This window comes from Pseudoalteromonas sp. GCY (assembly GCF_016695175.1).
In the GTDB taxonomy this organism is placed as follows: domain Bacteria; phylum Pseudomonadota; class Gammaproteobacteria; order Enterobacterales; family Alteromonadaceae; genus Pseudoalteromonas.
On record NZ_CP068023.1, the window covers coordinates 2,953,947 to 3,069,289 of the forward strand.

A 115,343-nucleotide genomic window follows, 5' to 3' on the forward strand; every position below is an offset into this window, starting at 1 on the left:
TCAACCGCGATCAGCGAAGTAAGCCCAGGCCATTTTTCTCTTATCTCTTCAGGCAGATTGTCGGCCTTCAGAACATAAGTGATGCGTGTTTCCTGACGTCCATGACCATTGCTGACTTGTACATCTTCAGGCAAATTCTTTTCTTCTTCAAAGGCTGTTTCAAAACATGAAGTGACTGCTTTATAGAGTGTTTTCTGATTTGCTTTGACCTGAACCAGATAGTCAGCCCCTCTTGAAATCAATGCTGAAAGTGTCGCTTTCTGACAATGTAGTGCGTCTAGTGTGACGATAGAATCTGAAATATCGAGCACATCTAATAAGGCCCTAACTGCCGGTATCTCATTGGACTTATTTTCTACCGTTCGCTGATACAAAGTTAAACCAGACTCGCAATCAAAAGCAGACACCAAATGTAAGTTATCCTCACGCTTTTTACTGGCACCGCGCAGAGTTTTACCATCAAACGCAATGATTGGCTTACCAGACTGAGAGCGCTGTTCGTTGACCCAACTGAACAAGGCCAAAACCAGAGAGTCAGTTTCTACTGTTTTAAGAATACGTGCAATGCTATGTCGCGTTGGAATACCGTGCTTAAATGCTCTGAACTGCCTGAGCCAAGGCAGTTTACTGTGCCCGAACACCTCGATATCTTTCCAGCCTTCACAACCAGATAAAACCGCCGAGATGATAAGAAACAAAACATCAGCAAGATCATGATGTTGATTGATAGAAGAACGCTTATCTTCAACAAGTTCAAGGTGGCTAAATAACGACATAATTAACAAGTAGATAGTGATAATGTGAGCGTTATTAGATCAGAAAAGGACCGGATGTTAAAGCCTTTTTACAAAGTGTGATCCCGCCGTGACCGGTTAGTACAGAAGAAAAAGCACTATTTGACGCATTTATTAAGGCTTGGCAGCGATATGTCAATGCGACTTATCATTATGAAAACCTTATCCTAAGTGGCAACGCAAAAGAAGCAAATCGTATTATTTTGGATAGCTATCCACTGTTTGCCAACGCCATGTCTGAGCTTAGTGAACTGGAAGCACTAAATGATAGCAGTGTTGAAAATTCTGAGCGCTCGGCTATATCAGCAGTTAATAGCACCTTATTTACTTTGGCGATTTCTGGATTACTCGTTGCAGTAACCATAGTCATTATCTGTATGCTGTTGAGTAGAGCAATTAAGACGCCGCTTGCTTTATCGGTGGATCTTGCGAGTAAAATCGCCCGTGGTGAGCTAAATCACGCGATTACACTTGAAGATACAGGTAAGAACGAGCTCGGTTTATTGACCCAATCTTTAGAAAAAATGCGTTCACAGTTACACGCCTTAATCACCATGATCAATGACTCTGCCATTCAATTAACTGCAGCAGTAGAAGAAGTAAATGCTATTTCTTACCAAAATGCCCAAGGTATGAATGTACAACAAAATGAGCTGCAATCCGTCGCATCCGCGATGACACAAATGCAAGCTGCGATTAGTGAAGTAGCTAAAAGTACAGAAATGGGCGCTGAGTCAGCAAATCAGGCGAGTGAAAAAGCCAGAGAAGGCAGCGACGCACTTAAATCAAATATTAATCATATTTCAGACGTTGCACAAACAGTAACATCTGCAGGCGAGCTTGCCAATAATCTCGAGAAAAACTCACACAACATTAATGTGGTTGTTGACGTAATCAGAGAGATCGCGGAGCAAACGAATCTATTGGCATTAAATGCCGCCATTGAAGCTGCGCGTGCAGGCGCGCAAGGTCGTGGTTTTGCCGTTGTTGCGGATGAAGTTCGCTCACTGGCCCAACGCACTCAAGATTCAACCACGCAAATTGTTGAAATCGTCAACGACCTACAAACCAAGTCGAAGGAAACCGGCGTGGCAACCAAAAGCTGTGAACAAGGTATTGCACTTTGTGTTGAGCAATCAGAAGTCGCTGGCAATATGATCCATCAAATTGAATCTCAAATTGACAGCATCGCAGCGATGAGTACGCAAATCGCATCAGCTTGTCATCAGCAATCTGTGGTTTCAGAGGAGCTGAACAAAAATATCGAGACTATCAATTACTCGGCCGTTGAAATGACCGAAGGTGCCAACCAAACCGCGACGGCGTGTAATGAAATGAGTAAACTTGCCCACGACTTAAAGTCACAAGTCGACAAGTTTACGCTCTAAGATAGCTCCACTAAATTAGTTATGATAAATAGCGCTTACGCTTAGGTAACGGCTAAGCGCTATATCACGAAAGAGCTAAGTCATCAGAAAACTATGCTCGGTAACAGACATAGCAAAAGTTGATTGCTGCGCTCACTTCAAGGTTGATTCTACAAACCTCTTAGCCACCTCATGGTTACTATCTAATTGCAATAACTGTTGGTAAGTAACACGTGCATTGGTTTTATCTCCTTTACTAAGATACGCCTCGGCAAGACTGTCATAGGTATTCAAGCTTTTTGGGTGTGCCGCAACATTCAATTTGAAAAATTCAATTGCGGCGTCGTAATAACCGACTTCCAATAATTGATATCCAAAGCGATTTAGTTGGCGCTCACTCAGCCCCTTCCCTTCGCGAACCTGTTGTTGATAGTTTTTAATCGCAACTTCAACGCCGTCAGATAGACTCGTTGCAAAAAGCAGTCGATATGGACTTAACTTGGGCGCTGCTACAGCTTTACCTGCAAGTATTTCAAGTATGCCATCAACCATCTGTGTCAATGGTGCGCCGCCTGTATTATCCAGTAAAATAACAACCGTTTTGTCCTCCAATACTCTTGCAATCTTAGCCCCAAACCCTGGGATCCCACCGGCATGGTGAACCAGCGTTTTAATTTGACTGGCATCTTCTTTGTTGGTGATTTCCCAGCCAAACCCGTAATTTCTATGTTTAGAGGGGGTAAATAACAATGTCTTGGTCTCAGGCGTTAATAGTTTATCTGTGTATAATGCACGGTCCCACTTATACATATCTTGCACCGTTGAATACATTGCGCCCGCGGAAAAAGGCACTGTCATGTCAATAAAATCGGCATGTTTGAACCCCATCAACGTGGTATCGTAACCATTCGCTAGGCCTTTAATTACCTGCTTATGATCGGCAAATCCAGTTTCTTTCATATCTAGTGGTACTAATATTTGCTTTTCAAGTAGTTGCCAGTAACTTTTTCCACTCACAAGCTCAAGGATACGTCCAAGTATAGTGTAACCGGCATTGCTGTAACGAAACGCAGAGCCCGGCTCAAACAACAAGTTTCCTGAGCAGAAATGGTCGATAAGCTCATCGCGGTTATAAGGGTTGTGACTTTGCACCTGGCGAAATTCAGGGTGTTGAAACACGTCTGGTAGGCCTGATGTATGATTAAGTAACTGCCTTATGGTAATTTGGCCTCCCGTATCCTTTCGGTATGTAGGTAAATAACGGGAAATGTTGGCATCGAGCTCAATCTTTCCTGTCTCAACCAGCTGTAATACCAAAACCGCCGTAAACTGCTTAGTCACTGATGCTAGCTTAAATTTAGTGTTGGGCTGATTTTCTATTTGCCACTCTACATTCGCAAATCCATAACCCTGCTGAAGTAACACCTCAGATCCTCGAGCAACCAAAGCGGCACCATCAAACTCTTTAATTTGGTGATACTGCGCGATATAGTCATCTAGTTGTTTTTGCAGTTGAGTCGTCGCCTGAGCTGGCATAGAAAACAAGCATAAAAATAACAGTAAATGGGGTAATGCTTTCATGTAAATCCTTGTTTGTTGTTATGACGAGTCTTACTCTACGTATCTAATGTTGGCTTGCCAGTGTGCTTTGGTGACATTGCGTGACAGAACAATTAAAAGCATTTAAATCAATAAAATAAAAAATACAGGATTTATGACTTGCAGTATCAGTTGAATCAAAAATGGGACTTTGATGTATCTTCTCGCACCATTAGTCATCGCGATGTATCTCATGTACTGACACCGCTCGCGCATAGATTGTTGCTGAACCTGATTGAGCATGCACCTCACCTTGTGAGCCACCAGCAATTAGAACAACAAGTTTGGCTTGGTCGAGTCGTGACTCATGATGCGATTAAAAAACAAATAGCAAGGCTACGAAAGCTCCTTGAAGATGATGCCAATAAACCAGAATATATCGTGTCTGAACGCAGCTTCGGATACCGCTTTAGCGCAACCGTTGATAAGATAAATCATGAACCGCAAGCGCCAGCAGTAAAACGATTTACTACTCTAGCCGGCGGAAGTATTGGCCTAGCTCTGGCGTGTATAATCGGTATATATCACTCCCCTTTTACCTCACCATTTTCTTCAACAAGCTCAGACGCAACATTGAGCATCGCCCAGCAGCACTTTACCCAACAAACTTTAGAAGATAATTTACGGGCAATAGCGCTGTATCAGCAAAGCATCACAACATCACAAGATGTAGATGAGAGTTATAAGGGCTTGAGTCGAGCATTATTGAGTGACTATAGCTTATATAATCAGGTTGCAGATGCGCTGACGAGAAGCCGGATCAATACAGAAAAAGCGCTGGACTTAACACCCGATAGTCCATCGGCAAATCTGCTTTTGGCTCAAGTCCATACTCTTCAAGGGCATTACCATCAAGCACAAAAACTTCTAAATGACACCATAGCAAATACACCTAATTGGCCTTTGTTAAAGTCACATCTGGCCGAAACCTATCTCTTGCAAGGCAATACCATTGATGCATACCCACTAGCACGCCAAGCTTATGAGGCTTCTCCCAGCGAGCACAAGGTAGTTGCTAGCTACCTCCACTGCCTGCGCAAAATGCATATGGCCAACTGGTTTAACAAGGTACTTATCAACGCCAGCCCTGAAGTAAAGGGATCTCTTTGGATACAACTAGAACACGTCCAGTTTTTACAGCAACAAACGCAGCATAAAAAAGCCATCCAACACCTTAACTTATTAGCCAAAGCCGCGCCAAATGCTCAGACATTAAATTGGTTCACAGCCCTTTCTTATCTAAGTAACAATCATCATGATAAAGCGACCAATGTTTTAGCGCTGACTGTTGAAAAGCACGGTAAATATGCATTATTCAGTCAATTATACTTGTCACTCCTCACTGCTAAGCATCAATCAATAAGTAAATATACCGATGATATTGCCAACCAGATAAAGGCCGGCAACCAAGATCCTGAATTGGTCTTTAGCCTCGGTCTCATCAGCCTTTACCATCAGCAAAATGACAAGGCTCAGGACTATTTCGAACAGGCTATTCAACAGGGATTTAGTGACGCGTTTAGGTTTAAAGCATTGCCCTTCAACATCACAGCATATCAAGCTCATTTTGTAGATAGCATTGTTGAGCAGCTTACTCTGACTAACTTAAAGAAAAGAATAAAGCGCACACCAAAGTAGTCACTGTGCGCTGTATACCAATAAGTTAATTGGCAGGTCTTAGCGTTTCGATTACCTGAGCATCAACCCAAAAAATATCAGCATCTCTTGAAGGTGTGGTACGGTTAAAGAACAGATATTTGCCATCGGGTGTTACACTCGCTGACGCCTCCCGCGCACTCGTGTTTACTTTGTCTCCCAAATTAATCGCTTCGCCCCAACTACCGTCTTGCAAACGAAAGCTGATATAAAGATCTGAGTTACCAAACCCTGAATCTCGAACCCCGTCCCATATAATGTAAGAATCATCGGGCGCGATAAATGGATGTGCATTATAAAGGCCAGTGTTAATTTCAGGACCCAATTTAACCGGTCTTTGGCGTTGACCATTTTTCACCTCAGAGATCCTAATAACATCGCCACTTTTATAATCGTCAAACACATACGTACCACTCGCAGATGCACTTAACCGCATGATCCCCCAGCTTTCTTTATCAAACATAGGGCCTAGACTTTTGGCTTCAGACCACCTCCCCTCTCGACGCGTCATAACATATTTCCCCATATGCATGGTCACGCCATCTGGTGCTAGTAATGGCCTGCCAACTCTTGGACCAACAACCGTTTCATGCCACTGTTCACCTCGCTGCTCGTATGCCATTAAACTCCAACGGTTCACGTTCAGATCCTTTCGCGTAAAATAAAAGGTTTTCATGTCAGGAGAGAAAAACGCATTGTGATCTCTGTGCTCTGTTGACACCGTGCCAAGCGCAAATACTTGAGGTGTGTCCCCAGGAGGTGTTTGGCCAAGATAAGGACCGGATATAAGCTGCGCATAACTTTTAGCAGACATTGATATCATCAATAGCGCTAAACCAATGTTTATTTTCATTTTATTACTCACTTTCTTCGGTTAGAGATTATTTTTTTGAGAGTGGGTAAGGTAACAATTTCAGCAAAATTCTCTTGAATTTCTGATGATTTATTAATGACCTTTATCTGATTTCTACAGTTTCCCTTTACGTTTAAGCTCTTCTAATCGCTCCCGCTCCGCCAAAATCATCTTTAACATCTGAATGCGAAGCTCCGCTTCTTGCTGTTTAAATTCAGAGAGCTGCTCTTCAAGCACTTCCACTTCATCTACTTTTGTTTGGTCACGGTACTTTTTACTGCCTACGTGTTCGATTAAAGCTTGCTGCTCATCATTAACCGCGTCTGGGTGCTGTTCAACTTTCAAAAAGCGCTGCTCTTGGGATTGCATTAGCTTATTAATTCTTTCTTGGAGTTTACGAATTTGCGCTTGAATAAGGTCCATTGCCTTTTCTAAGTTTTCATAATCCTCTTTAAATACAGGGTTATCTTCTTTGTAACCAGCGGCTTCTTCATCAAGCTCTTTGGAGAGCATCGCGGGTACCTCTTGCTTTTCTTCCGCACCGCTTGGTGATTTCGTCTTTACCTGGTTGGAAGCAACTTGAGCCGAGCCTTGTGATTTCAATTCAGTCTGCTGCTTTAGCGGTGATAAGCCACCTTGATGTATTTGAATATCCATTTTCACTCCTTGGGATAGACACTGTTCGCTATACATATCGGAAAAACTGGATAAAACTTAATTAAATTTATGTTGTGCGTTCCTAATTTCGTTTCCGCTGTCTTCAAACTGACATCAACTCGCGACCAATTTGTCATAAATACCAGCAAAAATACTCGATAAGCTAACTCGGCTAGGAAGTATGTTGGTATAGCCTCTTTTTTTCGCGGGAGCGTTATGGAAAACAAGCAAATTGCGGTGGTAACTGGTGCCTTTGGTGGGATTGGTTCTGCTATTACGAAAACACTCATTGAAAAAGATTTTTTTGTTGTAGCGATAGCAAGCGAAAGGCGTAATGAGGCCGACTTTGATCTCTGGCTTAACACGCTACAAATAAATCCAGCGGCAGTAAAACCTTTATTTTTGGATGTGACTAATGCTGAGCAATGCCACACAGCGATGACTCAGGTCCTACAAGAATTTGGTAATATCGATCTACTCGTAAACAACGCCGGGATCACGCGCGACTCAGCGTTTAAAAAAATGACCCACGCGCAATGGAGCGAGGTGATCAACACCAATTTAAATTCCCTCTTTAATATGACCAACCCTGTCTTTGCGGCAATGTGCGCAAATAAGCAAGGTCGTATCGTTAATATCTCCAGCGTTAACGGCCTCAAAGGTCAGTTTGGGCAGGCTAATTATTCCGCCGCAAAAGCAGGCATGATTGGCTTTACCAAAGCGCTAGCCTATGAAGGTGCGAGAAGCGGTGTCACCGTCAATGCAGTAGCACCAGGCTACACAGAAACGCCTATGGTGAGCGCCATGCGTGAAGACGTATTAAATAGCATAAAAACACAAGTACCGATGCAGCGTTTAGCCACGCCTGACGAAGTTGCAGCTGCAGTTGCTTACTTAGCATCAAAAGAAGCCGGTTACATTACTGGCGAAACCCTGTCGCTCAATGGCGGCCTATATATGCAATAACCTAAATAACCTGAGCTTCGGATAATTAATGCCTTATCCAAACCTCAGGTTAAGTTCCACCGAGGGAGCGAGCTGTACCTGATGTTCGGTGGTGCTAACTGATCACTATCATCCATTGTGTTAATTTAATCGATAACAAGGAAAAGACCATGTACAGCGATTTATTCAAAACATTCAACGAACAAACTGAGCAATTCTTTGCACCAGCGGTACAGTTTAACCAAATCGTAGCAAAAAACATCGAAGCACTATCTAAAATTCAGCTGCACTCGGCTGAACAGATCACTAAAACATCCATTGAGCAGCTAAAGCAAGCGACTGAAATCAAAGATGCAAAATCTATGATGGATTTTAACGCAAGTCAGTTGAACGCGTTAAACGCACTAAGCCAACAGATGATCCAAGACGGTCAAAAGCTTTCTCAATTAGGCCAAGAATTTAAAGACAGCTTAGAATCTCTTGGTAAAGAAACGCTAAAAACAGCGAAAGCGCAATAACCTGCAATTTTGGGCGACTTAGGTCGCCTTACCCGTTCAAACAACACAAAGGATTTACCTGTATGGGCACTCAAGAAAATATTGAGCAAGGGTTAACTGCGTGGTGGCAATATAACCAAGAATTGTGGCAGCTCGCAGCGACAAATTTTAGTAAAGAGAATCCATTACAAAATGCATTAAATGAGCAAAACCAAGCCGACTTACAAAGTTGGCTCAGTGCACTCAATCAGCAACCGGAAACCTTTATTAAACAGCAAAATGCGTGGTGGCAAACTCAGTTTGCTATTTTTCAAAACAGTTTTATGCCACAAACTACAGATGAGAAAGAAGACATTATTAGCCCTGAGCGTGGAGACAAACGCTTTGTAGACCCAGATTGGCAAGAAAATCCTTGGTTTAACTACCTTAAACAAAGCTATCTTTGGTTTGGACAATCACTACAAAACACCATTGAAAATACTCCAGGTCTCGACCCAAAACTTAAAGAGCGATTAGCGTTTTTTGCAAGACAGTCCGTTAATTCAGTATCACCGAGCAACTTTGTTTCAACCAACCCAGAATTACTCAAGCTGACGCTAGAAAGTAACGGGCAAAATCTATTCGATGGACTGGCGCGCTTAAAAAAAGATTTAGCCAAAAGTACTGAAATGCTCCGAGTCAGCATGACCAATGAAAATGCGTATACACTTGGAGAAGACCTAGCTTGTACACCGGGTAGAGTGGTATTTCAAAACCACTTGTTTGAATTGATCCAATATCATCCGACTACGGAGCAAGTACACAAGACTCCCCTGCTTATCGTGCCGCCATTTGTTAATAAATACTATATTTTGGACTTGAGAGCAGATAACTCGATGGTTAAATGGGCACTTGAACAAGGTTATACCGTGTTAATGATGTCATGGAAAAACCCAGATCCAAGCATGGCAAATATTGCGTTTGACGACTATGTCGTCGACGGTGTGTTATGTGCTTTAGAGCAAACTGAAAAGCAAACAGGCGAAACGCAAATCCATACTGTGGGTTATTGTATCGGCGGTACTCTACTCACTACATGTATGGCCTATATTGCTGCTAAGCGCATCAAACAAAGAGTAAAAAGCGCAACCTTGCTGACCACGATTTTAGATTTCTCGCAGCCTGGAGAACTTGGCGCATTTATCAATGAGCCCACCATTAATGCGCTAGAACAGTATAATAATCAAAATGGCGTGATGTCAGGGCACCTGCTCGGTACTTCTTTTAGCATGCTGAGAGAAAACAGCTTGTATTGGAACTACTTCGTCAATAATTACCTCAAAGGCAAAGCGCCCGCCGACTTAGATTTACTCTACTGGAATAGTGATAGCACGAACCTAACAGCGGCCTGTCACAACTTTATTTTACGAGACTTATATCTCAATAATCTGCTTATTGAAGACAAGTCTGTCAGTATTCGTGGCACTAAAATTGACCTCAGTAAAGTAAAGCAACCTGTCTACTTTCTCTCTACCCGTGACGATCATATTGCGCTGTGGCAAGGCACTTTTGAGGGCGCCAAAAGACTCAGCAGCCCGCTCACCTTTGTGCTTGGGGAGTCAGGTCACATTGCCGGAGTAGTCAACCCGCCTAGTGCAAACAAATATGGTTATTGGTTTGATGGACAAGACCAAGACAACCCCGCCGAGTGGCTTGCCTCGGCAAAGCATGAAAGCGGGTCATGGTGGTCGCATTGGGCACAGTGGTTACATCAAATAAACCCAGATCAAGTCCCAGCCCGTGCCGCACAAAGTGATGAACAACCGGGGATTTATGATGCCCCCGGAGAATACGTCAAACAGAGTATTTAAGAAACTTACAATCAAATCAATTAGAGGCAAGCAATCTTGCTTCTAATATTTCCCGTTATTGACACATTCTATACATTCGGTCAGTCTAGGACACAAAAATATAGGGAAATAACATGATTGGATTTCTTATACTTGTTGCGGCGTTCTTAGCCTTTGTTGGCGTATTACAATATCAAAAAGTAAAAACGACGGCACGTAGACGTAGTTTTATTCAAGATTACGACCTCACACATTTAAGACCCAAACTCAGCCACCATTATCCAGAGCTTACTAATGAGCAACTGACACAAGTTGAGTTAGGTCTTAAGCAGTTTTTTCAAGCGAACTTATTGCTCGAAGATCAATCCTTAGCTATGCCCTCTCGGGTTGTCGATGCGCTGTGGCATGAATTTATTTTACACACCCAAGAGTATCACTCCTTTTGCTACGAGGCCTTTGACCGTTTCTTACATCATTGTCCATCTGAGGCAATGAAAGGGAAAAACAAAGCTCAACTCAGCCTACGTAAGACATGGCGAGCCTGCTGTAGCATCGAGCGCATATCCCCGCGAAGACCAGCTGCTTTACCTATATTATTCGCACTGGATGCCTTACTTAACATCCCAAATGGCTATTACTACTCGGCAACTGATTTTCGAGAACCCATTGCCAAAGGCGATTCCAGCACTACAACCTATGCCGGGCACATCGGGTGTACGTCAATGGACAGTGGCGACAGCAGCACCTCTTCCTCAAGCTCTTCAAACTCAAGTTGTAGTAGTGGCTCAAGTTGCGGTAGCGGCTGTAGTAGTTAAACACAAAGTATTTCTAGGATGCGGCCTTTTACATTCGTTAACGTTAAGGCCTTATATTGGCGCTAAAGATTAGCTACTATTTGTACCGGTTTAACTAGTTTTCTTTTGGTGATCCGGTGCCTATTTTCAACAAACATTACAGCCTGCTATTTTTAGCCTTACTGATGTCGGGATGCCACCAGCTGGGCGAAGGTCAATCTTTGTGGAGAATAGCCTCAGAAGGCATCATTTTTGATGGGCAGCTGCAAACGCATCTGTCAGCTCCCTCAATTCAATGTGAACAGTGTGAAGTCAAACGTCAGACCGATATGCGCCCTTCCGGTCCTGCGGATTACACATTGGTGTCAGAAAACCACAAACTCAAAGCGATTTGGGGTAAAAGTAGCAATGCCGCTTTATATATTCCAAATAACGCCGGAAGAACCTTAATAAACTTAGCACCAGATACGGAAACTGGTGTCTGGATCATGGACTTAGATAGTACACCAAAGCCACTTAAAGTCGGCAAAGTAAATTATGTGATGCTTGGCGCCGACACATATCAAGTAGTGATCAGTCCAAATTCACAGCGCACAAACTTCGAGTACGCCGTGCTTGTGAAATAGCTTTTACCGCGTTTCTAAAATAGTTACTGCATCCGGTTTGAGCCTAACTAGATTCATTCCCTCAGTGATTTTGCTTGCATCAAATATTTCACCGTTTTTGTGTGCTCTATGAGCCAAATAACGCTTCGTTTTCTCAATGTCTAACTCGAACTGCTCAAGTACTCCTGTCGCATAGGCTTGCTTTCCAATGGCGGACATAGGAAAAACCATATCGCCATCCCGTACCTTTACGTTTATTTCCTCGCCGTTATCTACTTTCAGTGTCATCCAACAGCCGCGTTTTTTACACACCTTGACCACTTCACCCGACAGCGTGATCTGACTCCCCACAAACTGCTCAGTATTTTTCAATACGTCTTTGCCCGCAACGAGCTTACTCATGTCTGCACCACCGCCAAACTGGGTATCACTTGCATAAGATAAAGTGCTAAGCAATGCCAACATCAGCAGCAACCTATTTTGTAATTTCATAAAACCTCCTTCTCAAAAATTACAGCCAGTATAAATAAAAATTCTGACTTTACGCCCAAGCCGTTCAGTTAACATGATGCTGTACTGTTAGCTAGGCTAGCTTAAGCAACTACAACTCGTAAAGCAACAAAGGAGTTGTAGTTGTTTTCTTGCATTTTTGACATGTTTTGATGTCGTCATAATAAAAAAGTGATACAGTTTTTTAATTAAAAAATACTCAATGTATATCACTCAAAACCAGCAATGTTTAACACACTTCTTATTAGCCAACAGAGGAAACATGGATAAAAGCTTTTTAAAAAAAACCCTTGCTGTAGCAATTCCCCTCTTTATTTTCTACAGTTGGTATAGCTCATACGAATCCCAATCAACAGGTGAAGCTATTTTAAAAGAAGTGTCTCAACTATCAGTTCAAGAGATTGAATCAATTTCAAAATGGGATACAAACATTGGACAGGAGAGACAGCAGTTCAATATTCCAGATAAGATACTTCAGGAGTTTTTGTATTCGCTTGACGACGCACGCTCTGCCATGTTTATTAGAAGCCCTTCTCCATATGAAAAAGTATTTATTAGAATAAGAACAAAGGCAGACACTTACGATCTCGAATTTTTAGTTCACGAGAACGAGGATAAGGCAATAAATTTTCACCTAGTGAAAAGGCGTTGGTTTGGCGCCAGTAGCTTCACTCAAGAAAATTTCGGAAGCTTTAGAAGTAAAGAGCTTAGACGCTTTCTCGCCCAAATTAAGTAACAATTGTTGTCTATTCAATGGATAAGAATTTTTCAATTCAGGATTTGCTTTTTCTGTGCCAGATAAATTGAACTCGTAGTTAGACAAGCGGTACTAATGCCATAAAACTCAGTGTTACGTTTATCTTCTCGCTTAGTCCAATTCGTCGTTTGTACTTGTCTATCAGTTGATAAATAAGTCAATCTAGTTGCAACCTACCCTCACATAACTTTCTTTCTCGCTTTGCTGCAATTGCTTATGAATAAAACCTATCTTGTCGTAAAGCGTTTGAGGGGAAGTATCTAAATGTATTATGATCCTCCTCAGCTATGTGTGCATCAATATCAGATCGAACAACCTAATATTGCTCTCAGGTCTCTTTTGCTTTCGGGACTGCTTACCAACCGTTAAAGTTTTTCGACAATGATTGCACTCATACCTAGATATTCCAGCACCTTTATACCCACGCTTTTTAACACTAGGCTTGAATTAGCTCTCCATTGGCTATTCGGTCCTTACAAGCCATGCATAAAAAGCGCTGGTGCATTGCCATTAAAGTTTTCGTCAGATAAAGCTCGATGTGTAGCATTCTCAGGGGGTGCATTTAGTAAACTTACAACTCTTTACTTGCAATCATTTATACGGTTTTGGGAAGGAGAGCCACCCCTTCTGGCTAGATTTCTTTCTCACAAAAAAAAAGCACCATAACTAAGTTAACTAACTCAGTTATAGTGCATCTTTATTAAATATTAAGCCGATAGCACCACATTAGCTGAACGGCTTGTTTTACGTCGACATTTTTAACATCATTTGATTTTTGCTCGTTATAGTTTTTTCAGCTTCATATCAGTGCCAAATACAAGGCCATGATCCGCAACATCCATACTAAACTCAAACACCATATTTTGCTGTAAAAGCGCATCAATACTATCAGGCATTGGTTGACCAGTCGCTTTTGCCGCTTCTAACATTGGTGCTAAAAATGCTTGCATATCCATGCTGAAATGCGTCATGCCATTAGTTTCTAACGCTTGGCCTGCCATTTTCTCAGCAATAACTGTCGCCTTTTCACCCGTAAACAACACCAAGTGATCGCCTTTAACTGCCAGTTTGATATCCACATCTAAAGGCTGTGGAGATGGAATGTACTGGTTAATTGAAACAGGTGTGCCATCTTCTGGGATTTGAATTTGACCCAGCATAGGTGCAAGCCCTTTCACCGTATTAACAAGTACTAAAGGATCTTCGGCAGACAATGTGACTAGAGCATCAAACGTTTTAGGTTCCGGCATGCCTTGGTCGTTTGGCTCCATAACAAGATCAAAAACGGATGCACTCACGCCTTTAACCGAGTTCGCCATGCCTGTCATCATCGCAATAGCCATTGGACTGTTTTGTTTCGCTTGCTGCTGTAGTGCAACGAGTTCAGAACACTTGAATTCAGCTTTGGTAAAGCGGCCCCAAAGGGTGTTTACAAGCGGCGCAACTTTTGCAACATCAACACCATAGCCAAACCCTAGTACTTTCTCTTCGCCGTTGGTGACGTGCGCAGGAATAAAGCCACGGATCGACCCAAGCGCTTTCATCAGTTCAGCATCTTTACCCACCACCACAGTATCAACTTCAAAGTCGATTGCGGAATTAGTAAATTGGATATTCTTGGTACCCAACACCGTTGCAGGCCACAGATTTGCGATTTCACTGTAGTCCGCCTGACATTCAGGAGCACGTACCGCTGCTAATTTCTCAGTATCACCGCCCAGCTGCAAGATGTTGTCTAACATACGAGTCAAATCAGACTGCTTATTTGCAGTAATACCATCGACGATAGCCACATGGTTCAAAAATGCAATTGACGAACCATCAAAACCAAACTGCGTGTTGTATTGCTCAAGTTTGCCAGATTGCGCCAGTGACTGGGCTGGTTTGGCAATACCCAAAGCGACTTTTAAATCCGCTTCGGTGTTAATTGGCGTGTTAAATGTCGTCGTTACCCATTGACCCTGCACGGATGTGATAAGCTCAACCTTAGCTTCTGGCGCGAACTCAAGCTGATAACGCGTTAATGCAACGCCATCAAGCGTATCTTCTTGGTATGTGATTTCGGCATCTTTTGCAGCCATTTTTATTGTGCGCTGAAAAGCTTCAGGATCTGCAAGCTCATAACGCAGTGTCGGTAACAAACCAACGGTGTAGAATACACTTCTAACTGTCTCACCCATACCTAAGATAGCTTTCATTTGCTCAGGGGATGTCATCGCTAGATTGTACTGCTCTAATAGCGTTGCCAGAAAATTAAGATGTTTGTCATTTTCTTTTCTAAGCAGCCCAGTTACTTCTTCAAGATCTTGTACTTTTCTAAGCGCTTCAGGCATAAAAGATAAATATTTTTGCTGCTCAAAAGGCGTTAATTGCCCCCAAAATACAGCGGTATCAGCCGGAACATATTCCAGTTGTTCCATCGCAATGCTTGAAGAAGATGATTGAGTGGTTACATAAGCACCAACGGCAATAGCCACAGCACCTAAGCCAACGAGAAGTTTTGTATTCATAATTGATTCCTTGTTATCACCACGGTACATAGCCAAACACGTGGTAAATTTATTCTTCCCTACGAACCGCAACGATTGCGCGCGTCAGAGGTCGTTGCATAAAGACAGTTGCATGTCCAAAAATGCAGCGGTATTGTACCTCGATTATTGTCTCAATTCCATTAATTGTGAATAGTCAAGCTATTCTCAATATTCGGTCAGTTTTAAAATGAGCTTGATCGTTACATCAATAACCACCAAGCTCTCATTTACAGGGTTATTGACTTACTGCTTGTAGAGTCAATCCTGAAAAAGCAGCGTAACCATAGAGTCCAATATGCCAAGTTCCCGCATTTGGATTGGTGATTGTGCACGTTTCATTATTGCCATTTTCATAAGGCCGACACTCGTAGGTATTACTATTTGGTTGTTGACCAAAACGCAGATATAAATCAGCATCTCCAGTACCACCCGATCCCTTTACTTGCAGGCTCTGTGTTCCCTGTGCCACGTCAAAAGTATAATACTGCCACTGACCTTTACTGGCGGATTGATCCAACCATTGCTGGCTATTACCTTGATCTGGAGGAGTGTCAGTATAAACCGTAGCCGTTAGCGCAACGCCTGAATAACTCTCATAGCCATCAAGCATGACATAGTAACGACCTGTTTGTACTGGAGTAATCGTACAGACTTCATTATTACCTGATTTATAGGGTCGACAATCGTAGTTTTGTGTCGTTGGCTCCGCATTAAAGCGCACATACATATCTACATCACCACTGCCGCCCGCCGTTTCAACTTTTAGCTGCGTTGCTCCTGTTGGCACATCAATGTAATAAAGTGCCTGAGAAGACTTAGCACCAGTGACATTCGCTTGTGTTTGACCACTGATAAGTTCAATTGCAGCTGGCGGCTCAACAATGGGAGTTTCTATCACAGATAGATTATTGCTTGCTTTGATCAGATTCAGTTCATCACCAATTTCAGCGGCGTACCACCATGTCATATTCATAGGTAACGCGAGCGGATCGGCATCTCGCTGCGCTTTAGATAACGCGGTTGCATTACTTGAAAACTCAGCAGTTCGAACAGTAAGCTTATCATTTGTCACACTCAACACTTTAAACTGTTGAATACTCGCAAGGTCGATAGTCCAGCTTTTTGGATCATTGGCGCTTCTCGCCGGTGCACCCCAGCTTCCCTCACCCACATAAACGGTGCCGCCTTGGGTCGTTGCAGTAAAGCCATTGCTGGTAGGCGTTAGTGCGTAAGTCAGTTTATTGATATGAGTATCGGACTCTACCACTAAGTTCATCGCATTATTATAGAAGTCTTGTGCCCACCAAGTGTGTAATATGGTGTTGTCTGACTTACCTGAATAGTGAGGATACATAGGCTTATGATACTGAGCGATACGCCACGTTGCGCTGTTGCCCTGAGACTGTAAGTCGCTTTTCAGCCAATTGTTCATCGCTGTGGCATAGCTCGACCAGCCACTATTTTTAAATTGGCTATTTAAGGTATAAACCCTTAACAGCCCCGCCACGTTAAAAGCACCATAGGTATCTTTTGCTGTACACGCACCATCTTGGTCATAATCTACGCCAAATACTTCGCATAGCGTTTTGTAGTTATCGTCTTCGTGATTGCCATGTGTTGCTACGAATGGATAAATTCGTTTGTATGCAAGGCCATCAATCAAATCATCCGAAAAGGTTACTTGCCAATCTTTTAAGTATTCACGCATTTCAGAAACGGAGTTTGCATTGGTGTAGTCGCCACCATGCATAATAAATAGCGGTCGAATTTTAGCGATCAACTCATTACCTTTACGGCGCGTTGTCCAACCTGTGCGCGTATCACCACCAGCTACAGCAGTGATCCCTGATGCCGTTTGCGGCGCAGTTCTGAACCACAAACGCTGACCGCAACCTTGTGAATCACAAACACGATAATACACCGCACTATCTGGGGTTAAACCGGTTAATTTCACAAATGAACTTGAGAGGCCACCGTCAAAGGTATGCGTTGCGCTGACTGCTGCGCTTTGCCAACTCTGCTCATCCGTTGTGCTGCCATATTTAACAATATGGTTAGTGCCTGATGTGGGTGTAAACCCTATTGTTGCTGAAGTACTTGGACTGGTGTCCCACACAAGACGATGGTAGTCACTCGCAGCAAAACTGCTACAAGATAGACCAGCTGCAACCACAAAAGTTGCCATTTGAGTATATTTCATTTCCTTGGTTCCTAGTTTAGAGTAACAGGCTCAGCACGACTTTGAGCCAATGAGAATGGTGTTGACGGCGTAGCCACCAACATGACAAATGCGGCATTTGCATAAGGGAGCGAAAGCGTCTCTGCAGATTGAAAATTCACGGCCGTTGCCCCTAACTTTTCACGCTTAAAAGACTTGGGTAACGGGACGCCAGCCTCACTACTCCAATAGTCACCATTTTTAATGTGTGGGAAAAAATCACTTGCGATATGGGGTTGTCCGGGACTATTTGGCGTTTGAATTAAAGAGTGCAGCTCATCAGGTGTAGGTAAACGCCACTCGGCACTACCACATAATGAAGCTTGATTGGTTTTACGGATCAGGTCTTGGCTATCGCAGTGGGATGCTTCGAAATAACAATCACCTTGATCAGCATGACCAAATTGACCGTCATACCAAGAGTAGCTCCAATAGCCATCGTGAATAGACTCATCATCTCGTTTTACTTCCCAAAGCAGATTAAGCTTTTTGTCATAGACACAATGCCAAGGGCCCTGCCATATAGACAAAAACTGCATGTCATTAGTGACTTTAATAAAGCGTGCATGAGTTGGAATTTCTCGCTCAGGGGCGCTGAATAACAAGTAGCTAATCGCCACAGCGGCAATCGCTAAACTAAGTACTAAACGTGAGGCAACGGTCATAGCATATACCTCAATTGAATCGCTCTGTGGTGACGAGTATGCGCGATTTGTGCGTGATCGAATGCGGAGACCCACATGCAAACACCAGAGCGCAGTTCAACATCAAGGGTAGAATGCGTTTGGTGTTTACGTACCAGCTCTAGCGTCCAATAACCATCGTGCCACTCTCCCCTAGCCCTAACATCGGCTCTATCTCCCTCAAAACGATTTGAACGGTACAACACGGACGGTAGCTGTTCGCCAATTTTCGCCATGTCTCGTTGTGGGTTGTAGGTTTCGCTGGCAAACCAATCAAGGACTTTGCGCTCAGTGATATCCGGCGATGGGATTGGCATTCGCTTTGGCGTAACCTCAGTTGGTGAGTACCAGCGCCAGTTCATCACATAAGCACCGCTTTCTTTGCCATCAGGTTGATACCCTGCGGTGTAGCGCCTTTGCCCAAGTGCAACGCTTTGGGGTGGCCCAAAAAAATTATCATCGGCCAAGTACATGTCATTGGTTCTCAGCGCTTTCCAGTGCCATAAATCTCGCGTGCGGCCGTCCGTACTTGCGTGATAGCCCTTGCCATGCCAGTTACGGGGTTTGCCTGCAAGCGGCGCATCGCCGTATTGAACGGTGCCATCGCCTCCTAGCTCACAGGTAGTCGATAGCATGATGGCAAACTTATCTTCGTAATAAGTCCGCTCGTCAAAGCGATAAAAGCCATTTTCTTGTACTTGCCAACCGTCCGATGTTTTTTCGAGCGGCAGATGCTCTAGACTTTCGGTCGGATCTTGCCAGCGGATCAGAAAGAAGGTTTCATCATGGTTGCTCAACGCTTTTATTTCGACCTCACTACTCCCATCCAAGAAGTTTGCACCACCAAATGTAGTTAACTGAATAGGCTTAGCACGCAACCATTGTGGCTCGTCTCCTTTACCATCTATTTCGAGGTGGCTTTGCCTTGATAGCGGCGCAACTTCTAACCGTAAATGCTGCTCTGCAACAATAAGCTGTATGCCAAGGCCGCAAAAATACACCAGAGCAATACTGCAACTGAGTAAAATAAGCGCATTTCTGGGCACTAATACGCTCAGTACTTGCTTGCCCTTAAACACGGTGTGCTTTATGCCATGCAACACCAAATACAAAAAAATGGCTGTCGCTGATAACCCATGAATGACTAGACTTAGACTCTCAGGATTGAGCCAAAGTAACCAACCTGTGGCTATACTCAACACGATAACAAGATACCCAAAGTAGTTAACGGCTTTATCAAACTTGCTTGGTGCGCCGTGAAACGGCGCGCGAATGGTTGCCACAGTAAAAACAATCGCAATCAAGGTGAGTAAGCAACCAAATAACACATGCACTGACAGCAACGCGCCTTGTGGAAGCAAAGGCGAAAGAAACGCCAGAAAATCATGGTTAATAATGCCCAAGCGAGGGCCTGTCAGTAACCCAACCAAGATAACTATTACCGCCATAACATGGAAAATGGCAAAACTACTTCGACGCACAACTGCTCCCAAACAAATAAAGTAAATTTAGTGTAAACAAATAAATTTACATAAATATTTCATATTTGGAAAGATGAGACTTTCTCATCTTGTGAATGAGAGGCACGTGTAATGTCGTGTAACTTGATTGTTAATGAGTTTGTACTAAGGTAGTTGATACTTCCACCGTCACGGACAGTTCAACATGAACAATAGACTAGTAATAAAATATGTAAGTGCGGCAGTGGCTTGCACACTGTTTCTCGCAAGTTGTAGCTCACCAAGTAAAAAACCTTCAGTGCCCAAAGAAACGCTCGACCCGGTTGCAGAATCTGGTCAAGTGCCTGAGCGAGTTTGGCTCAATCAAGGATGGTCAGATAAACTTCGGCAAGACTTTTGGTTCACAGGGCAAGGGTCACAAATCATTCCCTATACTTGGTTTACTTGGTTAGAGCAGCCCAACAGTAAAAAACTCTTTCGCGATAGCGAACATATGGAAATGCTGCGCTACCTGCCCAGTAAAACCGCCGCCAATAACCCTTCAGGTTTGCCCATCGGCTTTGCTGTGCATAACAATCAAACCACGGGACAAGCTTGGGTCGGGATGACCTGTGCCGCATGTCACACTAACCAAATTAACTATAATGGCACAAAAATCTTGGTAGAAGGTGCGCCCACCCTCGCCAACTTTGTACTCTTCTTTAGCCGCCTAAATGCCGCGTTAGAAGCGACCCTTAACGATAATCAAAAGTTTAGCCGTTTCGCGATGCGCGTATTAAAAGAGGGGGCATCGCAAGAATTGATTGATGATTTACGGGACGATCTCAAGCATGTGGCACTCGCAACCGCCGAGCGACAAACCGTTAATGACTTGCCCGAAGACTATCCAGACGATTTTACCAGCTATGCTCGACTTGACGCGTTTGGCAATATTCAAAACGCCGGTACGGCATTTGCGCTTGACGACCTTAACAATAAAAATGCGCCCACCGCCCCCGTCTCCTATCCATTTTTATGGGGGACACACCAGTCAAATGTTGTGCAGTGGAATGCTTCCGCGCCCAATATTCCTGTGGTCGGCCCATTAGTACGCAACATTGGTGAAGTTGTGGGTGTGTTTGGTTCGTTATCCATTGAAGAGGCACCGGTTTGGCAGCGCGTTTGGGGGAAACATGCTCGATATAGCTCAACGGTAGACATGCATGCGTTAGGGCAACTAGAAGCGTGGGTAAAAACACTTCTGCCACCAGCTTGGCCTGAGCAATACCTTCCAGGGATTGACACCAATAAGGCGGCACAAGGAAAAATGTTATTCCAAGCAAATTGCGCCAACTGCCACCAACTCATTGATAGCAAAAACCTACTCAAGGATTACGAAGCGGTAAAAGTACCGGTAAAAGAGATAGGCACCGACCCGACTATGTCTAATAACGCAAGCTGCCACATGGCAAAAACATTGTTCTTGGAAGGCACAAAAACCGACATTATCGCGGGAGACAAATTCCAAGCGGTGGATAGCGCTATCGATATCCCAGTAAACGGCGTGGTGGGTCTAGTGCTAAAAGATCCCATCAAAGCAATCGAAGCGGGCTTAATAGCGGAACGCACCGGGCCAGATGGTAAGAAAACCACCGTGAAAAAATCCATTGAAGAGCGCCTCAAAGTCTATTTGGCAAATAGACAACAGTTAACGCCCAATACTAACGAAGATTGTGTGGATGGTTTTTACGATGCGGGCGTCTACAAAGCAAGGCCGTTAAATGGAATTTGGGCAACCGCGCCTTATTTACATAATGGTTCTGTGCCAAACCTATGGTCACTACTACAATCACCAGAGTCGCGCCCAGATACCTTCTGGGTTGGCAGTCGCGAATTCGATCCTATCAACGTTGGCTATATTACTCATCAAGGCATGAACGAGTTCAAAGTGAACAAAGCCAGTGGTGAGGTTATGCCGGGCAATGATAACAGCGGTCACGTTTACGGCACTACCTTGAGTGACAATGAAAAGTGGCAAATCGTTGAGTTTTTGAAAACGCTATAAACGCCATGTAGCGCTATTTAACACCAAAAACGAAGGGCCAAATAAAGGCCCTTTGACTTATAACAGAGAACGTTATTTAAAATGACTCGTGTAACACCACCAGCGCACTTAACTTGCTTGCGCCAAACGTCATCATTTTTTCAAAATCCGACCTTGCGATGGGTACTTGCTGGCAGTCGATAGGGTTTTGGTCGTCCTCGACATCAGGGTCATTAAGATATAAACACAACTCATCCAACCCCGTAATAAGCACCCAATGCGGCGCTTTTTTACCGTTTAGTCTATAAGTGCTGATCAGTGCCAGTACCGCACTGCCCTGCAATAGCCATTGCTCAACCTGTTCAAGCTTTACATCGGCCTGATGAATAGCAATATCACGATATTCACACTCTTGACGGAATTGCTCATGAACTAAGGTCATCACCTGTTTTTTCTGCGCGCTTCTAACGCCATCTAAAAATAGCGGGCCCGCCGTATTCACCATCACCTCAGCCGCAAAACCACGGCGCTCCGCAGCCAATGCCAAACCAAATGGGTGGCAGCCGCCGTGACCTGCGGTCATAAAGATGGTGGTCGCTTCACGCCATATCTCAAGCTCTAAGGCCTGATCGCCCATACAGCCTGGGTCTATACTTGCCATTGCCATCATCAGTGACGCCGGTCCGCAAGTGAAGTCTGTCGTTTGCTGATACCAAGGTGCCTGATGCAACACCGCCTTTTGTGACAGCTTACGCACGCATTTTTGCATTCTTAGCGCGTCATCATGATCCGCGTAATAGTTTTGATACTCGCCAAATACCCGATAACCCATGCGTTTATATAAGCCGATGGCCGCGTCGTTACGTTTAGCCACCTCTAAACGCATATATAACCAGCCCATTTCACCTGCTCTGACTTCAAGCTCTGACATCAGTTGGCGTGCGATCCCTTTCCCTTGATGATGAGGTGATACCGCCAATGAGTAAAGCCTTGCCAGCCGCGTTCCTTGGTGCAACCAAAGCAAACCATAGCCCACTAATTCCCCTGCTAACTTTGCAGTGAGCAGCAGGCTATGTTCAAAACTGATGTAATGCTTGAGTTGGCGACGACTCAGTCTATCTGCACTAAAGCAGCTTTGCTCCAGCGCATTCAGTGAGTTCAAATCTTGCAGTGTCGCCTTTTCAAGCACCAACGCGGCTTGTAACATTACTTTTTACCTCTCGCTTCAAGACGTCTTGAAAATTCAGACATCACTTGCATGTACAGCTCGTCACCGAGATATTTGTCTTCAACCCCTTGGTCAATATTCGGGTTGTCGTTTACTTCAAGCACGTAGGCTTTGCCGTTGTGCTCTTTAATATCAATACCATACAAACCATTCCCCACAACTGCCGCCGCTTTTAACGCTGCACGTAACACCGCCTTTGGCACTTCAAACGTTGGTAGCGTGTCAAACCCACCCGAGAAATTACGTTTTGATTCATGGTTATAGATTTGCCAATGGTTACGTGCCATATGGTAACGGCATGCGTAAATTGCACGGCCATTTAATACCCCAATACGCCAGTCGTAGTCTGTGTATAAGTAAGCTTGCGCCAACACAATCGCAGAGACGCTCATCAGCTCTTGTAAACGCTCGCCAAGTTCTTCTTTAGTTTTTACTTTAAATACGCCTTTTGAGAACGAACTCTCAGGCATTTTAAGCACCATAGGTAGCGATAACTCAGCAATGAGTTTATCGATTACTTGTTCATTACACTGACTCACAAATCGCGTTTCTAAACTTGGCACCTTCTTGTAATTAAAGGCATCATGCAAAAACACCTTATTACAACAGCGTAGAATCGAGCTTGGGTCATCAATTACGACTAAATCTTTTTGCTCTGCTTCTTGCGCAAGGCGATAAGTATGGTGATCAATCGCTGTGGTTTCACGAATAAATAGCCCATCGTATTGGCCTAAGTTGTATAACTCAGCCGCTTCTAATGGATGTACTTTAATGCCAAGCTTTTCACCCGCTTTAACAAAGCGGCTGATCGCTCCTTTATTACTTGGCGGCAACTTTTCATCATGATCCACCAGCATCGCGATATCCCAGCGATACTTTTTGTGACTCTTACGTTTGTTCCACTGAGTGGCATGCACATGACCTAATACTTGAGTACAAAACTCAAGCTGCGCCAACTGTAGTGTCGAAAAGTCGCGACGCTGCACCTGCACACGCACGCCTTTGTCTTGCTGCTGTAATGTCACTTTTAGTAAAGGCGCAGGAAATTGCTGAAATAAATACGCCGCCAACTTACTAAACTCAGGCTGTTGGGTTTCGCCCATACAAATGATCAGCTCAGCGTCATCGGTAATCGCGATCCCACGCTTATCAAACCAAGCTTGCGATAAAAACAACGCATTATCGCCATCACGTAAACCGTTAATGATCTTGAGACTCGGAAGCACTTGGTGATTGCGCGCTTCAGCAAGTAAAGAGCAGTAATAACCTTGGCTTAAATAACGGTCACAGTCACATAAATTAATCACTCGAAGTTTTGATTCACCGAGCTTTGGGTACTCTTGCAAATATGTTTCAAACGTCACTACGTTATTTGCCAAAGGCAGTACATCTGCATTTTGATCAACAACGAATAGAGTAGATAGCATCTAAATAATCCTTAGGTGGCGATGCGTTGGCACATCATTACATGATGGTTTAGGCACCCCACGATTTAACATAGGGTTAGTGGGAAAATTCAAGGGCCCACATTAAAGTGGAGTAGTTGTAATCTTAAATATAGCACTTAGCAATTGAGTAATTTTGATTCTCAAGATAAATCTTTCTTGCTGTCGACAATTTAAATAAAACACTTAAATTTCAAACAGTTAAAAACCATAAAAGCACGTACAATCAGATTCGATTGAAACGATTAAGATTTCTCGTGTTTACAAACAGATATCAAGGGTGAAATAGCAAGCGGTAGGCATGCTTAGGAACACCACGAGCAGTGAGTGCTCTGGTTGAGGTGGGTGTCAGCGATTTAGTGATTTATTAAGCCCCACTAATTTGGTGAACTTAATACCGTTGTGAGCGGACCATGCAATACTATGATTAGGATGTCAAAATCACCATGCCACTGCAGTTTTTTTGTAAGGTGAACACGATTTGGGCGCACCTGACAATTAATCGCATAAATATCACTTAAAAAACCTAAGTGTTTTATTTAGTTGGTGTGATATTTGCTTTACCTTTCATAGAGTTTACTAATAGCAAGGAGCCTACGCTATGCAACTACCACGTAATATGATGGATATGTATTTTGGTTACAACTTCCGGGTTGGTGATGTAAAAGGGACCAAGGAAAGTATTGTTGAGTTTGAGCAAATTGCCCAAAACGCTTCTTCCGCCGAAGAGAAAGAGCGTTATGCTCAGGCGGCAAAACAGCTAAAAACAGAAGTTTTGCCTCAGATGGAAAAAGAGATGGAGCAGCTGGGCAAGCAGCTTGGACTCAAAGCTGGTCAAATAGGCACCGAAGTAGAACTAAATGGTGACTCCCTATCAAATTTAGCTATCAAAAAGGACCGATATGGGGTACTATCTGCTGTAACTCCCTATGAAACTGGGAGTTTTTATCATAATAAAATATAAAGGATTAATTTATGTTTAAAAAAGGTTTGCTGGTTTCAGCACTGGTCTTAAGTAGCTCAGCGATGGCAAACATCAGTGTCATTGTCGAAAATGATGCGAGCGGCTACGACGTTAAACTGACTAGCAAAGATGCTGAGTCTTCTCGATACATTCCTGCGCCACTAACAACACTTGCTGGCAAATCTCGAGATCGTTTCGATGTTCTGAGCAACTATCCAAGTGTTGTTCGCATTGTTGATCTTGAGTATCAGTTTGCCGATAGCAGCATTGCGCCTCGTTGTCATTTCAGGTTGGTGGTCATGAAGGATTACCGTAGTGGCAAAATGGTGCCGCAAAAAGTGATTGCTGAAAATGAGGGTGGATCATACCGTGATCGTGCTATCTGCTCAGGAAAGCTCAACTCTTTTGATCTGAATAATGGTGATGCGGCGGTTACTTTCTCTATCAATCGTAGAAAGTACTAACTGCAAGGGGGTTGCCAGCTAGCAGCCCCACTTTAGAATTTCACAGTCATTATATTGTAAGCCAAAACCAAATTGTATTGGCTTGATTAACGCTCTTCAAAAAGGAATCAATGACACCTATCACTACGTTTCAGTATTAAAACTTAAGTGATATTTTTAGAACACACCAATTTGAGGCGGGTGTCAGCGATTTATACTACTCGGCGCTCCCAATTTCCACTTCTCTCACTTATAAAACGCTCAAATTCGATTAAATCTGATTAGCTGAACCTAACAAACCAAAACTTACCCAACTTTAGCTCTTCACTTTAGCTTTGACGGTGACTTCCCGTACCATTTTATACAAACCTTATTCAGCGCACTTTGCTCTGTAAAACCGAGTGCGTCTACAATATCGAGCAACCTTGTGTTGCCGATGAGTTGTTCAAATCTATGCTTTCGCTCTTGGTCGAGTAAGGTTCTAAAGCTGGTGTGTTGTGTTTTTAGCTTACGCTGCATCGAACGCACACTCATGTTTAATGCCTTAGCAATACTTGCTTGGTTGACTCCGGCCAGTGAATGCTTTGCCGCAAGTAAATTGACAACACGCGTTTTTAAATCATGATTATCACAGAGCGCTGATACGCTTTTAGCAACCGCTTGCTCAATATGTTCGTGCATTAGGCTGTCAACGGTGGCGACTGGCATAGTAAGAAAATCTAACGGAAACGACAGTGCATTTTCAGGGCAGTTTTGTGATACGGGGCAGCCAAACCAAGTTTGCAAACGCTGTAATTCTGGGTCACACACGCTAAAGCTAAGCTGGAGTTGGTTAGGCGATAAAGTTGATCGCAAAAGCTGCCGTGCAGCGCTCACCCAAGCGGTCATATTACGCAAAATGGCTTGCTTACCCAGCGGGGTTTTTGGTTGCCAAGTTAACTTAGCATTGTCGCTATCACTTGTGAATACGGCGAGGCCAATATCGGCGACAATGGCGTCGTAATGCAATAATGAGGTTATAGCCTGCTGCAAGTCTTTACTGGTTTCGACCAAATAGCCAAGCGCCCCATAATCATGCAGCTGAATCGCTTTACCCAGCTCAAAGCCAATTAGGGGATCGCCGCTTAACTCCCGCCCTACCTCAAGCAACCGCTCATACTCAACGAGTGTTACACGTTCAGGCCGTGACGTTACCAGCTCAACAAACTCGCCTTGCAGTCTCTTGTCATCGATAAAATGGTCATGGAGATATGCCCACGCACTATAAAAGTATACAAACGAAGTGGAGTGCATTGCGGTTCCTTTTGTCGTATTTGGACAAATTGTTGGCGCAGTTTGGCAGGATTGTCAATGGCTAACCCGCTACGCTTGTGGATATAAAGTACCAAAGCTTTGGCTAAAGAAGGAGCTGTATATTATTGATGTATCGTTAATTTTACTGGCACTCAGTCCCGTCTTTTTACTTTGTGTTGCCTGGGAATATATTAAGCATCGCGAATACTATGATTGGCGAGACTCAATACTCAATGCCCTACTCGCCTTGCTCCACCAAGGCAGCGACGCGCTGGCTTTGCTTGTGCTGATGCCGCTCTTTTACTGGCTACATCAATTTGCCTTATTCACAATTGAATTAAATCTCTTCACTTTGTTTTTTGGGTTTATTTTGCAAGATTTTTTGTATTACTGGTTTCACCGGGCATCACATTGTATTCACTGGCTTTGGAGTGCACACGTAGTGCATCACAGTTCGAACAGCATGAATTTTACCACCGCCTTTCGACAAAGTTTGCTTTACCCAATTGTCGGTATGTGGCTGTTCTGGCTGCCTATGATACTTCTTGGATTTACCCCAACCTTGGTATTTGCCATCGTCGCAATCAACTTAGCTTTTCAATTTTTTGTCCATACACAAACGGTTAATCGGTTAGGAGTGGTAGAGCGGATCTTTAATACACCTTCCCACCACAGAGTCCATCACGCCAGTAATCCTGACTATATAGATAAAAACTTTGCTGGGGTGCTCATCATTTGGGATAAGCTTTTTGGCACTTTTGTTGAAGAGCGTGAAGACATAACAATTTGCTATGGAATAAGAGGTGCGGCGCCAAAGCAGACCCCTTTAGACGTTAACTTTGCTCAGTGGCGTCATATGTTCCACCGCTTTTCACAAGCAAACACCTTAAAGGGCAAATGGTTGGCGTTATTTGGTTATCCAACCCACTTACCCGACAAGCCTAAGAATACAGCTTCGGTCAAGCCCTAGTGAGCTATTTATACCGCTCGGCCTTTTCTACAAGCGCTTGGCAGTACACTCTTAGTTTATCGCGCAGCACTCTCACGCTTGGGTTGATCATTTGCTTTGACGGGCAGATCAACCACAGCGGCTTACATTCAACGCGATAGTCATTTAATATACTTTGCACCACACCTTGTTCTAGTTGGTCTGCTACGTCTATCGCGGAGCGCAATGAAATACCCGCTCCTTGCGCACACCAGCGCTTTACCACATCCGCATCATTACTGGTTCTACGCCCTTTAAGCACCACTTTGTAAGTTTGTTCATTTTTCGTCAGTTTCCACGTATCAAACTTACTGCCTCTGATCAAAAAGAATAGCCCTTGGTGCTCGCTTAATTCCTCATGATCCTTTGGTGTACCCTGCTTTTCTAAGTATTCCGTAGAGGCACAAAGCAGCAATGGCACATCACAAATTTTAAAGCCGTAGAAGCTACTGTCTTCAGGCGCACCATAGCGCAGCGCGATATCAACACCGTCACGATAAAAGTCGAGATTGTGATCATTAAGAATAAGCTTCAGGGCAAGTTTAGGGTATTCATCCAGTAATTCGTCTAGCCAAGGAAGGAGGATATTACGGCCAAAATCTGACGGTGCGGTTAACCTTAGCTCACCATCAATTTCGTTGTCGTTGTCGAGCACCTGCTTTTTGCCATCAGCCAAAAGCGCAAGTGCCTGCTCGCAAATTGGCAAATAAGTTTCACCTTGCTTGGATAGCCTTAAGCTACGCGTAGAACGCACAAAAAGTTGAAAGCCAAGGTGCTTTTCCACTCGCTTTATCGCGGCGCTCGCTGTGGCAACCTGCATATCTAACTGCGCAGCCGCCGCGCTAATATTGCCAAGTTTAGCCGTTTTCATCACGACGATTAAATCTTGTGTATTCATTTTCAAAAAATTTTTGAAACTATTTAACTCATTATCATCTTTTTATTGATTATGTAAATCCATATTATGTCTTTAAAGCAATTAGGAGTTTGATATGTACACGTTACGCGATGCAATCCACAATCGTTATTCTACAAAAGCCTTTGATCCTAATAAAAAAATTAGTGATTCAGATATTGACCTACTCAAGCAGGCGCTAAGACTAAGCCCCTCTAGTACCAACGTTCAGCCATGGCATTTTGTCATCGCAAGTACTGAGGCTGGCAAAACTCAAGTGGCTAAAAGCACACAAGAGAATTACAAATTTAATGAAGCAAAAGTACTAAATGCATCGCATGTTGTTGTATTTGCTGCAAAACAAAATATAAATGATGCACATTTAGATAAAGTGCTTGCCAAAGAAAGTGCCGATGGCCGATTTGAAAAAGGCTCTGAGGTAGAAGCACAAATGAATAATGGCCGTCGCTATTTTGTCGGCTTAAATCAAACCAGCGATGAAGCAATCAAAGCATGGACTGGCAAACAAGTTTACTTAAATCTTGGGCAATTTTTGCTAAGCACAGCACTACTCGGTATAGACTCTGTGCCCATTGAGGGCTTTGACGCTGAAATTCTCAGCAATGAGCTTGGGTTAACTGAGCAGGGCTTTGATGCCCTTGCTATTGTCGCATTGGGCTATCGAGACGAAGGTGATTTTAATGCTAAATTACCTAAATCTCGCCTTGCTATCGACGATATCATTACCGAAATCTAATACCCAGTTTGGCACTGATAATGGCTAGCTAGATAACATCAGTGCCATTCCAACTTCGGTTGGAATACCATTTCAAACACTACAATGTAAACCAATGTGAATGAAACAATAAATTCACAACTATCCTCACCCCTGTTTTGTATTAAATTTATCCATACTTTTCAATAACATTACAGTTATTTGAAATTATTGGTAATTTTTTAATGTGAATTTTTTAGCTCTGTTGTAAAAATTCTGCTTGAAACATTGAATATATTATTGTTAATTAAAAGTGAAGAGTGAATTCACCTTTAAAAATAACGAAATGACAACAAGTAAACTCAGTCCTCACCACTGGTTTTGTACCTGCCAGCCGAGAGACTGTAGCAACCTCAACAGGAAGAAATAATGAAGCTACTATCACGCACACTATCTACAGGGTTACTCGCCGCAGCCGTAACCGCATCACTGAATGCTCAAGCAATGAATAAAGACCTAGCGGTAAGTGTTGATGTCGACACAAAAAGCAATGGCGATGTTATTGCGACGCTAAACATCACCAATCAGGGTAAAGGCAATCAGAAAATCTTAAGCTGGTATACAGACCTTGAAGAAGAGCATATTTTCAAAATTACGCGTGATGGTAAAGAAGTTAATTTCTTTGGTCCTCACTACAAACGCCCAGCTCCCACTGAAGCTGACTTTATCAAGTTAAAGTCTGGCGAAACGCTCACTAAATCATTTGAGCTTTCAGGCCTTTATGATCTTAGCCAGCCAGGTAACTACGAAATTAGTTATGATGTTGAATCATTTGATCTTTTCGGTAAAAAAGAAATCCCAAGCATGACTACAAGAACGATGGGTCAGCAATCGATGATGCGTGCCAATGTAGCAGAACTCAGCTCAAATTCGGTAAATCTGTGGCTTGAAGGCGTTGCGATGACGAAGGGCAATGTTCAAGTCAATGCAAAACCAACCGCAGGCGCGGCTGACTGTACTGATGGCACTTGTTTTACAGGTCGTTGTAGTAACAGTGAAAAAACGAGTATTTTGTCAGCACTAAATGCTGCAGACCAGATCACTAATGACTCCGTGGCTTACCTAAATAGCCACTCAGCAAGCAACCCATCTACGCGTTATCAAACTTGGTTCGGCGCAGCGACAAGCAGCCGTTATGCAACCGTGAAATCTAACTTCAATGCAATCAATGACGCAATCGACAACCAAGATCTCACTTTTGACTGTAGTTGTAACAAATCATACTTTGCTTATGTATACCCAAATCAACCATACAAAGTATATCTATGTCGCGCATTTTGGAGCGCAAATGAGCTAGGTACAGATTCACGTGCAGGCACGATTGTTCATGAGCTAAGTCACTTTAATGCCGTTGCGGGTACAGATGACATAGTTTACGGTCAATCTGGTGCGAAAAGCTTAGCAATTTCAAACCCAAGTCAAGCAATTCAAAATGCTGACAGCCATGAATACTTTGCGGAAAACACCCCGTATCAAAACTAATCTCGACTAATTGGTATAAATATCCCTGACGAGTATCGGGTTTAGGCAACCGTCTAGACCCGATGCTATTCACAGCGATTTCAGCTAACATGAAATATACTTCTTAAATTCATCTATTTGCTGAGGAATTTCATGACTTGGGTTATCGTCGCGCTGTGTGGTTTTATCCTACTTGCTACGTTATTGCCACTTGCTAAGCATCCGCACTGGAGTGTTAGAGCAATGGAATTCCCGCGGCTTCAGCTCACTGTTATTACTGCATTTACGCTACTGCTGTCCATTTTTTATCTTAATCTTCAAAGCGTAGCCGCGCTTGCTATCATTGCTCTAGTAGGCTGTTTATGTTTTCAACTGTGGTGGATTTTACCCTACACCCCACTTTGGTCGGTCGAGGTAAAAAAAGCGACAACCGATACTCACACAATCAGTTTGATCACCGCCAATGTCCTGCAAACCAATCAACAGTTTAATCTGCTATTGGAGCAAGTCCGGACAAATCAACCTGATGTTTTAGTCACGTTAGAAAGTGATGAGATATGGGAGCAACAATTAGACTCGTTGTTAGATATACTGCCCTACAGCGTTAAATGTCCACAATCCAATTTATACGGCATGCACGTTTATTCTCGCTACCCGCTAGACGAGGCAAAATGTGAGTATATCGTTGAAGAAGGCGTGCCTTCGATACATGCAAAACTCAAGATCGCTCCCCATATCATGATCCAGACCCATTTTTTGCACCCGGCACCGCCGAGCCCCACCGAGAACGAAACGGCCATTGAGCGAGATGCAGAATTGGTGGTTGTCGCCAAACGCGTCATAAATGAGCCTTTGCCCACCATAGTCACTGGCGATCTCAATGATGTTGCTTGGTCACCAACCACGAGATTATTTAGGAAAATAAGTGGGCTTCTTGATCCGCGAGTTGGCCGAGGCATGTTTAACACTTTTCATGCACAGTACCCGTTTGCACGATGGCCGCTAGATCATTTGTTTGCGAGTCACCATTTCACAGTGATCGATATTAAAAGGCTCAACAACATAGGGTCAGATCACTTTGCGCTTTATGCAAAACTCGCTTATCAACCCATCAAAAATGAAGATGAAGCAGGACTTGAGCTGAGAAAGAAAGATATACATCGCAGCAAAGAAATTATTGAAAATGCCGTGGCAAAGCCGAATTGCAAATTATGATAGTGAATTTAAGTACGGTAAGTATGAACGAGTGCTATAAATAGAGGTTTTTAAATAATGTCAGCTTGAAGCCAGCGTCTTTCACTGACTTCAAGCCGAAAAATGTATTTACGACTGCAGAGAATTAATCCAAGTCTTGATATCTTCTTCAACAAGCGCCATTGGCCTTGCGCCTTTTAGCAACACCACGTCGTGGAATGCTTTAATATCAAACTTATCACCTAGCTGTTGCTTAGCGTGCTCTCTGAGCTCAACCAACTTAAGCATACCTAACTTATAACCAAGCGCTTGTCCTGGCCAAGCGATATAACGGTCGATAGCCGATACTACATCACTCATCGCCGTACCTGTTGCATCAGCAAAATACGTGATCGCTTGATCGCGTGTCCACTTTTTATAATGTAGGCCCGTATCAACCACCAGTCGAGCAGCACGATATGCCTCAGCTTGCAGACGACCTAAGTCTCCAAATGGGTCGTCTTTATACATCCCCATTTCGTAAGCCAATAGCTCTGAATACAGCGCCCAGCCCTCAACATAGCCATTAAATGAGGCATTTTGACGCATCAAACCGATTTCTGTTTGCAGCATATTAAGCGCAATTTGGAAGTGGTGACCAGGAACCGCCTCGTGATACGTTAAGGTTTTCATGCCAAAACTTGGTACTGCTTTCATGTCTTTTAGGTTGATTGAAAATACCCCAGGGCGACTTCCATCAAGTGATGGACCGTTGTAGTAACCACCCGGCGCGCCTGCTTCCACGGCTTTTGGTATACGTTTAACTTCAACAGGTTGCGGTGGAATAGTAGAAAAATAATCTGGCGCTTTTTGTAAAATTGTCCCTATTTCACCACGCAAGAACGATAATAACGCTTCACGACCTTCGTCAGAATCCGCATATAAAAATCTCGACTCTTCATTGAGCTGCTTCATCCGGTCGCCAACGGTGCCTTGTGAATAGCCATTTTGCTTGAGGATTTCGTCCATACGCTTTGAAATACGCTCCACCTCAGCAAGGCCAATTTGGTGGATCTCTTCCGCGCTCATATCAGAATCCGCCAAATAGGTGATTTCATGCTGGTAGAAAGCTTCGCCATTTGGTTGGGCCCAAATACCAACATTTTCAGGCGCTTTGCTCTCTAGAGCGTGCATAATCGCAGACACATTTTTAAATTCAGGATAAAGCTTTTGCTCAACTATTTGTGTTGCCTGTGCAACATAATCAGCGGCGGCTTTATCCGTAATACCATCAAGATCCGTAAGTTTATCTTTAAACGACGCAACCAAAGGATGTTCTGCACTACTTGGCGCCGTGAAGTTATCTAAATAACCTAACGTGTTTGGAAATAATACTTTTGGTAAAATTACGCCTTTATTGGCATCCGCTTTTACCTTACTTGCAACTTGCTTCGTGACTTCAACAAAGGCATTTAGGCGCGCAACATAGTCTTTTGCATCTTGCTCGCTCTCTATTCCATGCTGGTCTTTAAGCACATTCGGAATATCCAGCAATGGGCCGGACAATTGATTGACAATATATGGCAAGTGTCCGCCCCAAGTATCAATATAACCTGCTGAGAAGCCTTTATCGCCAGCATAATAACGTGCAATAACTTCATTTACTTTAAGGTGCAACAAGTCATCAGAGTTGGCCACGCCCGATTGTAATTGTTTTAATTTATCTGCGGCTGCGTTCATATCCACCTGGAGCGCCTGCATACCAACAACCGAGTAATCCGGCAGTCTATTGGCATAGTGACCATATTCACTGCTTGATAATTTGAGCGAAGTAGCAAGCGCGGGTTCGTGGTTAATAAACTGCTTGGTGTACTGTTCTACGACTTTGTCGATTTCTGCACGAGAGAGAGTTGATTCTGTGATTTTAGCAACAGATGTAGTTTCTGTTGTTGGCTTGTCTTGAGCGCATCCGCTCAAACCTAGCACGACAGAGAGTGCTACCAAGCTTATTTTATTCATTATTACGCCGCTCCATTAGGGTTGTTGTCAAAGCTAAAAATGCCAGTGCAGATCTGGCTGCTGATGGAATAGTCATACCAATTTGACTGAACACTAGTTCAATTTGGTATAAGCACTTCATTCATTGAGAAATCCGAATGCAATAAAGTGCTCACGCTATTCTCATAGATGCAACTACAAGTAACATATTTGCGTTTTTGTTACAGCTATAAAAGATAAAATCCTACAAAATAAGTTACTTTCTTTACACCTTAACTCAAGCAAATAGCTTTCGCTCGAGTGCTTAGTCTTCAAGCAACAGAGGTTCAGGTATTTCGTTGTGGCCAAATGCAGAGTCAGCAATAATCTGCTGCACGCGACCAGATGACTTGTCAAACACAAAGCAAGCATGTGCCCTTTGTTCCAACTGTAAGCTGATTGTGATACTCAAACTTTTAGGTAAAGCCTGCGCTATCACATCTCTCGACGCTTCTGTAAAGAGTACAGATTCAGGGGTAAATTGATAAAACTGCCCAAACTGTAAATCACAATGCTCGCCTTGCTGTAAGTCCTTCCTATATTCATATTGGTAGAGCTTGCTGCCACAACCGGGGCCAAAATAATTGGTTGTCAATGCCGTAAAATTGTAGTCCCGCACTTGCGGAATAAAACAGCGCTGAGTCCCCCGCTTTGGCATTGGATGCCAAATTTGTGCACATACTTTAAAAAATGGTCGTTTATTTTCATAAAGTACATATAGATCATCATTGTCCAACATCCCTCGGGCATGATGTTGGTAATTACTGCTGCCCGCAACTTGAGCCGCGAGAAATTGCTTGTTTTGCGAAAGCCGATACAACATCTCAGCAAGCAGTCTTAATGTACTATCATCCAAGCAGTCTGGACCAGTATATAAGCTAGAAACACAATTAATAAAATCACTAAAGTTAATTGCCCCATGACTATAAAAGTTATCGAATTGGCGTGCCATATTTCTTCCTTGTGTGTGAGCGTTTTAGTCAGACGAATAAAGAGTACGTCAGCTAAAATTCGTATTTTTAAAACAGAAACTTGCAAATATCCGATTGCAAACAGCGCTGTTTTCTTAGTCCTTAATTAAAGCTAATGCAGACTGAGGAGAACGCAACAAATTAATTACAATTTTGGTGGCAGCCTAGTTAAGACTATTAATGAGATGAGTCAGAGATGGTAGTTTAGAGTTTATACGCTATACAGAGCGTAAGTGAAGCATGAGTATATGTCATAAAAACTTCATGCAAATTTATGCACTTAACACCACGCGCGACAGAGACTGAACCGAGCGCAATATTTATATTGTATTTTCATCGTTTCGAATGACACTAATCAGCAAAACAAGATAAATCACAGTCCAAACTTACTTAGATTTGGACTCGGTAATCACCTCGTCTTGGCTAAACATCTCAGCCTGAGTTGCTTGAGATGAGATGCTATGAGCATCAGTTGTTAACGTTAAAATAACAAATAATACAGTCATCACTGCAAATGCAATATTGACCGTTTTCCCTAAGAAGCGCGTTTTTAACATCACGATTTCTCCTAAACTTATCACTATTAAGCTTAGTCGAAATCGTGAGCAAAAAAGGTTTAATTCAAACAAAAAATAATTTACTAAATGCAATTATCGAAGCGTGTGGGGTTATGCGCAAACCAACGTTCGAGTTAATTGGTTTTAACATCTTGATAAGCCTGAGTTCCCCATAATGGCACGGTTGACAAGCTATGCTTAAAGCTACCAGAGGTTTCCTTAGTGGTATAGGCTAAGTACATCAAGGTTTGGTTTTTTGCATCAAAGATCCTTCTCACCTTCATTGATTTAAAAAACACACTTTTTGATTTTTTAAATACCACTTCGCCAGAATCACTTTTATCTATATTCGCTAGCATCGCAGGTGTTATTTCACTCGTTTGACGGCAAGAAATAGAGCTATCGCTTGGGTCCGAAAAACTCAAGTCGTCTTCAACACTCGCCACATGACAGGTCACACCCGTTACAACGGGGTCAACCATAGAGTCTAATTTTATATCTTTGAGCGTAAATAGACCAAGTGACACATCACCAACCTCACTGTCAGAGCAACCTAGTAACGTACAAGATGCCAACAATGCAAACATCAGCTTTTTCATTGTTTTTCCTTAAGATAATCGACGTACAAAAGAAACATACGGAGTTAATACTCTAAGCTATTTGAAAATTTTCGCAAATCACCTTATTTAAAAAAGAGATAACCATTCAAAAAATCAAAATAATTATTCACAAAATACGAATAAGCATGTTAGCATGCGCCGCAGTTTCAGGGTGGCTAAATTTACCTAAACCATGAACAAAACATGGCTAGTTAATTCACCACCGGTTGTATGAAATTCTCTCTAAACTCGGGACAGAAATGCACCACCTGCATAGTTACCCACTTATAAAGATTGAAATTTCGTCACGTTTAATTCTTAATTTGAGGTTCCACCATCCATGAGTAAGCTCCATCCAAGCTTAGTCGCACTAGCTGTTAGTTCGAGTTTTTTTGTTGTTAATCAATCACAAGCTGAAGAAAGCAAGATTCAAGAAAAATCAATTGAACGAATTCAAGTAACAGCCACTCGACGCGCAGGTACAGTTCAAGAAGCGCCATTAAACATTACCGCCGTCGACAGCGATGTCATGAGCGACCAAAATATTGGCGACCTTGAAGATGTAGCAAGATGGGTTCCTGGTTTGACAATCACAGAACAAGGTGGCCGTGAGGGTTCACCTATTATTGTTCGTGGCTTGAATACTAATTCGTCGGAACGTGCCTCTGACTCAGGAACAGTGGCAACTTACCTCGGCGAAATCCCAATCAATGTGGATTTGCGACTAACCGATATCGAACGTGTTGAAGTCTTGATTGGCCCGCAAGGTACGCTTTACGGCGCAGGCACGCTAGGTGGTGCGATTAGAACCATGCTTAAAGCGCCAGTGCTTGACGTTATTGAGGGTAAACTAAGTGGTGACTTATTCAGTATCAATGAAAGTGACAGTAACGGTCATGAGGTTGGCGCTGTATTCAATATGCCTTTAGTGATGGATGAATTAGCCGTTCGCGCGAGCATCAACCGCTATCACAACCCCGGCTTTATGGATTACAGTTATGTGGTTAAGCAACCTGGCGTTTCAAATCCGGATCCCGATTGGTCCAATGCTGAGGATGTAAAAGCGAATATCAACGCAGTCGCGGATGCAAATGATGAGACCATTACGACCACACGGGTTTCTCTACGTTGGTTGGTGAGCGAGAATATCGATACGACACTGAACTATTTTCATCAGAAGCAAGAAAATGGCGCTAACTCAATTTCACAGTATCAAAGCCTTGCAGCACAGCACCCGCTTGCCGATACGATCAAACCATACGAGTCAGCCTACCGCGTGCTTGAACCTAACGAACAAGAAGACGACCTGCTTAGCCTTGAAATCAACGCCGATTTAGAGTTTGCCGATTTAGTTTCGGCATCCGGTTGGTCAAGCAAAGAACAACAAGGCCAACGAGATCAAACCGATCTACTTTATGATATTTGGCCAGGTTATGCGGATTTTCCTAGTTTCACCGCTTTGACCAAAGATACCACAGATCAAGACACTTTTACCCAAGAGATCCGTTTAGTCTCTAAAGGGGATGACGCGCTAAATTGGATTGCAGGGGTATATTACAGCAAACAGGAAATTAGCTCGGACGATAGAGAGTACACGCCAGGACTCACGGAGTTTTGGGGCGATGAAATCGACAATATTGAGCAAGACCTTGAGTATATCGCACTGACCAATGCCACCAGCAAAGAGTCAGCATTGTTTGGCGAAGTTGGCTATGCATTTTCAGACGATTTTAATATCACAGTGGGCGCTCGTTTCTATCGCTATGATGTTAAAACTGAGTCAGCGGCTGAAACCCCGCTCTATTCTGGTGGCCTGCCAAGCCTTGAGCAAATTTCATTTGAACAAGTCAGTGCCAAAGATAATGGTAGTTTGTTTAAGTTTAATGCCAATTACACTTGGCAAGATGGACTGCTGACGTACTTCACTGTCAGTGAAGGGTTTAGGTTAGGCGGTGGTAACGGTTTGGAGTCGTGCCCAGAAACACTACCAGAGCAACAGATCATCTGTGCACTGCCGCATGAGCTTAGCTATAAACCAGATACCACCACTAACTATGAGCTGGGATTAAAGTCTACATGGCTGAATAACAAGCTGCATTTTAATGCCGCTTTATTCAGTGTTGATTGGGAAGATGCGCAGATCTCATCCGTGACGGTAAACGGCCAAGAGATCATTACCTCCAATGCTGGATCTGCGAACTCTAGTGGGATTGAGTTGTCAACCCGGGCTATGTTGAACGACCAGTGGACGGTGTATGCAACCTATTCTTATGCAAAAGCACAGTTAACTGATGATGCACCAGCCCTGTTTGCGGTATTCAAAGAAGGTGACTATAGCGCTGAAGAAATCGCGCTTTACCAGCCGTACTATGACGGTACAGATGGCGACCGCTTACCTGGCGCCCCAAAACAGCAGTTCTCATTCGGCTTAAGCTACGAACAGGAAGTGTTCGACGACAAAATGCTTAACGTGAATTATGGGGTAACCGCGCAGAGTGACGTATACACAAAAGTCGGACTCAAAGCTGACGGAGAGGTATTACCAGGATTTGCCTTGTCTAACCTCAGTGCTAAGCTTTCAAGCGAGCAATGGGCCGTCACTTTTTATGTCGACAACCTGTTTGACAAATTTGCTTTCACCTCGGTAAGACGCGACAAATCTTGGGCTGGTGAAGCTAAATTTGCGGCGTTAAACAAAGCCTTGCCAGAGCAGCAGCGTGTGTACGGACACTATGTCACAACACCTCGTACCGTTGGCGTCAAGCTAAACTACCAGTTTGAGTTATAATCAGCAAAAAACTAAAATAGAGAGTGAAGTTACTTTCACTCTCTTTACGTTGCGATGACATCATACAATCAGATCCAAATCTATATTCAACAGCGTCAATTTCAAGCGGCGCATCACGCATTAGTCGCTCGCATCAATACCAATGCCAACGATCACCACGCGTACGCCTTATTGGCCGAATTGAATATCGCACTCGGTAACCTCAGTAAAGCGCTAAAAATTTACGACAAGTGCCTAAGTTTATTTCCCTGCGCACTTTACTCCCTAAGTGCTGCCAAACTTGCGCTTTTTACCCAAGCACCATTAGTGGCAAAGCGCTATATTCTGCATTTGCTAGGCAACACACAGTTGTCGGGGTCAGAGCACGATACCCTCGCAAATATCTTACTGAGATTAAACCAATATACTGACGCTGGTTGGCATTTTAACCATGCCTATACACGCTCACCGCACTGTCCTGAAATCGCGCTCAATTATGCAATGCATTTAAAGATGTCTGGTGAATTAGCACAAGCACGGACGCTGCTTGCCTCTTTAGTGCAAGCAAACCCAAGTAATGCAAAGTGCCAGTTAGCATACTCAGAGCTTGCTCCTGTAGAATTAGCATCGACTCGCATCACTCAGTTAGCAACTGAGATAACAACGCGAACTGCTCCACTTACATTACAACGGCTTCACCATGCACTGGCACTCGAATACGAAAAGCAGGAAAATTATCCCAAGGCCTGGCAAAGCTTTATTGCCAGTAAACAAGCGATAAGTACCGAGATTTCCTATTCATCTAAACAAATGACTGAATACTTTCAAGCACTTGGCAAACTTCTAGACAAGCCTATTGATTTTGCTCCAGAGCAAACGCTTGCACCAGTATTTGTCATTGGGCTGCCACGTTCAGGCACTAGCCTAATGGAGCAGATCTTAGCGCAATTGTCGCTACAGCCGCTGGGAGAGACCAGTATATTACCTCAAGCACTTTGGTTTTCTCGTGAATACGACGGCAATATTCAACATATCAGCCACGCCTATGAAGAGGCTAACGCCATTGAGCAATATCGTCGCTTTACCGCGCAATCCGTTGCTGGTGACCAACGTTTTATAGACAAACAACCATTTCATTTTTTCTTTATCGATTTGCTTGCGAAGGCGTTTCCACGCGCGAAATTTGTCGTGATGAAACGAGACAGAACAGATACTTGTATCGCAAACTTCCGTCAACTATATCAAACGAATAGCCCCTTTCATGGCTACTCATACCGGATGCAAGACATTCAAGCTATGTATGATGATACTTATGCGTTTTTGCAAGATGCCGCACAAAAACATCCGACTCAAATTAAATTTGTGAATTATGAATCGCTGGTAGAAATACCTCAGGCTGTGATGAAGGAAGTCTGTCAATTTCTCGAATTGGATTGGCAAGACAATGCACTTCACTTTTATAAGCAAGGTTATTACTCAGCGACAGCTAGCAAAATGCAGATCAGACAGCCATTGAATAACTCAAGTGTGGGCAAATATCGAAATTTATACCCAATATAGGAATATTGCTCCATTGCAGTGATGATGCTAACGTTAGGCAAAAGGAATACAAAACAATAACGATATGAAGCAACTACTCCCTATTATATTTCTAACTGCGTTAGCGGCCTGTACGCCATCAGAAATTACCAAAATAGAGCAAGAATTAACCCTTGCTCAACAGCAACGAAATTTAGATGCCCAACTTAACGCGCTCAAGTCGCTCAATGAATATGATAATAATAAGTGGCAAGCGTTATACCTAGAAACATTGAATGCCTCCACTTTGCTATCCGAAGCACAACTCGCCTATGACAACGGTAACATTGTTACAGCCCAAATAGGAGCTGGACAATCCAAAGATATTAATAACTCATTGCAAGCAGATACATTGCTGCGTGCGTTATCAATCGATTATCCACTCACTGAATTGATTGATGAATTAGTCCAATTGCAAACGACAACAAGTAAAAATGAAATATCGTTCACCCCTTTTTTTAACCACCCTCCTAGCAAGTGGAATACTATCGAGATCAATCAAAAGCTGCTTGCCATAAATACTAAGATAAAAACAATTACTGAGCAGATTGAAACACTGCAAAATATTCAAAGACAATCTCAGAGTTACCAAGCGGTATTAGTAGAAGCAAAACGGCAACGAGGTTTACTTGCGGAACAGGAAGCTATTTTTTTACGCCACTTGCAACAACAGTTCAGTGTTTTACATCAAGCGCAATTTGCAAAGATATATCAAACAGTGGCCGAACAACTTAATAACTTTGACGAACGAGTAGTAGCCTCAATGATCCGCCAAGATCAAAATAAGTTAATTGAGGAGATGCAGCACCAAAGCGAGCTGCTGTACAACATTGACCTCATGCTAAAGCAGGCAGGTTCTGAAAGACATGCTGAATTTGAACCTTTTTATCTTGCCTATATTCAACTACTGAATAAACCCAAAGATTACAGAGAGTATGTACGCAAGGGAGAAGCAGCGCTCACTTTATTTGAGCACGCCGGAGCCTCTAATAATTTTTATCAACAGTATCAAATACTAGTGTCAGAGCCACTAACACTGAGCGATGATTTACTCGCTTTTGCACGCTCACAAAATGAATCAAAGTTTTTGTATAGAAAATACTAGCGACTAGCTATCCACCATGCGAGCAGCACAATGGCCGTTGTGAGAATAACGGCTTTTATTTTATGTTTTTTAATTAGCTTTTCGGCCTGATCACCAGCAAAGTAAACGACCGCCGCCAAGCCAAAATAACGTAGTGAACGGGCAATACAGGTTGCAATTAGAAATTGTAATAGTGAAAATTTTGTGGCGCCTGCTGCTAACATGGCAATCTGAAAAGGTACTGGCGCAATACCTAAGGTCAACACAAACCAAAATCCCTGACTTTGCATCTGCGCTTTCACTTGCTCAAACTGAGACTGGCTCGACAGCAGCTCAATAACGGACCCCCCCACTGCATCAAATAAATAATAACCCAACGCATAACCAAATAAAGCACCAATCACACATCCAACCGTCGCCATTAGCGCAATTAGCCATAGCTTTTCTCGCCTTGCTTGCATAAGCGGCACCATCACAGCTTCAAGCGGAATAGGCACGATGGTTGACTCTAAAAAAGAGGCAACCGTGATCCCTTTGAGCATATTTTTTGATTCTACTAATCGCTTGGTCTTATGCTTCAATTCGGCCGTTAACGCCATCACACTTCCCCTATTTTTCAGTAATAAAAACAGCATAGCCTAAGCTAAGTTTCTCTTTCCTGAATTAAGCTGTTCTTTATATGCTGGTATTTGTATGTGCAGACAAATGCGGTACTCTGTTTTAGGGTGAATTATTGGGGGATATTTCTGTGAATTATTTGGCGCATTTGTACTTTGCTAAACCGACCGCTGCATCACACTTTGGCAACTTACTCGGCGACTTTCAAAAAGGTGTGGATATACAAGCACTGCCTAAACCCGTGCGACTTGGCCTACAAACACATAGGCAAGTCGATAAATTTACCGATAGTCACTCGATTACAAAATCTGCTAAACAACTTTTTTCGCCCGCGCGTCGCCGTTTTGCAGGCATTGCACTGGATGTGTTATATGACCACTTTTTGATTAAACACTGGCAGCAATATCACAGCACCTCGCTTGACGACTTTAAACGTCAGAGCTTTTCCTTGCTTCACGATAACTTGCACATCATGCCTGCGCACATGCAACGAGTCGTTAGCGCAATGACACAAAATGATTGGTTTGCCACCTATGAATCCGTAGTTGGTGTGGGCCATGCGCTCGATAACATCGCCAAACGTATTCGTTTTCAAAACCAATTTGCTGGCAGTGAAAGAGATATTACAAAGCACTATCAACAACTAGAATCAGGATTTAATGTCTTTTTTCCACAATTAATTGCCCACATGCAACAACTCATAGAACCTGAAATTTAGAGTAAATACTCCTCTATATTTGCTCCATGGTTATCAACTATAATGCAGATATGTTTGTTGGTAATGGGGTTTATTGCAGTGTTAAACAGAGTTAGGTTGCTTTTTGTCCAAGCACTATTTACGCTATTTTTACTTTTAACTCCGTTTTCCACCCAAGCCAGTGCACTATTACCCACGCTTGAAACGTTAAAGCAGCTGTTAACCGATAACCCATCCGTTGCGCTTGAAGAAATTGACACACTCCTAAACAAAAATACGACTCCAACTTACCTTTCAGCAGCTTGGTTTAAACTCAGCCTAATGAAGATTGAAGCCCATTCTTTGCTTGGCCATTATGAAACTGCTTATCAGGCGATAGATGAGCTCAATCAGGTGTTAGATAAGGTGGCAGACCCTGATGCAAAGAGTAAATTATTATTGAGTCACGCCACGTTGCTACTTAGTCAAAATCGCGCGACAGAGGCAGAAGAAAAGCTTGAGCTGGCACTCAACACCACCTCTCAAGCCGATGAGCGGTTAATTGCAGATATTCATGATCGCCTTGCTCATATTAACCGCTTTCGGGCAAACTACCGCAGCGCGCTAAATCATGCTGAGCAGGCCATCCAAATTGCAAAACGCATTAATGATGTTCCGCGACTCGCAGGTTTCTATAACCAAATTGGCATTGTTTACGATTACATGGGCCAAATTGAGCAAGCTATCAGCTTCCATGAACAATCTCTTATGCTTCAGCGCAAACGCAATAACCAGCAAGGGATCTCCAACTCACTGTACAACATCGGCGAACTCTACCGTGATTTAGAAGAATTTCCTCTTGCACTGTCACATTTTGAACAGGCACTCAGGGTCGATAAGCTATTAGGTAATCCGCGTCATATCGCCAACAGCTACGGTAAGATTGGCCAAGTTTTATATCAACAGGGAGAGTATAAACAAGCTCAGGTGTTTATTCTAAACGGCCTTGCCCTAACAAAAAAAATGGAGGCTGACAGCGACACGGCTTGGCAATTAAGTAATTTAGTCAATGTTCAACTAGCTCAAGGTGATGTGAATAAAGCCTTAAATAGTGCAAATGAAGCGCTTACGCTTGCGATAAAATCCGGTGCCAACCGAACAGAGCGCACCGTTAGGCTGGCACTTGCTAATGTCTATTTGGCTCAAGATAAAAGTGAAGACGCCAAAGAACAGCTTGAACTATTGCTAGAGCAACCTCAGCTTGGCACTCAAACTCAAAGTGATATTCACAAACAGCTGGCCGCAATTTATCAACAAGCAGGCGAGTTTGAAGCCGCACTTACTCAATTAAAACAATATCAACACGCACAAACTGAACTAAAGAAGGTTAGCGATAAAAACAAAGCGTACAAAATGGCATTAAACATAGAACTTGTGAGAAAGGAACAAGCACTTAGCCTGTTACAAAAAGAGCAGTCGCTGCAACAAGCAAATTTAGAAAACCTAAAGTTGCAGCGCGGCTTGGCCATCGCCTCTGCTCTGCTGCTGCTCGCAGGGCTTGCCATATACTTTTTAAGACAACGCCAGAAACAAAAACTAGAAGCCTTAGAACAGCACATGGCCGCGCGAGCTTTGGAACAGAAAAACCAGTTGCTCGCCGATATTTCTCACGAGTTGCGTAGCCCGTTAACTGGACTAAAACTGACAATTGAGGCGATGCAATTTAATATCGAACCTGATATTGATGTCGCCTATAAAAAAGTGAACAGTAAAATCAACCAACTAGATACCTTAATCTCAGACATTTATCAATCCGCTCAGTTTGACAATAATGTGATGTCGTTAGAACTCAGGCCGCTTGATATAAATACCATTGTTAAGGATTGCTGCGCAGAACTCACGCCTGTTTTTGCGAAAAAGCAGCAATCTCTACGCTGTAATTTAAGTGAGCAAGCCTTGCAGGTAGAAGGCGACCCACAGCGTCTAAAACAGGTCATCCTGAACCTTTTACGGAACAGCCATTTTTACACTGATGCAGCGGGAACCAGTCTAATACATACACGCTTAGTCGACTCATATGCCATTATCACAGTGGAAGATTCAAGCCCAGGAGTAGCAACCTCGGAGCTAGATAAAATTTTTGAACGACTTTATCGCTGTGAACACTCCAGAAGCCGGGATCTTGGCGGCTCGGGGCTTGGACTTGCCATTAGCAAACATATTGTGTTGGCGCATCATGGTTCTATCAACGCCAATCATAGCCCGCTTGGCGGGCTACTCGTTGAAGTGAAGCTTCCGATTAAATCCGCTCAAAACGATATAGGCCACGCCAAATCACCGCAGTGATCTCACCTTTGTCATTCGTTTCAATGGTGACATCTGCGCCCCCTTCAAGCTCAATCAGGGTGTCTTCCTCTGTGGCAACAAATGCCATCAGGTTATCGCGGGCCATATCTAAGACGTTAAATCGCGTCCCCTCTCGGGTGATTTTCATTTTAAACTGATGATCTTTCTCATAAGCATACAAACCTTCCAATTGCTTTGCGCGTGCCTCAGGTAATGTAATCGCTGTTATTTTTTTACTGCGTAGAAAATCCCAGCCGTAATGTTCGCTGATAGCGATGCGAAGCTCACCAAATACGGTACTCGCTGAGTCGCCATTGGACATCAACACCATACCCTCACCTTTTTCTACATACGCTTCAAAGCGATTGCTAAAACCTTTATTTTTACCACCATGAGTGAAGACAAGCCCTTGCTCATGCTGTTCAAGTTCTGGTCCCAAACCCCATACGTCATGATGAACTTCAAGCATTTGCTTCGCCAGCTCTGGCGTGATGGGCCCCACGGTATTGCCGGCATACGCTTGTTGTACGGCCATAATATATTTAGCGAGATCCACCGGAGTGGTCCAAAGGCCAGCAGCGGCTTGTTCTGGATAAACATGCCAGTCTCCCTCGACTTGCTCACCTTTATCGTCAAACGCAGCACTGGCTTTTGACCATAACGTTTTCGGTAGTGGTTGCGCATAGGTACTGTTGTGCATCCCTAGCGGAGTTAAAATTGCCTGTTGGACATACTCTTCAAATGGCATTTTTGTCACGTCTGCCACGAGCAATTCCATTACGGTGTAGCCACCGCCAGAATAGCGCCAAGCTTTACCTGGCAAAGTGTCAACCGTCACTAAGTCGGTATTGCCTTTACCCATTAAGACTTCAACATCCGTTGGAATTTTACTACCACGCACGTAGCCCGGAAAACCATGTTGAGTGAGCCCCGAGGTGTGAGTCATTAACTGTCTCAAAGTAACGGGATTGGCTTTGGTAAATTCGTTTGTTGGTACTTTCCAAGAGGTGAGATATTGATTAGCGTCAGCATCTAAATCGACTTTACCATCTTGCGCTAACTTTAATACCGCAAGCGCTGCAACGGGCTTACTAATTGACCCTGCCTGAAACAGAGTTTCAGTGGTCACTTTACGATGTTGCTTTTTATCTGCAATGCCATAACCCTCAGCCCACACCACTTTACCATCTTTGATCACAGCCAGGCTTAAGCCCGGCAAATGCGTTTCTTGAAGACGCGTCTGCAAATCTACAGGTTTATATTTTTGGCCTTCCAATTGCACTCTAGGAAAAAGGTTTTGTGCAACTTGTTGAACTTGATTTTGAGCCGAGTCAGTGGCGAAGGATGCCTGACTTAGCAAAGACGAGCAAAATATGGCGCAGTACAATAGTTTCGACATGATATTTCCCTTGTTATTATCGTTATTCACTCACTTTACACATTGATAAATGTGCCGTGAATGAATAACAGTATAATCATGAGATGAAGAAAAATGCACCTAAATCAACTTTGTGCCTGAGACACTCGGCGATTAACAGGGTAACGCTCAAAATCCTCCCAGTAATGAATACCACCTATCATCTCTTTTACTTGGTAGCCCAGTTTTGCAAGCTTATACGCGGCCTTTGTCGCGCCATTACAACCAGGACCCCAACAATAAACCACGATTGGCGTGACCTTGTCATACTTAGTCATCGTCAGTTCGCTTATGTCTGCGCTTGGCATATTGACTGCGCCTTGAGCATGACTTTTGGCAAAGGCTTCGTTCGACCTGACATCAAATAGCACAAAATCCTGCTGCCCCGTTAACATCGCCTGATAAACATCAGCACAATCCGTTTCGCAAGCCAACTTCATTGCAAAATACTGTGATACATCTACTTTCATCTTCTAACTCCTATTTAAATAACCTGAGCTGCGGATAATTATTTAACCTCAACCGAGGTCAACTACGTTACGCATTCAATCGGCGTTAATGAATTCATATTTTTTGAAGGCGATGTTCATCATTTCAGAATAGGCAATCGCAGCAAGCTCATTTAAACTGGTGGTATTCAATACGTGATTGAGTTTAGTGCAATGGAGTTTTACCATTTAAGGTCGTTTGTTGCGGTTGCAGAGGCCCAAAATCTAACGGCAGCAGCGAAACGACTGTACACCACACCACCTGCTATCAGTGCCCATATCAAAGCGCTTGAGGAGGAACTCAATACCCTGTTGTTTCACCGTTCTAGCAAAGGGATGCAGCTCACAGAGCAAGGTAAGATATTGCTAGACAAAGCCAAGTTAACGCTTGCAAGTGCAAATGATTTAATGCACACCGCAACGCAAGCCAAAACACTGCTCACTGGCGAGTTCAGACTTGGCTTGAACCACCCTATTGGCACCTCGAGCGAACTTGGCACACTGATAAAAACCCTCAACCAGCACTTTCCAAGTCTTTCTTTTTCGCTGGAATTACTCTCAAGCGGTGTCATCGTCGACAAACTCAGCGATGGACTGCTTGATGGTGGGGTTATTTATGGCGAAGTACCTGCTCATTTTAGCGCTGTACCGCTCACAGAAGTTGCAGTTACCACTGCTTATCCTGCATCTTGGCCTACGCCATCACATAAAGCCGAATTGGCACAGATGACGTGGATACGTATGGGAAAAGGCTGTCCTTTTGATAAGCAACTTGATCAACAGCTAAGTGAAGTAAACGCGGTAAATATTAATGCTGCGGATGAGCGCTCCCGCTTGGCTTTAGTTAAGGCAGGGCTCGGCGTGAGCTTTATTGAAGCCAACGCCATTGCAGATCAAGGAGCAGAGGTTGCCTTGTCTAGTTTGCTAGACTTTTCGCTCCCCGTACATTTTGTTGTGGTAAATCAAGCGCTCACAGAGCCTAAAGTGAACGCCGTGTACCAAGTCGTTTGTGCATCTATTGATGCTACGCAAGGATAATCCCCTGCTGCTTTTTCGGCATTTTTTCGACTACAAGGCGAAATGAGTTATCCATCATCCGCTCAAGTTCTCCAGTTGGAATGGAACCATCGAGCACCACCGTGTTCCACAGCTTTTTATTCATGTGATAACCCGGTAACACCGCACTAAAAATGTCTCGCAGCGCTTGCGCTTCATCAGGATCGCATTTGAGATTTATGCGCCAATGGGGATGCTCGTCATCTTCTTTACCCATTTTACCAAGCGCCAACGTCGCGAACATTTTGTCCTTCACTTTATATACATCAACGCCTTCACCAAAAGGCTTACTTACGCTGGTATAAGGTTTTGCAAGCAAGTAGTCGTGTACTTGTTGATGGTTCATCTTATTCTTCTGCCTTTAGATTAATCGTTGCCGCTTAATAGTAAAACATAATACCAAGCGGCGTAGTAGCATAAATTACTCAACCTGAGGTTTGAAGAAGAAATACGCTAACTCATTGTTTTGAAGCTCAGGTTACTCAGGTTGTGGTGCCTGTCCTTGCCAACTCCAACTTGGAAATAGTTCGCCATTCACGACGGCATTATTACCAGAAAACAGCGAGTGCGGTCTTTCTTGCGTTACCCAATTTGTCGCAAAGGAATGCTCCAACTCAAAAACCACGTTACCAAAGAAGCTGTAAGGCCCTGACAAGGTCGAGTTTCTATAAGCAGCAAACAAGGTTTGGCCGCCCATCATCAGTTCACCAACACTACTTTGCTGGTCGATTTCGGCGGCGCCTTTACTCCAGATCATCAATAGGTTTATATGCGACTGCCCATCTGCTAAAAAGTAGCCATTTCCAGCAACTTGTACTGCGTCGAACTGGTTCCCTTGGGTACTTCTAGCATTGGCGGTGTCAAACACATATGCTGTCATCGCCTGATTGCCGGCTACAAATTCAGCAAAAGCGCCCCCTGCTATTTTCACTTTAGCTTGGTTAAGATTACTTAAGTAAAGATTACTATTATCTGTCACGATATAGTGGTATTCAGGCTCAGTGCCTTGCACTTGAGTCGCGACATTATCCAATCTTGCCATTCCCTGCGCCGTCACCGTTACGCTACTTTGCTGAGCGGTGCTAACAAGCCCTAAGTTATTGAGCTTAGCCGAGCCAGACTCCACTAATATGGTCGGCTGCACGCCGCTTAGCGTCGCAGAGATAACATCTTGAGTATTATCAGACCCGGAAATGGTGATACCACGTCTCGTGATCTTAATTGGGCCCTGACATTGTCCTTGAATAGCAAAGGTAATTTCATCGACAGGCCAACTTACTTGCTCAACGGCACGTTTCAGTAAGCTGGGGTTGGTATGACAGTTGATAGCAAAAGTGTACGACCCACTGATACTTTGTGATGCGACTTGCTTTGCCAAGACATGTAGTCTTTTGACATCGCTGTCATTTGTATCCTTTGCAAAAACATGCGAAGCGTAGATAGCGGATGCAACCAAACTGGTTGCAAGTATGCTTGTACTTAATTTCATTTCCTTATCCTTTACACGGTTAATCCTGCCAATTGCAGTACCCTAAATCCTAATACAGATCCTTTGTTTTGCTAGATATAAAATGCACTGTATATTTAAACACTACTGACACTCCCTGACACAACATCGTGGTTTACTCTTTTCAAACTCAAAAAGGAGAAAGACCATGCAACAAAATGTCGTAGAGATTGTAAAATTTAAATTGGCTCTTGGTGCTACAGAGAGTGACATTATGGGTGTAAACCCAGCATTTACCGAGTGGGTTGAACAGCAACCTGGTTTACTATATCGTTCGTTGACTAAAGACAGTCAGACTGGCGAGTATTTAGATATTATTTATTGGCAATCGATGGAGCATGCTAAAGCGGTTTCGGTGCAATTCCCAACAACCGAAGTATGCCAAAGATTAACGCAATACATAGACAGCGAGAGTGTCACTATTAGTCACAGTAATGTACTCTCTCAAACGCCATGTAGCGGTTAATTAATCTGAGATTTGAATAACAAGGAAAACTCGTGCATAAATCAGAACGTCTCTTTCAGTTAGTGGATCTGCTCAAGGGTCGACGATTAGCGGTTACCGCTAAATCATTGGCCGATCACTTTACGGTATCTGAGCGTACGATTTATCGCGATATTCAGGACTTACAAAGTTCTGGCGTGCCAATTGAGGGGGAAGCTGGTGTCGGCTATATTATTGGTGACTACCCACTGCCCCCTATGATGTTTAGCTATGATGAACTCACCGCATTGTTACTTGGTAGTAAAATGGTTGGAGCGTGGACGGATCCCGAATTAAGCGCGCATGCAAAAGCGGCCATTGCCAAAATAGAGGCCGTGCTACCCGCTCACCTCAAACAACAGCATGACCACTCCCCTTATCTGGTTTCGAGTTTTAAACACGGACCACAACAACAATCCTTTAGCGCTACACTTAGGCTCGCCATTGCGGCTAAGCGGTGTGTACAACTTGAATATCAAGACGTTGCAAAGCAACAAACCCAACGTATTATCGAGCCACTCGGCTTGGTTTATTGGGGTGGAAAGTGGACGCTGGTCGCATTTTGTCAGCTCCGGAGTGATTACCGTGAATTTCGCTTGGACCGTATCACCGCGATACATAAAAGTGAGCTGTTCTTTACCGTAAGTCCTGATAAAAACCTCAATCATTATGTTGAGTTAGTTAAAGCTAAATACGCCGAAGAAATTGCACAGTACCAATGCCAAGCGCCTGATAAAAGTAGCAACTAATTCTAAGCTCACTGCCCGATTCATATTTTGTTACTAATACTTGCGCATCTGAAACCAACCTTTTCAAACTGCACCGCGACTAATTTTGTAAATCAGACTTATTCCTTCGAGGTGCTTATGAAAACCACAAAATCAATACTCATAATTTCGGTAACACTGGCTTTGAGTGCCTGCGTTGGCTACTCCAATGCAAATCCAACCGAGCCGCAAACGCAAGGCAGCTACCAGCTTGTCGCTTACCAAGACTGTAACCCAATAATCAAACACACCATGGACGCCGAACAGGTTGCCGCATACAAAGCACTCAAAGCGACAGAGCTTGATGTGTCAGCTTCTGAGTTACCGATGAAAGATACTGAAGACAAGCTCGCACTGCTCAGCAAAGAAATGGAAGCCATTAGTAAAGAGGCCATACAAGAAGATGACGATCGACTTGTGATCAATAAAGCGCTACTAGCTAAACAAGAAGAAAAGGCCAAGCAGATTGAGGCAGTAATTGAAAGTCACGCCGCTAATTTTGATGCCATTGACGACTATGCCGAAAAAATCGAAGCCGCAGCAAATCGTTTTGATAAAGCTTTAAAACCCATAATTGGTGACTTAAAAGAGGTCAATATTAATATCATCGAACCAGGTGAAACCCCGAGTGCCCGTTGCCTCGCTTCAAACTAAGCAAGTTGAACTGGCCGAATGGAGGAAAATATTCCTCCAACTGTATTTGCTCATCGCTGCTCTTACTATTTAGACAAATTGGTATGGACTTTAACTGACAGGCGGTTTTGAGCAAAATATGGTTACTTATACATTCAGTAAGGACACTATTTTAAAATCTATGCTGTAGAGTTCCTTACTGCAATGTTAAATCAGGATCTTTTCTTCTAGCCAATCACAGCGGTGTTAGTATAATTTACCGGTAAATTTATCTTCACCACACAAAAATGCGCGCCTTACCTAACGGGAGATACAGTGGTAATATTTGGTGTCGGTTCAACTGGTTTGTCTTTTACGGGCAGTAACTATAGCGTGGTTTCCTCAATCCTTTGAGTACAGAATTAAAGCTTAGACGGCATCTTTGGAATACACAAATTAGTGGTAGGCATCTGATTTAAATACGATATTAAAATGTTATACCTCTCTTTAGTAAGTAAGTCATATGGAAAAAATAGTTGTAGGTTTAATCGGTGTTTTACTTGGCGTTCTTTTAAATGAATATTTCCGCAGAAATGCCAGAATAGAGAAGTACTCAGAAAAGGTCTTTGAAAAACGCTTGGAAGTTTACGAGAGCTTTTCAAAAGAAATCAGTTTAGCCGCGTCAGTCATTTCAAATTTAGTTGACTCGGAAGATTTTAATGCTGAACAAAAAAAGAATTAGCCTTTAAAGCGGGTCTAAAAGTAATGGAGTTTACTGATAAGCATAGCTTTTACCTTAACGAAGAGATTATGTTGCACTGTGGCATGGTTTTTGTTGAGGCTAGTAACATTTTTGATGACACCATTGATGCTGATAAATTGAAAGATTTCCGCAAAGGTATTAAAGATGCACAGTTAATGATTCGTAGCGAATCGGGGCTAACTGAAATGGATAATTTCTTTTCAAAACTGACTAAATCTACCCCTGGAGGCAAATTGATTGAGGGGTATCGAGCTATTAAGAAACAGTACGAAAAGTCAGAGATATAACAAACGCTTTAGGATGGATTCGCACTCTCGGCGATTTTAGTTTAATTTAGCTTTTGTGTTTACAAGTTGTAGTAAGTAAAACCTGTATGTTCTGATGACAGGTTTTAACGCCCATCCAAGTGCTACGACATACTTTTCTTTGATGCCCAAAGAATCGTTGCGCAAAAGAAAAGGCACTCCCAACATCACACTGTACCCTCTCTACCTCACCAGAAAAACATAACTGCTCGGCGGGTGAACCACCTCCCACAAAACTATTTAGACTGTGAGTTAGGAGACTACGCTGATAATTTTTGTAACCCTTGCAAACAGCTTTATTGATGAAGTCGTAGACGATCTCAAAAGCAACTTATTTCCCCCTCCATCACACCCGAAAATCCTAAGTCGATATGCAATGTGCCGACAGGATGTCGGCTAAGTCTTGTCTGGCACAGGGAGGTGCCTTACAAGACGGTTGCACTATATCGGCTTAGGATTTGAGGATTAAGTGTGATGCTGGGGCGACGTTTTCTTGGTTCGTTCTTTTTTGTCGTTTTAAAAGAATGAACGAGGAGCGCATGGATGCGCTTTGATATTAAACATGGAGGTTTATTTTGCTAACGGCTGGTAGCTCGAAATCTATCGTGAAGCCAGCCCGTCCTCCTGACGGATTTCGACGCCCATCCATGGGCTACAACTACCTTTTCTTTACTTGCCCAAAGAATCGTTGCGCAAAAGAAAAGGCACTCCCAACATCACACTGTACCCTCTCTATTTCATCACAAAAGCATAACTTCTCGGCGGGTGAACCGCCTCCCACAAAACTATTTGCACCGTGGACTAAGAACACTCTACGCTGATAGTTTTTGCAATACTTTCAACCAGCTATTTTGCTGATGGCATTGTGAACAGCTAACAGGCGACTTACTCCCCTCCATCACACCCGAAAAGCATAAACCGATATGCAATGTGCCGACAGGATGTCGGCTAAGTCTTGTCTGGCACAGGGACGTGCCTTACAAGACGGTTGCACTATATCGGCTTAGGATTTGAGGATTAAGTGTGATGCTGGGGCGACGTTTTCTTGGTTCGTTCTTTTTTGTCGTTTTAAAAGAATGAACGAGGAGCGCATGGATGCGCTTTGTTACGAGCCATGGAGGGTAAGGCTAATATGTCCTCCTGACGGATTTCGACGCCCATCCATGGGCTACGACTTACTTTTCTTTGATGCCCAAAGAATCGTTGCGCAAAAGAAAGGGCACTCCCAACATTACACTGACTCCTCAAGTAAATCACCAATGTGAACGTCACCGCGGTGTAAGGGCCATCCTTGGCCCTGTCACCGCTTTTCACGCATCCATGCGTTGAAATGACTCATTGGCAATTTACTTTCGGGTGTGATGAGGGAGGAAAAAACTGTGCTGAGAGCTTTTTTGGTGCTTGCAAGCTACTTAGCTGCTTTTAAGAGAAAAACCAGAACGCACGGTCAATATCACACCAGAAAAACTTAACTTCTCGGCGGGTGAACCGCCTCCCACAAAACTATTTGTACTGTGAGATCGGAGCCGCAATTTTTTGAGCTTGTAAACTACTCTATCGCTAATAAGAAAGTGGAAATTCCACAGGCGACGTTTTCTTGGTTCGTTCTTTTTCGTCGTTTCAAAAGAATGAACGAGGAGCGCATGGATGCGCTTTGATACGAACCATGGAGGTTTATTTTGTTAACGGCTGATAGCTCGAAATCTATCGTGAAGCCAGCCCGTCCTCCTGACAGATTTCGACGCCCATCCATGGGCTACAACTTACTTTTCTTTGATGCCCAAAGAATCGTTGCGCAAAAGAAAAGGCACTCCCAACATCACACTGACTCCTCAAGTAAATTGCCAATATGAACGTCACCGCTTTTCACGCATCCATGCGTTGAAATGACCCATTGACAATTTATGTTCGGGTGTGATGAGGGAGGAAAACGGTGCTGATAGATTTTTGTGGCGCTTTTAAGCGACTTAGCTGCTTCAGGCGATAAAACCAGAATTAACAACCAGCGTTACTTTCCTCTCTTCACCACACCCGAAAAACTTAAATTGACGTCAGCGCCACACAAAATATCACCCTTAAGGCGGGTCGCAGCCATCGCAGTGTTATCCAAAGTGATATAACACTCAAGGCAGACAACAACCTCACCATCACCACCCCAGCAGGAAGTCAAATCATTCAAAGCCAAGGCAATATCACGATTAAAGGCAGTGGCTCTGGCAACCTCACCCTTGCCAATGGCGGCAGTGAAATCAGTATTGACTCAAGTGGTAACGTCAACATCTTTGCAGACAAATTACTGACCTTAAAAGGCAAAGCCATGACCGTGTTTGACGGTAGCATGGAGCAAGATATTGGCAGCAAACAAAGCGCCACTATGCCAAGTGTACCGCAAATTCAAGCGCTCTCTGAGAATGCTCGACTCTCATTGGCTGCCGATGGCATTGCCACCATGGCGAGCAGTACCATTGAGCTGTCTTATACCTATCAAGATGGCAGCCCAATTATGGGCGCGCCTTATACCATTCGATTTGCAAACGGCACAGAGCTGACCGGCAACTTAGACGACAGCGGTAAAGCAAAAATTGAGAATGCCCCGCCCGGTCAATACACCCTGCAATATGGTGAGGATAAACGCGATTACCTGCCTGAAGATAATCGCCCTAAAAACCCACTGTATGGACAAATCACCCCAGCGCGAGCGGCTGAAATGGTACGCAGCGGCAATACCGCACCACTGATAGAAGCCAATGGCATTGCAACCCAAGCAGGCGATTGGTTATGGGGCACACTGCAAGGCGACTTTAATCAAAACCCCTCCACGTCACAAATCGTGGTGGGTACCTTGATTTCCATGATACCGATTATTGACCAAGTCATGGATTTACGAGATATCACCGCCAATGTCATGTTACTAACCGACGATGATGAAGCCAACGACACCGACGCTTGGCTTGCCTTTACCCTCACCGGCATTGGTTTAGTGCCAGTAGTGGGCTCTGCAGTCAAAGGCGTGGGCAAGGTTATCTTAAAAAATACTGGAGAATCGCTCTCTGCTGCGCTTGCCGTACTGCGCAAGCTCGGCAAAGGCGACCCAGTTAAATACCTAAGAGACATCAACTGGCAAGACCTAGGAAAACAATCCGCCACGGAAGTTAAAAACATCGTCAAAAGTCTGCGCGATTCACTCAATGACATGTCTACCAGCTGGCACTACGACCTACTACTTCCAGACGCCGCCATCGCAGGCATGCAAGCCACGGTAAAACGCCTAGACGAGGTCACCCCCAAAATCGACCAGCATATGCAACAAGCCGCCCAAGAAATCGGACAGCGAGTTAATAAAGCACTGGATGAATATCAAGGCCAATCACCAATTCGAGGCGTCACTGATAAGCCCACCAAAGCCAAAGCCGATGAATTGGAGCCACCAAAAGGGAATGAGTTGCCGGGGTCTAATGTTGTCAACAGAAACACAATTATAGATCCCGATAGTGTAAATAAAATAAATGATTTAGCTAGAAAGCCTAAATTCACTTCTGATGGCAAGGTTATCCCTTTTGGTGGACAACCCTCTGACGCAATTACAATTAGAAATAAAAATAACTTGGATGAAAATGGGTACTTACACCGAAAAGGAAAGAAATTACAATATGATTCGAATGGTTTCCCCATATTTGAGAGTAAATTTGATACTCACATATCGGATCATCATATAGGCTCTGGCAAAGCCACAGAACACTTTAAAGAAGCAAATAAAAATCTTGCTATACAATTAGAGAAAAACCCAAGTCTAGCCAAGACTCTAGGTTTAAATGATGAGCAAGTAGCACATATAATGAAAAAGCCACCATCAAAAGATCCTGCAGATGGTTTGACATGGCATCATCATCAAGACACTGGCAGAATGCAGCTTATTGACAGAACTACACATGATACTTTTAGACATACAGGTGGTATGTCTATTTGGGGAGGAGGATATTAATTATGTTTAAATGTGAACCATATTTGTGGAAAGAAAATAAGCCGACTTATAATCCAAGTTACCTAAAGGAGCTTGAGTTAGAACTTCAGATTAAATTTCCGATAGAGTTTTTGAACTTCATGGAATTATACTTTGGAGATAAGCCTGTTTATTCATCTTTTGAAGTAGGAAAAGGACTTTGTTCAATCGCACACTTTCTTCACTGCCAAAATTTAGTAAATGATGATTTCGAAATTTATAGTATTTCAGATCAAAGAGAAGAAATAGATGAGTTTCTATCGGATAAAATAGTACCTTTTGCTATAACTTTTGATTCAAACCTAATCGCTTTTGACTTTCGTCATAAAATAACTGAGCCTGAAGTTATATTTATTATCTCTTCGCAACTTGAAGATGGAGATAAAGCAATAAGGCATATTAGCTCAAATTTCCATGAGTTCTTAGCTATCCTAGAAAAAAATGAAGACGAACTTTGACCTAGCAAAGTAAAAGCCGCGGGATACGGCTTTCTTAACAGACTTTGGAGAGAAGCGTGTTATGGTTGATATCGTTGCTCTATTTAACCAATTACCCCATAACCAAAGTCCTTTAAATACACTGGTGTCGCTAAGCAAGGAGCAACTCTCCTTGCCTTAAAATTCACTTTTATTTTCGTACTGCTCTAAAAATTTAAGCATGGATATTGCGCTGATAGTTTTTGAAATACTTTCAAACAGCTTTACTGCTAAAACCTTAGAAGATCTAACAAGCAACGTATTCCCCGACCGATTTTTAGAAGATACCCCGTTTGAGCAAGATGATATTTATTATGTTATAGCGCGTAATGCATGGGGCAGTTTAAAACTCTACGGGGAGAAAACCGGACATTCTCTAGAAATCAGTCCCTATTTTAATTGGATGCGAACAAAAAAAGGGAGCCAGCAAGATAATGAAGCTGGTAAGGCTAACCAAACTGCAAAAGATTTTATAGCGCTTCAAGACCCTGAGCGACTTGATATTAAAGATAACCAAAGGAAACCACTTTTTCCTGCGACATTAAAAAAACATGACCCACTCAATGCCGATGAAATGTACGGCTTTGCGCCATTTTTATTTATGGGTGGCGAGAAAAAAGTCAAGAATATTAAAAAGTGCGATATTTTTGCCCATTTGAATTTAATTGCCGACATGGGTGATATGGAAATTATTGATATGGCTTCTATGGTACGTGGCGCTATTAAGCAGCACGAATAACGCTGTATGCAAATGTGATTAGTAACGGCGCACATCACTTAATGAATCATCAAGATGACCGTATCCCCGGTTACGCATGATGATTCATTAGACACGCTTTTTAATATTAACTTACCAGTTAGCCAGGGCGGGATTCCACTTTGCTCATAGATTAACCAAAGAAAACGCTTACACCCACTATGACGAACCTCTCACTCGATTAAGCGATTGGTTATAGTGCTTTTTGTATTGCTTCGCTAAAGCCTGACTGTCTTGATAGCCAACCTGATTGGCTATCTGCTCCACACTCAAATTTGTGCTATGCAATAGCTGTTTGGTGCGAACGAGTCGCGCGAGCCGCACATACTCAAAAGGCGTCATACTCGTGTGCTGTTTAAAGCGTCGAATTAGCGTGCGCTCTGACATACAAGCTTGTTTCGCAAGGCTCTGTAAGCTATGCGAAACATCGAGATTATCGCTGATATGATGCTGTGCCTTGAGCAATTGCGCATCTCTATGTTGTAAAAAGCCACTGAGCTGCACAAACTCATTTTGACTCGCTTGCTCGTTTGGTATCGCCAGCCACGCGGCGATTGTTTTTGCCACTTCGGAACCCAGCACGTCGGTAATAAACCGCAGCATCAAGTGCAAGTAACTGTGAGCCGCGCCCGCGGTATACACCATACCGCTTTGCTCTGTTACCTTTTGGCTGTTGGGCTTTAAAACGGGATAATATCGTGTAAAAAAAGGCGTAAGCCACCAGCTACACGTAAATTGTTTTTTATCCAACAATCCTGCTGTGGCTAAAAGTGCGGTACCGCAACATCCGGCAAGTTGATAAGTCGCGGGATGAAATTCAATACCATGCTTGTTTAATTGTGCTTTGACTTGTTGGCATTGTTGCCACAACACAAGCTCTGACGAAAAGTGACTGCCGAGCCAGATAACGACATCAGCATCAGCCAATGCGCTAAATTCAGCATGACAAACAAATTCTAAACCCTGACTACTCATCACCGACTTTTGACCTGAAAGCGCAACCGTCTGCCAGCAAAACACCGTCTTACCAGCGACTTTGTTTGCCACGTTCAAAATATCAATCACACCAGTTAATGCACTCGCAAACACATGTTCAGGACATAGCAAAATCACCTTCATGGCAATATCAAACCAAAATTAGTCATTATTGACACGATAAGTTAGCAATCAATCTAGTTAAAGTAAAACCTCTTTCAAACTCAGGAGCTTTATTATGTGGATCCATATTCCGATTTTATTTTTGCTTAGCCTCACACTGCTATTATTCCTTTTGACCGCAACGAGTAGAATTCGCGCAGTCAAAAATGGTGATATTGCACTTCAAGATATTCGCTATGTTGAAAAACACGCCTTCCCCGAGCGCATAAGATTATTAGGTAATAGCTATGACAGCCAGTTTCAGCAGCCGGTGTTATTTATTGCACTACTGATACTTTTGCATATTGAGCAAATGACGGGACAATTTTGGTTTTTGCTCAGCACCGTGTTTGTCGCAGCAAGATATTGGCACAGCTACGAGCACGTACTTGGCAGTAACTTACGGTTACGAACCCTAGCATTTGGATTAAGTAGCTTTTGCTTGTTTTTTGCCTGGTTTAGCTTCTTGTTCGATAGGATGTAAAAAGTCTCTGGTTAAAGGGATTTTACACTGGCTAAGTTACGTACAAGTTTGTTACATTAACTACAACAATAACCTTAGGTTTTCGTTGTGCTGCAGTCTAGGTTGAATGGCGTCAAAATACACAGCAACTTTAGTGGGAAGCTTACGCTCCTACTCGCTTTTATTTACGGCGCCGTATTTTTGTTTTGCCCCTCAATTTTTGCGCTTGATGACAATTGCTCGCTCACGACCGCTCACGGCAACTCAATTTTGCTTACTATCAATACCACGTCTTATAGCAAAATTGAACGCGGCAACAATACCGTCTCGATAGCCTGCGATTTAAATGAAGACAGCGTTTTTTCGTTTGTAGACGTTGGCCTTAACCACCATCAGTGGCGAGTCAATGTACCTTCGCCCGTTAGGTTCTCACAGCCCGCATTTATCATTCCAAAAGGTAGGTACACCGCAACCTTAAGCTTAGATTCTATGCAAATTCATACGCCAAGATTTAGGCTGATGAGCGTGCCGAAATTTATTTGGGAAAGTCAAAAAACCAGCCTAGTCATGGGCGCATTTTATGGCCTTTGCTTTACCTTAATTTGCTATGTATTGATCATGGGTAGTCGCCTCAATGATCCTATATTTAGGCTTTACGGCGCTTATATCTTCTGCCTTTGTGGATTTGTATTGTTCCAAGAAGGGCAATTAAATCTTTTTGTTTCATCTCAGTATAAGCCATTACTCAAACACGCATATTTACTTAGTATTGGTCTCACTGTGGTTTCGGCAACCTGGTTTATGTTGAGTATCCTACTTGTTGACAAACAGTGGCCAAAACTCGTGTTGTTACTTAAAAGTGCCGCGGGTATCGTGATGCTCCTGAGCATACTTAAAATTCCCACTCAACAAGCACAATTGTCCTACTTATTAAGCCAAATTATGGCCTATATAACCCTCGTTATTGTCGCCACTATCTTTGTGCTATCAGCTCTTCAAACCAAGCGTAAAATTGGCGAAGCAAGTTTGGTTTTTGCGGCACTGAGCCTAGTATTAGTCGGTATGGTATTTCGCGTGCTGTTAGTGGGATATAGCCCATTTATGCAGCGCTATGCACTTATTTTTGCGTTTGCCATTGAGTCTTTACTGCTTGCCGTTGCGGTATCTAAACGCATAGGACGGCTCAGACAGCAAAAGCAACAAGCTGAAAATGAAGCAAATTATGATCAATTGTGCGGCATTTTTAACCGTCGAGGCTGGTACAAACAAGCCAATGTGCTAGTCGAGCAATTTAATAAGCGTGGTGGTGTTTTGGCATTATTTTACATTGACTTAGATAAGTTTAAGTTGATTAATGACCAATTTGGTCACGATGCTGGAGATAAGGCGCTTGCCCATGTTGCGACGTTTTTGTCATCAAGTATCAGAAAACAAGATATTATAGGACGCCTAGGTGGCGATGAGTTTGCAGCGCTCTGCTTATTTGACGACACACAATCTGCAGAAGAAAAAGCACACCAGCTGCAACAACAACTCAATACCTTGCAATTTAGTCATGGAAAACAAGAGGTAGCAATTCAAGGTAGTGTCGGGCGAGCATTTTCCCAACACCCGATAACAGATATCAGCGACTTAATCGCACAAGCTGACAAGCAAATGTATCAGCAAAAAACCTTATCTTAAAGCTTAGGCTGCCTTAAGGTAAGGCTCTTGGCCTTTGTGCTTTACACTACGTTGATAACTACCTTTGCCTTTTTTGCTCTTTTCAACTTTCGCCTTAAACAACGGGCTGGTTACCAACGCTTTTAGTGCGTTGTCTTTAATTTCACCACGCTGATGAGCATGCTGAAGTTTGCTTTTTTTAGTCATGACTTACTCCAAATAAGAATCATATAAATTGATAGCGTTGATGCATAATTTCCGACCATCAACAAGCGCGAATATTAACCTAAATGTTTTAAAGCGCAATGGCTTTTAGCAATAAATTTTCGTCTTCTTTGACTGCTATTTTAAAGTTAAGTTCATACCCACGCTCTATACTTAAATGCAGCCCTTTCAAGTCAAGCTAAACATTCGCGACAATGACCGATATCAAGATTGCAACCGGGATCAGCATACATTATCAGGACGAGGGAGCGCCTCACGCCCCCGTTATTATTTTGATAATGGGTCTTGGGGCACAAATGACAATTTGGCCAGATGAATTGTACTTTGGGCTAGTCAATAAAGGTTTTCGGGTGATCCGTTTTGATAATCGCGACACGGGATTATCGAGCCACTTGGATCATCTAGGTTCACCGAGTGTGATAAAAACCATGCTGAGTAAAAAGCTTCCCATCCGCGCTTCTGTTCCCTATACCTTAGAAGATATGGCCGAAGATGTTGTCGCTTTGATGGCAGGACTTAAGATTAAACGCGCCCACCTTGTTGGTGCTTCTATGGGCGGGATGATTGCACAAATCGTTGCTGCTAAGCATAAAAAGAAAGTGGTAAGTTTGACCTCAATTATGTCAACCTCAGCGTATCCCAAGTTTACCGCAGCAAATGTAAAAGTCATGCTGCAACTAGCAAAAGCACGGCCAAAGTCAGACTGCCACCAATCTGCCATTCAATACAATATAAAACTCAACCAGCTAATCGGCAGTCCTGCCTACCCTCAAGACGAAGGGACGCTACATCAACAAGCCAAACACAGTATTGAACGCGCGCACAACCCGCAAGGATTTAAGCGTCAGCTTGCGGCGATTGTCGCAAGCCAATGTCGCAAGCACACGCTGGCAAAGATCAAAACGCCTACGCTTGTGATCCATGGTACCGACGACCCAATTTTCCCCGCAGCCGCAGGTCAGCAAACCGCCGCTAATATTCGTAAGTCCAAACTAAAGCTGGTCAATGGGATGGGTCATGACTTTCCTCCAATGCTCATGCAAAAGATTGCCAAATGGGTGGCAAAGCACGTAACTAAAGCAGAGCGAAAACGATTGCAAAAGAAACAGCGCAAACTAAACGCCACCCAAGATACTGCGAATAGAAATGTCCCGAAAAATCAATCAAACACACCCCAACAAAAAACAGATCGCAATAAATAACATCCCTAACATTATGCCCTGTAAAGCCTGACAGTGCTGACCTTCGCATAATAATTTAAGCTGAGTTCAGAACACTAATTCTGACCTTGTCGTTAAATTAAAGTAAATTTCTATTTGACAAACGTACATAAAAACAACAAAAATTAAACCGTTCCAAATTCATTTTGGACTCCAGAATAAATATAACCATGGATACAACATCAACAGATATCAGCCACAAAAAGTGGAACGATACAAAAGAGGTCAACATGAACATCATTAAAGTTAAAACGCGATTCCAACGCTCTCTCATAACAACCGCTTTGGTGAGCTTGGGATTAAGCTCGGCGCACGCAAACAGCGATCTGACTACTGCCAATGCCGCTGCTATCAGCGTTTCAGGAGAAAACCAACCCTATGAGGGCAAAGTCAACGCATTTGATAATAATCACTACAGCAAATGGCTTACTTTTTCAGCTTCAGGTTGGATTAGCTATGCGTTTAGCGAAGCGGTTAATTTAACAGCTTACACCCTCACTTCCGCGAACGATGCGCCACAAAGAGATCCCAAAAATTGGATGCTTCAAGGCTCTCAAGACGGTCAAGTGTGGTTCACTATAGACTCGCAAAATAATCAAAGTTTTGCTTCGAGACATCAAACTAAACAGTTCGATGTCAGTACCAATCAAGCGTACCGCTTTGTGCGCTTAAATGTTACCGCAACGCAAGGTGCCAATTTATTACAGCTTGCAGAAATCGAATTTATCGGTGCTCCGGCAAACGGTGATACAACCTTGCCATTTAACCGAAGTGGTAGCGTTACCCCTGGTCAATGGGCGCATTTTGGGCCATTTACAAGCTCAGCTCCTATCACAGCAACCTTGACTGGCAGCGGTGATGCGGATCTATACCTAAAAGCAAATAGCCAACCGACCACCGCAAGTTATGACTGCCAAAGTATCAATGATGCCAGCTCGAACGAGCGCTGTGATATAAGCTCAAATGCGCCGGTTTATGTTTCTGTATACGGTTTCCAAAGCGCCAATTATGAATTAGCCGTCAGTAGCGATAGCACACCACCAAACGACTCGTGGCAACGTCCGGAAGTAAACTTTGTCGATGTAAACCCTGAAACACAAGGCTCGGCATTATTTAAACGGATCATACCAAGCCCAGCTGCACATATGGCCGAGCGCTGCGTAGATGTAGCAAAAGTGCTATACCGCGACGCCAGTGAATCCCAGCGTTTTAGAAAATTGCAGTTTGAGTTGAGAGCCAAAGATCATTGGGGTAAGGATTTCGTTGCCTATAAGATGGGGCAAGACGGTTCGGGTGAGATGACTATCGTCGTTAGCACCGCGCACTTAGAGCGTATTTATCGCGATAATAATAACAACGATGCCGTGATCCGTGATGAAATCGACGGCATTTTATTCCACGAAGTCACCCATGGTTACAATAACTCGCCGCTGACTCATGACAGCTATGGTGATGGCAAGGCAAACTGGGCATACACCGAAGGTCTAGCTGATGCCGTGCGGATCGGTGCTGGTTTTCATAAGTCACGCTCACCAGATATCATCAACGCTAAACGCTGGCTTAGTGGCTACACCACAACTGGGTTTTTCTTACATTACGTCAAACAACAGCACGACTCTGAGTTTATCTACAAGTTTAATAAAGCAGCGAAAGATATGGGCAATTATACTTGGTCATTTGATGCTGCATTTCAACACATCTTGGGCCGGGGTGTTGAAGATCTATGGAATGAATATGTCGCCTTTATCCAAAATGACGGACAGCTAGAGTATTAATTTTTAAATAGTAACTCTGCCACGTAAAAGAGCCAAAGAGATTCCTCTATGAGACTCCTTTACGTGGTATTCGTTAATTTTGTTGCGCCTGCTCATGGGACATCGTTTTCAATTTAATCGCGAGTCCACAGGAGAAGTAAATTTTTACAACTCCAACAATGATCAAATGAAAATTTGGGTGTGAAAGCAAATCTAAGTCATAAATATAGGCTGCTTTTATTGGCGCGTCGCCATTTTCTATCATGGCGACTAGCCAATGATAGATTGCAATACCCTCTTTGATCACCCCGAGCACTATCAAGGCTACGCCCGTTAAAAACAACAAGCGACAATACCATAACGCAGTTTCTAAACCCGGACAGCGTAAATTACGAAATGGAATAAATTTCATGTCAGTCCTTTATTTACCTTTTGATTGCTCGATTTTGATTAACTCAATGGTATGGTACAGCAAAGATAAATCTCCTTCTTTACCATGCCCTGGTACAACTATGTTTGCGTCTGAATAACGGCTCAATACCTTGTGTATAGACGCTTGCCACTCGTCAACCGAGGCGTCCTCCAAGTTACCCAAATTTTTACTTGCCACACTTTTCACAAAGCATCCTGCGAATAAAATTTTAGATTGTGGCAACCACACGACAATATTGTCTTTCGAGTGCCCTGCACCTGGGTAATAGGTTTCAACGACACCTGACTTAATCGCTGATGAGGCTTGCAGCAGATTATGTAACGCGATTGCGCTGTGTTTTTGGGTTAATAAATGATTAGTTTGGGCTGATGCATAGGTTGGGATCTGATGTTTATTTAATACCGCTAGACCACCGCTTGCATCTTGATGGTAATGCGTGACCACCACCCCTTTAACATTGAGCTTGCGGTCCTCAGTCCATAATAGCAGCGCTTCTGTGTCTTGCTCGGTCCAAGGTGTATCAACAATGTACGCATCATGACCGTCGACCACAACCAGCCCAGAGCCTGCCACTAACCCCCAAGGTTCAACGTGCAGCGAAGATTCATGTTTATAAACATGCTCTGCAATAGGCGTTACCACTAAAGTCGATGCTTCCGTTGCAACTGCCACACTGGGTAACAAGAATAAGAAAGGTGCTAAAAACTTCATCTGAAGCTGTTCGTGTTAATTAAAAGTGACGAAAGACTATCAAGTTTAAGAATATAAAGTCCAGCGAAATGAAACGTCAAACTGCTAAATAACAGAAATCGACTTTTTGATGTGAACAAAATGCGAGTGGATGAATTTTTATGTTTTCTATAGTTTGGTCATTAGTGCTATATACGCCTAACATAGTTTCACATCAGGCGTAATAGAATTGTAATCTGAATGAGTTCAGATGAGCAGCAGCTCTTAAACCATATCTTTTGGAGAGATACAGTAATGCTTACCTGTTGGAGGTGGATTACATGCCATTAGACCAGTTAATGTATCTGTACCCCTTGCACCAGCAACATCATTGGTTTGAGATGCCGTGATTTCTTTACCTAGCAAACTTTTTAACTTAGTTTTTTTAATAGTTAGCTTCATGTTACTTCCTTATCTTCATTGTTATAATCAAGTAACACTCTACATAAAAAAATCAAAATAGCAACCAAAATAGAAACAAAAAATCTTTTTTAAATTTCACTACACTAAGGAGCGCTTCACTCTAAACTAATTTTAAATAACATTTCCGTTATTCTCTAAATTTAATCAGCATCTCAAAATCTAAAAAAGTGCGCGGCAATCTAAAAACCGCCACGCAAGTGGTTGGAGAAGTGTAAATTAACCTACAAGTGCGAGTAAAATACCAGCAGCAACCGCACTGCCCAATACACCAGCAACATTAGGGCCCATCGCATGCATCAGCAAGAAATTGTGGGGGTTACTTTCAAGGCCTACCTTATTAACCACACGAGCAGCCATTGGTACAGCAGACACGCCAGCCGCGCCAACCAATGGATTAATTGGTGTGTCGCTAAACTTATTCATGGTTTTAGCCATTAACACTCCGGCCGCAGTACCAATTCCAAAAGCCACAGCGCCTAACGCTAGAATCCCCAACGTCTCAACCGTTAAGAATTGATCAGCGGCCAGCTTTGAACCCACCGCCAGTCCGAGGAAAATAGTGGTGATATTAATCAACTCGTTTTGCGCCGTTTTACTCAAGCGGTCTACTACACCACACTCTTTCATCAAGTTACCCAAGCAGAACATACCAACCAAAGGTGTTGCTGCAGGTAAAAACAGTATCGTTAGGCCCAGTACCGCCAGAGGAAAGAGGATTTTCTCGGTTTTTGATACATGGCGCAGCTGCGGCATCGCAATCTGACGCTCTTCTTGCGTCGTAAGTGCTTTCATGATTGGTGGTTGAATAATTGGCACTAACGCCATATACGAATAGGCTGCCACCGCAATTGCCCCTAGTAACTCTGGTGCAAGCTTAGACGCGAGGAATATCGCAGTTGGTCCATCTGCACCGCCAATAATGGCGATTGCTGAAGCGTCTTGCAGGGTAAATTCAAAGCCCGGAATATAGTTCAGCAAAATAGCCCCAAACAAAGTGGCAAAGATCCCAAACTGAGCAGCGGCACCAAGCAACAGCATCTTGGGGTTGGCTATCAAGGCACTAAAGTCCGTCATCGCGCCCACCCCCATAAAGATCAGCAAGGGGAATACTCCGCTGTCTATACCAATGTAATACACGTAGTATAAGAGCCCACCTGGATCGGCAAGTCCAGCAACAGGAATATTCGTGAGTATGGCACCAAAGCCAATCGGCACCAATAGCAACGGCTCAAAGCCTTTGGCGATCGCAAGATACAAAAGTCCGCAGCCCACTGCCATCATGCAAAGTGCAGGTACGGTGAAGTTGGCAAGCCCTGTTGCTTGCCATAAATTAAGTAACCCTTCCATCACGGCATCCTTATGCTAAAGACATGATGGCATCGCCAGCACTGACGGAGTCGCCCTCAGAGACGAGAAGCTCCGCAACTTGGCCACTGTGTGTTGCACGCACCTCGGTTTCCATTTTCATGGCTTCCATAATGAGCACCACATCGCCTTCTTGCACTTCATCTCCCGCGCGCACCATAAGCTTAAAGATGTTGCCGGCAAGTGGTGCATTCAAAGTTTCACTGGAGCTCACAGAGGTTGATTGCGGAATAAGCTCACTGTCTTTGACTTGTACTTCTTGTAACTCACCACCTGGCGCAACCACCACATCGTATACTTTGCCATCAACTTTTACACTATAACGCTCAGGTGCCGATGAACTTACTTTTGCTGGAGCTGCTGCGGATTTTTGTTCTTTGCTTTCAACGAGAGTCGGTTTTGGCTCAAACGCATCTGGGTTATTGCGATTTTTCAGGAACTTGAGGCCAATCTGGGGGAATAACGCATAGGTAAGCACATCATCAATGACATCATTTGCCAATATAATTTGATCATCTTTTGCCGTCGCGACTAGCTCGCTTTGTAAACTATCCAGCTCAGGTTCAATTAAGTCGGCAGGACGGCAGGTAATAGGCTCTGCGCCCTCAAGTACACGTTGTTGCAATGCTTGGTCAACTTGTGCCGGTGTCGCTCCATATTCACCTTTCAGCACGCCAGCCGTTTCTTTGGTTATAGACTTGTAACGCTCACCGGTAAGTACGTTTAGTACCGCTTGCGTCCCGACTATCTGTGAGGTTGGCGTTACGAGCGGCAAGTAGCCAAGCTCTTTACGAACACTTGGAATTTCTTTTAGTACTGCGTCAAGCTTGTCACCTGCACCTTGCTCTCGCAGTTGGTTTTCCATGTTTGTTAACATACCACCTGGCACTTGTGCAGATAGAATACGACCATCGACTCCTTTTAAGCTGCCCTCAAAAGCTGCGTATTTCTTTCTCACTTCACGGAAATAGGCAGCTACCTCTTCAAGCTCAAGTAAGTCAAGCCCAGTATCGCGTTCTGTGCCTTCCACAATCGCCGCGATAGTTTCTGTTGCACTATGACCATAGGTCATACTCATCGAAGAAATCGCCGTATCGAGCATATCGATACCCGCATCTATGGCTTTTTGATAAGTTGCTGTGCTGAGCCCTGTGGTTGCATGGCACTGCATTGCGATAGGAATAGAGACGGACGCTTTAAGCCCAGAGATTAATTTTTCAGCATCATAGGGTTTCAGTAACCCAGCCATGTCCTTGATACAAATGGAATGACAGCCTAAGTCTTCAAGCTGCTTTGCTTGCGTGAGCCACATTTCCAGCGTATGAACTGGGCTTACGGTATACGAAATCGTCCCCTGCGCATGCGCGCCTACTTTGATGGCCGCTTTAATAGCCGTTTCTAAGTTGCGCACGTCGTTCATTGCATCGAATATTCTAAATACATCTACCCCGTTATGGTGGGCACGTTCAACAAACTTTTCGACAACATCATCAGCATAATGACGATAGCCCAATAAATTCTGGCCACGTAGTAGCATTTGCTGTTTGGTTTTCGGCATCGCAGCTTTCAGTGCACGGATCCGCTCCCATGGATCTTCGCCTAAATAGCGAATACATGAGTCGAAGGTTGCTCCCCCCCATGATTCAACAGACCAATAACCCATATTATCGAGCTTCTCGGCGATAGGAAGCATATCTTCCAGACGCATTCTGGTGGCGAGTAATGACTGATGCGCATCGCGCAGCACTAATTCGGTTAGCTTTAACTGTGACATGCAAAACCCCTATTAATTGTTTTTTCTGTAGGCTGCAACGGCAGCGCTAATGGCTGCAATATGTGCCTGCGGCACACCCTGTGACGATGTTGCTCTGGTTGTTTTTGATCTTGTGGTACTCGGCTCCACTTCTTTAAATTGAGCAGCAAAGTTGGCCAACAGTCGCATCGCAAAAATCAAAATGGACAGAAAAACAAAAACACCAACCATACCGGTCAGCATGAGATTTCCTGCTTGCAATAGCTGCGCTCCAATATCCATTTTTACCCCTTACTTGCTGTTTGGTTTTCCTATTCGATGTTAACGAACTGGTATAAACCTTCACTTTTTGTAGATATTTATTCACCTTATAACAAAAAATGTTCCCCTGTAAAGCCTGTTGTAAATTGGTATTACCAAAACACTTAACTTACAAACAATCAGTAAGTTAGCTAGGAAAGCACTAATAAATATGGAAAATTAACGTAATAAATATGAAAAATATTCAAAATAGCGCCAACTAATACTGAGATTTTAATGAATATAGAATGGATTTTTGATTACGCAAGATAAATTGTAAATTGGACTGACCACAGATTGACGTTTACGTAAACGCCACCCTGTGTGACACGTATTTCGCTGGATATAGTAAAAGGGAGCTGCAAACAATTTATTCGCGTTACAGCTTTTTCAATATAGATGGGTATAATAAGGGGAAATTTTTGCCACAACGAACGTCTATGCCCTCCCTTGAACAAAATGAAAATTTATCTTTTCAAAGCCAATTTAAGTTAGATAAAGCCTATTATCGAGAGTGTTTTGAAGAATCTGAAGCCAATGGGCTTGCTGTTAAACCAAAATATGGCTTGCTTGTACTGCTAATTGCACTAGGGCTGTTTGCTATTTACGGTTTGCAGGAGCACTACGTCGGGAACTTTCTTATTCTATTGGCTGTGGTTGAATGCGTTGCTTTCTACTACCGCAAAGCTTGGTGGGTGATAAGACAGTCGTATTCTCGCGCTGCCGGCAATATCGTCGAGGTTTCAATCTCTAAAGCGGGTATTAGCACCAAAGCGACACATGCCGAATTTTCTTACCCGTTTGACGACTTAGATAAACTCGTTGAAACGAACAGAGGTTTTTTGGTGTTTCACCAAAACAAACCGAGCTATATCAGCAAATCTGGACTTAACGAAGAAGCGATTGCTTTTTTGTCTGATCAAAGCCAGAAATAAGAAACCCCGCAGTGGCGGGGTTTTTTATGCCAGTTAAACCGTGTTAACTAACATCGTAATTCAGTATTTGGTCAATTACATATTGCCCGGGCTAGATTTCTCAGCCTGAATTCGCATGTAAATTTCTTCACGGTGAACTGAAACATCTTTAGGCGCATTTACACCAATACGTACTTGGTTACCTTTAACACCTAGTACTGTTACAGTCACTTCATCACCAATCATCAGGGTTTCACCTACTCGGCGAGTTAGTATTAGCATTCTCTTGCTCCTGTTATTCCAAAATTTAAAAGATTCCGCGTCAAATCCATTTTAAATAAAAGTTCCTAGAAAAGTAAGCAAAAACTTCTTTTACTCAGTACTTTCCAATTCGAATTTGGCATGTAAAGCCCGTACAGCTAGCTCTAAATATTTTTCTTCTACTAGTGCCGAGATTTTTATCTCTGATGTAGATACTAATAGAGTGTGAATATTTTCTTCGGCCAATGCCATAAAAAAGAGACCAGCAACACCTGAATGAGATTTCATCCCGATGCCAACCGCTGAGATTTTTGCCACGTTAGCATTAACCTCTACCGTTGCGCCACCTAAATTTTGTGCATGTTGCGCTAAAACTTCTTCCGCCAGAATACAATCATTTGTGTGCACAGTAAAAGCATAGTCTATTTTTTTCTCACTGTGGTTCAAATGGTTAATCATATCGACTTCAATATTATGCTCACCAAGAAGAGAAAGTATATTGGCAAGATTACTAGGTTTTGCATCTACATTCCTAACTAAGATAAGCGCTTCGTCTTTAACACTCGCTACCCCAGAGACCACTTTAGTGTTTTTCATCTTACCTTCCTCATAGCTAATTAAGGTGCCGTTATCAGGAGAAAACGAAGAAAGTACACGCAGCGGTACATTATATCGACCAGCCGCTTCAACCGAACGGATCTGCAAGACTTTAGCGCCAACACTTGCCAGCTCCAACATCTCAGGAAAAGTAATATGTGATAGACGCCTTGCATTTGGTTCTATTCGCGGATCGGTAGTGTAAACACCGTCGACATCAGTATATATCTGACATTCGTCTGCTTGCAAAGCCCCGGCGATTTCAACTGCTGAGGTATCTGTACCACCGCGCCCCAGCGTGGTGATGTTACCTTCCCCATCACGCCCTTGAAATCCGGCAATAATGGTTATCCGATTATGCTCAAGCTCTTGCTTTAAGCGGGTCGTGTCTATTTCTGTGATCCGCGCTTTAGAGAACATGTTATCGGTTTTAATACCAACCTGATCAGCAAGCAAGCTCACGGCAGAATGCCCACGCTTAATGATGGCCATCGCCAATAACGCGATAGAAACTTGTTCGCCTGTGGTGATCAACACATCTAGCTCACGAGAACTTGGACGTGCATCAATTTGTTGGGCAAGGGAAATAAGACGGTTCGTCTCGCCTGACATTGCAGACAACACGACCACCACTTGGTGGCCTTGTTGTTGTGTTTTGATAACGTGTTCGGCAACCGCCTCAATACGCTCTACTGAACCTACCGAGGTGCCACCAAACTTTTGTACAATCAGCGCCACTTGCTGATTACTGCGTTACTTCATTTAACCAAGTTGGAACACTGTTTAGTGCTGCGTCTAGGTTTTCTGGTTGTGAACCACCAGCTTGCGCCATATCAGGACGACCGCCGCCTTTACCACCGACTTGAGAAGCCATGTGATTAACTAGCTCACCTGCTTTTACCTGACCGACTAAGTCTTTCGTTACGCCAGCGATTAGGCTTACTTTATCGCCATTTGCTACACCTAGCGCAATGACACCTGAGCCTATCTTGTTCTTCAGATCATCGACCATGCCACGCAGTGCTTTAGACTCAGTTCCTGCAACGTTTGCAACGAGTAATTTAATCCCATTCACTTCGGTTACAGAGTCAAGTAGCGTTGCACCCGCAGCACTTGCTAGTTTGTCATTTAGTTGAGCAACTTGCTTTTCAAGGCCCTTTGACTTTTCAAGTAGCGCAGATACTTTTTCTAGCACTGATGAGGTATCACCCTTAACCAAAGCCGCTATTTCAGAAAGCACTTGCTCTTGCTCATTAACATAAGCGATGGCATCCGCACCTGTTACCGCTTCGATACGACGAACACCAGCTGCGATACCGCCTTCTGATACAATCTTGAATAGACCAATATCACCTGCGCGTTTCACGTGTGTGCCACCACAAAGCTCAATTGAGTATCCACCGATTGAAACGACTCGAACTTCATCATCGTATTTTTCACCAAAGAGCGCCATCGCACCTTTGTCTTTGGCAGCATCGATATCCATCAACTCGGTTTGCAAAGCAAAGTTACGGCGGATCTCTGCGTTCACTGCATCTTCTACTTGCTGCAGCTGTGCTTTAGTGACGCCTTCAAAATGCGAGAAGTCAAAACGCAAACGATCTGGCAGTACCAATGAACCTTTTTGAGTAACATGATCACCCAACAAATCGCGCAGTGCTTTGTGTACTAAGTGCGTTGCAGTATGGTTTTTCTTCACTCGCTCGCGACGCTCAGCATCAATACGCGCATCGGCTTTATCATTAACACCAATGCGGCCAACCACATGGCCATGGTGTGCAAATGCATTACCTAGCTTTTGCGTGTCAGTAACCACAAACTCGCCGTTAGCCACTTTTAACACACCCGTATCACCAACTTGGCCGCCTGACTCAGCGTAGAAAGGCGTACGGTCAAGGATAACTACGCCTTGTTCACCATCTTCTAAAGTATTGGTGTGTTGACCTTCTTTAAAGATTTCAACCACAGTGCCGGTATAGTGCTCAGCGTCATAGCCTTTAAAGTCAGTGCTTTTATCAGACTTCAAGCGCTCATTGTAATCTGCACCAAACTTGCCAGCCGCTTGCGCTTTTTTACGCTGCTCTTCCATGCATGCTTGGAAGCCGCGCTCGTCGATCGTCATAAAACGCTCACGCGCCACATCCGCTGTTAAGTCCGCAGGGAAACCGTAAGTGTCATAAAGCTTGAACACCAAATCGCCTGGAATAACGTCACCTTCAATGCCAGCTAGACTTTCTTCTAGAATAGTTAAACCACGGTCTAGGGTTTTACCAAACTGATCCTCTTCAATACGCAATACTTTTTCGATAATTGCTTGTTGCTTAACCAGTTCAGGGTAAGCTTCACCCATTTGCTCAGCGAGTGCAGCAACTAACTTATAGAAAAATGCCCCTTTTGCACCGAGTTTATTACCGTGACGCACTGCACGACGAATGATACGACGTAGCACGTAACCACGACCTTCATTCGATGGCATAACGCCGTCAGCAATAAGGAACGCACACGAACGAATGTGGTCAGCAACCACACGTAGTGATTTATCCTCTAAATCTTGAGCATCTGTTACTTTTGCAGCTGCTTTAATCAGCGCTTGGAACAGGTCAATCTCATAGTTTGAGTGCACACCTTGCATAATTGCGGAGATACGTTCAAGACCCATGCCAGTATCAACCGACTGCATTGGCAGCGGTTCCATTGTGCCGTCTGCATGACGGTTGTACTGCATGAATACTAAGTTCCAGATCTCAATGAAGCGATCACCGTCTTCTTCTGGTGAGCCCGGAGGTCCACCCCAAATGTGCTCGCCGTGGTCATAAAAGATTTCAGAGCAAGGACCACAAGGACCTGTGTCGCCCATTGACCAAAAGTTATCCGCCGTCGCAATACGGATGATCCTGTCTTCAGGAACACCAACTTGTTTTGACCAGATATCAAATGCTTCGTCGTCTTCATGGTAAACCGTGACTAGTAGCTTTTCTTTTGGCAGCTTGATCACATCCGTAAGGAAGCCCCAAGCAAATTTAATTGCGTCAGTTTTAAAATAGTCACCGAAGCTAAAGTTACCTAGCATTTCGAAGAAAGTATGGTGCCTTGCGGTATAACCTACGTTTTCAAGGTCATTATGTTTACCACCAGCACGAACACAACGCTGTGAACTGGTTGCTCGCGTATAAGGGCGTTTTTCCGCACCCAAGAAGGCATCTTTAAACTGCACCATACCAGCGTTGGTGAACAGTAAGGTGGCATCATTACCCGGAATTAACGAGCTTGAAGGCACCACTTGGTGCTGTTGTTTAGCAAAGAAATCTAAGAAGCTTTGCCTGATTTTTGCGGTAGTCATATGCTGCATGTGATCATTCACCCTTTATTTCTTCTTGCTCTGCTGCAGTCATTGCAGCTTCAATTGCAAAATCTATTTCATCAAAACTAAAGCCACGATAACTCATGTAACGTACGCGCTTAGTTTTTTCTTTATATTCTATCGGTTGTGCGCAAAGACCGTACTTTTTTTCATAGGTTTTTGCGGCTTGCATGTACCAATCAATTTCACGCTCAGCGATTAGTGTATGCAATGTCTCTCGGCTCACACCCTTTTGCCCTGCATCCATTAATACACGCTTTTCTCCAAGTCCTTTTGCAATCTGGCGGTTTAAAAAGCTCTCTGCATAGCGGTCGTCATTAACGTAATCGAGCGACTTAAGCCAGGACACTAATTGCTCTGCGACTGCCGCTGTAGCCCCTTTTTGCAGTAGCTTTTGCGTCAATCCTGACTCAGAGTACTCTTGTCTCGACAATAACCAAACCGCATAGTTTTTTAGCTTTTTAACTTCTTGTTCATCCATCAGGCGTCAAAGCGTCCTGAGTCAGACTGAGAGATGTTAGCATTTTCATCATTTTCCTTCTTTTCAACGATAATTGGCATAAACATCGCCTGAAAAGAAACAAAAAAGCCAATCATGGCGACCGGCATGATAATAATCGCCGGGATCATCGACAGCGGTATAGACGCGACGATAAGCGCTGCGACGACTAAGCCGTATATACTCAGCGCAGCCATATTATGATAAAAAGCGGCAAGCGAGCACTTCATCGCGTGAAAAATGCGTTTTTCACCTTGGAAAAAGACCTGTGGCACAACAAAAGCAAAGGCCATCATAATGACCGATTGTGCAATCACAAATAGAGCGACTTCGGCAAAACTAATATTGCTCGCAATAAGCCCGATAAGTTCATTCGGTTCGGTGTTTGGGCCAACACTCTCGAGCGCAGTCGCCACATCACTAAATAGCACACCGGCAACCATAGTCAGCAACAGTGCACCTGCCATTTGATAAATACCAACTCGGAACAAGTGTAATCGGCGACCTTTTGCTGCAAAAGGCTCAAAAATGTCAGCCAACTTTATCGGTTTATTGATCTGTTTATTGATAACTGCAAGGTAGAAACCAGCGCTTAAGAAAGGACCAGACAAGGCAGCGATAATATGAAAAATAGGTGCGAACAGGGGTAATAAGCTTACTACCGCCATGAAAATGTACATCAGCATGAAAGTCAAAGGCTGGGTTTTGAAAATTGCCCACCCGGCTTTTAGCCACTGCACGCCCATGCTTGCTTTGAATGTTCTAATTGGTGTCGACATAGTCCACTTAATTTAAGCTATAACGTCTTTGATTATACTGATTACCGCGTCGAGTGAAAAGGCATGAAAGGCGGATTTGTCAGCGCTTTTTAGCATATTTTAAACAAATACTGGCGGTAGACGTAACCTACTTGGACATCTTAAGTTTGAAGGGATTGGAATGAGAATAGAATGTTTGATATGACAAGCCAACCGAAGCACTTATCTAGTCGGCTTGTTATGATAAGTATGTACGCTTCGACTAATCAGCTTTTGATATCTTTTTGATATCCAGCATGTGGGCACCGTGTTGGATCTTCGTTTTTAGATACTGTTCATTACCAGAAACCCCAGCCTTAACATGCGCCTGAGTGCCAACTACCTCATCGACGGTAATACCTGCATTTCTCAACGCCTTTAGCTTTCTTGGGTTGTTCGTCATTAACTTAACGTGGTTTAATCCGAGCGCTTGAAGCATCAACACAGCATCAGAGAAATCTCTTAAGTCATCTTCAAAGCCGAGGTGGTTGTTTGCCTCGTAGGTGTTCATCCCTTGCGATTGCAATACATAAGCATCGATTTTATTGTACAGGCCAATGCCACGACCTTCTTGGCGCAAATATAACAAAATGCCGCCTTGCTTATGCATCGCCTCGATACATTCATTTAACTGTTCGCCACAATCACAACGAGAAGAATGAAAGACATCGCCGGTTAAGCACTCAGAGTGCATACGAATTAGGGGAATTTGCTGCTGACTGTCTGCGCTATTAAATACCAGCGCAACATGTTCTTGGCCATCTTTTAGCCCTGAAAAAGAAACTATTTCTGCAGGGATATTACTATGCTGCCCTACATTCAGCCCGACTCTCGCTCTTACTTCTGCCACGTCTTAATCATGCCTAATGTGATAATATAACAATATGCTACCATAAATGGGATATGGTGTCTCTAAGTTCATTATACAAGGGCAAGGCGGACATCGCATTGGTAAATGTCAAAATTCGGACTAGGCTATATAAAAAGGAAAACGAAAACGTATATACCTCATGCGCTTGGTTTTTATTTGTTTACTGTTTTTAACTACATTCAGCTACGGCTCTGACATCGATTTCAGCGGCTTTGCTACGCTTAAAGCGGTTAAAACAGACTCCCGTACAGCTAAAATCAGAGAGTCCATCTCACAGCCAAATGGTGTGACCAAAGATGAACTCGACTTTTCATTTTCTTCCCTAGGATTACAAGCCGAGTGGCATGCAAGTGATAATCTAGAGCTCGTGGGGCAGCTACTTTTGAAAGAGCAGCATGATAACCAAATTAACAATGCAATAAAGCTTGCTTTTTTACGCTATAATTTAAATTCAAACTGGCAATTCCGTGCGGGTCGTACTGGTTTAGACTTATTCCTAATGACCGAGTATCGAGATATCGGTTATTCGATGGATATGGAACACCCTCCTGTCGAGTTTTATTCTATTATTCCTCATCAGAACTTGGATGGCGTAGACCTTCAGTATCGCGTGCCTCTAGAACAAGGTATCGCAAGTATCAAAGCTTATTGGGGACGATCCGAAGCACCAATCTATAGCGATATCGACTTTTATTGGAATGTAGAGCTCAAGTCTATAGTTGGTGTAGTGGCTCAATACGAAACGTTAAACTGGCTGTTTAGAGCTAACTACACAACGACCAAATCCGCCAATGAGCATGAACAGCAAAGGTTGTTACGCGATGCTTTAGCACAAGTTCCATTGCAAATTTGGCCGACCAAAAACGAACTAATTGATTCTTTATACATTATTGACGAGCGCTTCACCTACAGTGCGCTCAGCATGAGATACGATGACTCAGACTGGCTAATACAAAGTGAAATATCGTTAACAGACTCAACCTCTAACATCCTCAACCATCTCAAGGCGGGTTATGTTACCCTAGGCAAGCGATTTGGCTTAAGCACAGTCTCTTTTACCTATTCTGTCGCTGAATCAGATAATGAGACAGTGATTGAATCCGGTCCGTTGACTCCATCACCAGAATTATTATATCTCTATGAAGAAGCCTCAACATACTCAGGTTTTTATCAACTGGATCAGCGCAGCACCTCCTTAACATGGCGGCGCGAACTCAGCCCAACACTCGCATTGAAGCTTAACTGGAAACGTACTTCTACAAATCACCTACCCAGTGCTTTCTACCTTCACAATATAGAGCAATTTAGTGACCCAGACCTTTCGTTTAACACCTTGACGCTTAGCTTTAATTGGGTGTTCTGATGAATAGGTTACTTATTAGTGTTTTCTTCCTGATTTCTTACCCTATTTCAGCAACCGCCGATATTGCCGTCATCGTTAACAAAGAAAATCCCATCGAGTCGATATCACAGCGCCAACTCATCGACATGTACATGGGAAAATATGTTGCCTTTCCTAACGGCGATATGGCCGTGACTTATGACTACGAAAAATCGCACCCTTTAAGAGGCCCTTTTTTTCTGGCACTGACTGGACGCAATGAAAGCCAAATCAACGCCTATTGGTCGAGAATAAAATTCAGTGGTAAAGTTTCTCCACCACAGTCATTTTCCTCACCATCGACTATACTTGAAAATATTAGAAATACGCCAAATGCAATCGGCTATGTCCCGGCAGACTTTGTGACAGGTGATGTAAAGGTAATTTATCAAATCGATGACTAAATATGGGCTGATCGTGCGACTTGCACTCGTGCTTGTTGTCTCGACTTTTATTTTTTCAATGCTTTACGCTAAGTTATATCACGATCATATTTTTGAGCGTGAACTTCGGCGCTCTAATACTATTATCGGGCAAATTGGCCAAACCGTTTCGTCTTCTTCCTCTATTGCGACTTATCTCAATGACAAAGACCTTGCTGTGGAAGTCATTAATGGCCTCGTCAGTAACGACGTTATCTCTTCTGCCGCAATCAAAAGTGAAGAAAAGTGGCTCGCTCAAAGCGTAGGATTTAAGTCGCAAAATGCCACCATTATTAAACTTAATCATCCGTTTTTATTGAGTGAAATCGTTGGTGAGATCTATATTCAACCAAATTCCGTTTTTATCGAGCAAAGTGCTAGAGATATCGCTCGTTCAAGCGTTCAAACTTTGTTGGTTGTCATCATTCCAATCCTAGTCATCTTCACTGTTGTTACGCATTTCATAGTGACAAAGCCCCTGAGTAACTTAAGTAGTCAAATTGCTAGGGTTATTCCTGGATCTCCTTTGGATTTAGTCGTGCCTAAGGGACATGAATCAAGTGAAATCGGTGATATTGCGAGCAATACCAATCAACTTATCGCTAAAACCGCTTACATGTTCGAGCAAGAGCGCCAACTTAGAGCTGATATCGAAATCCTTGAGAAGCGCTTTAGACTCATGTTTGAGCGCTCATCTTCTCCCACCCTACTGGTAAAAGACAAAGGTGAAGTGATCTTAGCTAATGATGCCGCTTGTGATTTGCTGGCAGGCATGGCAATTGACCTTGATGAATATTTTCCCGAGAGTTTTGGTCGCTACTGCAAAACTCCCGATATTCTCTACACCTTTACGGAGCATACCTTGGAGCTTAACCAGCCAACTCAATCAGAGTTTGAGTTTATTAACCCTATGACCGAACAACCTGTTTGGCTAAGTGTCATCATGCTGAGAGTAGAAAGTAGCGGACAATTCTATTTACAGGTGTTTTTATCAGATATCACGCTGAGAAAAACCGTGTTTCAAGAACTCAATAAAAAGGCTAACCGCGATAAGCTAACAGGCCTCTACAATCGCCATGGTACTGAGATCAAGGTCAACGAGTGGTTAGATAACGAAACTCCGTTTAGCTTATTTATTATTGATTTAGATGAATTTAAACCAATCAATGATATTTATGGCCATAACGCCGGTGACGCTATGTTAAAACATATCGCCACTCAAATTAGTACTCAGGTTAGAGAGCAAGATGTGGTTTGTCGTTGGGGAGGTGATGAGTTTTTAATTGCCTTGCACTGTGCCAAAAATGAAAAGTTGCAGCGCATCGCTGAAAACCTGCTAGAGTCGATAAACACCGAGATGATTTGGCAAACGCCAGAAGGGAAATCACTTCCACTGCGAGTTGGCGCGAGCATAGGTATTGCAAGCTACCCAAGAGACGCGGTTGAGCTAAGCCAATTAATCGAATGTGCCGATGTCGCCATGTACACGGTTAAAAAAGACAAGAAAAACGCCTTTCAATTTTACTCTTTAAGCGCTTAGTTATATCTCTCGAGTTAGTGTGTACCTATGCACGACAGTCCACCAGCACACCTAATCCTCTTTTATCTACTGAAAGTGGCTGATCTGCTGCATTGCCTCTTGAATATATTCAAAGTTTGGCTTTTGCTCAGATGGCTTGTTAGTTTCATCGAGCGTCTCATAAGTTCCCATGGGCGAGACTTCTACAATTTGCTGCTTACTCACAATCGCATATTTGTTGTAGCTACTGAGTAACAGCCAATTTCTCTCTTTAACTGGTCCGGTTAAGTTATAACCAGTACTATAATCTTCAGGCGTGTTTTTAACCCCTAAGTACTCATTCATCAACGTCGGAGCCAGATCTAAGTGACTGGTTACCACATTTGAGGCTTGCCAATGCTGCCACTTTTCACTTTTTGGTCCAACAACAATAAATGGCACCTTTATCTGCGGCTCAGTAAAATTACTATTATGTCCCCAGTAATTAAGCTTGTTGTCATTAAGCTCTTCACCATGATCTGACGTGATAATCACCAGTGTATTTTCTATATCAAGCTGCGCTAATACCGATGCAGCAAGACTATCTACAAAATGTGTACTGGTAAGATAACGATTTAAAATTGGTTCTCTATCATAATCGTTGTCCAATAACATATGGTTAATGGGACCGTGCATTGGCTCAAACCCGGCATGGTAACCCTCAGGAACTGCGTAGCCATGGATTGCATCATAAAAGAGAAAACTGAAAGACGGCTGGTTTGGATCTTTATTAGCATACCATTTAGCCCAGTTTTTGGTGATCTGCTCATCCCTAGCTAAAACGTCATCACCTTCAGTATGTGTTTTCAAGCCTATAATGTTGGCAAAGACTGTTTCATTGAACTCAGGGCGAACAAGCTGAGCAGAAGAAAATATTCCAAATTGGTAGTCCAACTCCCGCATTCTGTCCATCAATAACGGTGTAATACGATTGTTGTAAATGTCCTGCCAAGCAGTGCCAGGCAAGCCATAAAATAACCCGGTTATCCCTGTACGTGTAGAATTTCCAGTAGAGAAGTGTTGATTAAAGACCACTCCCTGTTGCGAGAATCGCCAAATATTGGGAGTAACTTGTGCTGTAAAGGCATCATACCGCCATGAATCCAGTACCACAAAAACAATATCAAGAGGCTTCTTAACTGGCTCTACTTCAATAGGTTGTAAAGGATAGTTAAATTGTCCTTGTGTTAAAGACATGGATTTCTGCTGCGCCAATGCAGCTTCATCTAGCAAATCATATCTACGCAAAAAGGAGTTTGCTGTTGCGGGTTTGTAGAGGGGTAAGTACTTACTGAAACCTGTGATCGGTTGATATACCGTCGCACTTGCCCAAGCATGAATAGTATTGCTCGCCAACAGCGCAATAATGGTTACGCTGGTAAACTTTCGACCAAAGCGCAGCTGCATTACGGCTCGGGGCTTACTTAACCACGTTGACAGGTAAAACTGGAAAACAAATATCATAACAAAAATGGCTATCGCTTGAGCCCACGCAATTGGCGAGAACTCAATAACTTGGCCTGCAAGCAGCATATCGACAATAACACCGTTAATATGAAACTTGTATAGCTCAAAGCACAAGCTATTTGCAATAAGTGCTACGAAAAACAATGCATAAAATAAAGCAAAGCATACGGATCTCACTTTATTTGACTGTAACCATACTAAAGGCATAGCGACAATACTCACTAACGCTGTGAGTAAAGCCATATGGCTCCACGTTGATACGGAAACGTAAAATAATGTCAGTCCTTGATAATCGGCTGGGTTGGTATTTACAACGTTTATGGTAATCAAGATTGAGCAAAGAGAATTGATAAGAACCAACCAGCCGAACTGGTGAAATCGATGACGCAATAGCACAGTTCAAATTGTTCCTTTAATAGAAAATTTGACTGTTATATTACCGTTCTGACATATTAGTGTCACATTAAAAATTGTGAAAAAGTTTAACGCCGAAACAAGCCGCTTTGTTAGTACTGTTTCAATATCGTTTCTTTATAGTTTTCTGCTTTTATTTCAACTTGATACTTGCTAGCCAGTGAATCCAGCTCTGCTTGCCACATCGCCAAATCATCCATCGTTATGGTATTGTCATCCAATTGCCATAGCTGACGAGATCCCGCATAGCTATACTGAATCGCCGTCATCGCGTCCACATCCCCCTGCTGCGCAGCCTGTTTTAACTTCGCCATTTTACGGGTGATTTTGTTCAATGATTGTTTTAAGTCCCACACATAACTTACTTCGGTCATAAAGGGATGCGCTTTATGCTTTTTGAGCACGAGCCCAATGACGATGCAGGTCACTACTACACCGGTTAAATTCCAATGAAAATGGCTACCATCTACATCAGGAAATAATTGGATCAATAACTGAGCAATCCCTAAACTACCGATGGTTAGCGCCACAACGCAAGCAATAATAACTTGATTTAAATGTTTGCGATAACGCGCCTTGTTGATCTCAACTAACTTCATAACAACCTATGATCACGAAAAATTAAATAATGTACTCAGCTTCTCGTGCATTGTAATCCAAGGCCTGTGGCCAAACCAAGATACATATCAAAAAAATCTAAAAACTTTCACCCCGTTTCAGTTACCCAAACGTTCTATTTACGAAAACAACATAACGGGGATAAAATCATGACGACATTAGCCACTCTTCAACAGCCTAATTCAGCAATTCCAAAACTCGCACTATCGCTTGTTGGCGCAGTTATTGTTACTTTTGCCACCTTTGGCTTTATGCAAAACTTGGTTTCTCAAGAACTCACTCGCCCCATTGTCGACATAGAAGTATTTGATCTTACTATTGCAACGGATAGAGAGGACTCTCCAGTCGAAGAAAAAAGGGTAATGCCAGAACCACCAAAACCAATAACGGCCCCGACTAGACCTACTGAAAATATCGTTGATACAGGAGATAATCTACAAATTAGTAGCGAGACACCTAACTTAGATTTAGGTAAGTTTACTAACACAATGACGCTGCAATTCTCCAGCGATGGGCAAGCGACTCCGCTTGTTAGAAGCAACCCTAACTATCCGCCCGCGGCTGCTAGAGATGGAGTGGAAGGCTGGGTAGAAATGGAATTTGCCATTTCTCCACAAGGCGAAGTGATTAATGTTAAAGTGACGAATGCGGAACCTAAAAGAGTATTTGATCAGGCTGCTGTCAGAGCACTAAGAAAATGGAAATATAGACCACTTATTGTTGATGGAAAGCCGCAGCCGCAATACGCTCAGCGCGTTGTATTAGAGTTTACATTAGAACAGTAACAGCCATTGATATGTAATCAATTTGAGTCGCTGAGTCACGAAGTAAACTTCTTAATTTAGCTTATTGATATTAGGGTCTGTTGACCCTTGAGACTTAGGATTGCCTATGCTGAGTAGCTTGAAAATGTGGCGTGCTCGCGCCACCAGCAACGTAGAAGATCCGCTTTATGAATATGCGACAACGGGTAAAGTAAAACACCTAGAGCAAGTCATTGAGCGCTATCAAAGTGATTTATTTCACTTTCTAAAAACACAAACACAGGCGGCGTCGGCAGAAGATATATGTCAAAAAACATGGCTAAAAGTCATCGAAAAGAAAAGCTTTTACCGACAGCAGGGTCACCCCAAAGCTTACTTGTTTCACATTGCACGTAACCTGCTAATCGATTCAATCAGGGCGTCAGGTAAACTCTCTGAGTTGACAGATAGTAAAGTAGGTATGACCAACTCCAATGAGTTTACAAAAACCTCGGAGAAACAGTGGCTATACCAGCAAATTGCTGCACTTCCTTTATTACAAAAAGAGGCGCTAAGCTTACAGTTAGAGGGGTTCAGCTTAGCTGAAATAGCGCAAATTGTAGGGGCCACACAAGAGACTGTAAAAACTCGAATTAGATACGCAAAAGAGACACTAAAGTCTCAAGTGGGTGAAAATCATGAGTAATTTAGACAAATTTGACGCCAAGTTAAAAGCGGCTTACCAAGCTAACAAGCAGAACAAACCGTTAACTTTGGCTGCTCGCATCAAGGTGCGACTAGTTAGCTTTGCCCATCATTTTTTGGGTCGTATAGAAACTTGGCAGTGGAGCGCGGTTACTTGCTCACTCGCTTTACTTTTCACCTTATGGTATCAAAATCAACATGTTGATATTGATAAAGAATATAACTCAAGTGCTCATTTAGTCAGTTATGGAGATTTTCAACACATCGAAACGCATGAGCTACAGCAAGGCCAGTATCTTGCCCGTATAGGTGAACAGAAAAAAGTGCTGGACGCTAGATTTGAGGCTGCGAAACAACAAGTTCAAAAACAGCGTTACGGTCGACTCGTTGCGATTAACGATGATGCTTGGTTAATTGAAGAGTGTAATACCCATACTCTCATAGAGTTAAAACAAAGCCTACTTAGCGTGATGCCACAGCCAAAAACTAGTGTTATCAATTTTAATACGCCAGTTATGCTAGCACTGTCGACCGCCAACAACGGACAAATTATTGCTATTGAAAGTACGGGGCAAAACCAAGTTTTGGCTTGCCCCTAACTGGCGCTTACTCTTAAATCATAATAAGGCTGGCAATAAAGAAGCAGATAATTGCTAATACCCCACCCACCAATGCATAAGGTAACTGGGTTTTAACATGAGTCAGTAAGTCACATCCAGATGCCAGTGCCGATACCGCGCTGGTATCAGAGATAGGCGAGCAGTGATCACCAAATATTCCGCCACTTAAGATAGCGCCAAGCACAAGCGATGGTGGCAGGCCTAGCGCTTGAATAAGTGGCACACCAATCGGTATTAATATGGCGAAGGTGCCCCATGATGTACCTGTTGTAAATGACATGATTGCACCAGTTATAAAGAGTACAGGCACTATCAAGTAAATAGGCAGATAGTCACCAACTAAAGACGCAACAAAAGTCCCTGTTCCCAACTCTTTTAGACTTGCACCTAAAGTTAAAGAGAGTAACACAATGCTTACCAATGGCAGCAGCTCCCCCATTCCCTTAAAGCCAACATCCATTAGCTCGTGATGACTAAATCTCTTACCAGTTAAAAGCAGCAGGTACGCAACGGTTGAAGCTAAAATTGTGGCATAAAGTACTGACTTAGAGCCGCTACCATTTGCCAATACACCATTGCCTGTCCAAAACATAAATCCAATCATACTTACAATCAGCGTTAACAAAGGGATCAGCATATAACGCGATTTGGTGGCACTTGGCCCACTACTTATTTCAGCTGTATGGTGCTTTAACTCTTGCTCTGCGGCCCTCATCGGTCCATGAACTTTATCAAAAACTATCGTATAGAGAACAATTAACAGTGCAATAATCGCATAAAAATTGAACGCAACACTACCCCATAAAATACTCACTGCCGACTGCTCAAGTTCGTAGTTACTCAGCAATCCAAGCACATAAGCGCCCCAGCCATTAAGTAAAATCAAAATACATACAGGAGCGCTAGTGCTATCGATGATATAAGCCAAACGAGCCCGACTCATTTTGAACTTATCAAATAGTCCCCTCGCAACAATACCAGAGGTTAGTACACTCATATTTGATTCGATGAACACTGCCGCGCCAGTAAACATGGTTAGTAAGCCAACCTGACGTTTACTTTTAGCGACGCCTCGATTAAGCAGCATATTCACCGTTGCAGCAACTCCGCCTGACTCTCTGATGTAGGCGAGCAATGCACCGATCACTATACTAAAAATCAAGATCCGGCTGTTACCTGCCGATGTCGCAACCTCAATAACACGTTCAATACTGCCTACGAATGTGCCGGCAACTAGTGACTGCTGACCATGTAGAGCCAATAAAAATTCGGAAGAAACTAGCGCTAAAATCAATGCGATAATCACTTCTTTACGCCAAAACACGACTGCAATTGCAATCAAAGGTGGCAAAATCGAGTACCAAGCCATATAGTTTAATCTATAAATTCAAAACACTTAGCTTAAGTTAAGCGGTTTAAAACACCAAGTCTTTGCGACTAAATTAAATTTAAGTCAACATTTAACCCCAATACTGGTACAATGAGTGTGTTTTGTGCAATTATATTCCTTTTTGATCTATCGTAACGTTCCAATTGAACCTATAATATGGACAGATTAATTTAGTTCGGATTGAGTATCGCATGTCTACATTTGTCAAAATAAAAGCACTTCGTCCATCACTATCAAATAGTGAAGCAAAGCTTGCTGACTTTACCTTGAGCTCGGGCGATAAAATCCGTGCGCTTTCCTCCGTTGAGCTGGCACGCGAAGCCGGTGTCAGCCAATCTAGCGTCGTAAAATTTGCCCAAAAGCTGGGTTATAAAGGATTTCCAGCATTTAAACTTGCCGTTGTTGATGCGCTCAACGAGCAAACAGATACCAGCGCACCAATTGATGAGTTAATTTCCAGTAATGACTCCATCGAGTTAATCGCAGATAAATTACAACTAAAACAGCAAAATGTTATTTCCGAAACTCGAAAACTTAACTCAGCAAAACAGTTTGAGAACGCAATTCAGTTGGTGAAGAACGCACGAAAAGTCATTGTGTGTGCACTAGGTAGTACCTTCACTATGGCCCAAGATTTAACTTGGAAACTCCAAAAGCTTGGTATTCCGGCAATTGCTCAGGTTGATGAAATCAGCGCCTCTAGCTTTATTGCAACGATGGGGAAAGACGATCTTTTTATTGTGATCAGCAATACGGGATCCAGCAAAAGCTTGCTAACCTTGACTAATCAAGCATTGGATAATGGCTGTAAATGTCTCGCCATTTCACGTTATGGTAGCCACTCACTCGCGGAAATGGCAGATGCGATACTGTATTGCATCAATGAAGGGGAGCCACTTAAGCATTCAGGCATGCTGTCTCGTACTTCTCAAGCCTACCTTATTGATGTTTTATTCACGGCACTTGCACAATCAAACCTGCATTGGCAAAAACGCGTGGATAAGGCCAATGAAAACATGCAAGTATTGCGTAGCGAGTAAGACTTAAGCCACTCACGGCAGACTCGTGCTGCCGTTTATCTCTAGCAAAAACCCGTTACGGCCTTGGGTATAATAAATACTTTTTCCGCTGCTCTAAAAAATTTTGTACATCCTGCTGCCACAGTTTTCTCAACTCTGATGCCGATTGGCCAGACTCTATGGCTTTGCGGATTTTGTCCGTGCCTGCAAGCTTATCGAGAAAATCGGGGGACTGAAAAAACGCTTTATTCTCGTGCTTGAACTGTGCGTGTGCAGCAACAAACCAAGTTAGATCAAAACCTCGTACATTGCTGTTTCTTAAGTCCTGACCAAACGCAGTCACACCATTTAATTTAGGATTGGAAGCCGCACCTAGCACTGGTCGAGGAGTGAACTGAAACTCACCCAATTTAGGATCTGGGTAGCCAAAAACTTGAAATGGAAAATCCGTTCCACGACCAACAGAAATAGGTGTCGCTTCAAAAAAGCACAATGATGGATACAAGTAGATTGCTTGTTGGTTTGGCAGGTTAGGACTTGGTGGTATCGGCAATCGATATTCAGTGCTACCACTATAATTTCGCATTGGAAATACACGTAACTGTAGCGCTTTAAGCGAGGTTAACCACCCCTCTCCTTTAATCATAGTTGCCAGTTCGCCAACGGTCATGCCATGCAATACGGGAATGGGATGCATACCAACAAAAGATTGAAATGGTTTTTCTAATAATGGGCCATCAACATATGCAATATTTGGATTAGGCCTATCAAAAACCCAAAATTCAATATTTGCATCGGCTGCGGCTTCCATCGCGAGGTGCATAGTGCTGATGTAAGTATAAAAGCGCAACCCCACATCTTGAATATCAAAAATAAGCACATCAGTATCTTTGAGCTGCTCAGGCTTTGGCTTTTTATTACTGCCATAAAGCGAAATGATTGGTAGCCCAGTTTTCACATCTTTTGCGTCATCTACTTTAGCACCCGCATCATAATTACCACGAAAACCGTGTTCCGGTGCGAAGACCTTTTTAACATCCACTTCTTTATTAAGTAAGTAATCAACTAGGTGTTGGTCTTCAATGCGGGATGTTTGGTTTACGATTAATCCGACGCGCTTACCTTTTAACACAGGTAAATACTCATCTGCGCGCTCAACGCCTAAGGTAAGCGCTTCAACGGTTAAAGGAACACAACAAAAAACAAGCAATAAAAAAATTCTGAGTGATTGAAACATATAACGCTTTCTCTAAATAAATACGCGATTAGGGTATCAGTCAGAAAAAAAATGAAAAGTGTTTAGGGAGTTTTATCATGCAGTAGTGAATCTCTGAGCGTCGTCGTATTCAACTTCCGTAACAGATCGCAGGGTAAACCTGCTCCTACATGAGATATTTAGGCACAAAAAAACCGACTTTCGTCGGCTTGTTTATCTCTTTATTTAACCACTTGAGGAAAAGTGGCGGATGCAGGACGTGTGTTGTGGAGAGTGAACCTCCAACTCCCTGTTTCCTACCTTTATTATTTAACCACTTAAGGAAAAGTGCTGGACGCAGGACATATATTGTGGAGAGTGAACCTCCAACTGCCTGTTTCCTACCTTTATTATTTAACCACTTAAGGAAAAGTGGCGGACGCAGGAGGATTCGAACCTCCGACCGCCTGGTTCGTAGCCAGGTACTCTATCCAGCTGAGCTATGCGTCCGTTATGAATGTATAGTTTTCCAACTTTCTTTATATTTAACCACTTAAAGAAAAGTGCTGGACGCAGGACATATATTGTGGAGAGTGAACCTCCAACTGCCTGTTTCCTACCTTTATTATTTAACCACTTAAGGAAAAGTGGCGGACGCAGGAGGATTCGAACCTCCGACCGCCTGGTTCGTAGCCAGGTACTCTATCCAGCTGAGCTATGCGTCCGTTATGAATGTATAGTTTTCCAACTTCCTTTATATTTAACCACCTAAAGAAAAGTGCCGGACGCAGGACGTATTTTGTGAAGGTGAACCTCCGACTTCCTGTTTCCTACCTTTATTATTTAACCACTTAAGGAGAAGTGGCGGACGCAGGAGGATTCGAACCTCCGACCGCCTGGTTCGTAGCCAGGTACTCTATCCAGCTGAGCTATGCGTCCGTTATGAATGTATAGTTTTCCAACTTTCTTTATATTTAACCACTTAAAGAAAAGTGCTGGACGCAGGACATATATTGTGGAGAGTGAACCTCCAACTGCCTGTTTCCTACCTTTATTATTTAACCACTTGAGGAAAAGTGGCGGACGCAGGACGTATTTTGTGAAGGTGAACCTCAAACTGCCTGTTTCCTACCTTTATTATTTAACCACTTGAGGAAAAGTGGCGGACGCAGGAGGATTCGAACCTCCGACCGCCTGGTTCGTAGCCAGGTACTCTATCCAGCTGAGCTATGCGTCCGTACAAGACAACCATTAAAAAATGGCGGAGAGGGAGGGATTCGAACCCTCGATAGGGCTACAAACCCTATACTCCCTTAGCAGGGGAGCGCCTTCGGCCACTCGGCCACCTCTCCGTCTTGTGGGGCGTATAATATAGGTTAGAAAAAATATGTCAAATACTTTTCTTGTAAAAAAGCACTGAATGGTGATAGATTGTGCAGTCTGCTTAGTTACTCGGCACTAACGCCAATTTTTACTCATTTTGTAGGGGGTTAGGATCGCTGTAGGTATTTCTTAATGCACGCTGTTGACGCAAAACTTCGTCCAAAAATACTTCTTGATAACCAAGCTGCTGAAACTCAGCGATACAAGCCCGATAATATAAAATTCTCGCTTGCTCGTGCTCATCGACATTTTCAAACTCATTATTGCTCATCTTATTGGATTCCCTATTCGTTATTTTTAACGCAGCATTAGAACTTGAAAAAGACTAGTTAGGAAATTGGGATAATCTAGTTTCAAAAGAGAAACAACTTTTATTATTAATAGGAGTTGGCAATAACTACATAATACGACTAAGTATTCAAAAATACTGTGAGATTTATCTTACAAAAATAACAGAAAAGCGCCATAAGGCGCTTTTCTAGATGTACTTTCAGATTACGTGAAAATACTTACTGTTCAGCTTGCACTTCAGGACGCATGTGTGGGAACAAGATAACGTCTTTAATAGTCGGTGAGTCTGTGAATAACATCACAAGGCGATCGATACCAATCCCCTCACCTGCTGTTGGTGGTAAACCATGTTCTAGCGCACGAATATAATCCGCATCGTAGTGCATTGCTTCATCGTCACCTGCATCTTTTTCTTCCACTTGGCGAGCAAAGCGCGCAGCTTGGTCTTCAGCGTCATTAAGCTCAGAGAAACCATTTGCAAGCTCACGGCCACCCACGAAGAACTCGAAGCGGTCGGTGATAAATGGATTTTCATCGTTACGACGCGCCAGCGGAGACACTTCCCAAGGATATTCAGTGATGAATGTCGGTTGGATAAGTCTGTGTTCAGCGACTTCTTCGAAGATTTCACATAGGAACTTACCTGGGCCCCATACACAGTTTTCAGGGATCTTAACGTGGACTTTCTTAGCGTATGCTTTTAGTGCTTCAAAGTGGTTTTCTGGATCTTTAAAGATTTCAGCTTGTGCTTCAGCATCTGGGCCATATTGTAAAATAGCATCAGCCATAGACAAACGCTGGAACGCACTGCCAAAGTCATACTCAATCGTCTCTGTCACTTCGCCTTCAGCATTTTTCACAGTATTAACAACTGTAGTAGTGCCTAACACATCTTGTGCCACGGTGCGTAACATGTCTTCGGTCAAGTTCATCAAATCATTGTAATCCGCGTATGCTTGATAGAACTCAATCATAGTGAATTCTGGATTATGACGCGTAGATAGACCTTCGTTACGGAAGTTACGGTTGATTTCAAATACACGCTCAAAACCACCAACCACTAGACGCTTAAGATATAGCTCAGGCGCGATACGTAGATACATATCAATATCTAGTGCATTGTGATGCGTTACAAATGGACGTGCAGACGCACCACCAGGAATAACCTGTAGCATCGGCGTTTCCACTTCCATAAAGTCACGCTCAGCTAAGAAACGGCGAATACCTTCAATCACTTTTGAACGAATACGGAATGTTTCGCGCGTGTCCATGTTAGTGATCAAATCAACATAACGCTGACGGTATTTTGCTTCTTGGTCAGTCAGACCGTGGAACTTTTCAGGTAGCGGACGTAGCGACTTAGTAAGTAGTTCATACTCAACCATGTCGACGTAAAGATCACCCTTACCAGATTTATGAAGCGGACCTTTAACACCAACGATATCGCCGATATCTAATTGACCATACTTCTCTTTTAGGTCTTTTTGTACGTCTTTTGAAGCATAAGCCTGAATACGACCTTTCATGTCTTGCAACACTAAGAAAGGACCACGTTTCGCAAGCAGACGACCCGCAACAGAAACATGATGATCAAGTTCTACTAGCTCTTCCTTCGATTTATCACCAAACTTAGCTTGTAGATCTTGTGTGTAGTCTTCGCGGCGGAATGAGTTCGGGTGGCCATTCGCAGGGCAATTTTCCCGGATCGCATCTAGCTTGCCACGACGCTCAGCAATAAGTTTATTTTCGTCTTGATTGTGATCTGTCATTGTTTAGCTCTTAGTTTAGCTTGTGGATTAAAGGCCTGATTTCAGGCTTGCTTCGATAAATTTGTCTAAATCGCCGTCTAGTACGGCTTGGGTATTGCGATTTTCAATACCTGTACGCAAATCTTTAATACGTGAATCATCTAGCACGTATGACCGGATTTGGCTGCCCCAACCGATGTCAGATTTTGCATCTTCTTGGGCTTGCTTTTCAGCGTTTTGCTTTTGCAGTTCAAGTTCAAACAATTTCGCCTTTAACTGCTTCATCGCTTGGTCTTTGTTCTTGTGCTGCGAACGGTCATTCTGACACTGCACTACCGTATTGGTTGGTAAGTGCGTAATACGTACCGCAGATTCTGTACGGTTAACGTGCTGACCACCCGCGCCCGATGCACGATATACATCGATACGAAGATCTGCAGGATTAATATCGATTTCGATATTGTCATCAATTTCTGGGTAAACGAATACAGAAGCAAACGAAGTATGACGACGGCCGCCTGAATCAAAAGGACTCTTACGTACTAAGCGGTGTACGCCCGTTTCTGTACGAAGCCAACCGTAAGCATATTCGCCCGTGACTTTAACTGTCGCGCCCTTAATACCAGCAACATCGCCGTCTGTCGCTTCAACGATTTCGGCTTTAAAACCTTTCGCCTCAGCCCAGCGCAAGTACATACGCAGCAACATGTTACACCAGTCTTGAGCTTCAGTACCGCCAGAGCCTGACTGTAAGTCGATGTACGCATCGTTGGCATCTTGCTCGCCTGAGAACATACGACGAAACTCTAGTTTTTCCAGCTGCTCAACAAGGCCGTTGACCTCTTGCTCTGCTTCAGTGAAGGTTTCTTCATCTTCGGCTTCTACGGCAAGCTCAACCAAACCTTCTGCATCATCGGCACCAGACACGAGATTGTCGATGGTTTCAACAATCACTTCTAAATTCGATTTTTCTTTGCCCAGTGCTTGGGCTCTTTCCGGCTCATTCCATACAGCGGGATCTTCTAATTCGGCATTAACTTCTTCTAAACGCTCTTGCTTTAGAGCGTAGTCAAAGATACCCCCTAAGAAGCTCTGTACGTTCGCGAATTTCCTTGATTTGGTTAATCACAGGATTCACTTCAAACATTTACCATTACTCCAGAACTAAATTTGTCGGTTTGTGAATTCACACAAACAGGTCTGACAACGGGTCAGACCATAGATTTAAGCGACCAATAGTATCAAATAATAACCGCGCTTAGCATCCCTTAAAGTGAGAATTTTGGGAGTTTTTTAACAAACTTGTACTCACATCTCTATTAATTCGGTTGCGCCTGAAGTTCACGCACAATGAGCTGCAAATTATATTTACCACGAAACTCATTAATATCTAATTGATAGGCGAATAAAGCATGGGTTGCCTGGAGATTTGGCCAAGCCCGAACGTCAACGTTAAATGCTATCGCATCAACCAATCGACCAGAGCGGTGCTTAAGCACAAGTTTTAGATGTTTGTCACCAACAATACGTTGCTGCACCAACTCAAATACATCCTGAAATACCGGCTCACTAAATTGCTGCCCCCACGGACCTGCCTGCTGTAGCTCAAAAGCAAAATCCATGGTAAAGCAATCGCCCGGCAGTTCACCATCCGTCAACAGAATGCTTTGCTTCGCTTCTTCGCTCAGCGTCGCACTGACGTTTTGTTCAAATACCTGTTTAAACCGAGCAAATTCAGACTCTAAAATGGTCAGTCCAGCTGCCATCGCATGACCACCAAACTTTACAATTAATTCTGGATGCTGAGTATTGATTGACTCAAGTAGGTCGCGCATGTGTAGACCTTCAATAGAACGACATGAGCCCTTTATCTCGCCGTTATCGCCTTGTGCAAAAATAATACACGGGCGGTGATATTTTTCTTTCAAGCGTCCCGCTAGAATACCTATCACGCCTTGATGCCAATCATCTTGATACAAACACAAGGCATCTGGTACTTCTTGGCTTTTCAGTACCAAGCGCTCCAATACGGCTTGCGCCTCTTGCTGCATACTTTGCTCAATCTCGCGTCGTTCTATATTTAGACTATCGAGCTCGGACGCAATACGGCGAGCTTGATTAATATCTTTCGATAACAAACAAGCAATACCTAAACTCATATCGTCAAGACGCCCCGCGGCATTGAGTCTTGGCGCTAACGCAAAGCCAAAATCACTGGCACTTAATCTTGCATTATCACGGTTAGAAACCTCGATAAGCGCTTGGATCCCTGGTCGCGTTTGACCACTGCGGATCCGGGCGAGCCCTTGGTGTACCAAAGTGCGATTATTCGCATCCAAAGCCACAACGTCAGCCACAGTTCCTAGGGCAACAATATCTAATAATGTCGCCAAATTTGGCATCGCGACATTTTGCTCCACAAAATAGTTTTGCTCCCGTAAGTAATGTCTCAGCGCTATCAGCAGATAAAAGGCAACCCCAACTCCCGCAATAGATTTCGAAGGAAAGTCGCAGTCAACACGATTTGGATTAACAATCGCATCGGCAATCGGCAACTCATCACCTTGTAAATGGTGATCAGTAACAATCACCTTTATACCCGCTTGTTTCACGATTTCGACACCGCGAATACAGGAAATACCGTTATCTACGGTGATCACCAAATCAGGATTTATGGCGACGATTTGCTCAGCCAATGCTGGGCTTAAGCCGTACCCCAAGCTAAACCTATCCGGCACGAGGTAATCCACACGCTGAAAACCAAACTGAGGTAGACCCTCCATTAATACGGCAGTGCTCGTTGCACCATCGGCGTCAAAGTCGCCAACAATCAACACTTGTTGTTGCAAAGAAAGTGCTTCAGCCAGAATTTGGCTTGCAAGTTCGATGTCTTTAAATAATTTAAAATCGTGTAAGGTTGCGGCGCTATTGTCGAGCTCAACGGCCGATTTAACCCCTCTGGCAGCATAAAGCTGCTTGATCACGGGATGCAGTGAAGCCGGTAAATGGCTGTCATCAACCCGCTCTCTTGGTTTAATTTCTGTATGCATATTTTTTCACAAAACAAAAAAGGCCAAAATGGCCTTTTATATTCTTTATCTTGCTATCTTATCGAGTTCTCAACGCGAACTCCATCGCTAAGCGTGAGTCATTATGACTTAGGGCTATTTGCTTCTAGCATTTGTGCAATAGCTGCTGCAGGTTGATAACCTGGGATCATTGAACCATCTTCAAGAATGATCGCTGGTGTTCCTGAAATGCCAAAACTTTGCCCAAGTTGATAGTGCTCGGCTACTGGCGCTTGGCAGTTTTCAACTGGTTTCACTTCACCACCGGCTTTCGCCTCAGTAAGTGCAGCTGCAGCATCTTTTGCACACCATACGTTTTTCAAATCTTCATAGCCTGAACCACGCAAACCACCACGTGGGAAAGCTAGGTATTTCACGGTAATACCAGCTGCTAAGTAATCTTCTAGTTCACGGTGAAGTTTGCGGCAGTAGCCACAAGTAATGTCTGTAAATACCGTGATTTGATGTTTTTCATTTTCCGCTTTATAGACAATCATTGAGTCTTCGTACTCTGCAATGCCTTTCTTGCGCACATCGCTCAACGCGTCTTCGGTAATATTACGACGGTTATCAAGATCAATCATAGTTCCCTGAATTAGATATTTACCATCAGCACTTGAATACAGTACCCCTTTATCTGTGATCACTGTTTTTAAGCCAGCAAGCGGACTATCTTTGATTTGCTTAACCGTTATACCTAATCCGCTAAATTGCGTCGTAATTGGGTCTACTTGTGCTGTTGGTGTGACAGGACCCTCAACTTGCTCAGCGAAAGCGCCAAAGCTCAATGCCAGTGAAGCGGCAACTATTAGTTTTTTCATTATGTTCTCTCTAAACCTGTTATTTGAGGGGATCACACGCCCCTTTGTGCTACTCACTAAGACCGGAGTAACCATAAATAATTCCCAAGCAACAAAAATTAAGCTCTTGGGTGATGCTGCTGGTGCAATGTTTTTAAACGTTCACTGGCAACATGTGTATAAATTTGAGTCGTCGACAAGTCGCTATGGCCAAGCATCATTTGCACAACTCGCAAGTCAGCGCCATGATTCAATAAATGTGTTGCAAAAGCATGACGTAGCGTATGTGGCGATAACGGCGACTTAACGTCTGCCAAAATAGCATAGTGTTTTATGCGATGCCAAAAAGTTTGTCGCGTCATACCTATACCGCGCTTGGATGGAAAGACAAAATCGGTAGCATGCTTGATCATTAAGCCCCGCCCTTTTTTGAGAAATTGTTCAATCCAATGCAATGCTTCTTCACCCATAGGCACTAAGCGCTCCTTGCCTCCCTTACCACGCACAAGTACAACAGCTTGTCTCATGTTGACTTGCTCCATTCTTAGCCCGACTAACTCAGTCACGCGCAACCCCGTGGCATACAAGAGTTCGAGCATTGCCTTATCTCTCAGTCCCATCGGGTCGTCACAATCAGGAGCATTTAACAAGGCCTCAACTTCTTGCTCTGACAAGGTTTTTGGCAGCGACGGTGTTGTTTTAGGTTGCGCAATAGTATCCAGTGGAGACTGCGCGATTTGTTTTTCTCGCAACCAATATAAATAAAATCTCTTTAATGCACTGATGGCTCGCGCGTTACTCTTTGCTTTTAAGCCCTTGTCTATTCTGTGTGCCAAATAAGCCTCGACGTCCTGGCTTGTGATCGCCAGTAAAGAAGACACCGAGGTTTCTGCTTTTATAAATAAGAGAAACTTTTCAAGGTCGCTGCGATAGGCTGCAATGGTATTTTCACTGAGCCCTTGCTCCAAAAATAGCGCATCTAAAAAGGCTTCTATATATTGCAGATCGGACAGTGTATGGGAAGTTGCTTGGTGTTCGCTCACAGAGTACCTGTATTAATTATTAACGTCATGATGTAGACTTGCCACCTATAATACCAGTCAAATTGAAAGTGATAAATACAATGCAAATTGGGTTATTTTACGGCTCGACAACATGTTACACAGAAATGGCCGCAGAAAAGATTCAAGAAATCATCGGCAAAGACACAATTACCTTATTTAATATTAAGGACGAGCCGCTAAAACAAGCTGAGCAGTTTGACTTTCTCATTTTTGGTATCTCAACATGGGACTTCGGCGAACTTCAGGAAGACTGGGAGTCTCACTGGGACGATATAGACAGCGTTGATCTGAGCAACAAAGTCATAGCGCTATTCGGCATGGGTGACCAACAAGGTTATGGTGAATGGTTTCAAGATGCACTCGGCATGCTACATGAAAAAATTGCCCCTCAAGGCGTCACCTTTTTAGGCTACTGGCCAAATTCAGACGACTATGAATTTGAAGCGTCAAAAGCACTGACCGAAGATAAAAGTCAGTTTGTTGGTCTGGCACTAGATGAAGACAGTCAATACGACAAAAGCGACGAGCGTATCGCAACTTGGATAGAGCAAATAATGACGGAATACGCCGAATTAGATGTTTAGCGCAGTAAGCGTTAGCACTAATCCAAAGTGTTAACGCCCACCCCTAGTATCAGCTGTAAAACTGGCTCAATGCGGCCTCGATTTGTGATAGCTTATACGGTTTATGGATCACATTATCGAAAACTTCATTTTGAGCTTGAGTTAAAAAAATATCAGCGGTTATCGCCAAGATCGGTAACCTTGAATTTTCTTGTTTGATTAAATGTGCAGCCTCTGTACCACTCATACCCGGAAGATTCACATCCATAAAAATGATGTCAAAGTGTTTTTCTTTTGCCACTTCAAAATAGGCTTCAGCAGATTCGAAAATATCATAACTACAACTAAGTTTGTCGAGTATAGCAGTGATCAGTAGTTAATTAAGCGGATTGTCTTCTATTACACCAATCTGATGATAGAAAATGGCGATATGCTCTGTTTTTGGTGGCGAAGCGACTTTGACTCCACTTTCGCTTTTGCACGGAATAATAAACACCACCTCAGTCCCCTCGCCCTCTTGGCTGGAAACGCTGATCCGCCCCCCCATAATATCAATAAGTGCTTTAGTCACACATAGGCTTAATCCAACCCCTAAGTTTCCTCTACCCTCAAACATGCTAAAGCGGTCAAATAGATTACTTTGCTCAAGCGCCGAAAGGCCTTTACCACTGTCTTTTACAATAAACTGTATTTCATTACCAATGACATATGCTCTGAGCACCACTTCTTGCCCAGCCTCGCTGCTCTGAATTGCAGTGTCGAGTAAAGTCTCTATGACGCGCGACACTTTATCCTTATCGAGCATCAAAGCCTCACCTTTATAGCCGCCAGCAATAGAGTGCGTAATAGTAATATCGTGTTGTTTTGCCTCAGTAGCAAAGCGAGCAACTGACTGCTTGAGTAAATCGGATAATGAACAAAGAATGGGTTCAAACTGAACTTTTTCACCTTCAATGAGCTCAAGCTCTAAAACAGAATCAATGACAGTAAGCAGTTTACTCCCTCCTGTTTCTATATTTTGCAGGTAGCTTGTCGTAGATTCAGAAAACCCTTCTGCTTCAGCTGAGTTGAGTACTACATCATTAAAACCAATGATGGCATTAAGTTGGGTGTGTAACTCATGGCTGATATCAGATAAGAAATTGTCTTTGGAATCATTAAGCAGCTTAAGTACGTTTACTTCTCTGCGCAGTTCGAGTTGCCGAATTACCTGACGACCCAAGGTGACAAGTGTTTTTCTTTGCAAATCGGTGAGTTTTTTAGGCTTATCACTGACAGCACAAATAGTGCCTACCTTATAACCACCTGAGCTAATCAGCGGTGCACCGGAATAATGGCGGATTTTCGGACCACCAGTAACCAGTGGATTGTCAAAAAAGCGCTCATCTTCTAGGGCGTCTTGCACCTCAAATACATCTTCTTGCAAAATAGCGTGGGAGCAAAAGGAGATATCTCGATGGGTTTCATCCACCTCCAGCCCCACTTTAGACTTAAACCATTGGCGATTTGTGTCTATCAAGCTAATAAGCGCGATAGGCGTTTCACAGATCTCTGACACAAGCTGCGTAATTTCATCAAGATTTGCTTCGGCAGCTGTATCCAATACCTTATATTCGCGCAGTGCTTTGAGACGATTTTCTTCGTTATTTGGGATCTCGGCCTTTTTCATGAACACCTACACAAGCGAATTAAACCAGCTAAGTACACGTAAATCAGACTGCACTTTTGACACGATGATTCTGACTATTTCTCAGCTAAAGTGTAGAAGATAAATTACGATACGAGCAAAAAATATCCATCACATTTTTAGGTAAAACTCATGACATAAAGAAACAAAATCATTCGTATATTGGTTATCTACATCGTATATCACCAACGACTGATCATGACTTGGTTGTGCTATGTTTTGTTTGGCGAACAGTAGCAATCTGCGAGAGTAAGATTTACTCGGGGTAGTTTTAATCGCACAGCTTGAAACAAGAAACCAATTTCGCGCTTTAGCAAGCTGACAAAAAAGCAAGCTCTCTTGATAGGGTAAAATTACCGCAAGTTGCCCAGCATCCGTCGTAAACTTTTCGAAGGCATCAAGCAACGCATCAAAACTTAGGCTGTCCGTGTGTCTCGCTCTATTTCTCGCTTGATTTTCTCCTTTCAAGCTCGCGTTGAAGTAAGGTGGGTTTGATACCATGAGGTCAAAGCGCAGCTCGCTATCAAACTTTTGTATTGCACAGCGATGCAGCTCAATATCAGGCCACGGGCTATGCTTGATATTAAATTCTGCATCCTTTAACGCATCGTCATCAATCTCAACCGCATGGACTGTGCTCATTGGACTTCGCTGTTTACACATCAATGCGATAAGCCCAGTTCCCGTTCCGACATCAACAATCCGGCTGGCTTCAGCGAGTGGAACCCACGCGCCAAGCAAAATACCATCCGTCGAAACCTTCATTGCCGCATGATGCTGGGTCACCGAAAATTGTTTAAATGCAAACTGAGACATCCTATACCTTTGAGAAAATGCAATAGCAACGTATAATTCCGCTATTGTCCTTTATTTGTGATGCAATATGCAATTTACTGAATTTGATTTAGACAGCAAGCTGATTAGTGCGATTAAAAAAATGGGTTTCGATACTCCCACCAGCATTCAACAGATGGCTATTCCTGAAGCGCTAATTGGCCGAGATATTCTCGCCAGCGCACCAACCGGTACGGGTAAAACCGCTGCATTCTTGATCCCTGCGATTCAGTATTTGCTTGATTTCCCTCGCAAAGAGCCAGGCTTTGCCCGCGTACTTATCATGACGCCAACGCGTGAACTTGCCTATCAAATACACGAGCAATGTGAACTCCTTGCCGCAGGTGTTAATCTTAAAATAGGCGTGGTAACTGGCGGTATTAATTACGGCAGTCACAAAGAAATCTTCGAAAAGAACAATGATATCCTTATCGCAACGCCAGGTCGTTTGATGGAATATCTTGAAACCGAGAACTTCCACGCAGAAAACGTTGAGCTACTGATCTTAGATGAAGCCGACCGCATGCTAGACATGGGCTTTCGAAAAGAAATGCTACGTATTTGCTCTGAAGCGGTTAACCGTCGTCAGTGCTTTTTGTTCTCTGCAACCCTTGAGGGCGAAAGCGTTGAGAAGTTTGCTGAGCGTATATTGCAAGACCCAGCACTACTTGAAGCCACTCCATCACGTAAAGAAAAAGGTAAAATCCATCAGTGGGTTCATCTTGCAGATAACTACGAGCACAAAGTCAATTTGCTCGCACAACTACTAGATGACGAAGAAGTAACCAAAGCGGTTATCTTCGTAAAAACGCGTGAACGCCTAGAAACACTCGTTGGCGAGCTATTTGCTAAAGGCATTAAAACCACTTGGCTGCGTGGTGAAATGCCACAAGACAAACGCATGGCTGCGATGGCAAGTTTTCACAGTGGTAAGACGAATATCTTAGTGGCAACAGATGTTGCAGCCCGTGGTATCGACGTTGCGGATATCAGCCACGTATTTAACTTTGATATGCCGCGCACCGCAGATATTTATGTACACCGCATCGGTCGTACAGGCCGCGCTGGTAAAAAAGGCACCGCGGTTTCTTTGGTTGAAGCCCACGATGTTGAAATTTTAGGGAAGGTTGAGCGTTACACCGACCAAAAACTTAAGCGCCGAGTAATTAAAGGCCTTGAACCTAAACATAAAGAAGCAAAAGCACCGAAGAAGAAAAAAGATCCGGTGAAAATCAAGGCGAAAAAGAAAGCCGCCAAGGTTAAAAAGAAAAAGTAACCCAAAAAACCAGCGTCAGTACGCTGGTTTTTTTATGTTAATTTGGGCAAGAGCTAATCTGGACAAATGCGATTGTTCGATTTTAAAACGCGTTGCCGCCGTTAATTATAATTGGCGCAGAACTTCGGAAGAGCTCTTTATTTCTACCTGAAATAAAGCCAGAAGCAATGACTCTACCATTAAGACTGGATACTGTTATTTTCCCGTGGTAAATTCTAGAGGAACATGCAACATTCCCTTTACCAAATGGAATGTGGTAAGTTGTAGTTGCTCGACCACTTAATACCAGCTCCTGTCCTGTTGTAAGCTCAGATTCCACACCGTTATTAGCTGTTCCTCCATGTATCAAAGGAGTGCCTTTGATTGTGTATAGATCTAATTTTATTGTTGTTTCAACATCGCTTAAATTTGATACTACCAGTGATAGCTCAGTCACATGATTCGCATCACAATACTGATTTCCAGGCACTGAAAACTCGACAGTCCTCTCGTTTGCATAAATACCAGAGCTAAAAAATGCCGATAGTAATAATAATTTTGTGAAATGCTGTTTGATTTTCATAGTGATCCTTTTTGTTGTTAAAAAGTCTAAGACTTTAGTATTTACGCCGATTAAACCTGGGATATTTATCCCCTAATGTATTTACGCACAGTGTCTGAAAGTATTTATAACGCTCGCGTAGCGCGAGTTAGCGAGCGTCCTGATTGATGCGTTTGTTAGCTTGTGCTGCACGAATAAAATCAAGATCACTAGTGATAACTCCAATACCCGATGCGACTACATCAGAGTAGGATTGGGTAATCGATTCATGTCGGGACCAAAGATAAACATCCGAACCATAGCTCTGCAATCTTGATGCGAGGCGCTCAGGATAGCCCCAAAAATACTTTGTCATCGAGGGAGGTATAAAAAGAATGGTGTTCCTACAGGACTCAGGAACTAATCCCGCCCATCCAACTAAAAGATAATCTATTCCGCAACTCTTTACACTACCAACGCTTGCTAACCGTAAAGACGAATCCTTGTTTCGAAACCAATCCATACCTTTTGAAGAGGTAATTACAATATGGTTAGATTTTTTTCCAGCTAGATACTCATATAGAGTTTCGAATGAACGTATGTCGTTACTCTTTAGGTTTAACCAAAACTCATGCTTTGGATACCGTTCGTAAAACGCCTCTAACTTGGAAATCCTAAAACCTTTTCCTCTAAATGGGAAAGTCGCACCATCATCAAACGTATATCCATATCCTGCATCAACACTTTTCAACTGCTCAAACGATGTTTTATGTACCGGCCCAGACCCGTTTGTAGCACAATCTAACGTCCAGTCATGAAAGACAACCAGTTGGTCATCACGAGTTCTATGAACATTTAGATGAATTACGTTAGCTCCGGCTGCAACGGAAGAAGCCACTGCTTCTAGTGTGTTCTCAACAGAATTGATGTTTGACGCTTTTATTGAAAGGGCGGTACAGCCAGTTTTTTTTAATTTTTCATAGTTAACTGCACTTCCGCCTCCTCGATAGGCCACGATCTCGCCATGTCGCTGAAGGTCAGGAACGAACATATAAGCGTTAACAACTCCTAGTGTGATTATGCAAGACAGTGCGATCAAAAACGTCTTAATTATTTTTATAAACATTTATTGCCTGATTCCTTGGTCGATGGTCGATGAAAAGCTAACGCCGCAAATAAACGGCTAAAAATAGTTGGCTAAAATTTGTGAGGCACGAACAAAGTCAACTGTTTTTTGTCCGCACTTTTTAATTTGCCTTGTTAAGTGCGATTATCGCGCTTTGTGCCTTTTTAAAAAATATTAAAGCAACTATAAAGGCACCAGTAAATATATACGTGTATATTGGAGATAAGCTATAAAAGTAAGCCCCAAAACCAATTAAATAGCTTAACAAGGCAACAAATAGAACAAAGTGGTGAATTGATGTTGCTTTGTCGTTGCTTTCATTACTAAAAACTATCATTTCTTTAAGTATGGATAGCGAACCAACAGAAAATGTTAGTGAAACTATAAATGCAATTAGAGAAACCATTTTAGCGTATACGTTTACCTCGTTGAGGCTAGGTATAAAAATCAGTAAAGCAAGTGATGTTGCTGCAATCCCAGCACTTAACCAAGTAAAAAATTCTATACGTGGACTCGAAATCAATTTAGCACCTAACATTTTAGTATTTATGCGGCACGCAAGTTTGTGTTGCATAATCGTTTGTTGGACTGAGCCGTTACCCGCTCGATGTGTCAAAGTTGGTGTTGTTTATGCTATGGCTTACTTAGAAAAAATAGGCTTTTTGGAGGCACTCACTTCCCTAGTTAGTGTAATCATATGTAAGCTTTCCCTGCATTATTACTCAGCGCTTATTATGTATTCATTACACCTAAATTTGCCTTAATAAGCAATTATATTTTTTACGCATATAGAGGCCGCTAGCCTGAGCAATTAAGCAGGTTAACTACTTGATTTTACAAAGCAGCCATAATCAAACATACCCTCCTTGGCTAATATCAAAGCGCATCCATGCGCTTCTCGTTCATTCTTTTGAAACGACGCGATCGAGCGAACCAAGAAAACGTCGCCCCAGCATCACACTCAATCCTCAAACCCTAAGCCGATATAATGCAACCGCCTTGTAAGGCACATCCCTATGCCAGACAAGACTTGACCGACATCCTGTCGGCACATTGCATATCAGCTTATGTTTTTCGGGTGTGATGGAGGGGGGATTGGTTTTGACTGCGAGCTCTAGTTTTTCTCTCAAAGCAGCAAATTTGCCTGCAAGCACCAAACAAAACTATCAGCACCGTTTTCCTCCCTCATCACACCCGAAAGTAAATTGCCAATGAGTCATTTCAACGCATGGATGCGTGAAAAGCTGTGACAGGGCCAAGGATGGCCCTTACACGGCGGTGACGTTCATATTGGCAATTTGCTTGAGGAGTCAGTGTGATGTTGGGAGTGCCCTTTCTTTTGCATACTTTTCTTTGGGCATCAAAGAAAAGTAAGTCGTAGCCCATGGATGGGCGTCGAAACCAGACAGGAGGACAAGCTGACTTTACGATAAATTTCGAGCTATCAGCTATCAGCTGTTAGCAAAATAAACCTCCATGTTTAATATCAAAGCGCATCCATGCGCTTCTCGTTCATTCTTTTGAAACGACGCAAAAGAACGAACCAAGAAAACGTCGCCCCAGCATCACACTCAATCCTCAAACCCTAAGCCGATATAGTGCAACCGCCTTGTAAGGCACATCCCTATGCCAGACAAGACTTGGCCAACATCCTGTCGGCACATTGCATATCAGCTTATGCTTTTCGGGTGTGATAGAGGGGGAATAAGTTGCTTGTGAGATCTTCTACAATTTTTATGATTAAGCTGCTTGCAAGCATTGCAAAAACTATCAGCGCAGCCTCCTACCCCACAGTCTAAATAGTTTTGTGGGAGGCGGTTCACCCGCCGAGAAGTTATGCTCTTCTGGTGTGGTTAAGGGGATTAGTTTTGACTGCGAGTTCTAGTTTTTCTCTCAAAGCAGCAAATTTTCCTGCAATCACCAAAAAACTTTTCAGCACAGTATGTCTCCCTCATCACACCACTACAACGAATCAAATACCGGCTCTATCGCAACTAGACTGAAGTTATCCAAATCCAAGCGATGCTGTATTCCTAACGGCAAAATCCACTGCGGATCGGTATGGCCAAAGTCAAGCCGAGTTATTACGGGTAAACTGTCACAGCCAAACTCATCACGTACAACCGATAAAATCACCTCATCAAGCGCAGCCATCTCGCGCTCGCTGTAATCCCGAGCACGGCCAATCATTAAGCCGGATAGTTTCTCAAACACGCCCATTACGCCATAGTTACGTAACCAAAAGCGAATATAGTCTTGACTGGGTTTATCTTCAGAGGTTTCTAAAAATAGCAATTTGTCTTGCCAAAATGACGGCGATGGCCAGTATTCAGTGCCTTTTAGCATCTCCATCACTTCAAAACAGCCGCCAAATAGCCGCCCTTCCACTTGCCCTGTACCTTGCAGTACTTTAGGACCATTTGTCGCAATAGCGGGATGCAGCTTACCGACGTTTTCTGGTATTGCCCAATCCGGATATCCATGAGAATAAGCTTTGAATATTGGATAATGGACTTCACCTAGCAGCGCCTGAACTAAATAGGCTTGATACTCAGCACTAGCGTTGTGGTACTGGGAGAAACCGGCCATGACCGATGGGCCGTTAAAGGTGACTAATCCCCATTGGCTTAGCAGTGTGGTGAGCGTGGAAAAGTCAGAATAGCCCATCATAAACTTAGGGTTATTCAAGATAACGGATTTATCTAAATAAGGTAGGATCCGCGCGGAATCTGAACCACCAATAGAAGAAATTATCCCGGCTATATTAGGATCGGCAAAGGCATCATTGATATCTTTTGCACGTAATTGTGGCTGTGAAAAGAGCACATCTGCGGCCGTTCGAGCCGACGACATTTCAACAATATTAAAACCAAGCGAACGCAGGTTTGCTAAGCCTTGCTCAAAAATATGGGGAAATGTACCTGGGCCACCCCAGCTAGGTGATACAATCGCAAGGGTATCACCTCGGTTTAGTTTTTTAGGCTTGCGTAATTGCACCGTCTATCTTGCCTTAATGGAATATTCATCAGCAACTAGATATATCCCATTAAGACAACAGAATCAAATACTTATTCGAACCTTTCAACGCAAAACGGAGCCAAATCAACAGAGGTAGGTTTGCCTGTCATGAGTTCAGTAATAAGCGTGCCGGTAATGGCCGACATTAAAATCCCCGTCCTAAAGTGCCCACACGCATTAATGTAACCTTCCACGCCATCAACGGGGCCCAAAATTGGCAGCTCATCCGGTGTACCGGGTCTAAGCCCTGCCCAACAACGTTTAATACTCGACTCTTTAAGAATGGGTAGACACTTCATAGCACCTTGTGACAACTCAGTGATTTTATCTAGACTATTGGTGGTATCGAAGCCTTTTTCCTCCGTTGAAGAGCCAATTAAAATCTCGCCGTTGTCCTTTTGTGCAATGTAGCAATCACTGGTACTGATACAACCATTTAATACTTTAGGCATGCGCTCAGACAGCACTATTTGACCCTTAACCGGGTAAACTGGCATGTGTTTACCTGTAGCCTGATAGTAAATGTCATCCGCCCAGGCACCAGCGGCATTAATTAAGGTATCACAATGTAGGCTTTGCTCTTGCGTCCTCACACCTATCACCTTATTCCCTTCACGCAGTACCTCTAGCACTTCGGTATTCAGAAATAATTCAACACCATTTTGGCGTGCCCCTTCGGTATACGCATCAACTAATCGGTATGGGTTTACCTGATGGTCACAAATAAAATCTATTGCACCAATCGCATCTGGAGTGATGTAAGGTTCCTCTGCACGTAATTGCTGTTGGTCTAACCATCGGATCTGCGAAGACAAATTAGGGATCCCAGACACTATGCTATCTGCATATATTTCATCATCGCGATTGTACATAATGAATTTAAGACCGGTACGTTCAAACTTAAAGTCGACATCGTGTCTGGTCAGCATTTCTTCATGCAGTGCTGGATATAACTCGTTTGACTTGAGCGCAAGTTCAAAAAAGCATTCTGGTAATTGATGCGGCCGCAATGTTTCTGCAGCTTCGGTATCGCCTTCGCTTTGGAGCTTAGACAAGGTTTTGAAGAAGATCACACCACAGCCAAGACCAACCGACTCACCAATTGCCCATAATCCACCCGCAGAGGCACGAGACGCGTTACCCGGCTTTTTTAAATCCACTAACGCGATTTTTAGGTTGGTATCGCGGCTTAAAAAATAGGCACAGGCAGCACCAATTACACCGCCACCTGCGATAATGACATCATACTGCTTCATGGTTTTTCTCCAGTAAAGTAAATGGAATTGGGTCAAGTGGGAATCTTGGCCTTATCACGCCCAATGTATCTAAGTGCCCTGCCGCGTGCAGTCGGTCTAGTGCATAGCTAGAGCACATTTTCCCTTGGCAGTCTCCCATGCCAATACGGGTTCTCATTTTCACGCTAGATAAATCTTTTGCACCTTGTTGCAATGCTAAATCGAGTTGCTGGCGCTTTACTTGTTCGCAGCGACACACCACAGTATCTGGCTGGGTTAACGCTAGCAGCCCCTCTCGTCGCGCCGAGAAACGGTCAAATCCTGCTCTAAACTTCTGTGCTTGCTTACGCTTAGTCTTGAGCTTGCGCATTCGCGTGTGGAAGGCCGTTTCGCTTAAACAGGCTTGCTCATAGGCAAGCATGGTTGCGGCCATTTTTCCTTCAATGATAGCCGCTTCTGCGCCTAGCAAACCATTGGTATCACCACAGACAAAAATTGAATTTAAGCTGCTGCGTAAATTGTCATCTAATAAAGGCACATAACCATTCGTGGTGGTGTACTGATGAGAAACCCCAAGTAGCATGGCAAGCTGGGTGCGGGCAACAAAACCATAGCCGACTCCTAGACTATCCACGGCTAAATGCTGTGCTTTTGACAAGTCCGCATGCCAATGCTCATCGTAAGGCGCTACGGTAACACTGGAGAGTTTTTCTTGGCCTTCTGCTTTCACAATGCCATAGCCATACTTGAATGGAATATTATGCTTTTTGAGATACGCCAACATACTCAATCCCGAAAGCGTAAGCTTAGGTTTATTAAGCAGCGCCACAGTCTCTTTCGCCAGTTCACTAAAGCGACTCGCTTCATATACGCCAACCACTTGTGCACCAGATTTATGTAACTGGCAAGCAACCAGTGGCAATAATGGTCCAGTTCCGACTAAAGCCACTTTTTTCCCAGGGCGAACTAACCCACTTTTAAGCTGAAGTTGCATCCCGCCCATTAACATCACACCAGGTAACTGCCACCCTTCAAATGGCACACTGCGCTCATGACAACCAGTTGCCAGAACCAACTTGGTGTAATCTATTTGTGTTAACTGATTTTGTGTTTGCAACAGCAAACCGTTTTCGCCTTCAGGCCCAAGCACTTTGGTTTGTAGTTGTAGCGTTATATCTTGTTTATGATGTTCGTAGCGTACCTTTAGTGCAGCCATCGCTCGTTTAAGATTTTCATCTAAATGAGGAAGCTTGCTCGCTTGTCGAAGTGGCCCGCGATAGATCACCCCACCAATTTTTGGTGCTTCATCAACTAAGGTGCTAGTAATGCCATATTTAGCCAGCTCAGCTGCACAGCTAACGCCTGCAGGTCCTGCACCAACAATAACTATTTTTTCTTTTTGACAACTAGGCATCACACTATACTCCAACCTGCTTGAAACGATTTTGTTTAGTTTCAACCTGCATATTAGGTTGTACTAAGGTTTGGCAAGCCTTTTGTTTATGTTGTTTGTTTATTGTTATCTGACAACAATGACAAACGCCCATACCACAATAAGCACCGGATACGGCCTCTCGATCGCTTTCCATGATTTGCTTGTAGTTCGCCGCAAGCAATACAGACAACACGGTTTCACCATCGCATGCGTTAACCGCAATGTCGTCGATTTGAATTTGGAACTGTAACCCCTCAGGGTCTGTAATATCTTGCGTTCTGGATAGTTCAGACATGAAAAAATGCTCCTTCAATAAAGTCGCACAAAGCCTACTATCCAAATATTAAAAATAAACACTTTATTTACTTTATTTACTTTAATTTGATCCAAATTAACTTTTAAGCACTCTCGCGCTAATTCTGTTCGATTCGGTGCAAATACTGCACTCACCTCACTAAAACAGTGCAATGTGAACATATTTACAGACCAACAAAAACCACATCTTATTGATATTAAATAATTTTAATTTCTGGCACAGTTTTTCCTTATCAACTAACACGACAAAGAAAGGAGCGTAATTATGTACACTTTATATCAAACGATGTACTTACTTTGGCATTTGGATGTGAGTATCTGGCCTGTGCACGATACAGCAACAAACCCAGTAGATGTAAAGGAGAAGGCACAATGACACTTGGCAAACTAGACACAGCAGTACATGCAGTAATGAACGATATGCTCACCCCATCACAAGCTGCAAAAGCCTATCATGTGCCACAACGAGCACTTTACGAAGCACTGCGACGCTCCCAAGAGAAACAGCAAACTCGATGGCAAAAATTAATGCATGAAAAGGCAAGGCTTGAGCAAAGTCTGGCACGGATAAATAAGGAACTGCATGAACAATTTGTCTAATAGCGCTATGCAGCTTCGCATTATTCAGGCGCCTAGCTTGAAATACAATCGCTTAGATTGTCAGCTTTGGGTAAAACAACTCAGCGCAATGACGCAAGCCTGTATTAACCTAGGCGCTTCTATCGGTTTTTTGCCCTCTTCCTCAAGCAGAGCAATACAAAACTACTGGTGGCAAGTATTCGATGCTGTGATCAAGTCGCAAAAGACGCTTATTATCGCTGAACTTAATGGGGTAATGGCAGGTTGTGTGCAACTCTCTCCAGCAACAAAAGATAATGCTCAGCACCGGGCAGAAGTGGAAAAGCTATTAGTGCATCCAAACAGCCGACGAAAAGGCGTGGCAACAAAGCTGATGCAAGCCATAGAGCAAGAATCTACACGGCAGCAGATATCGTTACTCGTCCTTGATACACAATCGGATTCGGACGCAGAAATCCTATATCAGAGTTTGGGCTTTAAAGTCGCAGGGCAAATCCCTCATTTTGTCAGTGATGCGCGCGGTGACTTCCATGCCACCACATACTATTACAAATTGCTTGCACCGACCTTGCGCAATCGTATTGAGCGCGCAGCTCAAGCGCGTTATGTCAATGAATATTAGCAAAATAGTCTAATCAAGCGACTCGCTACGACTTTCATTCAGGCGATAAAAAAACAACTTACCGATGTGCTGCGGTGTAGTTACAGCCTCTAAGATTGGAGCAGCGCCTTGTGGTATGCTCATCACATTGGGATTATTGATAGTAAGACCATCGCGCAGCTTAGTATCTATTGCCCCGGGACACAGTACCGTTATTTTGTAGCCATCTTTGTGAAGACCTTTAGATAAGGTCACCACGCCGGCTTTCGCCGCACAATAAGACGTCCAATCTTTGTAACTGTTAAATGCCGCCGTCGACGCCACATTGACCAAATGTACCGCTTTGTTTGCTTTAATTGCAGCACGAGAGATTAAATAAGTACCAATTAGGTTTACTTCGATGTCACGGATCCAAAGATTTGGGTCAGAGTCTGCCACTAAACTTGAGTAAAGCGTTCCTGCCGCATTGATTACACAGTCATAAGATTTGTCGTCAACAAAACGCTCAACTTCAGCTGGTTTAGAGACATCAAGCTGCGCGCGCGATGGTGCTTCCACTTCGTGTCCTAAGCGCTTCAATTCATCGCTTAAATAAACGGCAAGACCACCCTGTCCGCCCGTTATTAACACTTTCATTTCTGTGGCTCTGGGATCGGATGATTGTCGCTTTGCTCAATCAGCTTTTTATACTGATCGTAGATTTTTTGCTTTAAGTTACTAGAGCTAACCCCAGCACCATAAGGAAAGTAAAATACCTGAACTCCAAGCTCTTTCAGATAATCATATTTTCCCTTCCAATCATCGCCAATCACGAACACATCAATATTTAGATTTTTCACCGTTTCACGATGATCTAAAGTACGTTGTGGAATAGCAAGATCTGGGTCTCTTAACCCTTCGATGATCGCCAAACGCTCTTCAAATGGCACTGCCGGTGGCTTTTTATAAGAACAAACAAGTTCATCGGTGCTCACACCAACGATCAACGTGTCTCCTAAACCTCGGCCATAACTAATCATTTTTAAATGATTACTGTGAAATAAATCAAATGTTCCTGAGACATAAACAATTTTATTTTTCATAAATTGCTATTTCCCTCCAGCTAAATCAATAAAAGTTCCTGTAACAAAGCTTGCTTCATTACTCAAAAGCCAAGCGATGGCATTAGCAACCTCAATTGCGGTTCCACCTCGCTTCAGCGGTAAAAAATCGGCTAGACGATCAACTCGGTTTGGTTCGCCACCGTCGCCGTGGATATCGGTATAAATACAGCCCGGTCTCACGCAGTTCACGCGGATCTGCTCAGCGGCTAATTCCAGAGATAAACCTTTAGTGAAGCTGTCTATTGCACCTTTTGCAGCCGCGTAGTCAACATACTCATTAGCCCCACCTAAATAAGAAGCTGCCGACGATACATTCACTATTGCGCACTGAGCTGGATTGGCACTCAAACGCATGTGTTTAATTGCTTCGCGAGCACAAATAAAATACGGCGTAACATTATTAGTAAGCATATTGTTGATTCGCGCTGCAGTCATGTGTTCAACTCGAGTCTGCACGTTCAGCACGCCCGCGTTGTTAACCAAATGCGTAACTATGCCAATATCGGTCTTTATCTTGTCAAACATTGCCTCTACAGATTTTTCATCTGTGACATCTGCTTGTAACAAATGCGCTTTACCATTATTACTTAGGATGGTATCAGCAACCGTTTCTGCGGCTTGCACATTCTGCTTGTAATTTATAACAACAGTAAATCCTTGTTGTCCCAGCAGTTGAGCCGTTGCCGCACCAATCCCACGGCTCGCACCGGTGATAAGTACCACTTTTTGCATCTATTATTCCTTAAATTGGGCCAACAATTACTGATAGTTCAGCACTTCAACACCCATGTCTTCTTTGACGTGTTCTATCACCATATAGGTATGATTTGTACCAACTCCAGGTATTTCAACAATTTGACCTAATACCTCACGATATTGACGCATATCCTGGACTCGGATCTTAACTAAATAATCAAAGCCACCAGCTACCATATCACAAGAAACGACGTTGGGGATTTTTACAATATGCTGTTTAAACACCTCAAATACCGCTTCGGTCGAGCTTTTTAAGGTGATTTCCACATGCGCAACCAAATGCTGGCCAAGTTTTGCGGCATTTAATCTTGCCGTATACCCTTCGATATACCCCTCCGACTCGAGTTTTTTTACTCGGTCGAGACAAGGACTCGGACTCAAGTTTACCTCTTTCGCCAAGTTTACATTAGAGATCCGACCATTGCGCTGGAGCGCGTCTAAGATTGCTAAATCGATGCGATCTAATACCCGAGTTTTAATGGAAGTCGTCATATCAGCATAAAATTTTGTGAGGGTTTGAGATTACCCGCAAATTTACCGTATTCCTTGAAAATAAAACAGCATATTCTGCTGTCTTTTCGATAGAATGCCCGCGAAATTAACGATAAAGGGCAAAGCGGCTTATTTCAGTCTTTAACGCGGCTTTGTTCGAACATTTAAATTATGCATTCTGGCTAAAATTTGAACCCCCAAATGGGTGTGTTATGGTTAGCAATGTGACTGCATCATTTTGTCGTAATTGAGGCTTCCTATACAAATTAAACTACACTTTCAACCTTTGGTTGCTTAGTTTGGCATCAGTTCAGATGTAGTTTTGTAATCTGCACATTAAGGTGTGTGATTCCATAGGCAGGCGCGAATTACATGTATTTTTGACTCCAATTTTTGAGGGTTGCTTATGCTTTATAACGGCGATTTGACAACTAACTGTCCTATCCGACAAAAGATCCGTGATTTTTACCGCATCGATGAGAACGCAGTAATTGATCATATTTTACCTTTAGCTGAGGTAGGCGTTACAGCTCGAAGCCGAGCATGGGAACGTGCACGTCAAATGGTATTGAACATTCGTAGAGATCAAGATGGTCAAAACGGTGTAGACGCGCTTTTAAATGAATTCTCTCTTTCTACCGAAGAAGGCGTGGTACTGATGTGTTTGGCCGAAGCTTTACTTCGTGTACCAGACAAAGCAACACAAGAAAGCCTGATCCGCGACAAGCTCGCAAAAGGCGACTGGAGTTCACACTTAGGCAGCAGCGACTCGTTATTTGTTAACGCTTCAAGCTGGGGTCTACTCGTTACCGGTAAAATGGTTAACTATTCAGACAAGAATAAAGAAGAACAATTTGGCGTGCTAAAGCGTACAATTGGTCGTCTTGGTGAGCCAGTTATCCGTAAATCCGTTAACTATGCAATGAAGATCATGGGTAAGCAGTTTGTAATGGGTGAAACCATTCAAGATGCTATCGATCGTGCCGCGGATAAAGAACAAAAAGGCTATGTATATTCGTACGACATGCTAGGTGAAGGCGCACGTACGATGAAAGATGCAGATCGTTACTTCCAAAGCTATATGACCGCTATTCACGCGATCGGTAAAGCTGCGAAAGGCCGTGGCCCAATTAAGAGCCCAGGTATCTCAGTGAAGCTTTCAGCTATTCACCCGCGCTACGAATTCACACATCGCGACCGCGTGATGGACGAGCTTGTACCTAAGCTAAAAGAACTTGCGATTGCTGCGAAAGAATACGATATCGGTTTCACTGTTGATGCGGAAGAAGCGGACCGTTTAGATATCTCACTAGATGTCATCGAAGCGGTATTCTCAGACGATGCGCTTGGCGACTGGAATGGTTTTGGTCTTGCAGTACAAGCATATCAAAAACGTGCCATTTTCGTTGTTGAATGGGTGGCTGAACTTGCTCGTCGCGTAGGCCGCAAACTGATGGTGCGTCTAGTTAAAGGTGCTTACTGGGATACAGAAATCAAAACCACTCAACAAGATGGTCTTGAGCACTTCCCTGTGTTCACTCGTAAAGCAACGACTGACGTTTCTTATAAAGCGTGTGCTATTAAGCTCCTTGAAGCACGCGATGTGCTATTCCCGCAGTTTGCGACGCATAATGCTTATACCGCAGCAACCATTCTAGAAGTGGCCAAAGGCGATAACAAAGGGTTCGAATTCCAACGTTTACACGGTATGGGCGAATCACTTTACGACCAAATCGTTGAAAACGAAGGAATTCAGTGTCGTGTGTATGCGCCAGTTGGTCAGCACGAAGACCTACTTGCTTATCTGGTACGTCGTCTACTTGAAAATGGTGCAAACTCATCATTCGTAAATGCGATTGTGGATACCACTAAGCCTGTTGAGTCACTACTTCCTGATCCTGTAGAAACACTACAAGGCCTACGTAACCGTTACAATACGCAGATTAAGCTACCTATCGAGCTTTATGGCGATGAGCGTCCAAACTCAAAAGGTAAAGACCTAACGGACATCAACGATTTAACACCGTTTAAAGAAAACCTAGACAACTGGTTTAACGAACACCTAATCGATGAAAGCCAAGTACCAGAAGGTCACCTTGCTGTTCGTAACCCTGCGAACCACAAACAAGTGATTGGATCTGTGCCTTTACACGATGAAGCACATATGCAAAGCGTGCTTGCCAATGCTGATGCGGCTTTTGAAAGTTGGTCTCAAACCTCTGTTGAAGAGCGTGCAAACCTACTACGCCGTACTGCTGACATCCTTGAGCGTCACCATGACGAACTCGTTGCTATCTGTATTAAAGAAGCAGGTAAAGTAACCCAAGACAGCATCGATGAAGTACGTGAAGCCGTTGACTTCTGTCGCTACTATGCAGCACGTGCAGAAGAGCTTTCTAAAGATGAGCGCTTTGAAGCTCGTGGCGTGATTTTATGTATCAGCCCGTGGAACTTCCCGCTTGCGATCTTCTTAGGTCAGGTAGCTGCTGCTATCGTGACGGGTAATACCGTTATTGCAAAGCCAGCTGAACAAACCAGTATGATTGCACTGCGTTGTATCGAACTAATGCATACTGTTGGTTTACCAGAGCACGTAGTACAACCGGTTATCGCACGCGGTAGCGAAGTGGGTAAACACATCGTGCCTGACGAGCGTATCCAAGCGGTTATGTTCACAGGTTCAACAGAGACAGGTACGCTTATCTCGCAAATTCTTGCCGAGCGTAACGATATTCAGGTTCCTCTGATCGCAGAAACTGGTGGTCAAAACTGTATGATCGTTGACTCAACAGCATTACCAGAGCAAGTGGTTGACGATGTTATTTCATCAGGTTTCCAAAGTGCC

The 115,343-nt window shown here is 43.3% G+C and carries 106 protein-coding genes, 5 tRNA genes and 2 pseudogenes (2 of these 113 cut by a window edge); 47 read left to right on the forward strand and 66 right to left on the reverse strand.

What is annotated here, in order from left to right; translation table 11 throughout:
- A protein-coding gene (locus tag JJQ94_RS18570; protein ID WP_201435432.1) for an ISAs1 family transposase crosses the window boundary here: on the reverse strand, nucleotides 1-776 show its 5' portion. 322 nt of this gene lie to the left of the window's left edge; only the first 776 of its 1,098 coding nucleotides appear in the window; it begins with the start codon at nucleotides 774-776; its stop codon lies off the left edge, out of view.
- A gap of 221 nt (nucleotides 777-997) precedes the next feature.
- Between JJQ94_RS18570 and JJQ94_RS18575 the strand changes: the two genes are divergently transcribed.
- A complete protein-coding gene (locus JJQ94_RS18575; RefSeq protein ID WP_236596516.1) occupies nucleotides 998-2,182 on the forward strand; it encodes a methyl-accepting chemotaxis protein in 1,185 nt (394 codons plus the stop codon).
- 132 nt (nucleotides 2,183-2,314) lie between these two features.
- On the opposite strand, the gene JJQ94_RS18580 is transcribed toward JJQ94_RS18575, so the two are convergent.
- On the reverse strand, nucleotides 2,315-3,742 hold the full coding sequence (locus JJQ94_RS18580; protein ID WP_099031605.1) for a serine hydrolase: 1,428 nt from the start codon (nucleotides 3,740-3,742) through the stop codon (nucleotides 2,315-2,317).
- Nucleotides 3,743-3,880: 138 nt separating this feature from the next.
- Here JJQ94_RS18580 and JJQ94_RS18585 point away from each other — a divergent pair, with 138 nt between their 5' ends.
- Nucleotides 3,881-5,398 (forward strand): winged helix-turn-helix domain-containing protein, encoded by a 1,518-nt coding sequence (locus tag JJQ94_RS18585; RefSeq protein ID WP_099031604.1) that lies wholly within the window; start codon nucleotides 3,881-3,883, stop codon nucleotides 5,396-5,398.
- Between the two features lie 25 nt (nucleotides 5,399-5,423).
- Here JJQ94_RS18585 and JJQ94_RS18590 read toward each other — a convergent pair whose 3' ends face one another.
- Nucleotides 5,424-6,269: a PD40 domain-containing protein gene (locus tag JJQ94_RS18590; RefSeq protein ID WP_099031603.1), complete on the reverse strand. Its 846-nt coding sequence runs from the start codon at nucleotides 6,267-6,269 to the stop codon at nucleotides 5,424-5,426.
- 114 nt (nucleotides 6,270-6,383) lie between these two features.
- Nucleotides 6,384-6,926: a hypothetical protein gene (locus tag JJQ94_RS18595; protein ID WP_099031602.1), complete on the reverse strand. Its 543-nt coding sequence runs from the start codon at nucleotides 6,924-6,926 to the stop codon at nucleotides 6,384-6,386.
- 216 nt (nucleotides 6,927-7,142) lie between these two features.
- Here JJQ94_RS18595 and JJQ94_RS18600 point away from each other — a divergent pair, with 216 nt between their 5' ends.
- The 5 genes from JJQ94_RS18600 to JJQ94_RS18620 all read left to right on the forward strand — a co-directional run bounded on the left by JJQ94_RS18600 (nucleotide 7,143) and on the right by JJQ94_RS18620 (nucleotide 11,617).
- Complete coding sequence (locus JJQ94_RS18600) at nucleotides 7,143-7,892, forward strand: SDR family oxidoreductase (RefSeq protein ID WP_099031601.1); 750 nt, start codon at nucleotides 7,143-7,145, stop codon at nucleotides 7,890-7,892.
- A 149-nt stretch (nucleotides 7,893-8,041) separates the two neighbouring features.
- On the forward strand, nucleotides 8,042-8,389 hold the full coding sequence (locus tag JJQ94_RS18605; RefSeq protein WP_017216260.1) for a phasin family protein: 348 nt from the start codon (nucleotides 8,042-8,044) through the stop codon (nucleotides 8,387-8,389).
- Between the two features lie 62 nt (nucleotides 8,390-8,451).
- Nucleotides 8,452-10,218 carry a class I poly(R)-hydroxyalkanoic acid synthase gene (gene phaC / locus JJQ94_RS18610; protein WP_099031600.1) on the forward strand — a complete coding sequence of 589 codons (1,767 nt, stop codon included), beginning with the start codon at nucleotides 8,452-8,454 and terminating at the stop codon, nucleotides 10,216-10,218.
- A gap of 113 nt (nucleotides 10,219-10,331) precedes the next feature.
- Complete coding sequence (locus JJQ94_RS18615; protein WP_099031599.1) at nucleotides 10,332-11,012, forward strand: glycine-rich domain-containing protein; 681 nt, start codon at nucleotides 10,332-10,334, stop codon at nucleotides 11,010-11,012.
- Between the two features lie 116 nt (nucleotides 11,013-11,128).
- The gene (locus JJQ94_RS18620; protein ID WP_099031598.1) at nucleotides 11,129-11,617 is read left to right on the forward strand and encodes a hypothetical protein; all 489 of its coding nucleotides are present in this window, start codon (nucleotides 11,129-11,131) and stop codon (nucleotides 11,615-11,617) included.
- Nucleotides 11,618-11,620: 3 nt separating this feature from the next.
- On the opposite strand, the gene JJQ94_RS18625 is transcribed toward JJQ94_RS18620, so the two are convergent.
- On the reverse strand, nucleotides 11,621-12,088 hold the full coding sequence (locus JJQ94_RS18625; protein ID WP_099031597.1) for a DUF4920 domain-containing protein: 468 nt from the start codon (nucleotides 12,086-12,088) through the stop codon (nucleotides 11,621-11,623).
- 280 nt (nucleotides 12,089-12,368) lie between these two features.
- Here JJQ94_RS18625 and JJQ94_RS18630 point away from each other — a divergent pair, with 280 nt between their 5' ends.
- Complete coding sequence (locus tag JJQ94_RS18630; RefSeq protein WP_099031596.1) at nucleotides 12,369-12,842, forward strand: hypothetical protein; 474 nt, start codon at nucleotides 12,369-12,371, stop codon at nucleotides 12,840-12,842.
- Between the two features lie 803 nt (nucleotides 12,843-13,645).
- Here the strand turns inward: JJQ94_RS18630 and JJQ94_RS18635 are convergent.
- The 4 genes from JJQ94_RS18635 to JJQ94_RS18650 all read right to left on the reverse strand — a co-directional run bounded on the left by JJQ94_RS18635 (nucleotide 13,646) and on the right by JJQ94_RS18650 (nucleotide 19,776).
- Nucleotides 13,646-15,373, reverse strand: coding sequence for a hypothetical protein (locus tag JJQ94_RS18635; protein WP_099031595.1), 1,728 nt, complete (start codon nucleotides 15,371-15,373; stop codon nucleotides 13,646-13,648).
- 256 nt (nucleotides 15,374-15,629) lie between these two features.
- A complete protein-coding gene (locus tag JJQ94_RS18640) occupies nucleotides 15,630-17,594 on the reverse strand; it encodes a pre-peptidase C-terminal domain-containing protein (RefSeq protein WP_099031594.1) in 1,965 nt (654 codons plus the stop codon).
- Nucleotides 17,595-17,605: 11 nt separating this feature from the next.
- A complete protein-coding gene (locus JJQ94_RS18645) occupies nucleotides 17,606-18,277 on the reverse strand; it encodes an Lcl C-terminal domain-containing protein (protein WP_099031593.1) in 672 nt (223 codons plus the stop codon).
- Nucleotides 18,274-19,776, reverse strand: coding sequence for an ethylbenzene dehydrogenase-related protein (locus tag JJQ94_RS18650; protein ID WP_099031592.1), 1,503 nt, complete (start codon nucleotides 19,774-19,776; stop codon nucleotides 18,274-18,276). The genes JJQ94_RS18645 and JJQ94_RS18650 overlap by 4 nt, the downstream gene beginning before the upstream one ends.
- A 184-nt stretch (nucleotides 19,777-19,960) precedes the next feature.
- On the opposite strand from JJQ94_RS18650, the gene JJQ94_RS18655 reads away from it, so the two are divergent.
- Nucleotides 19,961-21,799, forward strand: coding sequence for a di-heme-cytochrome C peroxidase (locus JJQ94_RS18655; RefSeq protein WP_099031591.1), 1,839 nt, complete (start codon nucleotides 19,961-19,963; stop codon nucleotides 21,797-21,799).
- A 76-nt stretch (nucleotides 21,800-21,875) separates the two neighbouring features.
- On the opposite strand, the gene JJQ94_RS18660 is transcribed toward JJQ94_RS18655, so the two are convergent.
- Both JJQ94_RS18660 and JJQ94_RS18665 read right to left on the reverse strand, forming a co-directional pair.
- Nucleotides 21,876-22,985, reverse strand: coding sequence for a GNAT family N-acetyltransferase/peptidase C39 family protein (locus JJQ94_RS18660; RefSeq protein WP_045988367.1), 1,110 nt, complete (start codon nucleotides 22,983-22,985; stop codon nucleotides 21,876-21,878).
- A complete protein-coding gene (locus JJQ94_RS18665) occupies nucleotides 22,985-24,433 on the reverse strand; it encodes a RimK family protein (RefSeq protein ID WP_099031590.1) in 1,449 nt (482 codons plus the stop codon). Before JJQ94_RS18665 ends, JJQ94_RS18660 begins: the two co-directional genes overlap by 1 nt.
- A 619-nt stretch (nucleotides 24,434-25,052) precedes the next feature.
- Between JJQ94_RS18665 and JJQ94_RS18670 the strand changes: the two genes are divergently transcribed.
- Together JJQ94_RS18670 and JJQ94_RS18675 are read left to right on the forward strand one after the other, a co-directional pair.
- Nucleotides 25,053-25,415, forward strand: coding sequence for a hypothetical protein (locus JJQ94_RS18670; protein WP_099031589.1), 363 nt, complete (start codon nucleotides 25,053-25,055; stop codon nucleotides 25,413-25,415).
- Between the two features lie 11 nt (nucleotides 25,416-25,426).
- Nucleotides 25,427-25,879: a hypothetical protein gene (locus JJQ94_RS18675; RefSeq protein WP_099031588.1), complete on the forward strand. Its 453-nt coding sequence runs from the start codon at nucleotides 25,427-25,429 to the stop codon at nucleotides 25,877-25,879.
- 303 nt (nucleotides 25,880-26,182) lie between these two features.
- Here the strand turns inward: JJQ94_RS18675 and JJQ94_RS18680 are convergent, their stop codons facing one another.
- Nucleotides 26,183-27,151: an AraC family transcriptional regulator gene (locus JJQ94_RS18680; RefSeq protein WP_099031587.1), complete on the reverse strand. Its 969-nt coding sequence runs from the start codon at nucleotides 27,149-27,151 to the stop codon at nucleotides 26,183-26,185.
- A gap of 121 nt (nucleotides 27,152-27,272) precedes the next feature.
- Here JJQ94_RS18680 and JJQ94_RS18685 point away from each other — a divergent pair, with 121 nt between their 5' ends.
- Nucleotides 27,273-28,121: a sterol desaturase family protein gene (locus tag JJQ94_RS18685; protein ID WP_099031606.1), complete on the forward strand. Its 849-nt coding sequence runs from the start codon at nucleotides 27,273-27,275 to the stop codon at nucleotides 28,119-28,121.
- A 4-nt stretch (nucleotides 28,122-28,125) separates the two neighbouring features.
- Here JJQ94_RS18685 and JJQ94_RS18690 read toward each other — a convergent pair whose 3' ends face one another.
- Nucleotides 28,126-29,037 carry a LysR family transcriptional regulator gene (locus tag JJQ94_RS18690; protein ID WP_039496764.1) on the reverse strand — a complete coding sequence of 304 codons (912 nt, stop codon included), beginning with the start codon at nucleotides 29,035-29,037 and terminating at the stop codon, nucleotides 28,126-28,128.
- Between the two features lie 94 nt (nucleotides 29,038-29,131).
- Between JJQ94_RS18690 and nfsB the strand changes: the two genes are divergently transcribed.
- The 3 genes from nfsB (at nucleotide 29,132) to JJQ94_RS18705 (ending at nucleotide 32,485) form a co-directional block, all read left to right on the forward strand.
- Entirely contained in the window at nucleotides 29,132-29,791 is a 660-nt protein-coding gene (nfsB, locus tag JJQ94_RS18695; protein WP_099031586.1) for an oxygen-insensitive NAD(P)H nitroreductase, read from the forward strand.
- Nucleotides 29,792-30,178: 387 nt separating this feature from the next.
- Nucleotides 30,179-31,291: a M35 family metallo-endopeptidase gene (locus tag JJQ94_RS18700; RefSeq protein WP_099031585.1), complete on the forward strand. Its 1,113-nt coding sequence runs from the start codon at nucleotides 30,179-30,181 to the stop codon at nucleotides 31,289-31,291.
- A 132-nt stretch (nucleotides 31,292-31,423) separates the two neighbouring features.
- On the forward strand, nucleotides 31,424-32,485 hold the full coding sequence (locus tag JJQ94_RS18705) for an endonuclease/exonuclease/phosphatase family protein (protein ID WP_099031584.1): 1,062 nt from the start codon (nucleotides 31,424-31,426) through the stop codon (nucleotides 32,483-32,485).
- A gap of 108 nt (nucleotides 32,486-32,593) precedes the next feature.
- Here the strand turns inward: JJQ94_RS18705 and JJQ94_RS18710 are convergent, their stop codons facing one another.
- The 4 genes from JJQ94_RS18710 to JJQ94_RS18725 all read right to left on the reverse strand — a co-directional run bounded on the left by JJQ94_RS18710 (nucleotide 32,594) and on the right by JJQ94_RS18725 (nucleotide 36,607).
- Nucleotides 32,594-34,462 carry a DUF885 domain-containing protein gene (locus tag JJQ94_RS18710; protein WP_099031583.1) on the reverse strand — a complete coding sequence of 623 codons (1,869 nt, stop codon included), beginning with the start codon at nucleotides 34,460-34,462 and terminating at the stop codon, nucleotides 32,594-32,596.
- Between the two features lie 283 nt (nucleotides 34,463-34,745).
- Entirely contained in the window at nucleotides 34,746-35,432 is a 687-nt protein-coding gene (locus JJQ94_RS18715) for a transposase (protein WP_099031582.1), read from the reverse strand.
- 405 nt (nucleotides 35,433-35,837) lie between these two features.
- Nucleotides 35,838-36,011, reverse strand: a complete 174-nt coding sequence (locus JJQ94_RS18720; protein WP_172439976.1) for a hypothetical protein — start codon at nucleotides 36,009-36,011, stop codon at nucleotides 35,838-35,840.
- A gap of 131 nt (nucleotides 36,012-36,142) precedes the next feature.
- Nucleotides 36,143-36,607 (reverse strand): CreA family protein, encoded by a 465-nt coding sequence (locus tag JJQ94_RS18725; protein WP_099031581.1) that lies wholly within the window; start codon nucleotides 36,605-36,607, stop codon nucleotides 36,143-36,145.
- A 340-nt stretch (nucleotides 36,608-36,947) separates the two neighbouring features.
- Here JJQ94_RS18725 and JJQ94_RS18730 point away from each other — a divergent pair, with 340 nt between their 5' ends.
- The 3 genes from JJQ94_RS18730 to JJQ94_RS18740 all read left to right on the forward strand — a co-directional run bounded on the left by JJQ94_RS18730 (nucleotide 36,948) and on the right by JJQ94_RS18740 (nucleotide 42,057).
- Complete coding sequence (locus JJQ94_RS18730; protein ID WP_099031580.1) at nucleotides 36,948-39,395, forward strand: TonB-dependent receptor; 2,448 nt, start codon at nucleotides 36,948-36,950, stop codon at nucleotides 39,393-39,395.
- Between the two features lie 54 nt (nucleotides 39,396-39,449).
- Nucleotides 39,450-40,934 carry a sulfotransferase family protein gene (locus JJQ94_RS18735; RefSeq protein WP_099031579.1) on the forward strand — a complete coding sequence of 495 codons (1,485 nt, stop codon included), beginning with the start codon at nucleotides 39,450-39,452 and terminating at the stop codon, nucleotides 40,932-40,934.
- A gap of 64 nt (nucleotides 40,935-40,998) precedes the next feature.
- Entirely contained in the window at nucleotides 40,999-42,057 is a 1,059-nt protein-coding gene (locus tag JJQ94_RS18740; RefSeq protein ID WP_099031578.1) for a hypothetical protein, read from the forward strand.
- Here JJQ94_RS18740 and JJQ94_RS18745 read toward each other — a convergent pair.
- Nucleotides 42,054-42,635 carry a YqaA family protein gene (locus tag JJQ94_RS18745; protein WP_099031577.1) on the reverse strand — a complete coding sequence of 194 codons (582 nt, stop codon included), beginning with the start codon at nucleotides 42,633-42,635 and terminating at the stop codon, nucleotides 42,054-42,056. The genes JJQ94_RS18740 and JJQ94_RS18745 overlap by 4 nt on opposite strands.
- 149 nt (nucleotides 42,636-42,784) lie before the next feature.
- On the opposite strand from JJQ94_RS18745, the gene JJQ94_RS18750 reads away from it, so the two are divergent.
- Nucleotides 42,785-43,372 (forward strand): acyl carrier protein phosphodiesterase, encoded by a 588-nt coding sequence (locus JJQ94_RS18750; RefSeq protein ID WP_099031576.1) that lies wholly within the window; start codon nucleotides 42,785-42,787, stop codon nucleotides 43,370-43,372.
- Between the two features lie 96 nt (nucleotides 43,373-43,468).
- The gene (locus tag JJQ94_RS18755; RefSeq protein ID WP_236596517.1) at nucleotides 43,469-45,676 is read left to right on the forward strand and encodes a tetratricopeptide repeat protein; all 2,208 of its coding nucleotides are present in this window, start codon (nucleotides 43,469-43,471) and stop codon (nucleotides 45,674-45,676) included.
- Here JJQ94_RS18755 and JJQ94_RS18760 read toward each other — a convergent pair.
- Nucleotides 45,630-47,075, reverse strand: coding sequence for a serine hydrolase domain-containing protein (locus tag JJQ94_RS18760; RefSeq protein WP_099031574.1), 1,446 nt, complete (start codon nucleotides 47,073-47,075; stop codon nucleotides 45,630-45,632). The genes JJQ94_RS18755 and JJQ94_RS18760 overlap by 47 nt on opposite strands.
- Nucleotides 47,076-47,179: 104 nt before the next feature.
- Nucleotides 47,180-47,563: a rhodanese-like domain-containing protein gene (locus JJQ94_RS18765; RefSeq protein ID WP_099031573.1), complete on the reverse strand. Its 384-nt coding sequence runs from the start codon at nucleotides 47,561-47,563 to the stop codon at nucleotides 47,180-47,182.
- 174 nt (nucleotides 47,564-47,737) lie between these two features.
- Between JJQ94_RS18765 and JJQ94_RS18770 the strand changes: the two genes are divergently transcribed.
- Nucleotides 47,738-48,619, forward strand: a complete 882-nt coding sequence (locus JJQ94_RS18770) for a LysR family transcriptional regulator (RefSeq protein ID WP_099031572.1) — start codon at nucleotides 47,738-47,740, stop codon at nucleotides 48,617-48,619.
- On the opposite strand, the gene JJQ94_RS18775 is transcribed toward JJQ94_RS18770, so the two are convergent.
- Together JJQ94_RS18775 and JJQ94_RS18780 are read right to left on the reverse strand one after the other, a co-directional pair.
- On the reverse strand, nucleotides 48,606-48,983 hold the full coding sequence (locus JJQ94_RS18775; RefSeq protein WP_099031571.1) for an MmcQ/YjbR family DNA-binding protein: 378 nt from the start codon (nucleotides 48,981-48,983) through the stop codon (nucleotides 48,606-48,608). The genes JJQ94_RS18770 and JJQ94_RS18775 overlap by 14 nt on opposite strands.
- A gap of 132 nt (nucleotides 48,984-49,115) precedes the next feature.
- Complete coding sequence (locus JJQ94_RS18780; RefSeq protein ID WP_099031570.1) at nucleotides 49,116-50,126, reverse strand: hypothetical protein; 1,011 nt, start codon at nucleotides 50,124-50,126, stop codon at nucleotides 49,116-49,118.
- Between the two features lie 166 nt (nucleotides 50,127-50,292).
- On the opposite strand from JJQ94_RS18780, the gene JJQ94_RS18785 reads away from it, so the two are divergent.
- From JJQ94_RS18785 to JJQ94_RS18795, 3 genes are all read left to right on the forward strand, one after another.
- Nucleotides 50,293-50,610: a hypothetical protein gene (locus JJQ94_RS18785; protein ID WP_099031569.1), complete on the forward strand. Its 318-nt coding sequence runs from the start codon at nucleotides 50,293-50,295 to the stop codon at nucleotides 50,608-50,610.
- Between the two features lie 32 nt (nucleotides 50,611-50,642).
- Nucleotides 50,643-51,377, forward strand: a complete 735-nt coding sequence (locus JJQ94_RS18790) for a helix-turn-helix transcriptional regulator (protein ID WP_099031568.1) — start codon at nucleotides 50,643-50,645, stop codon at nucleotides 51,375-51,377.
- A 117-nt stretch (nucleotides 51,378-51,494) separates the two neighbouring features.
- Nucleotides 51,495-52,049, forward strand: coding sequence for a hypothetical protein (locus JJQ94_RS18795; RefSeq protein ID WP_099031567.1), 555 nt, complete (start codon nucleotides 51,495-51,497; stop codon nucleotides 52,047-52,049).
- 228 nt (nucleotides 52,050-52,277) lie between these two features.
- Here the strand turns inward: JJQ94_RS18795 and JJQ94_RS24385 are convergent.
- Nucleotides 52,278-52,397 (reverse strand): annotated as a pseudogene (locus tag JJQ94_RS24385) (transposase); the annotation flags it as partial.
- Nucleotides 52,398-52,530: 133 nt separating this feature from the next.
- Between JJQ94_RS24385 and JJQ94_RS18800 the strand changes: the two are divergent.
- The 6 genes and pseudogenes from JJQ94_RS18800 (at nucleotide 52,531) to JJQ94_RS18820 (ending at nucleotide 58,290) form a co-directional block, all read left to right on the forward strand.
- Entirely contained in the window at nucleotides 52,531-52,749 is a 219-nt protein-coding gene (locus tag JJQ94_RS18800; protein ID WP_099031566.1) for a hypothetical protein, read from the forward strand.
- 23 nt (nucleotides 52,750-52,772) lie between these two features.
- Nucleotides 52,773-53,057: a hypothetical protein gene (locus JJQ94_RS18805; RefSeq protein WP_099031565.1), complete on the forward strand. Its 285-nt coding sequence runs from the start codon at nucleotides 52,773-52,775 to the stop codon at nucleotides 53,055-53,057.
- A 3,211-nt stretch (nucleotides 53,058-56,268) separates the two neighbouring features.
- Nucleotides 56,269-56,533 (forward strand): annotated as a pseudogene (locus tag JJQ94_RS24390) (HNH endonuclease); the annotation flags it as partial.
- A gap of 146 nt (nucleotides 56,534-56,679) precedes the next feature.
- The gene (locus tag JJQ94_RS24395) at nucleotides 56,680-57,057 is read left to right on the forward strand and encodes an HNH endonuclease (RefSeq protein WP_330873193.1); all 378 of its coding nucleotides are present in this window, start codon (nucleotides 56,680-56,682) and stop codon (nucleotides 57,055-57,057) included.
- Between the two features lie 2 nt (nucleotides 57,058-57,059).
- On the forward strand, nucleotides 57,060-57,533 hold the full coding sequence (locus JJQ94_RS18815) for an SMI1/KNR4 family protein (RefSeq protein ID WP_099031805.1): 474 nt from the start codon (nucleotides 57,060-57,062) through the stop codon (nucleotides 57,531-57,533).
- A gap of 199 nt (nucleotides 57,534-57,732) precedes the next feature.
- A complete protein-coding gene (locus JJQ94_RS18820; protein ID WP_236596518.1) occupies nucleotides 57,733-58,290 on the forward strand; it encodes a T6SS immunity protein Tdi1 domain-containing protein in 558 nt (185 codons plus the stop codon).
- Between the two features lie 177 nt (nucleotides 58,291-58,467).
- On the opposite strand, the gene JJQ94_RS18825 is transcribed toward JJQ94_RS18820, so the two are convergent.
- The gene (locus JJQ94_RS18825; RefSeq protein ID WP_099031806.1) at nucleotides 58,468-59,427 is read right to left on the reverse strand and encodes a GlxA family transcriptional regulator; all 960 of its coding nucleotides are present in this window, start codon (nucleotides 59,425-59,427) and stop codon (nucleotides 58,468-58,470) included.
- Between the two features lie 94 nt (nucleotides 59,428-59,521).
- Between JJQ94_RS18825 and JJQ94_RS18830 the strand changes: the two genes are divergently transcribed.
- Both JJQ94_RS18830 and JJQ94_RS18835 read left to right on the forward strand, forming a co-directional pair.
- Nucleotides 59,522-59,929 carry an MAPEG family protein gene (locus JJQ94_RS18830; RefSeq protein ID WP_099031807.1) on the forward strand — a complete coding sequence of 136 codons (408 nt, stop codon included), beginning with the start codon at nucleotides 59,522-59,524 and terminating at the stop codon, nucleotides 59,927-59,929.
- 87 nt (nucleotides 59,930-60,016) lie between these two features.
- Nucleotides 60,017-61,591 carry a sensor domain-containing diguanylate cyclase gene (locus JJQ94_RS18835; RefSeq protein WP_099031808.1) on the forward strand — a complete coding sequence of 525 codons (1,575 nt, stop codon included), beginning with the start codon at nucleotides 60,017-60,019 and terminating at the stop codon, nucleotides 61,589-61,591.
- Between the two features lie 3 nt (nucleotides 61,592-61,594).
- On the opposite strand, the gene JJQ94_RS18840 is transcribed toward JJQ94_RS18835, so the two are convergent.
- Nucleotides 61,595-61,777, reverse strand: coding sequence for an alternative ribosome-rescue factor A (locus JJQ94_RS18840; protein ID WP_010606219.1), 183 nt, complete (start codon nucleotides 61,775-61,777; stop codon nucleotides 61,595-61,597).
- Between the two features lie 212 nt (nucleotides 61,778-61,989).
- Here JJQ94_RS18840 and JJQ94_RS18845 point away from each other — a divergent pair, with 212 nt between their 5' ends.
- Together JJQ94_RS18845 and JJQ94_RS18850 are read left to right on the forward strand one after the other, a co-directional pair.
- Complete coding sequence (locus JJQ94_RS18845) at nucleotides 61,990-62,997, forward strand: alpha/beta fold hydrolase (RefSeq protein ID WP_099031809.1); 1,008 nt, start codon at nucleotides 61,990-61,992, stop codon at nucleotides 62,995-62,997.
- A 248-nt stretch (nucleotides 62,998-63,245) separates the two neighbouring features.
- On the forward strand, nucleotides 63,246-64,790 hold the full coding sequence (locus JJQ94_RS18850; RefSeq protein WP_099031810.1) for a basic secretory protein-like protein: 1,545 nt from the start codon (nucleotides 63,246-63,248) through the stop codon (nucleotides 64,788-64,790).
- 73 nt (nucleotides 64,791-64,863) lie between these two features.
- On the opposite strand, the gene JJQ94_RS18855 is transcribed toward JJQ94_RS18850, so the two are convergent.
- The 6 genes from JJQ94_RS18855 to JJQ94_RS18880 form a co-directional block, all read right to left on the reverse strand.
- Nucleotides 64,864-65,181 (reverse strand): hypothetical protein, encoded by a 318-nt coding sequence (locus JJQ94_RS18855; RefSeq protein ID WP_099031811.1) that lies wholly within the window; start codon nucleotides 65,179-65,181, stop codon nucleotides 64,864-64,866.
- Between the two features lie 9 nt (nucleotides 65,182-65,190).
- A complete protein-coding gene (bla, locus tag JJQ94_RS18860; RefSeq protein ID WP_099031812.1) occupies nucleotides 65,191-65,913 on the reverse strand; it encodes a subclass B1 metallo-beta-lactamase in 723 nt (240 codons plus the stop codon).
- 243 nt (nucleotides 65,914-66,156) lie between these two features.
- On the reverse strand, nucleotides 66,157-66,333 hold the full coding sequence (locus JJQ94_RS18865; RefSeq protein WP_172439986.1) for a hypothetical protein: 177 nt from the start codon (nucleotides 66,331-66,333) through the stop codon (nucleotides 66,157-66,159).
- A 237-nt stretch (nucleotides 66,334-66,570) separates the two neighbouring features.
- Complete coding sequence (locus JJQ94_RS18870) at nucleotides 66,571-67,701, reverse strand: sodium ion-translocating decarboxylase subunit beta (RefSeq protein WP_045989904.1); 1,131 nt, start codon at nucleotides 67,699-67,701, stop codon at nucleotides 66,571-66,573.
- 10 nt (nucleotides 67,702-67,711) lie between these two features.
- Complete coding sequence (gene oadA, locus JJQ94_RS18875; RefSeq protein WP_099031813.1) at nucleotides 67,712-69,493, reverse strand: sodium-extruding oxaloacetate decarboxylase subunit alpha; 1,782 nt, start codon at nucleotides 69,491-69,493, stop codon at nucleotides 67,712-67,714.
- A gap of 12 nt (nucleotides 69,494-69,505) precedes the next feature.
- On the reverse strand, nucleotides 69,506-69,754 hold the full coding sequence (locus JJQ94_RS18880; protein WP_010606212.1) for an OadG family protein: 249 nt from the start codon (nucleotides 69,752-69,754) through the stop codon (nucleotides 69,506-69,508).
- A 440-nt stretch (nucleotides 69,755-70,194) separates the two neighbouring features.
- Between JJQ94_RS18880 and JJQ94_RS18885 the strand changes: the two genes are divergently transcribed.
- Nucleotides 70,195-70,707 (forward strand): YcxB family protein, encoded by a 513-nt coding sequence (locus JJQ94_RS18885; RefSeq protein ID WP_236596519.1) that lies wholly within the window; start codon nucleotides 70,195-70,197, stop codon nucleotides 70,705-70,707.
- A 75-nt stretch (nucleotides 70,708-70,782) separates the two neighbouring features.
- Here the strand turns inward: JJQ94_RS18885 and csrA are convergent, their stop codons facing one another.
- The 6 genes from csrA to JJQ94_RS18915 form a co-directional block, all read right to left on the reverse strand.
- Nucleotides 70,783-70,968 carry a carbon storage regulator CsrA gene (gene csrA, locus JJQ94_RS18890; RefSeq protein WP_010375935.1) on the reverse strand — a complete coding sequence of 62 codons (186 nt, stop codon included), beginning with the start codon at nucleotides 70,966-70,968 and terminating at the stop codon, nucleotides 70,783-70,785.
- Nucleotides 70,969-71,058: 90 nt separating this feature from the next.
- Nucleotides 71,059-72,282, reverse strand: coding sequence for an aspartate kinase (locus JJQ94_RS18895; protein WP_099031815.1), 1,224 nt, complete (start codon nucleotides 72,280-72,282; stop codon nucleotides 71,059-71,061).
- A 7-nt stretch (nucleotides 72,283-72,289) separates the two neighbouring features.
- A complete protein-coding gene (gene alaS, locus JJQ94_RS18900) occupies nucleotides 72,290-74,893 on the reverse strand; it encodes an alanine--tRNA ligase (protein WP_099031828.1) in 2,604 nt (867 codons plus the stop codon).
- Between the two features lie 4 nt (nucleotides 74,894-74,897).
- Nucleotides 74,898-75,386: a regulatory protein RecX gene (locus JJQ94_RS18905; RefSeq protein ID WP_010375943.1), complete on the reverse strand. Its 489-nt coding sequence runs from the start codon at nucleotides 75,384-75,386 to the stop codon at nucleotides 74,898-74,900.
- The gene (locus JJQ94_RS18910; RefSeq protein WP_099031816.1) at nucleotides 75,386-76,183 is read right to left on the reverse strand and encodes a BPSS1780 family membrane protein; all 798 of its coding nucleotides are present in this window, start codon (nucleotides 76,181-76,183) and stop codon (nucleotides 75,386-75,388) included. Before JJQ94_RS18910 ends, JJQ94_RS18905 begins: the two co-directional genes overlap by 1 nt.
- 241 nt (nucleotides 76,184-76,424) lie before the next feature.
- A complete protein-coding gene (locus JJQ94_RS18915; protein ID WP_010606207.1) occupies nucleotides 76,425-77,051 on the reverse strand; it encodes a GTP cyclohydrolase II in 627 nt (208 codons plus the stop codon).
- Between the two features lie 160 nt (nucleotides 77,052-77,211).
- Between JJQ94_RS18915 and JJQ94_RS18920 the strand changes: the two genes are divergently transcribed.
- From JJQ94_RS18920 to JJQ94_RS18930, 3 genes are read left to right on the forward strand one after another with little or no spacing between them, the layout of a single operon-like run.
- Nucleotides 77,212-78,435 (forward strand): hypothetical protein, encoded by a 1,224-nt coding sequence (locus tag JJQ94_RS18920; RefSeq protein ID WP_099031817.1) that lies wholly within the window; start codon nucleotides 77,212-77,214, stop codon nucleotides 78,433-78,435.
- Nucleotides 78,435-78,857 (forward strand): hypothetical protein, encoded by a 423-nt coding sequence (locus JJQ94_RS18925; protein WP_099031818.1) that lies wholly within the window; start codon nucleotides 78,435-78,437, stop codon nucleotides 78,855-78,857. Before JJQ94_RS18920 ends, JJQ94_RS18925 begins: the two co-directional genes overlap by 1 nt.
- On the forward strand, nucleotides 78,850-80,415 hold the full coding sequence (locus JJQ94_RS18930) for a sensor domain-containing diguanylate cyclase (protein WP_099031819.1): 1,566 nt from the start codon (nucleotides 78,850-78,852) through the stop codon (nucleotides 80,413-80,415). The genes JJQ94_RS18925 and JJQ94_RS18930 overlap by 8 nt, the downstream gene beginning before the upstream one ends.
- Before the next feature lie 66 nt (nucleotides 80,416-80,481).
- Here the strand turns inward: JJQ94_RS18930 and JJQ94_RS18935 are convergent, their stop codons facing one another.
- Nucleotides 80,482-82,296 carry a DUF3413 domain-containing protein gene (locus JJQ94_RS18935; protein WP_236596520.1) on the reverse strand — a complete coding sequence of 605 codons (1,815 nt, stop codon included), beginning with the start codon at nucleotides 82,294-82,296 and terminating at the stop codon, nucleotides 80,482-80,484.
- A 110-nt stretch (nucleotides 82,297-82,406) separates the two neighbouring features.
- Nucleotides 82,407-82,913 carry a DUF3087 domain-containing protein gene (locus tag JJQ94_RS18940; protein WP_099031821.1) on the reverse strand — a complete coding sequence of 169 codons (507 nt, stop codon included), beginning with the start codon at nucleotides 82,911-82,913 and terminating at the stop codon, nucleotides 82,407-82,409.
- Nucleotides 82,914-83,081: 168 nt separating this feature from the next.
- Here JJQ94_RS18940 and JJQ94_RS18945 point away from each other — a divergent pair, with 168 nt between their 5' ends.
- The 3 genes from JJQ94_RS18945 (at nucleotide 83,082) to JJQ94_RS18955 (ending at nucleotide 84,979) form a co-directional block, all read left to right on the forward strand.
- Nucleotides 83,082-83,717 (forward strand): energy transducer TonB, encoded by a 636-nt coding sequence (locus JJQ94_RS18945; RefSeq protein ID WP_099031822.1) that lies wholly within the window; start codon nucleotides 83,082-83,084, stop codon nucleotides 83,715-83,717.
- Nucleotides 83,718-83,823: 106 nt separating this feature from the next.
- A complete protein-coding gene (locus tag JJQ94_RS18950) occupies nucleotides 83,824-84,381 on the forward strand; it encodes an RNA polymerase sigma factor (RefSeq protein WP_099031823.1) in 558 nt (185 codons plus the stop codon).
- Nucleotides 84,374-84,979, forward strand: a complete 606-nt coding sequence (locus tag JJQ94_RS18955) for a hypothetical protein (RefSeq protein WP_099031824.1) — start codon at nucleotides 84,374-84,376, stop codon at nucleotides 84,977-84,979. The genes JJQ94_RS18950 and JJQ94_RS18955 overlap by 8 nt, the downstream gene beginning before the upstream one ends.
- Nucleotides 84,980-84,992: 13 nt before the next feature.
- On the opposite strand, the gene JJQ94_RS18960 is transcribed toward JJQ94_RS18955, so the two are convergent.
- Complete coding sequence (locus JJQ94_RS18960; protein ID WP_099031825.1) at nucleotides 84,993-86,369, reverse strand: Na+/H+ antiporter NhaC family protein; 1,377 nt, start codon at nucleotides 86,367-86,369, stop codon at nucleotides 84,993-84,995.
- Between the two features lie 212 nt (nucleotides 86,370-86,581).
- On the opposite strand from JJQ94_RS18960, the gene JJQ94_RS18965 reads away from it, so the two are divergent.
- Entirely contained in the window at nucleotides 86,582-87,430 is an 849-nt protein-coding gene (locus tag JJQ94_RS18965) for a MurR/RpiR family transcriptional regulator (protein ID WP_099031826.1), read from the forward strand.
- A gap of 55 nt (nucleotides 87,431-87,485) precedes the next feature.
- On the opposite strand, the gene JJQ94_RS18970 is transcribed toward JJQ94_RS18965, so the two are convergent.
- The 12 genes from JJQ94_RS18970 to xerD all read right to left on the reverse strand — a co-directional run bounded on the left by JJQ94_RS18970 (nucleotide 87,486) and on the right by xerD (nucleotide 96,937).
- Entirely contained in the window at nucleotides 87,486-88,646 is a 1,161-nt protein-coding gene (locus JJQ94_RS18970) for an exo-beta-N-acetylmuramidase NamZ family protein (protein WP_099031827.1), read from the reverse strand.
- Between the two features lie 391 nt (nucleotides 88,647-89,037).
- Nucleotides 89,038-89,114 (reverse strand) — tRNA-Arg (locus tag JJQ94_RS18975).
- A gap of 138 nt (nucleotides 89,115-89,252) precedes the next feature.
- Nucleotides 89,253-89,329 (reverse strand) — tRNA-Arg (locus JJQ94_RS18980).
- A 137-nt stretch (nucleotides 89,330-89,466) separates the two neighbouring features.
- A tRNA-Arg gene (locus tag JJQ94_RS18985) sits at nucleotides 89,467-89,543 on the reverse strand.
- A gap of 221 nt (nucleotides 89,544-89,764) precedes the next feature.
- Nucleotides 89,765-89,841: transfer RNA gene (locus JJQ94_RS18990), tRNA-Arg, on the reverse strand.
- A 22-nt stretch (nucleotides 89,842-89,863) separates the two neighbouring features.
- Nucleotides 89,864-89,956, reverse strand: a tRNA-Ser gene (locus tag JJQ94_RS18995).
- Nucleotides 89,957-90,075: 119 nt separating this feature from the next.
- Nucleotides 90,076-90,258, reverse strand: a complete 183-nt coding sequence (locus JJQ94_RS19000; protein WP_099030200.1) for a hypothetical protein — start codon at nucleotides 90,256-90,258, stop codon at nucleotides 90,076-90,078.
- A gap of 238 nt (nucleotides 90,259-90,496) precedes the next feature.
- On the reverse strand, nucleotides 90,497-92,047 hold the full coding sequence (gene lysS / locus JJQ94_RS19005; RefSeq protein WP_099030199.1) for a lysine--tRNA ligase: 1,551 nt from the start codon (nucleotides 92,045-92,047) through the stop codon (nucleotides 90,497-90,499).
- Between the two features lie 27 nt (nucleotides 92,048-92,074).
- A protein-coding gene (gene prfB / locus JJQ94_RS19010; protein WP_099030198.1) for a peptide chain release factor 2 occupies nucleotides 92,075-93,173 on the reverse strand; the annotation gives its coding sequence in 2 pieces (ribosomal slippage) (nucleotides 92,075-93,097 and nucleotides 93,099-93,173; 1,098 coding nt in all).
- A 172-nt stretch (nucleotides 93,174-93,345) separates the two neighbouring features.
- Nucleotides 93,346-95,076, reverse strand: a complete 1,731-nt coding sequence (recJ, locus tag JJQ94_RS19015) for a single-stranded-DNA-specific exonuclease RecJ (protein WP_099030197.1) — start codon at nucleotides 95,074-95,076, stop codon at nucleotides 93,346-93,348.
- 101 nt (nucleotides 95,077-95,177) lie between these two features.
- On the reverse strand, nucleotides 95,178-95,915 hold the full coding sequence (gene dsbC, locus JJQ94_RS19020) for a bifunctional protein-disulfide isomerase/oxidoreductase DsbC (protein WP_099030196.1): 738 nt from the start codon (nucleotides 95,913-95,915) through the stop codon (nucleotides 95,178-95,180).
- 98 nt (nucleotides 95,916-96,013) lie between these two features.
- Complete coding sequence (gene xerD / locus JJQ94_RS19025) at nucleotides 96,014-96,937, reverse strand: site-specific tyrosine recombinase XerD (RefSeq protein WP_099030195.1); 924 nt, start codon at nucleotides 96,935-96,937, stop codon at nucleotides 96,014-96,016.
- Between the two features lie 80 nt (nucleotides 96,938-97,017).
- On the opposite strand from xerD, the gene fldB reads away from it, so the two are divergent.
- The gene (gene fldB / locus JJQ94_RS19030; RefSeq protein ID WP_010375981.1) at nucleotides 97,018-97,542 is read left to right on the forward strand and encodes a flavodoxin FldB; all 525 of its coding nucleotides are present in this window, start codon (nucleotides 97,018-97,020) and stop codon (nucleotides 97,540-97,542) included.
- Between the two features lie 49 nt (nucleotides 97,543-97,591).
- Here fldB and JJQ94_RS24245 read toward each other — a convergent pair whose 3' ends face one another.
- The 3 genes from JJQ94_RS24245 to JJQ94_RS19040 all read right to left on the reverse strand — a co-directional run bounded on the left by JJQ94_RS24245 (nucleotide 97,592) and on the right by JJQ94_RS19040 (nucleotide 100,024).
- A complete protein-coding gene (locus tag JJQ94_RS24245) occupies nucleotides 97,592-97,894 on the reverse strand; it encodes a response regulator (protein WP_330873194.1) in 303 nt (100 codons plus the stop codon).
- A gap of 3 nt (nucleotides 97,895-97,897) precedes the next feature.
- The gene (locus tag JJQ94_RS19035; RefSeq protein WP_236596521.1) at nucleotides 97,898-99,190 is read right to left on the reverse strand and encodes a GAF domain-containing sensor histidine kinase; all 1,293 of its coding nucleotides are present in this window, start codon (nucleotides 99,188-99,190) and stop codon (nucleotides 97,898-97,900) included.
- Between the two features lie 129 nt (nucleotides 99,191-99,319).
- Entirely contained in the window at nucleotides 99,320-100,024 is a 705-nt protein-coding gene (locus tag JJQ94_RS19040) for a tRNA1(Val) (adenine(37)-N6)-methyltransferase (protein WP_099030194.1), read from the reverse strand.
- A gap of 67 nt (nucleotides 100,025-100,091) precedes the next feature.
- Between JJQ94_RS19040 and srmB the strand changes: the two genes are divergently transcribed.
- Nucleotides 100,092-101,318 carry an ATP-dependent RNA helicase SrmB gene (gene srmB / locus JJQ94_RS19045; protein ID WP_010606189.1) on the forward strand — a complete coding sequence of 409 codons (1,227 nt, stop codon included), beginning with the start codon at nucleotides 100,092-100,094 and terminating at the stop codon, nucleotides 101,316-101,318.
- A gap of 82 nt (nucleotides 101,319-101,400) precedes the next feature.
- On the opposite strand, the gene JJQ94_RS19050 is transcribed toward srmB, so the two are convergent.
- The 7 genes from JJQ94_RS19050 to JJQ94_RS19080 form a co-directional block, all read right to left on the reverse strand.
- Nucleotides 101,401-101,880, reverse strand: a complete 480-nt coding sequence (locus JJQ94_RS19050) for a hypothetical protein (RefSeq protein WP_099030193.1) — start codon at nucleotides 101,878-101,880, stop codon at nucleotides 101,401-101,403.
- A gap of 127 nt (nucleotides 101,881-102,007) precedes the next feature.
- Nucleotides 102,008-102,964 (reverse strand): glycerophosphodiester phosphodiesterase family protein, encoded by a 957-nt coding sequence (locus JJQ94_RS19055; protein WP_099030192.1) that lies wholly within the window; start codon nucleotides 102,962-102,964, stop codon nucleotides 102,008-102,010.
- Nucleotides 102,965-103,085: 121 nt separating this feature from the next.
- A complete protein-coding gene (locus JJQ94_RS19060; protein ID WP_099030191.1) occupies nucleotides 103,086-103,538 on the reverse strand; it encodes a hypothetical protein in 453 nt (150 codons plus the stop codon).
- Between the two features lie 1,388 nt (nucleotides 103,539-104,926).
- Nucleotides 104,927-105,961, reverse strand: a complete 1,035-nt coding sequence (locus tag JJQ94_RS19065; RefSeq protein ID WP_099030190.1) for a S66 family peptidase — start codon at nucleotides 105,959-105,961, stop codon at nucleotides 104,927-104,929.
- 71 nt (nucleotides 105,962-106,032) lie between these two features.
- Nucleotides 106,033-107,238 carry an NAD(P)/FAD-dependent oxidoreductase gene (locus JJQ94_RS19070; RefSeq protein WP_099030189.1) on the reverse strand — a complete coding sequence of 402 codons (1,206 nt, stop codon included), beginning with the start codon at nucleotides 107,236-107,238 and terminating at the stop codon, nucleotides 106,033-106,035.
- Nucleotides 107,225-108,631, reverse strand: a complete 1,407-nt coding sequence (locus JJQ94_RS19075; protein ID WP_099030204.1) for an FAD/NAD(P)-dependent oxidoreductase — start codon at nucleotides 108,629-108,631, stop codon at nucleotides 107,225-107,227. Before JJQ94_RS19075 ends, JJQ94_RS19070 begins: the two co-directional genes overlap by 14 nt.
- Before the next feature lie 4 nt (nucleotides 108,632-108,635).
- The gene (locus JJQ94_RS19080; protein WP_099030188.1) at nucleotides 108,636-108,947 is read right to left on the reverse strand and encodes a 2Fe-2S iron-sulfur cluster-binding protein; all 312 of its coding nucleotides are present in this window, start codon (nucleotides 108,945-108,947) and stop codon (nucleotides 108,636-108,638) included.
- Nucleotides 108,948-109,339: 392 nt separating this feature from the next.
- Here JJQ94_RS19080 and JJQ94_RS19085 point away from each other — a divergent pair, with 392 nt between their 5' ends.
- Nucleotides 109,340-109,567 carry a helix-turn-helix domain-containing protein gene (locus tag JJQ94_RS19085; RefSeq protein ID WP_045990715.1) on the forward strand — a complete coding sequence of 76 codons (228 nt, stop codon included), beginning with the start codon at nucleotides 109,340-109,342 and terminating at the stop codon, nucleotides 109,565-109,567.
- Complete coding sequence (locus tag JJQ94_RS19090; protein ID WP_099030187.1) at nucleotides 109,551-110,168, forward strand: GNAT family N-acetyltransferase; 618 nt, start codon at nucleotides 109,551-109,553, stop codon at nucleotides 110,166-110,168. The genes JJQ94_RS19085 and JJQ94_RS19090 overlap by 17 nt, the downstream gene beginning before the upstream one ends.
- 9 nt (nucleotides 110,169-110,177) lie before the next feature.
- On the opposite strand, the gene JJQ94_RS19095 is transcribed toward JJQ94_RS19090, so the two are convergent.
- The 4 genes from JJQ94_RS19095 to JJQ94_RS19110 are packed head-to-tail and all read right to left on the reverse strand — an operon-like array spanning nucleotide 110,178 to nucleotide 112,498.
- Entirely contained in the window at nucleotides 110,178-110,783 is a 606-nt protein-coding gene (locus JJQ94_RS19095) for an SDR family NAD(P)-dependent oxidoreductase (protein ID WP_099030186.1), read from the reverse strand.
- Nucleotides 110,780-111,229: an adenylyltransferase/cytidyltransferase family protein gene (locus JJQ94_RS19100; protein WP_010371961.1), complete on the reverse strand. Its 450-nt coding sequence runs from the start codon at nucleotides 111,227-111,229 to the stop codon at nucleotides 110,780-110,782. The genes JJQ94_RS19095 and JJQ94_RS19100 overlap by 4 nt, the downstream gene beginning before the upstream one ends.
- Nucleotides 111,230-111,235: 6 nt before the next feature.
- Nucleotides 111,236-111,982: an SDR family oxidoreductase gene (locus tag JJQ94_RS19105; RefSeq protein WP_069018979.1), complete on the reverse strand. Its 747-nt coding sequence runs from the start codon at nucleotides 111,980-111,982 to the stop codon at nucleotides 111,236-111,238.
- 27 nt (nucleotides 111,983-112,009) lie between these two features.
- Complete coding sequence (locus JJQ94_RS19110) at nucleotides 112,010-112,498, reverse strand: winged helix-turn-helix transcriptional regulator (RefSeq protein WP_010371968.1); 489 nt, start codon at nucleotides 112,496-112,498, stop codon at nucleotides 112,010-112,012.
- A 406-nt stretch (nucleotides 112,499-112,904) separates the two neighbouring features.
- On the opposite strand from JJQ94_RS19110, the gene putA reads away from it, so the two are divergent.
- Nucleotides 112,905-115,343, forward strand: partial view of a bifunctional proline dehydrogenase/L-glutamate gamma-semialdehyde dehydrogenase PutA gene (gene putA, locus JJQ94_RS19115; RefSeq protein WP_099030185.1) — the 5' portion only. It continues 1,365 nt past the right edge of the window; the window shows 2,439 of its 3,804 coding nt (coding positions 1-2,439); the start codon lies at nucleotides 112,905-112,907; the stop codon falls past the right edge of the window.

Coding starts and splice junctions, on each gene's coding strand:
- JJQ94_RS18845 (WP_099031809.1), top strand. CDS start 61,990: ATGACCGATATCAAGATTGCAACCGGGATCAGCATACATTATCAGGAC.
- JJQ94_RS18785 (WP_099031569.1), top strand. CDS start 50,293: ATGCAACAAAATGTCGTAGAGATTGTAAAATTTAAATTGGCTCTTGGT.
- JJQ94_RS18615 (WP_099031599.1), top strand. CDS start 10,332: ATGATTGGATTTCTTATACTTGTTGCGGCGTTCTTAGCCTTTGTTGGC.
- JJQ94_RS18955 (WP_099031824.1), top strand. CDS start 84,374: ATGAGTAATTTAGACAAATTTGACGCCAAGTTAAAAGCGGCTTACCAA.
- JJQ94_RS18805 (WP_099031565.1), top strand. CDS start 52,773: ATGGAGTTTACTGATAAGCATAGCTTTTACCTTAACGAAGAGATTATG.
- JJQ94_RS18580 (WP_099031605.1), bottom strand. CDS start 3,742: ATGAAAGCATTACCCCATTTACTGTTATTTTTATGCTTGTTTTCTATG.
- JJQ94_RS18765 (WP_099031573.1), bottom strand. CDS start 47,563: ATGAAAGTAGATGTATCACAGTATTTTGCAATGAAGTTGGCTTGCGAA.
- oadA (WP_099031813.1), bottom strand. CDS start 69,493: ATGTCACAGTTAAAGCTAACCGAATTAGTGCTGCGCGATGCGCATCAG.
- JJQ94_RS19105 (WP_069018979.1), bottom strand. CDS start 111,982: ATGCAAAAAGTGGTACTTATCACCGGTGCGAGCCGTGGGATTGGTGCG.
- JJQ94_RS18635 (WP_099031595.1), bottom strand. CDS start 15,373: ATGAATACAAAACTTCTCGTTGGCTTAGGTGCTGTGGCTATTGCCGTT.
- JJQ94_RS18690 (WP_039496764.1), bottom strand. CDS start 29,037: ATGAATACACAAGATTTAATCGTCGTGATGAAAACGGCTAAACTTGGC.
- alaS (WP_099031828.1), bottom strand. CDS start 74,893: ATGCAGCATATGACTACCGCAAAAATCAGGCAAAGCTTCTTAGATTTC.
- srmB (WP_010606189.1), top strand. CDS start 100,092: ATGCAATTTACTGAATTTGATTTAGACAGCAAGCTGATTAGTGCGATT.
- fldB (WP_010375981.1), top strand. CDS start 97,018: ATGCAAATTGGGTTATTTTACGGCTCGACAACATGTTACACAGAAATG.
- JJQ94_RS18715 (WP_099031582.1), bottom strand. CDS start 35,432: ATGGCACGCCAATTCGATAACTTTTATAGTCATGGGGCAATTAACTTT.
- JJQ94_RS18940 (WP_099031821.1), bottom strand. CDS start 82,913: ATGAAGTTAGTTGAGATCAACAAGGCGCGTTATCGCAAACATTTAAAT.
- JJQ94_RS18655 (WP_099031591.1), top strand. CDS start 19,961: ATGAACAATAGACTAGTAATAAAATATGTAAGTGCGGCAGTGGCTTGC.
- JJQ94_RS18740 (WP_099031578.1), top strand. CDS start 40,999: ATGAAGCAACTACTCCCTATTATATTTCTAACTGCGTTAGCGGCCTGT.
- JJQ94_RS18945 (WP_099031822.1), top strand. CDS start 83,082: ATGACGACATTAGCCACTCTTCAACAGCCTAATTCAGCAATTCCAAAA.
- JJQ94_RS18960 (WP_099031825.1), bottom strand. CDS start 86,369: ATGGCTTGGTACTCGATTTTGCCACCTTTGATTGCAATTGCAGTCGTG.
- JJQ94_RS18930 (WP_099031819.1), top strand. CDS start 78,850: ATGACTAAATATGGGCTGATCGTGCGACTTGCACTCGTGCTTGTTGTC.
- JJQ94_RS18730 (WP_099031580.1), top strand. CDS start 36,948: ATGAGTAAGCTCCATCCAAGCTTAGTCGCACTAGCTGTTAGTTCGAGT.
- JJQ94_RS18795 (WP_099031567.1), top strand. CDS start 51,495: ATGAAAACCACAAAATCAATACTCATAATTTCGGTAACACTGGCTTTG.
- JJQ94_RS18905 (WP_010375943.1), bottom strand. CDS start 75,386: ATGGATGAACAAGAAGTTAAAAAGCTAAAAAACTATGCGGTTTGGTTA.
- JJQ94_RS18705 (WP_099031584.1), top strand. CDS start 31,424: ATGACTTGGGTTATCGTCGCGCTGTGTGGTTTTATCCTACTTGCTACG.
- JJQ94_RS18605 (WP_017216260.1), top strand. CDS start 8,042: ATGTACAGCGATTTATTCAAAACATTCAACGAACAAACTGAGCAATTC.
- JJQ94_RS18645 (WP_099031593.1), bottom strand. CDS start 18,277: ATGACCGTTGCCTCACGTTTAGTACTTAGTTTAGCGATTGCCGCTGTG.
- JJQ94_RS18725 (WP_099031581.1), bottom strand. CDS start 36,607: ATGAAAAAGCTGATGTTTGCATTGTTGGCATCTTGTACGTTACTAGGT.
- JJQ94_RS18800 (WP_099031566.1), top strand. CDS start 52,531: ATGGAAAAAATAGTTGTAGGTTTAATCGGTGTTTTACTTGGCGTTCTT.
- JJQ94_RS18710 (WP_099031583.1), bottom strand. CDS start 34,462: ATGAATAAAATAAGCTTGGTAGCACTCTCTGTCGTGCTAGGTTTGAGC.
- JJQ94_RS19070 (WP_099030189.1), bottom strand. CDS start 107,238: ATGAAGCAGTATGATGTCATTATCGCAGGTGGCGGTGTAATTGGTGCT.
- JJQ94_RS18970 (WP_099031827.1), bottom strand. CDS start 88,646: ATGTTTCAATCACTCAGAATTTTTTTATTGCTTGTTTTTTGTTGTGTT.
- lysS (WP_099030199.1), bottom strand. CDS start 92,047: ATGACAGATCACAATCAAGACGAAAATAAACTTATTGCTGAGCGTCGT.
- JJQ94_RS18840 (WP_010606219.1), bottom strand. CDS start 61,777: ATGACTAAAAAAAGCAAACTTCAGCATGCTCATCAGCGTGGTGAAATT.
- JJQ94_RS18600 (WP_099031601.1), top strand. CDS start 7,143: ATGGAAAACAAGCAAATTGCGGTGGTAACTGGTGCCTTTGGTGGGATT.
- JJQ94_RS18950 (WP_099031823.1), top strand. CDS start 83,824: ATGCTGAGTAGCTTGAAAATGTGGCGTGCTCGCGCCACCAGCAACGTA.
- bla (WP_099031812.1), bottom strand. CDS start 65,913: ATGAAGTTTTTAGCACCTTTCTTATTCTTGTTACCCAGTGTGGCAGTT.
- recJ (WP_099030197.1), bottom strand. CDS start 95,076: ATGCATACAGAAATTAAACCAAGAGAGCGGGTTGATGACAGCCATTTA.
- JJQ94_RS18925 (WP_099031818.1), top strand. CDS start 78,435: ATGAATAGGTTACTTATTAGTGTTTTCTTCCTGATTTCTTACCCTATT.
- JJQ94_RS18865 (WP_172439986.1), bottom strand. CDS start 66,333: ATGAAGCTAACTATTAAAAAAACTAAGTTAAAAAGTTTGCTAGGTAAA.
- JJQ94_RS19080 (WP_099030188.1), bottom strand. CDS start 108,947: ATGTCTGAACTATCCAGAACGCAAGATATTACAGACCCTGAGGGGTTA.
- JJQ94_RS19055 (WP_099030192.1), bottom strand. CDS start 102,964: ATGTTTATAAAAATAATTAAGACGTTTTTGATCGCACTGTCTTGCATA.
- JJQ94_RS19075 (WP_099030204.1), bottom strand. CDS start 108,631: ATGCCTAGTTGTCAAAAAGAAAAAATAGTTATTGTTGGTGCAGGACCT.
- JJQ94_RS18640 (WP_099031594.1), bottom strand. CDS start 17,594: ATGAAATATACTCAAATGGCAACTTTTGTGGTTGCAGCTGGTCTATCT.
- JJQ94_RS18830 (WP_099031807.1), top strand. CDS start 59,522: ATGTGGATCCATATTCCGATTTTATTTTTGCTTAGCCTCACACTGCTA.
- JJQ94_RS19090 (WP_099030187.1), top strand. CDS start 109,551: ATGAACAATTTGTCTAATAGCGCTATGCAGCTTCGCATTATTCAGGCG.
- JJQ94_RS18590 (WP_099031603.1), bottom strand. CDS start 6,269: ATGAAAATAAACATTGGTTTAGCGCTATTGATGATATCAATGTCTGCT.
- JJQ94_RS19000 (WP_099030200.1), bottom strand. CDS start 90,258: ATGAGCAATAATGAGTTTGAAAATGTCGATGAGCACGAGCAAGCGAGA.
- JJQ94_RS18870 (WP_045989904.1), bottom strand. CDS start 67,701: ATGGAAGGGTTACTTAATTTATGGCAAGCAACAGGGCTTGCCAACTTC.
- JJQ94_RS18680 (WP_099031587.1), bottom strand. CDS start 27,151: ATGCACTCCACTTCGTTTGTATACTTTTATAGTGCGTGGGCATATCTC.
- csrA (WP_010375935.1), bottom strand. CDS start 70,968: ATGCTAATACTAACTCGCCGAGTAGGTGAAACCCTGATGATTGGTGAT.
- JJQ94_RS18910 (WP_099031816.1), bottom strand. CDS start 76,183: ATGTCGACACCAATTAGAACATTCAAAGCAAGCATGGGCGTGCAGTGG.
- JJQ94_RS18825 (WP_099031806.1), bottom strand. CDS start 59,427: ATGAAGGTGATTTTGCTATGTCCTGAACATGTGTTTGCGAGTGCATTA.
- JJQ94_RS18775 (WP_099031571.1), bottom strand. CDS start 48,983: ATGAACCATCAACAAGTACACGACTACTTGCTTGCAAAACCTTATACC.
- nfsB (WP_099031586.1), top strand. CDS start 29,132: ATGTACACGTTACGCGATGCAATCCACAATCGTTATTCTACAAAAGCC.
- JJQ94_RS18745 (WP_099031577.1), bottom strand. CDS start 42,635: ATGGCGTTAACGGCCGAATTGAAGCATAAGACCAAGCGATTAGTAGAA.
- JJQ94_RS18735 (WP_099031579.1), top strand. CDS start 39,450: ATGACATCATACAATCAGATCCAAATCTATATTCAACAGCGTCAATTT.
- JJQ94_RS18880 (WP_010606212.1), bottom strand. CDS start 69,754: ATGGATATTGGAGCGCAGCTATTGCAAGCAGGAAATCTCATGCTGACC.
- JJQ94_RS18920 (WP_099031817.1), top strand. CDS start 77,212: ATGCGCTTGGTTTTTATTTGTTTACTGTTTTTAACTACATTCAGCTAC.
- JJQ94_RS18675 (WP_099031588.1), top strand. CDS start 25,427: ATGTTTAAAAAAGGTTTGCTGGTTTCAGCACTGGTCTTAAGTAGCTCA.
- JJQ94_RS19095 (WP_099030186.1), bottom strand. CDS start 110,783: ATGAAAGTGTTAATAACGGGCGGACAGGGTGGTCTTGCCGTTTATTTA.
- JJQ94_RS18660 (WP_045988367.1), bottom strand. CDS start 22,985: ATGTTACAAGCCGCGTTGGTGCTTGAAAAGGCGACACTGCAAGATTTG.
- JJQ94_RS19050 (WP_099030193.1), bottom strand. CDS start 101,880: ATGAAAATCAAACAGCATTTCACAAAATTATTATTACTATCGGCATTT.
- JJQ94_RS18815 (WP_099031805.1), top strand. CDS start 57,060: ATGTTTAAATGTGAACCATATTTGTGGAAAGAAAATAAGCCGACTTAT.
- JJQ94_RS18965 (WP_099031826.1), top strand. CDS start 86,582: ATGTCTACATTTGTCAAAATAAAAGCACTTCGTCCATCACTATCAAAT.
- dsbC (WP_099030196.1), bottom strand. CDS start 95,915: ATGAAAAAACTAATAGTTGCCGCTTCACTGGCATTGAGCTTTGGCGCT.
- JJQ94_RS18665 (WP_099031590.1), bottom strand. CDS start 24,433: ATGCTATCTACTCTATTCGTTGTTGATCAAAATGCAGATGTACTGCCT.
- JJQ94_RS18700 (WP_099031585.1), top strand. CDS start 30,179: ATGAAGCTACTATCACGCACACTATCTACAGGGTTACTCGCCGCAGCC.
- JJQ94_RS18855 (WP_099031811.1), bottom strand. CDS start 65,181: ATGAAATTTATTCCATTTCGTAATTTACGCTGTCCGGGTTTAGAAACT.
- JJQ94_RS19085 (WP_045990715.1), top strand. CDS start 109,340: ATGACACTTGGCAAACTAGACACAGCAGTACATGCAGTAATGAACGAT.
- JJQ94_RS18760 (WP_099031574.1), bottom strand. CDS start 47,075: ATGTCGAAACTATTGTACTGCGCCATATTTTGCTCGTCTTTGCTAAGT.
- JJQ94_RS19035 (WP_236596521.1), bottom strand. CDS start 99,190: ATGAAAAAGGCCGAGATCCCAAATAACGAAGAAAATCGTCTCAAAGCA.
- JJQ94_RS18780 (WP_099031570.1), bottom strand. CDS start 50,126: ATGAAATTAAGTACAAGCATACTTGCAACCAGTTTGGTTGCATCCGCT.
- JJQ94_RS18630 (WP_099031596.1), top strand. CDS start 12,369: ATGGATAAAAGCTTTTTAAAAAAAACCCTTGCTGTAGCAATTCCCCTC.
- JJQ94_RS18670 (WP_099031589.1), top strand. CDS start 25,053: ATGCAACTACCACGTAATATGATGGATATGTATTTTGGTTACAACTTC.
- JJQ94_RS19040 (WP_099030194.1), bottom strand. CDS start 100,024: ATGTCTCAGTTTGCATTTAAACAATTTTCGGTGACCCAGCATCATGCG.
- JJQ94_RS19100 (WP_010371961.1), bottom strand. CDS start 111,229: ATGAAAAATAAAATTGTTTATGTCTCAGGAACATTTGATTTATTTCAC.
- JJQ94_RS18625 (WP_099031597.1), bottom strand. CDS start 12,088: ATGAAATTACAAAATAGGTTGCTGCTGATGTTGGCATTGCTTAGCACT.
- JJQ94_RS19060 (WP_099030191.1), bottom strand. CDS start 103,538: ATGCAACACAAACTTGCGTGCCGCATAAATACTAAAATGTTAGGTGCT.
- JJQ94_RS18595 (WP_099031602.1), bottom strand. CDS start 6,926: ATGGATATTCAAATACATCAAGGTGGCTTATCACCGCTAAAGCAGCAG.
- phaC (WP_099031600.1), top strand. CDS start 8,452: ATGGGCACTCAAGAAAATATTGAGCAAGGGTTAACTGCGTGGTGGCAA.
- JJQ94_RS19110 (WP_010371968.1), bottom strand. CDS start 112,498: ATGACGACTTCCATTAAAACTCGGGTATTAGATCGCATCGATTTAGCA.
- JJQ94_RS18820 (WP_236596518.1), top strand. CDS start 57,733: ATGGATATTGCGCTGATAGTTTTTGAAATACTTTCAAACAGCTTTACT.
- JJQ94_RS18850 (WP_099031810.1), top strand. CDS start 63,246: ATGAACATCATTAAAGTTAAAACGCGATTCCAACGCTCTCTCATAACA.